The 115,343-nt window shown below is 47.0% G+C and carries 114 protein-coding genes, 6 tRNA genes, 5 pseudogenes, 1 riboswitch and 1 other annotated feature (1 of these 127 running past the window's edge); of the genes and pseudogenes, 79 read left to right on the top strand and 46 right to left on the bottom strand.

The annotated features are described in order from the left end of the window. From dnaA to ACUHGC_RS00035, 7 genes are all read left to right on the top strand, one after another. A complete protein-coding gene (gene dnaA / locus ACUHGC_RS00005; RefSeq protein ID WP_446833677.1) occupies window positions 1–1,350 on the top strand; it encodes a chromosomal replication initiator protein DnaA in 1,350 nt (449 codons plus the stop codon). Window positions 1,351–1,401: 51 nt separating this feature from the next. After that, a complete protein-coding gene (gene dnaN, locus ACUHGC_RS00010; protein ID WP_446833678.1) occupies window positions 1,402–2,502 on the top strand; it encodes a DNA polymerase III subunit beta in 1,101 nt (366 codons plus the stop codon). A 15-nt stretch (window positions 2,503–2,517) separates the two neighbouring features. Next, entirely contained in the window at window positions 2,518–3,597 is a 1,080-nt protein-coding gene (recF, locus tag ACUHGC_RS00015; RefSeq protein WP_446833679.1) for a DNA replication/repair protein RecF, read from the top strand. 90 nt (window positions 3,598–3,687) lie between these two features. Continuing rightward, complete coding sequence (gene gyrB, locus ACUHGC_RS00020) at window positions 3,688–6,117, top strand: DNA topoisomerase (ATP-hydrolyzing) subunit B (protein WP_446833680.1); 2,430 nt, start codon at window positions 3,688–3,690, stop codon at window positions 6,115–6,117. A 67-nt stretch (window positions 6,118–6,184) separates the two neighbouring features. Continuing rightward, window positions 6,185–6,943 carry a glycosyltransferase family 25 protein gene (locus ACUHGC_RS00025; protein ID WP_446833681.1) on the top strand — a complete coding sequence of 253 codons (759 nt, stop codon included), beginning with the start codon at window positions 6,185–6,187 and terminating at the stop codon, window positions 6,941–6,943. Between the two features lie 89 nt (window positions 6,944–7,032). Then, entirely contained in the window at window positions 7,033–8,301 is a 1,269-nt protein-coding gene (locus tag ACUHGC_RS00030; RefSeq protein WP_446833682.1) for a cytidylyltransferase domain-containing protein, read from the top strand. A gap of 106 nt (window positions 8,302–8,407) precedes the next feature. Then, window positions 8,408–9,253, top strand: coding sequence for a glycosyltransferase family 52 (locus ACUHGC_RS00035; RefSeq protein ID WP_446833683.1), 846 nt, complete (start codon window positions 8,408–8,410; stop codon window positions 9,251–9,253). Between the two features lie 155 nt (window positions 9,254–9,408). Here ACUHGC_RS00035 and ACUHGC_RS00040 read toward each other — a convergent pair whose 3' ends face one another. The 14 genes and pseudogenes from ACUHGC_RS00040 to ACUHGC_RS00105 form a co-directional block, all read right to left on the bottom strand. Beyond that, window positions 9,409–10,296: an IS256 family transposase, variant Zn-binding type gene (locus tag ACUHGC_RS00040; protein WP_446834861.1), complete on the bottom strand. Its 888-nt coding sequence runs from the start codon at window positions 10,294–10,296 to the stop codon at window positions 9,409–9,411. A 106-nt stretch (window positions 10,297–10,402) separates the two neighbouring features. Next, a complete protein-coding gene (locus ACUHGC_RS00045; protein ID WP_446833684.1) occupies window positions 10,403–11,197 on the bottom strand; it encodes a glycosyltransferase in 795 nt (264 codons plus the stop codon). A 129-nt stretch (window positions 11,198–11,326) separates the two neighbouring features. Then, window positions 11,327–12,880: an asparagine synthase B gene (asnB, locus tag ACUHGC_RS00050; RefSeq protein WP_446833685.1), complete on the bottom strand. Its 1,554-nt coding sequence runs from the start codon at window positions 12,878–12,880 to the stop codon at window positions 11,327–11,329. Between the two features lie 315 nt (window positions 12,881–13,195). After that, a pseudogene (tnpA, locus tag ACUHGC_RS00055) lies at window positions 13,196–13,612 on the bottom strand (IS200/IS605 family transposase). A 208-nt stretch (window positions 13,613–13,820) separates the two neighbouring features. Next, entirely contained in the window at window positions 13,821–14,789 is a 969-nt protein-coding gene (locus tag ACUHGC_RS00060) for a peptide ABC transporter ATP-binding protein (protein WP_446833686.1), read from the bottom strand. Then, window positions 14,782–15,801, bottom strand: coding sequence for a dipeptide ABC transporter ATP-binding protein (gene dppD, locus ACUHGC_RS00065; RefSeq protein WP_446833687.1), 1,020 nt, complete (start codon window positions 15,799–15,801; stop codon window positions 14,782–14,784). Before dppD ends, ACUHGC_RS00060 begins: the two co-directional genes overlap by 8 nt. A gap of 10 nt (window positions 15,802–15,811) precedes the next feature. Beyond that, a complete protein-coding gene (gene dppC, locus ACUHGC_RS00070; RefSeq protein ID WP_446833688.1) occupies window positions 15,812–16,720 on the bottom strand; it encodes a dipeptide ABC transporter permease DppC in 909 nt (302 codons plus the stop codon). 35 nt (window positions 16,721–16,755) lie between these two features. Next, window positions 16,756–17,766 (bottom strand): ABC transporter permease subunit, encoded by a 1,011-nt coding sequence (locus ACUHGC_RS00075; RefSeq protein ID WP_446833689.1) that lies wholly within the window; start codon window positions 17,764–17,766, stop codon window positions 16,756–16,758. Between the two features lie 95 nt (window positions 17,767–17,861). Then, window positions 17,862–19,441, bottom strand: a pseudogene (locus ACUHGC_RS00080) (ABC transporter substrate-binding protein). A gap of 480 nt (window positions 19,442–19,921) precedes the next feature. After that, the gene (gene glyS, locus ACUHGC_RS00085; protein WP_446833690.1) at window positions 19,922–21,994 is read right to left on the bottom strand and encodes a glycine--tRNA ligase subunit beta; all 2,073 of its coding nucleotides are present in this window, start codon (window positions 21,992–21,994) and stop codon (window positions 19,922–19,924) included. Between the two features lie 306 nt (window positions 21,995–22,300). Next, on the bottom strand, window positions 22,301–23,356 hold the full coding sequence (locus tag ACUHGC_RS00090; protein WP_446833691.1) for a PDDEXK nuclease domain-containing protein: 1,056 nt from the start codon (window positions 23,354–23,356) through the stop codon (window positions 22,301–22,303). Between the two features lie 20 nt (window positions 23,357–23,376). Further along, a complete protein-coding gene (locus ACUHGC_RS00095; protein WP_446834915.1) occupies window positions 23,377–23,643 on the bottom strand; it encodes a hypothetical protein in 267 nt (88 codons plus the stop codon). Beyond that, window positions 23,643–24,551, bottom strand: coding sequence for a glycine--tRNA ligase subunit alpha (glyQ, locus tag ACUHGC_RS00100; RefSeq protein ID WP_446833692.1), 909 nt, complete (start codon window positions 24,549–24,551; stop codon window positions 23,643–23,645). The genes ACUHGC_RS00095 and glyQ overlap by 1 nt, the downstream gene beginning before the upstream one ends. Before the next feature lie 135 nt (window positions 24,552–24,686). Next, the gene (locus tag ACUHGC_RS00105; RefSeq protein ID WP_446833693.1) at window positions 24,687–25,184 is read right to left on the bottom strand and encodes a YbhB/YbcL family Raf kinase inhibitor-like protein; all 498 of its coding nucleotides are present in this window, start codon (window positions 25,182–25,184) and stop codon (window positions 24,687–24,689) included. Window positions 25,185–25,328: 144 nt separating this feature from the next. Continuing rightward, window positions 25,329–25,433: riboswitch (TPP riboswitch) on the top strand. An 80-nt stretch (window positions 25,434–25,513) separates the two neighbouring features. Here ACUHGC_RS00105 and ACUHGC_RS00110 point away from each other — a divergent pair. The 8 genes from ACUHGC_RS00110 to ACUHGC_RS00145 are packed head-to-tail and all read left to right on the top strand — an operon-like array spanning window position 25,514 to window position 32,165. Continuing rightward, complete coding sequence (locus tag ACUHGC_RS00110) at window positions 25,514–26,251, top strand: ABC transporter ATP-binding protein (protein WP_446833694.1); 738 nt, start codon at window positions 25,514–25,516, stop codon at window positions 26,249–26,251. Next, on the top strand, window positions 26,248–27,003 hold the full coding sequence (locus ACUHGC_RS00115) for an ABC transporter permease (RefSeq protein ID WP_446833695.1): 756 nt from the start codon (window positions 26,248–26,250) through the stop codon (window positions 27,001–27,003). Before ACUHGC_RS00110 ends, ACUHGC_RS00115 begins: the two co-directional genes overlap by 4 nt. Before the next feature lie 29 nt (window positions 27,004–27,032). Beyond that, window positions 27,033–27,686 carry a thiaminase II gene (tenA, locus tag ACUHGC_RS00120; protein WP_446833696.1) on the top strand — a complete coding sequence of 218 codons (654 nt, stop codon included), beginning with the start codon at window positions 27,033–27,035 and terminating at the stop codon, window positions 27,684–27,686. Window positions 27,687–27,707: 21 nt separating this feature from the next. Next, window positions 27,708–28,646 carry an ABC transporter substrate-binding protein gene (locus ACUHGC_RS00125; RefSeq protein WP_446833697.1) on the top strand — a complete coding sequence of 313 codons (939 nt, stop codon included), beginning with the start codon at window positions 27,708–27,710 and terminating at the stop codon, window positions 28,644–28,646. An 11-nt stretch (window positions 28,647–28,657) separates the two neighbouring features. Then, window positions 28,658–29,464 (top strand): hydroxyethylthiazole kinase, encoded by an 807-nt coding sequence (thiM, locus tag ACUHGC_RS00130; protein WP_446834803.1) that lies wholly within the window; start codon window positions 28,658–28,660, stop codon window positions 29,462–29,464. Then, window positions 29,451–30,272 carry a bifunctional hydroxymethylpyrimidine kinase/phosphomethylpyrimidine kinase gene (thiD, locus tag ACUHGC_RS00135; RefSeq protein WP_446833698.1) on the top strand — a complete coding sequence of 274 codons (822 nt, stop codon included), beginning with the start codon at window positions 29,451–29,453 and terminating at the stop codon, window positions 30,270–30,272. The genes thiM and thiD overlap by 14 nt, the downstream gene beginning before the upstream one ends. A 1-nt stretch (window position 30,273) precedes the next feature. Next, complete coding sequence (thiE, locus tag ACUHGC_RS00140; protein WP_446833699.1) at window positions 30,274–30,933, top strand: thiamine phosphate synthase; 660 nt, start codon at window positions 30,274–30,276, stop codon at window positions 30,931–30,933. Between the two features lie 5 nt (window positions 30,934–30,938). Beyond that, the gene (locus ACUHGC_RS00145) at window positions 30,939–32,165 is read left to right on the top strand and encodes an NRAMP family divalent metal transporter (protein WP_446833700.1); all 1,227 of its coding nucleotides are present in this window, start codon (window positions 30,939–30,941) and stop codon (window positions 32,163–32,165) included. Between the two features lie 61 nt (window positions 32,166–32,226). On the opposite strand, the gene crr is transcribed toward ACUHGC_RS00145, so the two are convergent. The 4 genes from crr to rsgA form a co-directional block, all read right to left on the bottom strand. Next, complete coding sequence (gene crr / locus ACUHGC_RS00150; RefSeq protein ID WP_446833701.1) at window positions 32,227–32,727, bottom strand: PTS glucose transporter subunit IIA; 501 nt, start codon at window positions 32,725–32,727, stop codon at window positions 32,227–32,229. 67 nt (window positions 32,728–32,794) lie between these two features. Continuing rightward, window positions 32,795–34,522: a phosphoenolpyruvate-protein phosphotransferase PtsI gene (ptsI, locus tag ACUHGC_RS00155; RefSeq protein WP_446833702.1), complete on the bottom strand. Its 1,728-nt coding sequence runs from the start codon at window positions 34,520–34,522 to the stop codon at window positions 32,795–32,797. Window positions 34,523–34,660: 138 nt separating this feature from the next. Continuing rightward, window positions 34,661–34,918 carry a phosphocarrier protein Hpr gene (gene ptsH, locus ACUHGC_RS00160; RefSeq protein WP_034613710.1) on the bottom strand — a complete coding sequence of 86 codons (258 nt, stop codon included), beginning with the start codon at window positions 34,916–34,918 and terminating at the stop codon, window positions 34,661–34,663. A 315-nt stretch (window positions 34,919–35,233) separates the two neighbouring features. Further along, entirely contained in the window at window positions 35,234–36,307 is a 1,074-nt protein-coding gene (rsgA, locus tag ACUHGC_RS00165; protein WP_446833703.1) for a small ribosomal subunit biogenesis GTPase RsgA, read from the bottom strand. 84 nt (window positions 36,308–36,391) lie between these two features. Here rsgA and orn point away from each other — a divergent pair, with 84 nt between their 5' ends. The 17 genes and pseudogenes from orn (at window position 36,392) to ACUHGC_RS00250 (ending at window position 50,037) form a co-directional block, all read left to right on the top strand. Continuing rightward, window positions 36,392–36,958, top strand: a complete 567-nt coding sequence (gene orn, locus ACUHGC_RS00170) for an oligoribonuclease (RefSeq protein WP_446833704.1) — start codon at window positions 36,392–36,394, stop codon at window positions 36,956–36,958. A 119-nt stretch (window positions 36,959–37,077) separates the two neighbouring features. Next, window positions 37,078–37,153, top strand: a tRNA-Gly gene (locus tag ACUHGC_RS00175). A 119-nt stretch (window positions 37,154–37,272) separates the two neighbouring features. Continuing rightward, on the top strand, window positions 37,273–37,479 hold the full coding sequence (locus ACUHGC_RS00180; protein ID WP_446833705.1) for a tautomerase family protein: 207 nt from the start codon (window positions 37,273–37,275) through the stop codon (window positions 37,477–37,479). Window positions 37,480–37,591: 112 nt separating this feature from the next. Further along, entirely contained in the window at window positions 37,592–38,101 is a 510-nt protein-coding gene (gene tsaE, locus ACUHGC_RS00185) for a tRNA (adenosine(37)-N6)-threonylcarbamoyltransferase complex ATPase subunit type 1 TsaE (RefSeq protein ID WP_446833706.1), read from the top strand. Window positions 38,102–38,149: 48 nt separating this feature from the next. Beyond that, window positions 38,150–38,452, top strand: a pseudogene (locus tag ACUHGC_RS00190) (AMIN domain-containing protein); the annotation flags it as partial. 219 nt (window positions 38,453–38,671) lie between these two features. Further along, window positions 38,672–39,347, top strand: a pseudogene (locus ACUHGC_RS00195) (N-acetylmuramoyl-L-alanine amidase); the annotation flags it as partial. A gap of 238 nt (window positions 39,348–39,585) precedes the next feature. Next, a complete protein-coding gene (gene mutL, locus ACUHGC_RS00200; protein ID WP_446833707.1) occupies window positions 39,586–41,436 on the top strand; it encodes a DNA mismatch repair endonuclease MutL in 1,851 nt (616 codons plus the stop codon). Then, on the top strand, window positions 41,433–42,380 hold the full coding sequence (gene miaA, locus ACUHGC_RS00205) for a tRNA (adenosine(37)-N6)-dimethylallyltransferase MiaA (RefSeq protein WP_446833708.1): 948 nt from the start codon (window positions 41,433–41,435) through the stop codon (window positions 42,378–42,380). The genes mutL and miaA overlap by 4 nt, the downstream gene beginning before the upstream one ends. Window positions 42,381–42,518: 138 nt before the next feature. Beyond that, the gene (hfq, locus tag ACUHGC_RS00210; protein WP_446833709.1) at window positions 42,519–42,788 is read left to right on the top strand and encodes an RNA chaperone Hfq; all 270 of its coding nucleotides are present in this window, start codon (window positions 42,519–42,521) and stop codon (window positions 42,786–42,788) included. A gap of 77 nt (window positions 42,789–42,865) precedes the next feature. Beyond that, window positions 42,866–44,167 (top strand): ribosome rescue GTPase HflX, encoded by a 1,302-nt coding sequence (gene hflX / locus ACUHGC_RS00215; RefSeq protein WP_446834804.1) that lies wholly within the window; start codon window positions 42,866–42,868, stop codon window positions 44,165–44,167. Between the two features lie 215 nt (window positions 44,168–44,382). Continuing rightward, window positions 44,383–45,156 carry a transcriptional repressor AgaR gene (agaR, locus tag ACUHGC_RS00220; protein ID WP_446833710.1) on the top strand — a complete coding sequence of 258 codons (774 nt, stop codon included), beginning with the start codon at window positions 44,383–44,385 and terminating at the stop codon, window positions 45,154–45,156. A 112-nt stretch (window positions 45,157–45,268) separates the two neighbouring features. Then, window positions 45,269–46,429: an SIS domain-containing protein gene (locus tag ACUHGC_RS00225; RefSeq protein ID WP_446833711.1), complete on the top strand. Its 1,161-nt coding sequence runs from the start codon at window positions 45,269–45,271 to the stop codon at window positions 46,427–46,429. A 40-nt stretch (window positions 46,430–46,469) separates the two neighbouring features. Then, window positions 46,470–46,946 carry a PTS N-acetylgalactosamine transporter subunit IIB gene (gene agaV / locus ACUHGC_RS00230; protein WP_446833712.1) on the top strand — a complete coding sequence of 159 codons (477 nt, stop codon included), beginning with the start codon at window positions 46,470–46,472 and terminating at the stop codon, window positions 46,944–46,946. An 11-nt stretch (window positions 46,947–46,957) separates the two neighbouring features. Beyond that, complete coding sequence (gene agaW, locus ACUHGC_RS00235) at window positions 46,958–47,737, top strand: PTS N-acetylgalactosamine transporter subunit IIC (protein WP_446833713.1); 780 nt, start codon at window positions 46,958–46,960, stop codon at window positions 47,735–47,737. Continuing rightward, the gene (gene agaE, locus ACUHGC_RS00240) at window positions 47,727–48,584 is read left to right on the top strand and encodes a PTS N-acetylgalactosamine transporter subunit IID (protein ID WP_446833714.1); all 858 of its coding nucleotides are present in this window, start codon (window positions 47,727–47,729) and stop codon (window positions 48,582–48,584) included. The genes agaW and agaE overlap by 11 nt, the downstream gene beginning before the upstream one ends. Window positions 48,585–48,641: 57 nt before the next feature. Continuing rightward, window positions 48,642–49,079 (top strand): PTS galactosamine/N-acetylgalactosamine transporter subunit IIA, encoded by a 438-nt coding sequence (agaF, locus tag ACUHGC_RS00245; RefSeq protein WP_446833715.1) that lies wholly within the window; start codon window positions 48,642–48,644, stop codon window positions 49,077–49,079. A gap of 10 nt (window positions 49,080–49,089) precedes the next feature. Then, entirely contained in the window at window positions 49,090–50,037 is a 948-nt protein-coding gene (locus ACUHGC_RS00250) for a tagatose 1,6-diphosphate aldolase (protein ID WP_446833716.1), read from the top strand. Between the two features lie 61 nt (window positions 50,038–50,098). Here the strand turns inward: ACUHGC_RS00250 and rarD are convergent, their stop codons facing one another. The 14 genes from rarD to ACUHGC_RS00320 all read right to left on the bottom strand — a co-directional run bounded on the left by rarD (window position 50,099) and on the right by ACUHGC_RS00320 (window position 64,877). Then, complete coding sequence (gene rarD / locus ACUHGC_RS00255; RefSeq protein WP_446833717.1) at window positions 50,099–50,992, bottom strand: EamA family transporter RarD; 894 nt, start codon at window positions 50,990–50,992, stop codon at window positions 50,099–50,101. A 17-nt stretch (window positions 50,993–51,009) separates the two neighbouring features. Further along, window positions 51,010–51,528, bottom strand: coding sequence for a tRNA adenosine(34) deaminase TadA (tadA, locus tag ACUHGC_RS00260; protein WP_446833718.1), 519 nt, complete (start codon window positions 51,526–51,528; stop codon window positions 51,010–51,012). A gap of 70 nt (window positions 51,529–51,598) precedes the next feature. Then, window positions 51,599–53,458, bottom strand: coding sequence for a DEAD/DEAH box helicase (locus ACUHGC_RS00265; RefSeq protein ID WP_446833719.1), 1,860 nt, complete (start codon window positions 53,456–53,458; stop codon window positions 51,599–51,601). Between the two features lie 184 nt (window positions 53,459–53,642). Then, window positions 53,643–54,575, bottom strand: coding sequence for a lipoprotein NlpI (nlpI, locus tag ACUHGC_RS00270; RefSeq protein WP_446833720.1), 933 nt, complete (start codon window positions 54,573–54,575; stop codon window positions 53,643–53,645). Window positions 54,576–54,649: 74 nt separating this feature from the next. Then, on the bottom strand, window positions 54,650–56,779 hold the full coding sequence (gene pnp, locus ACUHGC_RS00275; RefSeq protein WP_446833721.1) for a polyribonucleotide nucleotidyltransferase: 2,130 nt from the start codon (window positions 56,777–56,779) through the stop codon (window positions 54,650–54,652). A gap of 267 nt (window positions 56,780–57,046) precedes the next feature. After that, window positions 57,047–57,442, bottom strand: a complete 396-nt coding sequence (locus ACUHGC_RS00280) for a pyrimidine dimer DNA glycosylase/endonuclease V (RefSeq protein WP_446833722.1) — start codon at window positions 57,440–57,442, stop codon at window positions 57,047–57,049. Window positions 57,443–57,450: 8 nt separating this feature from the next. Then, a complete protein-coding gene (yjjG, locus tag ACUHGC_RS00285; protein WP_446833723.1) occupies window positions 57,451–58,119 on the bottom strand; it encodes a pyrimidine 5'-nucleotidase in 669 nt (222 codons plus the stop codon). 9 nt (window positions 58,120–58,128) lie between these two features. Continuing rightward, complete coding sequence (dusC, locus tag ACUHGC_RS00290) at window positions 58,129–59,085, bottom strand: tRNA dihydrouridine(16) synthase DusC (RefSeq protein WP_446833724.1); 957 nt, start codon at window positions 59,083–59,085, stop codon at window positions 58,129–58,131. Beyond that, complete coding sequence (locus tag ACUHGC_RS00295) at window positions 59,082–59,693, bottom strand: DUF2238 domain-containing protein (RefSeq protein WP_446833725.1); 612 nt, start codon at window positions 59,691–59,693, stop codon at window positions 59,082–59,084. Before ACUHGC_RS00295 ends, dusC begins: the two co-directional genes overlap by 4 nt. Window positions 59,694–59,695: 2 nt before the next feature. Continuing rightward, window positions 59,696–60,565: a co-chaperone DjlA gene (djlA, locus tag ACUHGC_RS00300; protein ID WP_446833726.1), complete on the bottom strand. Its 870-nt coding sequence runs from the start codon at window positions 60,563–60,565 to the stop codon at window positions 59,696–59,698. Between the two features lie 162 nt (window positions 60,566–60,727). Then, the gene (deoD, locus tag ACUHGC_RS00305) at window positions 60,728–61,447 is read right to left on the bottom strand and encodes a purine-nucleoside phosphorylase (protein ID WP_446833727.1); all 720 of its coding nucleotides are present in this window, start codon (window positions 61,445–61,447) and stop codon (window positions 60,728–60,730) included. A gap of 30 nt (window positions 61,448–61,477) precedes the next feature. Then, on the bottom strand, window positions 61,478–62,716 hold the full coding sequence (gene deoB, locus ACUHGC_RS00310) for a phosphopentomutase (RefSeq protein ID WP_446833728.1): 1,239 nt from the start codon (window positions 62,714–62,716) through the stop codon (window positions 61,478–61,480). Between the two features lie 9 nt (window positions 62,717–62,725). Further along, window positions 62,726–63,526 (bottom strand): deoxyribose-phosphate aldolase, encoded by an 801-nt coding sequence (deoC, locus tag ACUHGC_RS00315; RefSeq protein WP_446833729.1) that lies wholly within the window; start codon window positions 63,524–63,526, stop codon window positions 62,726–62,728. Window positions 63,527–63,605: 79 nt separating this feature from the next. Beyond that, window positions 63,606–64,877 (bottom strand): NupC/NupG family nucleoside CNT transporter, encoded by a 1,272-nt coding sequence (locus ACUHGC_RS00320; RefSeq protein WP_446833730.1) that lies wholly within the window; start codon window positions 64,875–64,877, stop codon window positions 63,606–63,608. A gap of 283 nt (window positions 64,878–65,160) precedes the next feature. Here ACUHGC_RS00320 and yczE point away from each other — a divergent pair, with 283 nt between their 5' ends. The 12 genes from yczE to hisIE all read left to right on the top strand — a co-directional run bounded on the left by yczE (window position 65,161) and on the right by hisIE (window position 75,832). Continuing rightward, a complete protein-coding gene (gene yczE / locus ACUHGC_RS00325; protein WP_446833731.1) occupies window positions 65,161–65,808 on the top strand; it encodes a membrane protein YczE in 648 nt (215 codons plus the stop codon). Window positions 65,809–65,903: 95 nt separating this feature from the next. Continuing rightward, window positions 65,904–66,029, top strand: a sequence feature (His leader region). 38 nt (window positions 66,030–66,067) lie between these two features. Further along, complete coding sequence (hisG, locus tag ACUHGC_RS00330; RefSeq protein WP_446833732.1) at window positions 66,068–66,967, top strand: ATP phosphoribosyltransferase; 900 nt, start codon at window positions 66,068–66,070, stop codon at window positions 66,965–66,967. A gap of 37 nt (window positions 66,968–67,004) precedes the next feature. Continuing rightward, complete coding sequence (hisD, locus tag ACUHGC_RS00335; protein WP_446833733.1) at window positions 67,005–68,291, top strand: histidinol dehydrogenase; 1,287 nt, start codon at window positions 67,005–67,007, stop codon at window positions 68,289–68,291. Between the two features lie 35 nt (window positions 68,292–68,326). Next, window positions 68,327–69,319 (top strand): RhuM family protein, encoded by a 993-nt coding sequence (rhuM, locus tag ACUHGC_RS00340; RefSeq protein ID WP_446833734.1) that lies wholly within the window; start codon window positions 68,327–68,329, stop codon window positions 69,317–69,319. A 9-nt stretch (window positions 69,320–69,328) separates the two neighbouring features. Next, a complete protein-coding gene (gene hisC / locus ACUHGC_RS00345) occupies window positions 69,329–70,384 on the top strand; it encodes a histidinol-phosphate transaminase (protein ID WP_446833735.1) in 1,056 nt (351 codons plus the stop codon). A gap of 64 nt (window positions 70,385–70,448) precedes the next feature. Further along, complete coding sequence (gene tnpA / locus ACUHGC_RS00350) at window positions 70,449–70,904, top strand: IS200/IS605 family transposase (RefSeq protein ID WP_446833736.1); 456 nt, start codon at window positions 70,449–70,451, stop codon at window positions 70,902–70,904. 86 nt (window positions 70,905–70,990) lie between these two features. Further along, window positions 70,991–72,085 carry a bifunctional histidinol-phosphatase/imidazoleglycerol-phosphate dehydratase HisB gene (gene hisB / locus ACUHGC_RS00355; RefSeq protein ID WP_446833737.1) on the top strand — a complete coding sequence of 365 codons (1,095 nt, stop codon included), beginning with the start codon at window positions 70,991–70,993 and terminating at the stop codon, window positions 72,083–72,085. Further along, window positions 72,082–72,675 carry an imidazole glycerol phosphate synthase subunit HisH gene (gene hisH / locus ACUHGC_RS00360; RefSeq protein WP_446833738.1) on the top strand — a complete coding sequence of 198 codons (594 nt, stop codon included), beginning with the start codon at window positions 72,082–72,084 and terminating at the stop codon, window positions 72,673–72,675. The genes hisB and hisH overlap by 4 nt, the downstream gene beginning before the upstream one ends. Before the next feature lie 115 nt (window positions 72,676–72,790). Next, the gene (locus ACUHGC_RS00365) at window positions 72,791–73,636 is read left to right on the top strand and encodes a BRO family protein (RefSeq protein ID WP_446833739.1); all 846 of its coding nucleotides are present in this window, start codon (window positions 72,791–72,793) and stop codon (window positions 73,634–73,636) included. A gap of 21 nt (window positions 73,637–73,657) precedes the next feature. Further along, a complete protein-coding gene (gene hisA / locus ACUHGC_RS00370; RefSeq protein WP_446833740.1) occupies window positions 73,658–74,407 on the top strand; it encodes a 1-(5-phosphoribosyl)-5-[(5-phosphoribosylamino)methylideneamino]imidazole-4-carboxamide isomerase in 750 nt (249 codons plus the stop codon). Then, window positions 74,389–75,162, top strand: coding sequence for an imidazole glycerol phosphate synthase subunit HisF (hisF, locus tag ACUHGC_RS00375; protein ID WP_446833741.1), 774 nt, complete (start codon window positions 74,389–74,391; stop codon window positions 75,160–75,162). Before hisA ends, hisF begins: the two co-directional genes overlap by 19 nt. Before the next feature lie 52 nt (window positions 75,163–75,214). Then, the gene (hisIE, locus tag ACUHGC_RS00380; RefSeq protein ID WP_446833742.1) at window positions 75,215–75,832 is read left to right on the top strand and encodes a bifunctional phosphoribosyl-AMP cyclohydrolase/phosphoribosyl-ATP diphosphatase HisIE; all 618 of its coding nucleotides are present in this window, start codon (window positions 75,215–75,217) and stop codon (window positions 75,830–75,832) included. A 71-nt stretch (window positions 75,833–75,903) separates the two neighbouring features. Here hisIE and gpt read toward each other — a convergent pair whose 3' ends face one another. Then, a complete protein-coding gene (gpt, locus tag ACUHGC_RS00385; RefSeq protein ID WP_446833743.1) occupies window positions 75,904–76,365 on the bottom strand; it encodes a xanthine phosphoribosyltransferase in 462 nt (153 codons plus the stop codon). Window positions 76,366–76,582: 217 nt separating this feature from the next. On the opposite strand from gpt, the gene ACUHGC_RS00390 reads away from it, so the two are divergent. The 9 genes from ACUHGC_RS00390 to hemB all read left to right on the top strand — a co-directional run bounded on the left by ACUHGC_RS00390 (window position 76,583) and on the right by hemB (window position 85,438). Beyond that, a complete protein-coding gene (locus ACUHGC_RS00390; protein ID WP_446833744.1) occupies window positions 76,583–78,037 on the top strand; it encodes an aminoacyl-histidine dipeptidase in 1,455 nt (484 codons plus the stop codon). Window positions 78,038–78,114: 77 nt separating this feature from the next. Continuing rightward, entirely contained in the window at window positions 78,115–79,476 is a 1,362-nt protein-coding gene (locus ACUHGC_RS00395; RefSeq protein WP_446833745.1) for a sodium-dependent transporter, read from the top strand. A 124-nt stretch (window positions 79,477–79,600) separates the two neighbouring features. After that, on the top strand, window positions 79,601–80,383 hold the full coding sequence (ubiE, locus tag ACUHGC_RS00400) for a bifunctional demethylmenaquinone methyltransferase/2-methoxy-6-polyprenyl-1,4-benzoquinol methylase UbiE (protein WP_446833746.1): 783 nt from the start codon (window positions 79,601–79,603) through the stop codon (window positions 80,381–80,383). A gap of 8 nt (window positions 80,384–80,391) precedes the next feature. Further along, a complete protein-coding gene (locus tag ACUHGC_RS00405) occupies window positions 80,392–81,063 on the top strand; it encodes a ubiquinone biosynthesis accessory factor UbiJ (protein ID WP_446833747.1) in 672 nt (223 codons plus the stop codon). Next, a complete protein-coding gene (gene ubiB / locus ACUHGC_RS00410; RefSeq protein ID WP_446833748.1) occupies window positions 81,056–82,696 on the top strand; it encodes a ubiquinone biosynthesis regulatory protein kinase UbiB in 1,641 nt (546 codons plus the stop codon). Before ACUHGC_RS00405 ends, ubiB begins: the two co-directional genes overlap by 8 nt. A 145-nt stretch (window positions 82,697–82,841) precedes the next feature. Next, window positions 82,842–83,078 carry a twin-arginine translocase TatA/TatE family subunit gene (tatA, locus tag ACUHGC_RS00415; protein ID WP_446834805.1) on the top strand — a complete coding sequence of 79 codons (237 nt, stop codon included), beginning with the start codon at window positions 82,842–82,844 and terminating at the stop codon, window positions 83,076–83,078. Between the two features lie 3 nt (window positions 83,079–83,081). After that, complete coding sequence (gene tatB, locus ACUHGC_RS00420; RefSeq protein WP_446833749.1) at window positions 83,082–83,576, top strand: Sec-independent protein translocase protein TatB; 495 nt, start codon at window positions 83,082–83,084, stop codon at window positions 83,574–83,576. 23 nt (window positions 83,577–83,599) lie between these two features. Beyond that, window positions 83,600–84,346 (top strand): twin-arginine translocase subunit TatC, encoded by a 747-nt coding sequence (tatC, locus tag ACUHGC_RS00425; protein ID WP_446833750.1) that lies wholly within the window; start codon window positions 83,600–83,602, stop codon window positions 84,344–84,346. 72 nt (window positions 84,347–84,418) lie between these two features. After that, window positions 84,419–85,438 (top strand): porphobilinogen synthase, encoded by a 1,020-nt coding sequence (hemB, locus tag ACUHGC_RS00430; RefSeq protein ID WP_446833751.1) that lies wholly within the window; start codon window positions 84,419–84,421, stop codon window positions 85,436–85,438. Here hemB and ACUHGC_RS00435 read toward each other — a convergent pair. The 4 genes from ACUHGC_RS00435 to gltX form a co-directional block, all read right to left on the bottom strand. Further along, on the bottom strand, window positions 85,435–86,022 hold the full coding sequence (locus ACUHGC_RS00435; RefSeq protein WP_446833752.1) for a sugar O-acetyltransferase: 588 nt from the start codon (window positions 86,020–86,022) through the stop codon (window positions 85,435–85,437). The genes hemB and ACUHGC_RS00435 overlap by 4 nt on opposite strands. A 14-nt stretch (window positions 86,023–86,036) precedes the next feature. Further along, window positions 86,037–86,732 (bottom strand): GDSL-type esterase/lipase family protein, encoded by a 696-nt coding sequence (locus ACUHGC_RS00440; protein ID WP_446833753.1) that lies wholly within the window; start codon window positions 86,730–86,732, stop codon window positions 86,037–86,039. A gap of 114 nt (window positions 86,733–86,846) precedes the next feature. Further along, window positions 86,847–86,922 (bottom strand) — tRNA-Ala (locus ACUHGC_RS00445). A gap of 127 nt (window positions 86,923–87,049) precedes the next feature. Next, entirely contained in the window at window positions 87,050–88,498 is a 1,449-nt protein-coding gene (gltX, locus tag ACUHGC_RS00450; RefSeq protein ID WP_446833754.1) for a glutamate--tRNA ligase, read from the bottom strand. Window positions 88,499–88,681: 183 nt separating this feature from the next. Here gltX and ACUHGC_RS00455 point away from each other — a divergent pair. From ACUHGC_RS00455 to ACUHGC_RS00475, 5 genes are all read left to right on the top strand, one after another. After that, window positions 88,682–88,757 (top strand) — tRNA-Val (locus ACUHGC_RS00455). Window positions 88,758–88,798: 41 nt separating this feature from the next. Then, window positions 88,799–88,874, top strand: a tRNA-Val gene (locus ACUHGC_RS00460). Window positions 88,875–88,916: 42 nt separating this feature from the next. Further along, a tRNA-Val gene (locus ACUHGC_RS00465) sits at window positions 88,917–88,992 on the top strand. Between the two features lie 43 nt (window positions 88,993–89,035). After that, a tRNA-Val gene (locus ACUHGC_RS00470) sits at window positions 89,036–89,111 on the top strand. Window positions 89,112–89,215: 104 nt separating this feature from the next. Continuing rightward, a complete protein-coding gene (locus ACUHGC_RS00475; protein ID WP_446833755.1) occupies window positions 89,216–90,007 on the top strand; it encodes a glycosyltransferase family 32 protein in 792 nt (263 codons plus the stop codon). Window positions 90,008–90,361: 354 nt separating this feature from the next. Here ACUHGC_RS00475 and ACUHGC_RS00480 read toward each other — a convergent pair whose 3' ends face one another. From ACUHGC_RS00480 to asd, 3 genes are all read right to left on the bottom strand, one after another. Next, entirely contained in the window at window positions 90,362–91,693 is a 1,332-nt protein-coding gene (locus ACUHGC_RS00480; RefSeq protein ID WP_446833756.1) for an anaerobic C4-dicarboxylate transporter, read from the bottom strand. A 231-nt stretch (window positions 91,694–91,924) separates the two neighbouring features. Continuing rightward, window positions 91,925–92,557 carry an FKBP-type peptidyl-prolyl cis-trans isomerase gene (locus ACUHGC_RS00485; RefSeq protein ID WP_446833757.1) on the bottom strand — a complete coding sequence of 211 codons (633 nt, stop codon included), beginning with the start codon at window positions 92,555–92,557 and terminating at the stop codon, window positions 91,925–91,927. 38 nt (window positions 92,558–92,595) lie between these two features. Further along, window positions 92,596–93,495 carry an archaetidylserine decarboxylase gene (asd, locus tag ACUHGC_RS00490; protein WP_446833758.1) on the bottom strand — a complete coding sequence of 300 codons (900 nt, stop codon included), beginning with the start codon at window positions 93,493–93,495 and terminating at the stop codon, window positions 92,596–92,598. A gap of 173 nt (window positions 93,496–93,668) precedes the next feature. Here asd and yceD point away from each other — a divergent pair, with 173 nt between their 5' ends. The 12 genes from yceD (at window position 93,669) to rplI (ending at window position 101,766) form a co-directional block, all read left to right on the top strand. After that, entirely contained in the window at window positions 93,669–94,190 is a 522-nt protein-coding gene (yceD, locus tag ACUHGC_RS00495) for a 23S rRNA accumulation protein YceD (protein ID WP_446833759.1), read from the top strand. A 16-nt stretch (window positions 94,191–94,206) separates the two neighbouring features. Further along, entirely contained in the window at window positions 94,207–94,377 is a 171-nt protein-coding gene (rpmF, locus tag ACUHGC_RS00500) for a 50S ribosomal protein L32 (protein ID WP_034617399.1), read from the top strand. 32 nt (window positions 94,378–94,409) lie between these two features. Continuing rightward, window positions 94,410–95,444 (top strand): phosphate acyltransferase PlsX, encoded by a 1,035-nt coding sequence (plsX, locus tag ACUHGC_RS00505; protein WP_446833760.1) that lies wholly within the window; start codon window positions 94,410–94,412, stop codon window positions 95,442–95,444. Window positions 95,445–95,492: 48 nt separating this feature from the next. Continuing rightward, window positions 95,493–96,443, top strand: coding sequence for a beta-ketoacyl-ACP synthase III (locus tag ACUHGC_RS00510; RefSeq protein WP_446833761.1), 951 nt, complete (start codon window positions 95,493–95,495; stop codon window positions 96,441–96,443). Window positions 96,444–96,471: 28 nt separating this feature from the next. Continuing rightward, window positions 96,472–97,413 (top strand): ACP S-malonyltransferase, encoded by a 942-nt coding sequence (gene fabD, locus ACUHGC_RS00515; RefSeq protein WP_446833762.1) that lies wholly within the window; start codon window positions 96,472–96,474, stop codon window positions 97,411–97,413. A gap of 20 nt (window positions 97,414–97,433) precedes the next feature. Beyond that, a complete protein-coding gene (gene fabG, locus ACUHGC_RS00520; protein ID WP_446833763.1) occupies window positions 97,434–98,162 on the top strand; it encodes a 3-oxoacyl-ACP reductase FabG in 729 nt (242 codons plus the stop codon). Between the two features lie 289 nt (window positions 98,163–98,451). Next, window positions 98,452–98,682 carry an acyl carrier protein gene (gene acpP / locus ACUHGC_RS00525; RefSeq protein WP_034617387.1) on the top strand — a complete coding sequence of 77 codons (231 nt, stop codon included), beginning with the start codon at window positions 98,452–98,454 and terminating at the stop codon, window positions 98,680–98,682. A 183-nt stretch (window positions 98,683–98,865) separates the two neighbouring features. Continuing rightward, on the top strand, window positions 98,866–100,104 hold the full coding sequence (gene fabF, locus ACUHGC_RS00530) for a beta-ketoacyl-ACP synthase II (protein ID WP_446833764.1): 1,239 nt from the start codon (window positions 98,866–98,868) through the stop codon (window positions 100,102–100,104). Window positions 100,105–100,367: 263 nt separating this feature from the next. After that, window positions 100,368–100,745 carry a 30S ribosomal protein S6 gene (gene rpsF / locus ACUHGC_RS00535; RefSeq protein WP_446833765.1) on the top strand — a complete coding sequence of 126 codons (378 nt, stop codon included), beginning with the start codon at window positions 100,368–100,370 and terminating at the stop codon, window positions 100,743–100,745. After that, the gene (gene priB / locus ACUHGC_RS00540) at window positions 100,732–101,058 is read left to right on the top strand and encodes a primosomal replication protein N (protein WP_446833766.1); all 327 of its coding nucleotides are present in this window, start codon (window positions 100,732–100,734) and stop codon (window positions 101,056–101,058) included. Before rpsF ends, priB begins: the two co-directional genes overlap by 14 nt. Window positions 101,059–101,070: 12 nt before the next feature. After that, entirely contained in the window at window positions 101,071–101,298 is a 228-nt protein-coding gene (rpsR, locus tag ACUHGC_RS00545; protein WP_005759927.1) for a 30S ribosomal protein S18, read from the top strand. 18 nt (window positions 101,299–101,316) lie between these two features. Further along, a complete protein-coding gene (rplI, locus tag ACUHGC_RS00550; protein WP_446833767.1) occupies window positions 101,317–101,766 on the top strand; it encodes a 50S ribosomal protein L9 in 450 nt (149 codons plus the stop codon). A gap of 271 nt (window positions 101,767–102,037) precedes the next feature. Here rplI and ACUHGC_RS00555 read toward each other — a convergent pair whose 3' ends face one another. Further along, complete coding sequence (locus tag ACUHGC_RS00555; RefSeq protein WP_446833768.1) at window positions 102,038–102,472, bottom strand: hypothetical protein; 435 nt, start codon at window positions 102,470–102,472, stop codon at window positions 102,038–102,040. Window positions 102,473–103,300: 828 nt separating this feature from the next. On the opposite strand from ACUHGC_RS00555, the gene ACUHGC_RS00560 reads away from it, so the two are divergent. After that, window positions 103,301–103,549 carry a hypothetical protein gene (locus tag ACUHGC_RS00560; protein ID WP_446833769.1) on the top strand — a complete coding sequence of 83 codons (249 nt, stop codon included), beginning with the start codon at window positions 103,301–103,303 and terminating at the stop codon, window positions 103,547–103,549. Beyond that, window positions 103,530–103,964, top strand: coding sequence for a DUF29 domain-containing protein (locus ACUHGC_RS00565; RefSeq protein ID WP_446833770.1), 435 nt, complete (start codon window positions 103,530–103,532; stop codon window positions 103,962–103,964). Before ACUHGC_RS00560 ends, ACUHGC_RS00565 begins: the two co-directional genes overlap by 20 nt. 304 nt (window positions 103,965–104,268) lie before the next feature. Here the strand turns inward: ACUHGC_RS00565 and ACUHGC_RS00570 are convergent, their stop codons facing one another. Further along, a complete protein-coding gene (locus ACUHGC_RS00570) occupies window positions 104,269–105,117 on the bottom strand; it encodes an SDR family oxidoreductase (protein ID WP_446833771.1) in 849 nt (282 codons plus the stop codon). 168 nt (window positions 105,118–105,285) lie between these two features. On the opposite strand from ACUHGC_RS00570, the gene ACUHGC_RS00575 reads away from it, so the two are divergent. Continuing rightward, window positions 105,286–105,654 carry a winged helix-turn-helix transcriptional regulator gene (locus tag ACUHGC_RS00575; protein ID WP_446833772.1) on the top strand — a complete coding sequence of 123 codons (369 nt, stop codon included), beginning with the start codon at window positions 105,286–105,288 and terminating at the stop codon, window positions 105,652–105,654. Window positions 105,655–105,678: 24 nt separating this feature from the next. On the opposite strand, the gene ACUHGC_RS00580 is transcribed toward ACUHGC_RS00575, so the two are convergent. The 3 genes and pseudogenes from ACUHGC_RS00580 to ACUHGC_RS00590 all read right to left on the bottom strand — a co-directional run. After that, window positions 105,679–106,095 (bottom strand): PACE efflux transporter, encoded by a 417-nt coding sequence (locus ACUHGC_RS00580; RefSeq protein ID WP_446833773.1) that lies wholly within the window; start codon window positions 106,093–106,095, stop codon window positions 105,679–105,681. Window positions 106,096–106,166: 71 nt separating this feature from the next. After that, window positions 106,167–106,616: a hypothetical protein gene (locus ACUHGC_RS00585; RefSeq protein WP_446834806.1), complete on the bottom strand. Its 450-nt coding sequence runs from the start codon at window positions 106,614–106,616 to the stop codon at window positions 106,167–106,169. A gap of 21 nt (window positions 106,617–106,637) precedes the next feature. Then, window positions 106,638–107,332 (bottom strand): annotated as a pseudogene (locus ACUHGC_RS00590) (FAD-dependent oxidoreductase); the annotation flags it as partial. A 249-nt stretch (window positions 107,333–107,581) separates the two neighbouring features. Here ACUHGC_RS00590 and ACUHGC_RS00595 point away from each other — a divergent pair. Next, window positions 107,582–108,724, top strand: a complete 1,143-nt coding sequence (locus ACUHGC_RS00595) for an NADH-dependent flavin oxidoreductase (protein ID WP_446833774.1) — start codon at window positions 107,582–107,584, stop codon at window positions 108,722–108,724. A 52-nt stretch (window positions 108,725–108,776) separates the two neighbouring features. Here the strand turns inward: ACUHGC_RS00595 and ACUHGC_RS00600 are convergent, their stop codons facing one another. Continuing rightward, complete coding sequence (locus tag ACUHGC_RS00600; protein ID WP_446833775.1) at window positions 108,777–109,583, bottom strand: sulfite exporter TauE/SafE family protein; 807 nt, start codon at window positions 109,581–109,583, stop codon at window positions 108,777–108,779. 123 nt (window positions 109,584–109,706) lie between these two features. On the opposite strand from ACUHGC_RS00600, the gene ACUHGC_RS00605 reads away from it, so the two are divergent. The 5 genes from ACUHGC_RS00605 to rnr form a co-directional block, all read left to right on the top strand. Next, entirely contained in the window at window positions 109,707–110,786 is a 1,080-nt protein-coding gene (locus tag ACUHGC_RS00605) for an anaerobic sulfatase maturase (RefSeq protein ID WP_446833776.1), read from the top strand. A gap of 120 nt (window positions 110,787–110,906) precedes the next feature. After that, entirely contained in the window at window positions 110,907–112,682 is a 1,776-nt protein-coding gene (locus ACUHGC_RS00610) for a solute:sodium symporter family transporter (RefSeq protein ID WP_446833777.1), read from the top strand. Then, window positions 112,682–114,091 carry a sulfatase gene (locus ACUHGC_RS00615; RefSeq protein ID WP_446833778.1) on the top strand — a complete coding sequence of 470 codons (1,410 nt, stop codon included), beginning with the start codon at window positions 112,682–112,684 and terminating at the stop codon, window positions 114,089–114,091. Before ACUHGC_RS00610 ends, ACUHGC_RS00615 begins: the two co-directional genes overlap by 1 nt. Window positions 114,092–114,149: 58 nt before the next feature. Beyond that, window positions 114,150–114,746, top strand: coding sequence for a Crp/Fnr family transcriptional regulator (locus tag ACUHGC_RS00620; RefSeq protein WP_446833779.1), 597 nt, complete (start codon window positions 114,150–114,152; stop codon window positions 114,744–114,746). 114 nt (window positions 114,747–114,860) lie between these two features. After that, window positions 114,861–115,343, top strand: the beginning of a protein-coding gene (gene rnr, locus ACUHGC_RS00625) for a ribonuclease R (protein ID WP_446833780.1). The gene runs 1,872 nt beyond the window's last position; the window shows 483 of its 2,355 coding nt (coding positions 1–483); its start codon is at window positions 114,861–114,863; the stop codon falls past the right edge of the window.

Here is a 115,343-nt window from a genome sequence, read left to right on the forward strand (position 1 = left end):
GTGTCTTCCCTTTGGCAAGATTGTCTCTCGCATTTACAAGATAAAGTTTCCCCGACCGATTTCAGCACTTGGCTGCGTCCGTTGCAGGCAGATTTAGAACAGGAAATGTTGGTGCTATACGCCCCGAACCGCTTTGTGATCGGCTGGGTGCAAGATCGTTATCTGAGCCAAATTAAAGAAACCGTGCGCTTTTTGGCGGGCAATCCGCAATTTAAGGTGAAACTGGTGGAAGGAATTAAGCCGCCGAGCAACACACCGGCGCAAACCGAAACACCGGCAACTACGCAAAACGGCGCGAAAGCCGCTGAAGCGGAAAGCAAACCGTTTCGCAGCAATTTGAACGCCAAACACACCTTCGACAATTTCGTTGAGGGGAAATCCAACCAAATGGCGCGCGCGGTGGCACAGAAAGTAGTCGATAATCCGGGCAGTTCAGATTCCAATCCGCTGTATCTGTACGGCGGCACCGGACTGGGTAAAACCCACTTATTGCACGCGATTGGTAACGGCATTCTCGCCGACAAGCCCGATGCCAAAGTGGTGTATCTGCACTCGGAACGCTTCGTGCAAGAAATGGTGCGGGCACTGCGCAATGACAAAATCGACAATTTCAAAAAGTTTTATCGCAATTTAGATGTGCTGTTGATCGATGACATTCAATTTTTTGCCAACAAAGAAGGCACGCAGGAAGAATTTTTCCACACCTTTAACGCACTGTTTGAAAGCAATCACCAGATTATTTTAACTTCCGATCGTTATCCGAAAGAGATTGATAAAATCGAAGATCGACTGAAATCGCGTTTCGGCTGGGGTTTGAGCATTGCGATTGAACCGCCGGATTTAGAAACCCGCGTGGCGATTTTAATGAAAAAAGCCGAAGAGAGCGGCGTCAATCTGCCGGAAGAAGTGGCGTTTTTCATCGGGCAAAAATTGCGCACCAATGTGCGTGAGCTGGAAGGCGCGTTGAACCGGGTGCGCGCTTGGGCGGATTTTAAAGGCGAATTGGTGACCATTGATCTGGTGCGCGAAGCGTTGAAAGATATGTTGGCGCTGCAAGACAAACTGGTGACGATTGAAAACATTCAAAAAATGGTTGCCGAATATTATAAAATCAAAGTCTCCGATTTGAAATCCAAAAGCCGTTCACGCTCGGTCACCCGTCCGCGCCAATTGGCAATGGCACTAGCAAAAGAGCTGACCAACCGCAGCCTGCCGGAAATCGGCAAAGCATTCGGTGATCGCGATCACACCACGGTGTTGCACGCCTGCCGTACAATTGCGGATTTGCGCGAAAAAGATAATAATATCCAAGAAGATTTTTCCAATTTAATTCGGACACTATCCGCTTAATTTTGAACCCTTTATTTTTAGAAAGTACGACTGTTAAGGAAGAGGTTGAGTATGCAATTCTCTATCGCTCGGGAAAACCTGATTAAACCATTACAACAAGTGTGCGGCGTGTTAAATTCGCGCCCGCCGACCGCGGTGCTGCACAATTTGCTGCTGCAAATCGACGGCAACCGCCTGATTCTGACCGGCACCGATCTGGAAGTGGAACTCTCCACCCAATCCCAATTGAAAAGTGCGGCTCAAGACGGTTTCTATACCATTCCCGGTAAAAAGTTTCTCGATATTTGCCGCAGTTTCTCCGACGATGCTGAAATTAGCGTGGTTTTCGAAGAAGATCGTGCGATTGTCAGCAGCGGACGCAGTAAATTCACGCTTTCTACCCTGCCGGCAAACGAATACCCGACCTTGACCGACTGGCATGTCGAAGTGGATTTCACCGTGCCGCAAGAGACCTTAAGCCGTTTGATTGACGCCACCCAGTTTTCAATGGCAAACCAAGACGCACGCTATTTCTTAAACGGCATGAAATTTGAAACCGAAGGCAATCTGTTGCGCACCATTGCTACCGACGGACATCGACTGGCGGTTTGCACCATTCCATTGGAACAATCTCTGCCGAACCATTCGGTTATCGTGCCGCGCAAAGGCGTGTTGGAATTGAACCGTTTGTTAAACGAACCGGAACAAGCGGTGCGGATCCAAATCGGCACCAGTAATATTCGAGTGCAATTTGAACATACGGTGTTCACTTCTAAGCTGATTGACGGACGCTTCCCGGACTACCGCCGCGTATTGCCACGCAATGCCGATCACCTGTTGGAAGCCGACTGGACAACCTTAAAACAGGCGTTCTCGCGTGCGGCGATTTTATCCAGCGATCGGATCCACGGTGTGCGTTTGGCACTGAGCCTGAATCAAATGGGCATCACTTCCAGCAATGCTGAAAAAGATGTTGCCGAAGAGGTGATCGACATTCAATATGACAACGACGAAATGGAAATCAGCTTCAATGTCAGCTATCTGCTCGACGTGCTAAACGCATTAAAATGCGACAAAGTGCGGTTCCGCTTCAGCGATTCCAACTCCAGCTGCCTGATTGAAGACTGCAACGAAGCCAGCGCCGAATATGTGATTATGCCGATGCGCTTATAACAGGCAAATTCGACTGTGGCGCTCTCTCGTTTAATCATCAGCGATTTTCGCAACTTGCAAGCCGTGGATTTTGAACCGAATCCCGGCTTCAACTTTATTGTCGGCAACAACGGCAGCGGCAAAACCAGCCTGTTGGAAGCGATTTACTATCTGGGGCATGGACGTTCATTTAAAAGTGCGGTCAGCCAACGGATTATCCACTACGATCAACCGCACTTTACCCTGCACGCCCGCATGAACGAGCAACAACACGACTGGGCGTTGGGCTTACAGAAAACCCGACAGGGCGACACCCTGGTGAAAATCAACGGTGAAGACGGCAATAAAATTTCCGATCTGGCGCAACTGCTGCCGATGCAAATTATTTCACCCGAAGGCTTAACCCTGTTAAACGGCGGCCCGGCATTTCGTCGCGCGTTCCTCGACTGGGGGCTGTTTCATCATCAAGCTGAATTTTACAGTGCATGGGCAAGGCTGCGTCGCCTACTGAAGCAGCGCAATGCCGCTTTACAACAAAGTTCACACTATGCAGCATTGAAAATTTGGGACACTGAACTCTCACTGTTGGCGCACCAAGTCAGCGACTGGCGCCGAGAATATGCCGACACCCTGCGCCCGAATATTGAGCAAACCTGCAAGTTGTTTTTGCCGGAACTGGAGATTCAACTCAGTTTTCACCAAGGGTGGGATAAAGACAGTCACTACGCCGAACTGTTGGCGCAAAATTTTGAACGCGATAAAAACATCGGTTACACCGTTGCCGGCCCGCAAAAAGCCGATTTCCGCTTTAAAGCCAACGGCTTGCCGGTCGATGATGTGCTGTCGCGCGGCCAGCTAAAATTGATGATGTGCGCGCTGCGTTTGGCACAGGGCGAACATTTAACCCAAACCAAACAGCGCAGCTGCCTGTTCCTGCTGGATGATTTCGCTTCCGAATTGGATCAAACCAAGCGCGCCCTGCTGGCTGAACGCCTGCAAAACAGCGGCTCACAAGTGTTTGTCACCGCTATCACCCAAGATCAACTCAAACAAATGCCGCTTGCCAACGGTACACTGTTTGAGCTACAACACGGCAAGTTAACCCCGCTGCGCTGACCGCACTTTTGCGCTGAAATTAGCTCGTGTTAAACCCCTCAAAATCTGTTATAATCTTTGAAATTTTTGAATAAAAAACCGAGAAAAATTATGTCTAATAACACTATTTCAAACGCCTATGATTCCTCCAGCATCAAAGTCCTGAAAGGGCTTGATGCGGTTAGAAAACGCCCGGGAATGTATATCGGGGACACCGATGACGGCAGCGGCTTGCATCATATGGTATTTGAAGTGGTGGACAACTCAATCGACGAAGCCCTTGCCGGTCATTGCCAAGATATTATCGTGACGATTCACACCGATAATTCTGTCTCGGTGCAAGATGACGGGCGTGGGATCCCTGTCGGCATTCACCCTGAAGAGGGCGTTTCGGCGGCAGAAGTGATCATGACCGTGCTGCACGCCGGCGGAAAATTTGACGACAACTCGTATAAAGTCTCCGGCGGTTTGCACGGCGTGGGTGTGTCGGTGGTGAATGCGCTGTCGGATAAACTGTTGCTGACCATTCGCCGTGAGGGCAAAGTGCATGAGCAGACTTACCACTTGGGCGTCCCTGAAGCACCATTGGGCGTGATCGGCGAAACCGAACAAACCGGCACGGCGGTGCGTTTTTGGCCGAGCCCGACCATTTTCACCAACATCGAATTTCAATATGAAATTTTGGCAAAACGCCTGCGTGAACTCTCATTCTTAAATTCAGGTGTGTCGATTAAACTGATCGACAAGCGCAGCGACAAGCAAGATCACTTCAAATATGAAGGCGGGATTCGTGCGTTCGTGGAGCATTTGAATAAAAACAAAACCCCGATTCACCAGCAACCGTTCTACTTCTCTGCCGATAACGAAAAAGACGGCATCGGCGTGGAAGTGGCATTACAATGGAATGACGGCTTTCAGGAAAATTTGTATTGTTTCACCAACAACATTCCACAGCGCGACGGCGGCACACACCTTGCCGGCTTCCGTGCGGCACTGACCCGCACCCTAAATAACTACATGGAAAACGAGGGCTACAACAAAAAATCGAAAATCAACACCTCCGGCGATGATGCCCGTGAAGGCTTGGTAGCAATTATTTCGGTGAAAGTGCCTGATCCTAAATTCTCTTCGCAAACCAAAGATAAATTGGTCTCTTCCGAAGTGAAAGGCGCGGTGGAATCGGCAATGGGCGAACGCTTGCAAGAATATCTGCTGGAAAACCCGAATGATGCCAAAATCATTGTCGGAAAAATCATTGATGCGGCAAGAGCACGGGAAGCGGCACGCAAAGCACGTGAAATGACCCGCCGCAAAGGTGCATTGGATCTCGGCGGCTTGCCGGGCAAACTTGCCGACTGTCAAGAACGTGATCCTGCGCTGTCCGAACTCTACATTGTGGAAGGGGATTCTGCGGGCGGCTCGGCAAAACAGGGGCGCAACCGTAAAAATCAAGCGATTCTACCGTTAAAAGGCAAAATCCTAAACGTAGAAAAAGCCCGTTTCGACAAAATGCTCTCTTCACAAGAGGTGGCAACATTGATTACCGCACTTGGCTGCGGAATCGGGCGTGATGAGTACAACCCTGAAAAATTGCGCTACCACAAAATCATTATCATGACCGATGCCGATGTGGACGGTGCGCACATTCGTACCTTATTACTGACATTCTTCTATCGCCAAATGCCTGAATTGATCGAAAAAGGCTATGTGTATATCGCTCAACCACCGCTGTATAAAGTGAAAAAAGGCAAACAGGAACAATATATTAAAGATGACGAAGCGATGACCCAATATGAACGGGCGATCGCATTAGACGGCGCTGGTTTACATATTTCGGATTCCGCACCGGTGATGGGCGGCTTGCCGTTAGAAAAACTGATCGGCGAATACAATGCGGTGAACAAAATGATTAACCGCTTGGCACGCCACTACCCGACCGCGCTGTTAAAAGAGCTGATCTATGCGCCGACGTTGACCCTTGAGCTGATGAAAGATGAAAGTGCGGTACAAAATTGGGCGAAGCCGCTGTTAGAAACTCTGCAAACCAAAGAAGCCGGCGGCAATCACTATGCGATTCGCACCGTTTATAACCAAGAGCGCCACCTACACGAAGTGGTGCTGACCGTGCGCACCCACGGCATCGACACCGATTACCGTTTAGATTTCCACTTTGCCGAAGGCTCGGAATACCAACGGATCGTGAAATTGGGTGAGCAATTGCGCAATCTCATTGAGGAAGGAGCGTATGTGGTGCGTGGCGAACGCCAAACTCCGGTCTCCTCGTTTGAGCAAGCGGTTGAGTGGCTAGTGAAAGAATCCCGCCGTGGCTTAGGCATTCAACGCTATAAAGGGCTGGGCGAAATGAACCCTGAGCAGCTGTGGGAAACCACCATGGATCCAAACGTGCGCCATATGCTGCAAGTTTCCATTAAAGATGCCGTCGCCGCCGACCAACTATTCACCACCCTAATGGGCGATGAAGTTGAACCGCGCCGCGACTTCATCGAAAGCAATGCGTTGCAGGCAAATTTGGATATTTAGTTCTAACTGTTTTGGCTAGTGAATTATCACTAGCCATTATTTTGCTCACTGATATTGGGAAAATAGTATGTATCCTAAAATTTATATTGTTAATCTTGAAACATCGCTTGATCGTAGAGCCTATATGGATCAGCAATTTGAAAAATTAATCGCACAATCTCCCGAGCTAATATTGGATATTACTTATTTCCCCGCAGTACACGGTACTAAAAATCCCGATCATCCTCTATTCAAAAAATACAACGCCAAGAAACATTTCCTGCGCAAAGGGCGCAACCTATCACTTTCTGAATTAGGCTGTTTCGCCAGCCACTATCAATTGTGGCAACAGTGCATTAAAGACAATCTGCCGATTATTGTATTAGAAGATGATGCGAACTTATTAGACAATTTTGTCTATTTTCTGCAAGAAGCCAAACAACTGGCAGAAAAATACCAATTTCTCTGGCTACACAAGAATCCTCGCTCAGATAAACACCGTGTGATCGCGAAAACAGAACATTTTGCGATCGCAAAATATTTCCGTGAATATATCTGCACAACTGGCTATCTTATCGCACCAGAAATTGCGCAAAGATTAATTAGCTTTTTTGAAGAAGTGATCTATCCTGTTGATGATCAAATGGCAAGATTTTATGAAAATAAAATAGAAAACCTTTCACTCATTCCACCTTGCATCTCTGATGCCGGATTAGAATCGATCATCACCCAAGAAGGCAGAAAAAGAGCGTCCCTCAGCCTTAGCGATAAAATTAGACGGGAATATTACTCCACAAAAGATAATATTCGTCGGTTTTTGCATAATTTTAAGTTTTACATCAAATAAATTGACACCCTGCGTAATCTAACTTAAAGTATAACTATTAATTCAATCTTAAAACAGATATTGATTTAAATTTCATAAGTAAGATTACCATGAAGAAAATTGCAATAATACCAGCCCGATCTGGCTCAAAGGGTTTGCCAAATAAAAATGTACTTTTATTAGATGGTAAACCTCTTATTGCCTATTCTATAGAAGCCGCTTTAAAATCAAAAGTATTCGAAAAAATTATTATTACTACCGATTCATTAGAGTATAAAGACGCTATTGCGCACTATCCTGTAGATGTAATTATCCGTTCTCCTGAATTATCAAGTGATACAGCTAGCTCTTACGTTGTAATTAAAGATACCTTAGAACGAAATTTAGGTATTGAATATGATTATTTTATGCTATTACAACCTACATCACCATTAAGAACTGAACATCATATACTTGAAAGTATAGAAAAATTTGAAAAAAATAGTGATCGTTTTGATTTTTTGGTATCCATGGTAGAAGGTGGAAAGCCATCGACACTATTTAGACCTCTAGATGAAAATGAAAGCCTAAAAGCATATAATATAGATTATAGCAATTACTCCAGACAGCAATATCGTGAATATCATCCAAATGGCGCTATTTATATTGCTAAAACAAATAAATACTTAGAACAAAAGCACTTTTATGGCGAAAACTCTATTGCTTATTTAATGAATAAAAAAGAATCAATTGATATCGATGATGAACTAGACTTTGATTATTTATATTTTATCTTACAGCAAAAAAATAAAAATCAGAATCATTTAAATAAAATTATTAATAGAATTAAAGAAAAATCAGATAATTTTAATAATGTCAAAGATATAACTCTACTTGGTGATTCAATTTTTGGTTTATGGGATATAAAAGAAATAAATGGGTTATCATTTAATAATATATCCATCGAAGGAATTTCAACTAAAGAATATCTTGATCATATTTTTAATAAAAATATGATCAAAAAATTAGGGAGTTACGTTTTTATTAACTTAGGAAGCAATGACATCATTAAGCCGGACTATTTAGAATCAGAATCAATAAGTGCATTGAAAGAAATAACCTCAAGCATCAAAGAAATAAATAAAAAATCCGAGATATTTTTACTAGAAATCATATATTCAGCATTTAGAAAAGATAGAAGCAATATCTCTATTTCAAAACTTAACCAAGAGATAAATTCAACTTTATTTGGGGACAATATCAAAATTATAGAAATCAATCACTATCTACAAGATCAATATGGAAAACTAAATTTAAAAAATACTATTGATGGGCTAAACCTAAATAAAAATGGCTATTCTATCGTTGAAAAAGTAATGTCTAGAGAAATACACATCTAAAAGTAAATTAAAAGTCATGAATCTAATCATATGCAGCACGCCATTACAAGCCGTATTGGCTGAAAAAATAATAAAAATATTTCCTAATGAGGATTTTCATTTTTATATGATTATAGAAAATGAAAATAACGACAATGAGAAATATAGATATTACTACAATAAAGTAAGTAGTCTATGTAGTCATTCTAAATTTTTATTACTTCCAGAATATACAAAAAAAGATAGATTCAAGATAATATTATCATCAAAATTACCAAAAGAATTTCTTTATGAAAAAGTATTTTTTGCTAGCATTAATAAACTAGCAATTCATTATATTTTATCAAAAAACAAAGGAATTAATGATATTTTTACATTTGATGATGGAACTGCAAATATCATTGAGACTAGCTTTTTCCATAAAAAAGAAACCAACTCATTTAGTCTTTCAAAATGGATTATAAAAACATTATTTAGAATAAAATTTTCTCAAAGTAAAGTTTTAGAAAGTATAAAAGCACATTATACCATTTATCCTGAACATAAAAACATTTCAAAAAATCTAATCCCACTAAAATTAATAGAGGATAACATTTATAAAAAAACACCACATAAAAACAATCAAAAATTATCCATACTTATTGGACAGCCTATATTTAATAGTCCAGATAAAAACATCGAGCTAATTAATAAATGCATCTCAAAATTCAAGATTCAATTTTATTTTCCACACCCAAGAGAAATTTATAAAATTGAAAAAGTAACTTATATAAAAACTAAGTATATCTTTGAGGACTGGGTAATCAAAAACATTGAAACATTTTCTGAGATTGATATTTATACATTTTTTAGCTCCGCAGCAATAAATATTTCAAAAGTAAAAAATACAAATATCCATGTAATTCCTGTGGAGGGATTCGAAAATGAGATAAACCTAATGACTAGATTTCCTATTACTATAACTAATGTATAGATCCAGCCATTAAAACTCAATAGTCTTTAAGTTAATAAGAATAAACTCATTATATAAGATTCTTATAGGCATAGTAGCCAAAAATGTGGCTGATTTTGAGATCTAAGCTTCTATTAGACATTTTTGTGGCTACTCCTCTTAAAGCGCTAGTTTTTCTAGCTCTTTTTATTCAAAAAATCCTGTATAAACATAATCTTATTCCTTCGGTTTAGTCCATTATGAACGGATAATTTCTGCTTTAAATCCTTAAACAGCCCTTCCAGCCGATTTGTCGTTTTTTCTATCCGTAACTCCGGGTATTTTTCAAAGACAAACAAGTAATCCATATAGCGTTTAATACTGGCATAAGCCCCTCTCAATTTGCGATGTTTATAAGGAAATTTACCCTGATTATCGGGTATATCAGACCGTTCTTCTAAGTAAGCTTTATGCTGCAAAAACCAGTGATGCAAACGGACATAAAAGTCATTTTTGTGACTCTGCTTGAGTGTTTTAACCATTGTTTTCAGTTCCTTTCCGGCAACGGATTTAGGGTTTCTCGTCAGCTTGCGAATCACCATTGCAACAAGGTGAAATTGGCACATTTGGGTTGGCGTATTAAATATATCTTTCAATAAGCCCCGTCGCCCATCGCAAGTAATAGATTGAATAATAAATCCTTTTTTACGCAATCGATTGATGGCTTTGGTATAGTAAATGTCCTTTTCGGTACGAACGATTTGGTGGTAAATCACCTTTTTTGAGCGGGAATCCATTATGACTAATACGCCGAATTGTCGCCCGAAAAAAGTGACATCCATAATAAGATTCAACATTGTGGTTTGCGGTGTGCTGAGTGGCGTTTTAGGGGCTTTTTTCAGGTGCCTTTGGATAGTCCTGACCGAACAATCATAGGTTAACGCAAGCTGCTTATACGTCTGTTTTCCGACGGTGTAATCGTGCCAGATTTGGGCGGATTGAAGGTAATTTGTGTGAGAATATGTCCGTAAACAATCCAAGCATTTATAGCGTTGCTTGCCTGAATTTTTACCGTGTTTTTTAATGTGTTCTGAACCACAGAAATAGCAATTTTTTGGTCATTTTAAAAAATCTCACTTAACGCCTTATTCTATAAGGGATTAAGCGAGATTTCAGCCACATTTTTGTCTACTATGCCTTCTTATAATCTGAACAATATAAGTTAAAATAACCACCTATAAGTGAGTTAGGATCAAACGGATTCTCCTTATCTATTCCGCCCCTTCTTAGCATTTCATTCCATAAATGTACTGTATGAGTATTTTTATATAATTTTTCATTACTAAGTGTTGTATTAAATAATGAATTAAAATTGCCACAATCTATTGGATAAAAATAAGTAAAGTCTTTTAAGGAAACATTCGAATTTATTCCCATATATTGAATTGCTCGGGTTAATGCTCTAGGACCAGCAGTCTCCCCCCAGCCAATTTGGTTATTGTCAAACGTTATTTTTTTCAAAAGTTTTTTTCGCTTTAAACGCCTAGTATCATAAGGTTTTATCTTATTAGGATTTAGTGCACAATCTAACATTTCTAACGCTAAAGGGTGGTTAGGAGAAAGCCGAATAAATGCTGCATTCACTGAATTATGTGATTCCATACCGACTATATTGGGTTCATCAAAATTAAGTGGATGAATACATAGCATATCCGTATCACAGTAATAACCACCTTTTTCAATTAATAACTTCCAACGGAAAAAATCAGAAAAACCAGCATATGATCCCTTATGTCTAAAAATTTTATTTTCTGGCACAATCTCATTTGCATCAAAACAAATCACTTTTTTCGGAAGATTCTTGATAGGTCTGTAGATATACAAATGGACTGGATGTCCATTAGCAATGAAGGATTGCATACATAAATATTCTAAACGACTAATTGAGTCACCAATCCATAGCATTTGAACAGGGTCATTCAGCATTTTATATCACCTTTATTTAAAATAATAAATCCCTAGAATAATACCATAGAATTACTAACTTAGATACAAAGCAGAAACCGCACTTTGCGATCACAAAGTGCGGTTATAGGTGAAAGATTAATTGCAGACTTACTTCCCGCTATCTCCATAATTCCCCAATACTCGGGCGCTAGGGTCGTTGACGTTGCAGCCTTGCCACTCTTTGTTCGGCATCCAAAAGTCTTTAATCCAGCCGGCGTTGCCCGGGTAGAATTTCTCAAAAATATCACGGTACAACAGTGATTCTTTGGTGAACGGTGTGGCGTAAGCGTATTTGTCTTTTGCCGCTGCCAAATCGGCTGCTGTATATTTTTCCTCCACATAGGCTTTCAGGTAGTCCACCATAGAATGTCCAACCGCATCGCTAAACGCCGCTTTTTCACGCATTAAAATGCTGTCCGGCAGATACTCTAAACCTTCAAATGCGTGGCGCAACAGATATTTGCCTTTGGCGTACACGTTCATTTTTTTCTCAGGATTGATACTCATCGCATAATCAACAAAATCCAGATCACCGAACGGCACGCGCGCTTCCAGTGAGTTTGCTGCCAAGCAGCGGTCGGCACGCAATACATCGTACATATACAGCTCTCGGATCCGTTTCTGCGCTTCTTGCTGAAATGCCGCCGGGCTCGGCGCAAAATCAGTGTATTTGTAGCCGAAAATTTCATCGCTGACCTCGCCGGTCAACAACACTTTCAAGTTGGTATTTTCACGAATATATTTACAGACTAAATACATTCCGATACTGGCACGCACCGTGGTGATATCCCACGTTTCCAAATGCCAAATCACTTTTTCCAACGAATCCAACACATCATCTTTGCTCATGATCACTTCGGTGTGATCCGTCCCTAAGAAATCCGCCACTTCTTTGGCGTATTTTAAATCAATCGGATCGGTTTCCATGCCGACAGCAAAGGTTTTAATCGGTTTATCCAAGTGTTTCTGCGCAATGGCACAAACCAGTGACGAATCCAACCCGCCGCTCAATAAGAAACCCAAGGGCGCATCGGCGTACAGGCGCTTGATAACCGCACTTTCCAGTTTTTCACGAATATTTTTGGCAATCGTCGGAATATCGTGATCATGCACCCTTTTCGGATCGGCGATATCGTTATAACAGGTAAATTTGCCGTCTTGAAAATAATGCCCCGGCGGGAACGGTTGCACCTCACGGCAAAACGCCACTAACGCTTTGGCTTCAGAAGCAAAGGCAATTTTGCCGCTCTGTTTTTCATAACCATAGAACATCGGGCGGATTCCGATCGGATCACGCGCCGCCATGACTTGATCACTTTGCTTGTCAAATAATACGAGTGCAAACTCGGCATCCAGCATTTTGACCATCACTTCAAAGCCCACCCGCTCATACAGCGGAATCAACACTTCGCAATCGCTGTCGGATTTAAATTCAAATTGGTCTTTCAGCAAATCGCGCAGCGCTTCGAAGTTGTACACCTCGCCGTTGCAAGTCAGTTCATACCCGTTGTGTTTAAACGGCTGGTTTCCGTTATTTGACAGATCCATAATCGACAAACGGTGAAACCCCCATAAGCCGCTGGCTTCGGTGGTGAAACTTTGGTGATCGGGACCTCGATGAATAATTTGATCATAACCGCGTTGAAAATCCGACGCTGACATCTGGGGCTCGGATGCGAAAACGAATCCACACATAATTATACTCCATCTAATTTTTATTGCTTTCCGTTGTTAATTGGTTACAAGAATACAACCAACACAAGATAAATATCAACAAATTAGTCAAAATGCAGAATTAAAATTAAAGATTAAATATTTTAAGTGAATTTTATTTAAATAATTCACCAATTTTTTAGATGAAAAATAACAATCCGCACGTAAAACGTGCGGTTTTTAGGCTACCCTATAAGGGCCTATTACTTCACATGCCCCTCAAGGGGCATGTGAACACTGACAACCGTACAATAACTCTATGGCTTACCCCTTAAAGGGGTCTATATACTCTTTCTTCGATAAATTATCCTGAATCATATCTTCTTTTTCTTGATTCCTGATATATTCTTCTACCACTTTCGTGTTTAAACCTACCGTACTGACACAGTAACCTTTCGCCCAAAAATGCCTATTACCATATTTGTATTTTAGATTTGCATGCCGTTCAAATATCATCAGTGAGGATTTACCTTTCAGATACCCCATCTTGATACCGCCAGTTTAGGCGGGAGCTTTAAAAGCATATGGATGTGATCTTTCATTGCATGCGCTTCTATTATTTCTACATTTTTGTAACTACATAATTGCCTTTCTTCGATATTTCGGAATAAACACGACATGATACTTACAGTTCCATCTTGTGTGTGATAGACTCGAATCGTCATTGAATTGACTTACCATGACTTATCCTCCTATATTTTGAATTTTGGTTGTCAGCCTTATTCATTATATAGCGAGGATTTTCTTTTCACCGCTTAAGCTTTTTGGTTCCATACACATAGCGTATGGTTTTTTATTATAGCGAGACGTTGTCTCGCTATAATAAAAAACCGCACTTTATGCAATCTAAAGTGCGGTTCCAACGCGTGAATAGTTAAATTGTTAAATACTATTCCACCACAAAACAGGCGATTTTGCTGCCGTCCGGGTATTGGCGCAATTCCGGTTTTGATTGGAAGCAACGTTCTTCCGCCAAACGACAACGTCCGCTGAACGCGCAGCCTTGTGGCGGATTAAGCGGACTTGGCAGTTCGCCGCTCAGTTTAATCCGTTCACGGCGTTTTTCCGGGGAAAGGCGAGGCGTAGCGGAGAGTAACGCTTGGGTGTAAGGGTGGCGAGGATTACTGAAAATCTGCTCGGTTGTGCCTTGTTCAACGCAGCGCCCCAAATACATCACAATCACTTCATCGGCGATGTGTTCGACCACCGACAGATCATGGGAAATAAAGATATACGACAGCCCCAGTTCATTTTGCAAATCCATCATCAAATTCAGCACTTGCGCCCGCACGGAAACGTCCAGCGCGGAAACCGGTTCGTCTGCCACCACGATATCCGGATTCAACACTAAACCGCGCGCAATCGCGATCCGCTGGCGTTGCCCGCCGGAGAACATGTGCGGATAGCGATCGTAAAATTCCGCACGCAATCCCACCTGCGCCATAATCGCCAGCACTTTTTCTTTGCGCTGTTCCGGCGTGAGTTCGGTATTGATCAGCAACGGTTCTTCTAAAATCGTGCCGACTTTTTTGCGCGGATTTAGCGACGCATACGGGTTTTGAAATACGATCTGAATTTTCTTACGTCGCAGTTTTTTGGTTTCGTTATCATTTACCAAAAAATTCTGCCCGTTGTAATACAGCTCGCCGTCGGTCGGATCTTCGATCATGGTCAGCAAACGCGCTAAGGTCGATTTTCCACAACCCGACTCGCCCACCACGGCTAAGGTTTTGCCGCGTCCCAATTCAAATGATACACCGTCTAAGGCTTTCACTTGTTGCGGTTTGCTGAACAAGCCTTTTTTCACCGGATAATATTTTTTGAGGTCAATCCCCTTTAACAACACATTATCAGACATGACCCGGTTCTCCTTGAGCATTTAACGGGGTGTGGCATTTCACTTGGCGATCCGCCAATTGATGTAAGTGCGGTTCTTGCGCCCGGCATTCATCGGTTGCATACGGACAGCGAGGATTCAGCAGGCAGCCGGTCGGGCGGTCGTATTTGCCCGGTACCACGCCGGATAATGAATTTAAGCGCGATTTGCCAACCGCAAATTCCGGCAAGGAACGCAGCAATGCTTGCGTGTAAGGGTGTTTCGGGGTTGAGAAAATATCGGCAGCCTTGCCCTCTTCCACCACTTGTCCGGCATACATCACCAAAATCCGTTCCGCCGCTTCGGCAACCAAGGCTAAATCATGGGTGATCAAAATCAGCGCCATGTTCTCTTTTTTCTGTAATTCCAACAGCAAATCAATAATTTGCGCTTGAATTGTTACATCAAGTGCGGTTGTCGGTTCATCGGCGATCAGTAATTTCGGGCGGCAAGCGATTGCCATGGCAATCATCACCCGTTGGCTCATACCACCGGAAAGCTGATGCGGATATACCGACAGGCGCGATTCCGGATCCGGAATGCCCACTTGGGTCAGCAGCTCAAGGGTGCGCTGACGACGGCTTTGACGGCTGCCGCCTTCGTGCACTTTCAGCGCTTCCATAATTTGAAAACCGACGGTATAAGCCGGATTGAGGCTGGTCATCGGATCTTGGAAAATCATCGCCACTTCCGCGCCGACCAACTCTTGCTTTTTATCTTCTGAAATCGCCAGCAGGTTATCGCCGGCAAAGTTCAGGCTGTCGGCACTCACGCGTCCGGGAAAATCAATCAGTCCCATCACCGCCAACGAACTGACGGATTTGCCGGAACCGGATTCGCCGACAATGCCCAGTACTTCGCCTTGTTTGATGCGGTAACTGATGCGATCCACCACTTTAAACGGAGTTTGCAGAGCCCCAAAATGCACCGATAAGTGATTTACTTCCAGTAGCGAAGTCTCTAATTCGCAATCTAATGTTTTATCTAATGTCATTGCGTGTTCCTTATTGTTTCAGCTTCGGATCAAGGGCGTCACGCAAACCATCACCCATTAAATTAAATGCTAATACGGTCAATAAAATTGCCAATCCCGGGAAGGTTACCACCCACCAAGCACGCTGCACAAATTGCAACGCTTCGGCCAGCATTGCGCCCCATTCCGGTGTCGGCGGCTGCGCGCCGATGCCCAAAAAGCCCAGTGCCGCCATGTCCAAAATCGCATTGGAAAAGCCAAGCGTGGTTTGCACGATCAGCGGTGCCAAGCAGTTTGGCAGAATAGTGATCAGCATTAAGCGGATTAGCCCTGCGCCGGCAACGCGCGAAGCGGTGACGTAATCACGATTCAGTTCGTTTAGCACTGAAGCACGGGTCAAACGCACATAGCTCGGCAATGACACCAGTGCAATCGCAAACGAAGCATTTAGCAGCGACGGCCCTAAAATAGCCACAATCGCAATTGCCAGCAGCAAGCTAGGCAGTGCTAACATGATGTCGATCACCCGCGTGATCATCACATCGATCCAGCCGCCGAAATAACCGGCCACCAAGCCTAAAATCACGCCGAACATAAACGACAGGCTGACGACTAACAAGCCGATAAATAGTGACAAGCGCGCACCATAAATCAAACGCGACAAAATATCGCGCCCGACGTCGTCAGTGCCGAAAATATAACTCCAGCTGCCGCCTTCAAGCCATGCCGGCGGCATTAACAGCGCATCACGCGCCTGCGCGATCGGATCGTGCGGCGCAATCACATTTGCCAGCAAGCTGACAACAAAAATAAAAATAATATAACTCAAGCCGATGACCGCGCCCTTGCTGTGGCTGAAATGCGACCAAAATTCGGCGATAGGCCCTTTTGGCGCCGGTGCGACGACGACAGCTTGAGTTGAAACTGATGGTTCAGACATAATAACGATTTCCTCTATTCATTCATGCTATGGCATTATTTACGATGACGAATACGAGGATTCAAAATCCCGTACAACAGATCGACAAACAGGTTCACTAAAATAATAATGGTGGCGATAATCAATACCGCTCCTTGAACCACCGGATAATCACGGGCTCGAATCGCCTCAATCACCCATTTGCCGATGCCCGGCCAAGCGAAAATCGTTTCGGTTAAGATTGCACCGGACAGCATCTGCCCGACAATTAACCCGACAACGGTGACAACCGGAATCAAGGCATTGCGCAATGCGTGCACCACAATCACCCGCATTTTCGATAAGCCTTTGGCGCGCGCGGTGCGAATGTAATCTTCGCCCAACACTTCCAGCATGGAAGAACGGGTCATGCGTGAAATCACCGCTAAAGGAATCGTGCCCAACACAATCGAAGGTAAAATCAGATGCGACACCGCCGATTTAAAAGCGCCCGGTTCATCAGAAAGCCAGCTGTCGATCAGCATGAATCCGGTGACGTCATCAATCCAAAATTGTGCGCCGATTCGCCCTGAAACCGGGGTGAGATCCAGCTGCACCGACATCACCAGCATTAACAGCAAGCCCCACCAGAAGATCGGCATCGAATAGCCGGTGAGCGACACTGCCATCACACTGTGATCAAAAAACGAACCGCGCTTCACCGCCGCCAAGATCCCAATCGGAATCCCGAGAATCACCGCGAATAGAATCGCCATGCTGGTCAGCTCAATGGTTGCCGGAAATAGATTTAAAAACTCCTCGACCACCGGCTGGCTGTTTTTGAAGGAAATCCCCAAGTTGCCTTGCGCCAAGTCGCCAAGATAGTTGATATATTGCTGATAAAGAGGCAAATCCAGCCCCATTTGTTTGAGCATTTGCGCGTGCATTTCCGGGCTTAACCCACGCTCTCCCATCCGAATTTCGATCGGATCGCCGGGAATAAAATGAATCAGCGCAAAAGTCAGTAAGGTGATGCCAATAAAGGTCGGAATGACCATGGCAATACGTTTTAAAATAAATTGAAACATGATAATTTCTCGAAATTTGTCACAATCCCACACTGTCGTTGACAATTGAGAATAAAGACCGCACTTTTACCATAAAAGTGCGGTCAAATACAGTATTATTCTAATTCTAGGTCATAAAAATTATGTAAACCGAACGGATCGATCACATAGTTTTTCACTTCTTTGCGCAGCGGCAAATAAGTGGTGGAGTGCGCAATCGTAATCCAAGGCGCTTGTTCTTTGAAAATCACTTGCGCTTGTTTATACAGCTCGGCACGTTTTGCCTGATCCGTCACCTGCACCGCTTGTTTGATTAACTCGTTAAACGGCTGGTAGCACCATTTCGCATAGTTTGAACCTTGCTCCGCGGAAGCACAGCTTAACAATGTACCCATAAAGTTATCCGGGTCACCATTGTCGCCAGTCCAGCCCATCATGCCGGTCGGATCGTCGCCTTTCTTCATGCGTTGCAGGTATTCGCCCCACTCGTAGCTGACAATTTTGGCATCAACGCCAACCGCTTTCCAGTCTGCCTGCACCAACTCCGCCATGCGGCGAGCATTCGGGTTATACGGACGTGAAACCGGCATTGCCCACAATTCGGTGCTGGAGCCTTGCTCAAAACCGGTTTCTTTGAGTAACGCTTTGGCTTTTTCCGGATCATACGGATAATCCTGAACGTCATCGTTATAGCCCCACATTGTCGGCGGTTTTGGCTTTTTCTGCCGCGCCCAAGTAAACCGCATCGATAATCGCGTCTTTATTGACCGCATAATTCAATGCTTGGCGCACTTTTTGGTTGTCAAACGGCGCTTTTTGTACGTTAAAGTGCAGATAGCCGACGTTCAGCCCCGCCTCTTCCATTAAATTAATGTTCGCGTCTTTTTTCATCAATTCCAAATCAGCAGGATTCGGATATGGCATCACATGGCACTCGCCTTTTTGCAGTTTGGTGTAACGCACTGAGGCGTCCGGCGTGATCGCAAACACTAAGCGATCGATTTTCGATTTGCCTTTCCAGTAATTATCGAAGGCTTTATAGCGGATCACCGCATCTTTTTGATAGTTCACCAATTCAAATGGGCCGGTGCCGATCGGCTCTTGATCCACTTTTTCAGGCGTACCGGCCTTCAGCATATTCTGCAGACAGAATACCCGCGAAGTCCATTGCAATGTTGGCTAAAAATGGTGCATTCGCTTGTTTTAACGTGATTTTAACCGTGTAATCGTCCACTTTTTCCAGTTTGTCGATGATGTTCGGCATATCCATGCCAACGAAATATTCGTAGCCCAAATTTGACACTTTGTGGTATGGATTTTCGGCGTTCATTTGGCGATCAAATGAAAAAATCACATCATCGGCATTAAAATCACGGCTCGGTTTAAAGCTTTTATTTGATTGGAATTTGACCCCTTTGCGCAAATGGAAGGTATAGCTTTTGCCGTCTTCCGCCACTTCCCAGCTTTCCGCCAATGACGGCTGAACGGTGGTCGAACCACGAGTAAATTCGGTCAAACGGTTATACATCGCCTGCCCGCTGGCATCAATCGACGCACCGTCTGTGACCAGCTGCGGGTTAAATGAAGTTGGCGAGGCTTCAGAACAATAAACCAACGTTTTTGGCTGATTTGCCGATACCGATAACGAAACCGACAGCGCAAGTGCGGTCAGCGATAATGTTGCGAGTTTTCTCATGGTTACACTCCGATAATGAAAATTTGTTTATTTTTATTTACACCGCGAAACAAGCGACGGTTTATAGTTAATAGCATTATTTGCGTTTATCTACAAGATAGAAGATGATACTTTTTATTAAAAATTGAATATTCATCAATTTTTTAAGGGTTTTATTCAAAATCCGGGAAAAAACAATGGCAGAAAATCCTGCCATTGAAATCAGAAAATGCCGATACGATTGCGGTTTGTGAGTTGGTAAGCGCAATAAAAAATCGCTATCAGCAAAACCGATAGCGATTACAAAGCAAAATCGCACTTTTTTCAAAAATATGATCTAATAAGCTCTTTTGTATACAAAATAAACGTAGTTAGATACCATACCGGCTTAAAATCGCGGTGAGAAGATAGAAAAACCCACCGAAAATGAAAAATCGGTGGGTTTGTCAGCGGTCTGAAGCTGACATTATCTGTTAGCTTTTTGTTTGCCTGGTATTTAGCTTATGACTGCAATAAGGAAATATCCGCCACTTGCAAGAACAGTTCGCGCAAGTTGTGCAACAAGGCTAGGCGGTTTTGGCGCAACGCAGGATCGTCTGCGTTCACCATCACGTTATCAAAGAAGCTGTCAACAGGCTCGCGCAGTGCCGCCAAGTGTTGAAGTACGGTTTGGTAATCGCCGTTGGCAAACAGCGGTTGTAATTGCTGTTGCAACGCCGCCACTTGTTCTGCCAGTGCAATTTCTGCCGGATCTTGGCACAGTGCCGGGTTGACTTGGGTTGGCAATTCGCCCTCCACTTTCGCCAAAATATTCGACACCCGTTTATTCGCCGCTGCCAACGCCGCCGCTGAATCCAATTCACGGAAATACGACACTGCTTTCACACGCGCATCAAAATCAGCAGGTTTAGTTGGGCGGCGTGCAAGCACTGCTTGAATCACATCAACATCAAAACCCTCATCTTGATACCAAGCACGGAAGCGCCCTAACATGAAATCCACCACCTCTTCCACCACGTTGGTATTGGTGAGTTTGTCGGCAAACAACGCCGCAGATTTCGCCACCACGTCGCTGAGATCCAGCGGCAAGTTTTTCTCCACGATAATCCGCAATGCGCCCAATGCCGCGCGGCGCAGCGCAAATGGGTCGGCACTGCCTTTCGGCTGTTGCCCGATGCCGAAAATGCCGGTTAAGGTGTCAAATTTGTCCGCTAACGCCACCGCACTTGCCACTAATGAGTTTGGCAACGCATCGCCAGCAAAACGCGGCATGTATTGTTCATTTAATGCCACTGCCACGTCTTCATCTTCGCCGTCGTGACGTGCATAGTGCATGCCCATCACGCCTTGGGTGTCGGTAAATTCAAACACCATGTTAGTCATTAAATCGCATTTCGACAGTAAGCCCGCACGCGCCGCTTTGGCTTTGTCTGCGCCAATTTGCAGGGCGATTTCGCCTGCCAACTCTTCAATGCGTTTGGTTTTGTCTAGCAATGTGCCTAGTTGTTGTTGGAACAGCACGGTTTCTAAACGTGGCAATTGATCTTCCAAACGCTGTTTTAAATCGGTTTTAAAGAAAAATTCCGCATCGGTTAGCCGTGGGCGCACCACTTTTTCATTCCCTTCAATGATCGCGCTTGGATCTTCAGGGTTGATGTTCGACACAAAGATAAAGTGCGGTAGCAATTTGCCGTTTGCGTCATAAATCGGGAAATATTTTTGATCGCCTTTCATGGTGTACACCAGCGCTTCAGCAGGCACGGCAAGAAAGCGTTCTTCAAATGTTGCGGTTAGCACATTCGGGTATTCCACCAGTGAGGTGACTTCATCAAGCAGATCGTCTTCAATATCCGCCACACCGCCAAGCTCGGTCGCTTTTTGTTGCGCGTTGGCAAGAATGAGCGCTTTACGTTCGTTAAAATCTGCAATCACCGAACCTTTTTCTTTCAACAATTGCGGGTATTGATCCGCATGGCTGATTTGAAATTCGCGCTCGCCCAAGAAGCAGTGTCCGCGCACCGTGGTGGCAGACGCCACGCCCAAGATCTCACCTTGAATCAGTTCATCGCCCAATAACAGCGCGACGGTGTGCACAGGGCGTACAAACTGTTCGCTTTTATCGCCCCAACGCATGGTTTTCGGAATCGGCAATTTCGCCAGCGCTTGGCTCACCATGCCCACCAAGAGATTTTTAGTCGCCTGCCCCTCCACCACGGCACGATAAACCAGCCATTCGCCTTTGTCGGTTGCGAGGCGTTCTGCTTGATCCACGGTGATCCCACAGCCGCGCGCCCAGCCTTCTGCTGCTTTAGTTGGTTTGCCTTCCGCATCAAACGCCGCCGAAACCGCAGGACCGCGCTTTTCAACTTCTTTGCTCGGCTGGCTGGTCGCCAAACCTAAGACTTTCACCGCCAAGCGACGCGGCGCGGCAAACCATTCCACTTTGTCAAACGCTAAACCCGCTTGATTCAGCTCCGCTTCAAGGTTGTCGGCAAAAGCCGTGGCTAATTTTTTCAGTGCCTTCGGTGGCAACTCTTCAGTGCCCATCTCGGCGAGGAAATTTTGTGTTGTCATGTTTTGTCTCTATTTTATGTTGTCTGCATTACTCACAGACATAATCAATTAATGTGATATTCGCTAAGTTGTCTGGCTTTTTCCAACTGTGTTTTCATGCTAACACTTGCAGTTAAGTTCCGTTTTCTCACTCAATTCACAAGCCACAATACCGCCCACACAATTCGGTACGCACTGCGTTCCGAATTAGATCTTGCCAATATTCGCCCAACTCAATTCGTGGCACACTGTGTCACCAATTGGAATGCCTGATAAAACGCACTAAACCTTATCAACAAGCCGTTGATTCATAAGACGATTTACCGTCTATTCTTGCTCTGCCACCAAAAACCGCGCTTTTGCCCGTTCAACAGCCGTGCGCAATCGTTGAGCCAATGCCTCTTTCGATGGCAACACCGTTAAATATTCTGCAATGTGAATACCTGAGTGTTTTAAATCCAGCAACTCCACTTGTTCGGTTTTTTTCGAGGTGCAGAGAATAATGCCCAGTGGTGGGTTTTCCCCCTCTTCCTGCTCGTGTTTCGCCAACCATGCCAAATACAGTTCCATTTGGCTTTTGTGGGCGTAGTTAAACGCTTCGGTTTTTAATTCAATTGCCACCAGCCGTTTGAGCTTGCGGTTGTAGAATAACAGGTCGATATAGAAATCATCTTGATCAATCTGAATGCGCTTTTGGCGCGCCACAAAACTAAAGCCTGAGCCTAATTCCAACAGGAATTGTTCAATCTCACGCAAAATGGCATCTTCCAGATCTTTTTCCATATAGCGATCGCTCAAGTCGAGGAAATCCAGCACATACGGATCTTTCAACACCAGCGATTGATTATATTCGCCTCTTTCACGCAGCATGCTCAATTCCTGAATCAGCGTTTCGTCTGATTGCTTTGAAATTGCCGTGCGTTCAAAAAGCAACGCACCAATGCGTTCATCTAATGTGCGTGTGCTCCAGCGCTCTTGTGCCGCCATGGTGGCATAAAATTCACGCTTGAGCGGATCGTCAATGTAAATCAGCGTTTTAAAATGCGTCCAGCTCAATTGTCCACGCAGTGCGTGAACAATCTCAACATCAGCAAATGTTTCTGCAAACTTCACGCAGTAGGCGAGCTGTGTTCTACTCCAACCTTTACCAAACTGTTGCGTTAAATTTTTCGCTAAACTGCGGATAATTTCTTGTCCGTAACTAGCCCGTTCACCCGATAAAATATGCTGGTTAATCCGCTGTCCGATATGCCAATACAGCAAGGTCAACTCGGCATTCACCGACACTGCCATGCGTTGTTTAGACGCGTGGATCAGATCAGCAATTTCATGCATAAAATGTTCTGGTGTGTGGGCAACAAGTGCAGTTTTGTTTTCGTGCATACGGCGGCAGTCCTATCATGCTATTTTGCGAATGCCGCAGGCAACGCATTAAGATCTAAAATCACTTGTTGATCGTCCAACAACAGTGCCGGGATCCCAATATAGCCGTGTTGCTTGGCTTCGTTAAACGCCGCGTGGTTGTCGCGCAATTTCAGAAAGCGTTTGAAATTGGCAAGATTCGCCAACACCTCAACCGCTTCATACTCCACATTCAATTGCTGCAACGCCGCCACAAACGGGGCGGTGTCGGGGCAGGTTTCGGCAAAAAACAGAATAGGCTTCGTCATCATTTTTTACACCCTGGAAAGCCCAGCGCTTCACGGCTGGCATAATAGGCTTCGGCAACGCCTTTGGTTAGCGCACGAATGCGCAAAATATAGCGTTGGCGTTCGGTAACGGAAATCGCTTTGCGAGCATCAAGCATGTTGAAGCTGTGCGCCGCTTTTAAAATACGTTCATATGCGGGCAATGGCAGTGGTTTTTCTAGCGCCAGCAGTTCTTGCGCTTCTTTTTCGTATTGCTCAAAGCAGTAGAATAAAAAGTCGGTGTTGGCGTATTCAAAGTTGTAGGTTGATTGCTCCACTTCGTTTTGGTGGAACACATCGCCGTAGGTGGTTTTGCCTAACGGACCGTCGGAGTAAACCAGATCATACACGCTGTCCACGCCTTGAATATACATTGCCAAACGCTCTAGCCCGTAGGTGATTTCACCTGTCACGGGTTTGCACTCTAAGCCGCCCACTTGTTGGAAATAGGTGAATTGAGTCACTTCCATGCCGTTCAGCCACACTTCCCAGCCTAAGCCCCATGCGCCTAGGGTTGGGTTTTCCCAGTTATCTTCCACAAAGCGAATATCGTTTTGGGTCGGGTCAAAGCCGAGCATTTTCAGGCTGTCTAAATACAGTTCTTGAATGTTGTCAGGGGAGGGTTTAATCACCACTTGGAATTGATAATAGTGCTGCAAGCGGTTCGGGTTTTCACCGTAGCGCCCGTCAGTTGGGCGGCGTGAAGGCTGCACATAGGCAAACGCCATTGGCTCTGGCCCTAATGCGCGCAAACAGGTCATCGGGTGTGATGTGCCTGCGCCCACTTCCATATCAAACGGTTGAACCACGGTGCAACCTTGTTTTGCCCAGTAATCTTGTAAGGCAAGAATCATGCCCTGAAAAGTTTTAACGTTAAATGTTGAACTCATATCTGCTTCTTTTTAGTGAATAGAAAATGGCGGCTATTATACTTGAATTTAGGCGAAAGGTCATGAATTTGCGCACGGAAAATGCGGAAATGTCAACGTACGGCTGCCGCCAAACCGCACTTTAATCCATTGCGATTATAGCCGATAGATCCCAACCAAATAGGCTTGATCGAGAATATGCCCCTGCATCGCAAAATGCAGATCGTTAAAGCCGAAGCCTTGCGGCAGATCCAGCTCGCAATCAAGGGCATACACATACAATTCATAGCGATGATCAGCATTCGGCGGTGCCATGCCGCCATAACATGAGGCTTCTTCCACCGACAACCCACCGAGTTTGCCCGACCAGCTGTTGCGCCCTTGTACATAATCGTTAGCGGAAAGGCTGTCATTTTCCGCCAGCGATGTGCGTGTTAAATTCGCCACCAACCAGTGAATCCACACATAGCCTGCTGCGCCCACCGCGTCTTTATCTTCTAACACCAACGCGAACGATTTTGTGCCTGCCGGCGCATCGCTGATTTCCAGTGGAATGGAATAATTCGGCATGCCGTTTGGGCTGAATTGGCTGCCACGCTTGCCATATTGATCGGCAAAATAGCCGTTTTCGATTGCTGCACTACTGACTTTCATTCTTACCTCCTTTTCGGATTAACACTTTCAATCATCTTAGCATTCCTTGGCGTTTTACCGAACAGATTATGCGCAAGATATGATCGACTTCAAATTTATGCGCGAAAATCATTGCCTTGTACGGATAATTTTTATAGATTAAGCGTTCATTAGTCGGGGTGCTACATTATTGATATTCAAGGTGGCTGAGATGATACCCGTGAACCTGAACCAGATAATGCTGACGTAGGAAACTATCAATATGATGCCAATCTTAACCGCACTTCGCCTGTTTTCCGCCCGATACACCGTTATTCGCATTCTGTCCGCTAGTTTTCGGAACTTGCCAGATGGTTGCGGTCGATATTCGTAGTTTGACCCTGTGCTTCAACGGGCAGCCGCTGTTCGCTGATTTTCACTTTTCGCTGTTGCAACACCAGTGGACGGTGTTGCTTGGGCGTTCGGGCGTAGGCAAATCGACATTACTACGAGCGATTGCCGGTTTGGAAAACGATGCGATTCAACAAGGCGAGGTGGTGTTTCCGCGCCCGCTGAAACTGGCGTGGCTCGCACAGCAAGATTCGCTCTATCCGTGGCTGTCGGTTGTGGACAATGTGCAACTGCAACACCACCTCACGAGCACCAAAACCGCTGAAACCACTGCGCAAGCGGAACAACTGCTCGCGGCAGTGCAAATGGGCGCACACCGCCACAAGCCCTGTTATCAGCTGTCTGGAGGGCAGCGGCAACGGGTGGCGCTGGCGCGCACTTTAATGCAAAACGCTGATTTAATTTTAATGGACGAACCGTTTTCGGCGCTCGATGCGGTTACCCGTTTGCAATTACAAGATTTAGCCTGCGAATTACTGCACGACAAAACCGTGCTGTTGATCACCCACGATCCGCAAGAAGCCATTCGGCTGGCGGATCGGATTGCGATTTTGCACGATCCGACTCAACCGATTGAAGATCTGATCGAAGCCAAAGCCCAGCTTGCGAATAACCCGAAACCACGTCAAGCCAATGCTCAAACGCTTGCGTTGCAGCAAGATTTATTCGCCCGATTAATGCAAGGCGGCACACCATGAAACGCCTCAACGCGTTCAGAAAACTGCTGTTGTTGACCGCACTTTTATTGTTGCTGTGGCAAAGTGCGGTCAGCTTGTTTGAATTGCCGCACTATTTACTGCCCTCGCCTGTTGCGGTGTTGCAGCAACTGCTACAACACCCTGCAATGCTGTTGCAACACGCACAGATTACCGCACTTGAGATCCTTATCGGCTTGCTGCTCGGCTTTTTGCTCGGGCTAGGCTCGGCATTGTTGCTGTCGCTGTCTGCGCCCGTCTCTGCCCTGTTAATGCCGTTATTGGTGATCTCACAAGCGATCCCCGTGTTTGCGATTGCGCCGCTGTTGGTGCTGTGGTTTGGTTACGGCATGGCATCAAAAATTGTGATGACGGTGCTGATTATCTACTTCCCTGTGACTGCCGCCTGCTATGACGGGCTGCGCAACACGCCGCAAGCGTGGCTCGATCTCGCCCGCACAATGCAAGTCAGCCGCCTGCAATTGTTGTTCAAGGTGCGGTTGCCCGCTGCGCTGCCTGCGTTGGCATCAGGCTTGCGGATTGCGGTGTCGGTTGCGCCAATTGGGGCGATTGTGGGTGAGTGGGTCGGTTCATCAGAAGGCTTGGGCTATGTGATGCTGCAAGCCAACGCCCGAATGCAGGTGGATTTAATGTTCGCCGCGCTATTTTTGCTGATCCTGATGGCGCTTGCGCTGTATTTTGCAGTCGATCGTCTGCTGCGTCGTGCGATCCCGTGGGTTTCACAACTGCGCTAATCCGGCGCAGGTTACTATAAGGAGTTTTGATGTCTGTCGTTCAACAACTGATTAAACATGCCGCACCACACTGGCAGGATTACACCCAACACGCTTTCGTGCGCCAATTGGCAACAGGCACGCTGAAGCCCGAACAGTTTCAGCACTATTTAAAACAGGATTATCTGTATCTGTTCCACTATAACCGCGCGTTGGCGCTAACGCTGTTTAAAGCCGAGGATTTTGCGCAAATGGCGCAAGCTAATCAGGCGATCAGCATTTTATTGCAAGAAATTCAGCTGCATATCGCCTTTTGCCAGCAATGGGGCATCAGCGAAGCGGAGCTGGCACAAACGCCCGAATCGCCTGCTTGTGTAGCCTATACCCGCTATGTGTTGGATTGCGGCATGAACGGCAGCCTTGCGGATCTCTACGCCGCCATTGCCCCTTGTGCGATTGGCTATGCCGAGATTGCACGTTGGATTGTCGAACAGCAACTCAGCCCTGCACATAACCCCTATCAAGCGTGGATTGATGCCTATGCCGCTGACGATTTTCAGCAAAGTGCGGTTCAACTCTCTGCTTTGCTTGATTCCCTTTGCCACGATCTCAACCCCAAACAGCTTGCAAAAGTACAACAGATTTTCACCACTGCCACCCGCATGGAACGTGCTTTTTGGCAAATGGGCTTAGACCGCACTTAACCTTTAACCGAGGAGATTTTAATGAAAACATTACTCACCTTTTTCACCGCATTGTGTTTATTCAGCCAGCCGTTATACGCCAACGAAAAAATCACGCTGATGCTCGATTGGTTCGTCAACCCTGATCATGCCGCGCTGATTGTGGCACAACAAAAAGGCTACTTTGCCAAACAAGGCTTGGCGGTTGAGATTATCGAGCCTGCCGATCCGTCGATGCCGCCGAAATTGGTTGCCGCAGGCAAGGCGGATTTAGCGGTGGATTACCAGCCGCAACTGCAAATGCAAGTGGCGGAAGGCTTGCCATTGGTGCGCGTTGGCACACTGGTTTCCACACCACTGAACAGTTTGGTGGTGCTCAAAAGCAGTAACATTCGCTCGCCTGCCGATTTAAAAGGCAAAAAAGTGGGCTATTCGGTCAGCGGTTTTGAAACCAGCTTACTGCAAGCGATGCTAGCAAACCATGGCTTAACGCCAAACGATGTAACAATGGTGAATGTGAATTGGTCGCTTTCGCCGTCACTGATCAGTGAGCAAGTGGACGCGGTGATCGGCGCATTTCGTAACTTTGAACTGAATCAAATGGATTTGGAAAAACAGCCCGGTTTAGCGTTTTACCCTGAAGAACACGGCGTGCCTGCCTATGATGAACTGATTTTGGTCGCCAATAAAAAAGCGTTGTCAGAGCAAAAACTCAGCGCGTTTTTAACCGCACTTGAACAAGCAACCATCTATTTGATCAACCACCCTGAACAAGCATGGCAAGATTTTGTCAGCTACAAGCCAAACGAATTAGACAACGAATTAAACCGCTTGGCGTGGCGAGACACCTTGCCACGCTTGGCGCTACGCCCGCGTGCCTTAGATGAACACCGCTATCAAAAAATGGCGGAATTTATGCAACAACAAGGTTTACTGAACAATCTGCCGGTTTTGACAGATTACGCCGTGCAACTGCCTTAAGAGAGAACATGATGTTAACCACTGACTATTTAACCCAACTGCGGCAACGCAACCCACTGATTCACAATATCACCAACATTGTGGTGGCAAATTATGTCGCCAACGGTTTATTGGCCATTGGTGCCTCACCGATTATGTCAAGTGCGGTCGAGGAAATGGACGAACTCGCCGCGATTTGTAATGCGCTAGTGATCAACATCGGCACCCTGACCGCCGAACAAGTCAACGCTATGCTGCTCGCCGGCAAAGCGGCAAACCGCCACGGCATTCCTGTGGTGCTCGATCCGGTCGGCGTCGGCGCTACTCGCTTTCGCCAACACAGCGTGGCGCGTTTATTAGCGGAAGTGCAATTCAGCGCAATTCGCGGCAACGCCGGGGAAATGGCGTATCTCGCCAATGTCGATTGGCAAAGCAAAGGCGTAGATGCCGGACAAGGCAACGCCGATCTTGCTGCCATTGCCAACAGCATTGCACAACAATATCAATGCTGCGCGGCGATCAGCGGTGAAGTGGACGTGATCAGCGACGGCAACCGAGTTGCCAAAATCCGCAACGGCAGCGCGCTGTTTCCGAAAATTACCGGTTCGGGCTGTTTGCTCAGTGCGGTTTGCTGCGCCTTTTTAGCGGTTGCGCCGAACGATCGCTTTCACGCGGTATTAGAAGCTTGCACCACTTACGCCATCGCCGGTGAACTGGCGGCAAGCAGCCTGCAAAGCACCCAGCACGGGCAATTTTATACCGCACTTTTAGATCAACTGGCGGCACTGCAAAGTGCCCGACGCGCAACACTCACGAGGATCGACTATGAATCAGATTAAACAAGCCCTCACCATTGCCGGATCAGACAGCGGCGGCGGCGCGGGCATTCAGGCGGATTTGAAAACCTTTCAAATGCGCGGCGTGTTCGGCACTTGCGCTATCACAGCGATCACCGCGCAAAACACCCTCGGCGTGCAGGATATTCATCCGATTCCGATTACCACCATTCAGGCACAACTCAAGGCGATTGCCGACGATTTTCACATTTCGGCATTTAAGCTCGGTATGCTCGGCACCGCTGAGATTATCGAGGCGGTCGCCGACAGTCTAGCGCGCCACACGTTTGGCAAAATGGTGTTGGATCCGGTGATGATCGCCAAAGGCGGCGCGCCGCTGTTGCAGCAAAGTGCGGTCGCGGCATTAAAACAATATCTCGTGCCGCTCGCCGATGTGATTACACCAAATCTGCCCGAAGCGGAAACCTTAACCGGCATTCGGATTGTTGACGATCACACCGCAAAACAAGCCGCGGATTATCTGCAAGTCTTGGGCGCAAAAATCGTGGTGATCAAGGGCGGACACAGTGAAAACTCACAAAGTGCGGTTTGCCGCGATTGGGTGTTCAGCCCGAACGGCGATTTCACCCTTGAAAGCCCACGCTTCGACACGCCACATACCCACGGCACCGGCTGCACCTTTTCCGCCTGCATCACTGCTGAACTGGCAAAAGGGCAACAGCCGAACACCGCAATCCGTTTAGCGAAGCAGTTTATCAGCGCCGCTATCAGCCACCCGCTAAATATCGGACATGGACATGGGCCAACAAACCACTGGGCATTTTCCGCGACACCGCCAAAAGGATATTAAAATGCCGAACATTCGAGCCATGCTTTCCGTCTATTTTATTGCCGGCACACAAGATTGCCGTCAGCTTGCGTTGCCGCCGCAAACCGCACTTTTAACCCGTTTGGAAGCTGCCTTAAAGTGCGGTATCAGCTGTTTTCAATTTCGTGAAAAAGGCGAATTTTCACTACAAGATCCGCAGCAAATCGAACAACTTGCCATACAGTGCCGTGATTTATGTCGCCGATATAATGTGCCGTTTTTTATCAATGACGATGTCGATCTGGCGTTGAAACTGCAAGCCGACGGCGTGCACGTCGGGCAAGACGATCGCCCGATTAAACAGGTGATCGAACAGTGCCAAGGCAAGCTGCTGTTAGGTTTATCGGTTAATATGCTGGAGCAAGCCATTGCCAATCATCAACTGAAGCAAATTGACTATTTCGGTGTCGGTCCGATTTTCTCCACCCAATCGAAAGCCGACGCCAAAGCGGTGGTCGGCTTGGAATTGCTACGCCAAATTCGTCGCCACGGGATTAATAAACCGCTGGTAGCGATTGGCGGCATCACGCCGGAAACCGCACTTTCGATTCGTCAAGCGGGCGCTGACGGCGTAGCGGTGATCTCGGCATTGACTCGCACAGATGATTTACACCACACCATCAAACAGCTACAAGGAAAATAAAAACCATGAAATCATTCACTCGGCAATTCGGTCCGGGCATTATTATGGCGTCCTCCTGCGTCGGCGGTTCACACATTATCGCATCGACCCAAGCCGGCGCTTACTACGGCTATCAACTGGCGTTGTTGATTGTTGCCGTCAATTTGTTGAAATACCCGTTTTTCCGTTTCGCCTTTGATTACAGCGCCCTGAATAACAAAAGCGTGCTGCAAGGCTATGCCGAAAAAGGCAAAGGCTATCTATGGCTGTTTTTGCTGTTCAATCTGTTTGCCACCATGGTCAACGTGGCAGGCGGCACGCTACTTTCGGCAGTGTTACTCACCATGCTACTGCCGATTGAAGTACCGTTAAACGTGCTCAATATCATTGTGTTATTCAGCTTTTTAGCGATTCTATTTTCGCGCCAATATCCACGCCTAGACAAAGTGTCAAAGAGTATTATGTTTCTGCTCTCGTTGATTACGCTGCTTGCGTTACTGATTGCGTTCAATCGCCCTAGCGCCCCGATTGCCGTGGATTTTGTCGCGCCGTCAGCTTGGACAATCGGCGCGATTCCGTTTTTAATCGCGTTAATGGGCTGGATGCCCGCACCGATGGAATTGAGCGTCGCCGGTTCGTTGTGGGTGATTGAGAAAAACAAACTTGATCCACAATATCGCCATCGTCGCTTGCTGGATTTCAACAGCGGCTATGTGGTGACCATTATCTTAGCCTTAATGTTTATGGCGCTCGGCGCGTTAGTGCAGTACGGTAAACCGATTCCGACGCTGGCGGGCGGGCAGTTTATTCGCCAATTTGTCGATATGTATGCGTTGAGTATCGGCGAATGGACGCGTTGGTTTATGGCATTAGTGGCGTTTATTTGTATTTACGGCACCACGATCGTGGCAGTGGACGGCTATTCACGCTGTAATCAGCAAACTGTGGCGCTGTTAAGGCTGCGCGAAAAAACCACAAGTGCGGTCAGCCTTCATTCGGAAAAAGCCTTGCGTTACTGGATGCTGTTCAGCACGCTGTCGGCATTTATCATTATTCAGTTTTTCAGCGCTGCGATCGGCAAAATGATTCCGTTCGCGATGACAGCGTCTTTCCTCTCCGCGCCGGTGTTTGCTTGGCTGAATTTTAGTTTGGCAAAACAGTATGGCAACAAGCCGCAATGGTTGCTGTATCTTGCTTGTGCGGGGCTGGTTTACTTGGTCGGCATGGTCGGGGTTTATTTTATTTATCGTTAATCAACCCTATTCGCAGAGATAAAAAAACCGGACAATAGTCCGGTTTTTCATCGAAAGACGATTATTTTTTCAGTTTCAGAATAACCGTTTCGCCCAACACTACCGGGCCGCTGGATTTTTCAATGCTACTGATTTCGTCCATGTTAGAAATCACAACCGGCGTCAACACCGATTTTGCCTTGGCTTCTAAAACGGCCAAATCAAATTCAATGATGGTGTCGCCTTTTTTCACTTCCTGACCCTCTTCAGCGATACGCGTGAAACCTTCGCCTTTTAATTCAACGGTGTCAATCCCGAAGTGAACGAAAAGCTCAACACCTTCTTTCGATTCCATTGAGAATGCGTGGTTAGTTTCAAAAATTTTGCCAATCACACCGTCAATCGGCGCAACGATTTTGTTACCGGTAGGACGAATCGCGATCCCGTCACCAACGATTTTTTCGGAAAAAACGACATCCGGCACATCTTCAATATTGACGATTTCGCCTGACAACGGCGCGTAAATTTCAACTTCAGCACCTTTATTGTCTTTTGAACCAAATAGTTTATCGAATAAACCCATTTTATAATCTCCTCATTAATCCATCAAAAAATCTTTATTATGTTACCCGAATTTTTTGAATTTGTATCTAGTTTAAACTGTTTTCCGCTAAAAAAGCAGAAATTTTGGCTTCAATATCAGCGGCTGTCGGTTGTTCCAGAACCTCTTTCGCCAAAGCTTGCACATCGGCATAATTGACATTGCGGATCAGCTTTTTGATACTTGGTACGGAAATCGCACTCATACTGAATTCATCAAGCCCCATGCCCAACAATAGCAACGTAGCGCGTTCATCACCGGCAAGCTCGCCGCACATTCCGGTCCATTTGCGTTCGGCGTGTGAAGCGTCAATCACCTGTTTAATCAGGTTTAACACCGACGGCGTCATCGGGTTATACAGATGAGAAATCAGCTCGTTGCCGCGATCCACCGCCAGGGTGTATTGGGTTAAATCGTTGGTGCCGATACTGAAGAAATCCACTTCTTTCGCCAAGAATTTTGCGTTCACCGCGGCAGACGGCGTTTCGACCATCACCCCGATTTGAATTGCTTCGTCAAAGGCTTTGCCTTCATTGCGCAATTCTTGTTTCAGCTCTTCGACCACTGCTTTCAAAGTGCGGATCTCTTCCACTGAAATAATCATCGGGAACATCACTGCCAATTTGCCGAAAGCAGAAGCACGCAATACCGCTCTTAGCTGGTCATTTAAAATTTCGCGTTTATCCAATGCAATCCGCACCGCACGCCAGCCCAAGAACGGGTTCATTTCTTTTGGTAAATTCAAATACGGCAGATCTTTATCGCCGCCGATGTCCATGGTGCGCAACACAACCAGTTTGCCCTCCAGCGCTTCAACCACGTCTTTATACGCTTGGAATTGCTCTTCCTCGCTTGGCAGTTGATCGCGATCCATAAACAAAAATTCGGTGCGGTATAAGCCGACGCCTTCTGCGCCGTTGCGGTGCGCGCCGTCTACATCGCGGATTGTGCCGATATTGGCGACCACTTCCACGCTGTGTCCGTCAAGCGTCACTGCCGGCAGATCTTTTAATTTTGCCAATTCGGCTTTTTCTTCGGCAAGCTGTTGTTGTAATCCGATAATTCGATTCAATTCTTCTTGTGACGGATTAATGAAAATTTGATTGTTCACCGCATCTAAAATCAACATATCGCCGCTGGCAATCAATTTGGTCGCCACATTGGTGCCGACAATCGCCGGTAATTCCAACGAGCGCGCCATGATTGAGGTGTGAGAGGTGCGACCGCCGATGTCGGTGATAAAGCCTAACACTTTATCCAAATTCAGCTGCGCAGTCTCAGACGGCGTCAAATCGTTGGCAACCAAAATGGCTTCTTCGTTGATTTCGCCTAAATCGACAATGCTCATGCCGAGGATATTTTTTAACAAACGGTTGCCGATATCGCGAATATCGCCCGCTCTTTCTTTCAGGTATTCGTCATCAATTTCGGACAACATCGTGACTTGTTGATCAATCACGGTATTAGCGGCAAAATCCGCTGTCACTAATTCATCACGCACAAACGCTAAAATTTCGTCTTCCAGTTCTTCGTCTTCCAGAATCATCAAGTGACCGTCAAAAATAGCGCCTTTTTCCTCGCCTAACGTTCTGGTGGCTTTTTCTTTGATTGCCGTCAATTGTTCGACCGCTTTTTCACGACCGGCATAAAAACGCTGAATTTCAGCCTCAACCTGAGATTCAGTGATGGATTTTGTATTTAAAACAATCTCTTCTTCCTTCAGAACCAATGCCTTTCCGAAGACAATCCCGGGTGAAGCTAAAATACCTGAAATCATAATAAAACCTTTGCTGGATAAATAGTTGGATAAAATAATCAAAGCGCCAAAAACAAGCCGCGATGACTTGTTTTGGCGTCTGTTCGTCGCCCAACAATCACAGAATGCCTGCAATCATCGCGCCAACACTGTTTTGCGTTATTCCAGAGTCGGGATCAGCGCAACCAAATGTTCAACCGCTTTTTCTTCATCTTCGCCTTCCGCGCTGATGGTGATCACAGTGCCTTGTACCAAGCCCAGTGTTTGTAATTTAAACAAACTTTTTGCGCTGGAGCTTTTGCCGTTAGAAGTTACGGTGATATCGGAAGCAAAGGCTTTCGCTTCTTTAACAAATTGAGCAGCCGGGCGAGTGTGTAAGCCATTTGGAGCAGTGATGGTCACTTCTTTAGAATACATAGCAATTTCCTTATCTACATGAATAATACTGAATATAAATCAATATGTTAATGTCAAGCCACAATAACAGCAGGCTCAACACCCGTGAAACCATGATTATCACAATTTTTTAATAATTATTTTAACCGTTAAAATAATTATTTGGCTTAGTATCAATATTCCGCCTAAATAATCAAGGCATAACTCGAAAAAATATGACCTATCGCACAGTTTTTACCACGTTAAGTTCGTTTTTTAGCCGAAATTTACATTTTGTAAACTAATTTGAAATCGGATATTAACCGCACTTGCCTGCTTCTCGCGCACCGTCTGCGGTTAGGTTGTTACAAAATGGCGTTGGGCTTTATTCTCTTCCAATGCCAAAATCAAGCGGTGGTAATTTTCAAAGCGTAACGGATTAATTTTGCCCTGTTCGACCGCCTCACGCAGCACACAGCCCGGATCGTCCAAATGCTTACAATCGCGGAATTTACAACCGCCCAAATACGGCTGAAATTCGCGATAGCCGTTGGTGATCGTGGCGGCGTCCAAATGCCAAACGCCAAATTCGCGGATGCCCGGTGAGTCGATCACTTCACCACCGTCGGTTAAGCGGATCAAACGCGAAACGGTGGTGGTGTGCTGCCCTAAGCCCGAATTTTCACTCACCGCACCGGTTTGCAATGCCAAGTGCGGTTGCAACGCATTAAGCAAACTGGATTTGCCCACCCCCGATTGTCCGACAAAAATCGAACAGCCGCTGCTCAGCAGAGCCAACAGCTCCGCCATATTTTCACCGCTATATGCCGACATCATCAACACTTGATAACCAATTTCCCGATAAATCGCAAACAGCCGCTCCACCTCCGCGCGTTCTTCCGGCGGGCATAAATCAATCTTATTCAGCAGCAAAATCGGCTCAATCCCCAGACTTTCACAGATCACCAGATAGCGGTCGATAATATTGCTGGAAAAGTGCGGTAGCACCGCCGACACCACAAAAATACGGTCAATGTTGGCGGCAATCGGTTTAATGCCGTCGTAGTAATCGGGGCGAGAAAGCAGATTTTTACGCGGCTGCACCGCTTCCACCACCCCGCTGATGCCTTGCAGCTGCTCGTGCCCGGCGCGCCACAACACCTGATCGCCGACCACTAGATTGCTTAAGGTGCGGCGCAAATTGCAACGGAAAACCTCACCCGCCTGATTTTCAACATCGGCGTGTAGTGCATAGCGTGCAACCACCCGCCCGCTTTGTACTTCGCCCAACAAATCGTCTTGCCACTCAAGCTCATCGACTTTATTTTTTCTTTGCCGACGCTGCTGCCCTTGCTGATAATTGCTTAAGGTTTTCTGTTTGTTTGACTGAATTCTGCGTTTCTGATTTTTGGTTAACTTTTGTTTGCTCAAAAAATTTCCTTACTCCCAATAATTTTTAAGCTAGAATACGCCTAAATTTCGATAGTTTTTTGTACGACTAGGATACCTCATATTATGCAATTAGATAAACAAAATCTGATCTGGATCGATCTGGAAATGACCGGATTAGATCCTGAAAAAGACCGAATTATTGAAATCGCCACCATCATCACTGACAAAGATCTGAATATTCTTGCCGAAGGTCCGGTGCTGGCGATCCGCCAGCCCGACAGCCTACTTGATGCCATGAGCGAATGGTGCGTGAAAACCCACACCGCCAACGGCTTGGTGAATCGGGTGAAAGAAAGTAAATTAACCGAACACGCGGCGGAGCTGCGCACCTTGGATTTCTTGAAAAAATGGGTGCCGAAAAACTGTTCGCCGATTTGCGGCAACAGCGTGGCGCAGGACAAACGTTTTTTATTTAACTATATGCCGGAATTGGCGGACTATTTTCACTACCGCTATCTGGACGTCAGCACCTTAAAAGAGCTTGCCTCACGCTGGAAGCCGGAAATTCTGGACGGTTTCAGCAAACAAAACACCCATTTGGCGCTGGACGATATTCGCGAATCAATTGCTGAACTGGCTTATTACCGCCAACATTTCATCAATTTGAACAAAAATAGTACGGAAAGCTAAAAATTCAGCGCATTTTGCCGTTATTTTAAACGGTTGAAATTTTTTTTATCGTTTGTGGTTGCAGCCAAAAATTTTTTTTGTATAATGCACCCCACTGATTACGACAGTACTTATCTTATGCGGGAATAGCTCAGTTGGTAGAGCACAACCTTGCCAAGGTTGGGGTCGCGAGTTCGAGTCTCGTTTCCCGCTCCAAATTTCAAATCTAAATTATTTTCTTATCCCATCTTAATTCAATCTATTTCGAATACTTGACAGCATTGCCTTGATCTTGCAAAGTGCGGTTTAGCCCTTTTAATTTGATAGGAATTGTTATGCCATACGTCAACATTAAACTCACCGGCGGTTCGGAAGCTCCGACTGCGGCACAAAAAGCGGAATTAATCCAAGGCGTTACCGAACTATTAGCGCGGGTTTTAAATAAAAATCCGGCAACCACCGTGGTGGTGATCGACGAAGTCGCAATGGATAATTGGGGAATCGGCGGCGAGAGTGTCAGCCAACTGCGAAAACGGAAATAAAAATTTGCGTTCTTGCGGAATTGCAGGTGAAAAGTGCGGTTTTGCCGTGCATTCAAGCCTAAATTCATCTATCATTAGCCCTTTATTTTATTCTTTTAGACTGAATGGATTTATGCCGGCATCGCAAACCTCACAATACCTGACGCAATTTGAAACCGAAGCGCAACTGCTTGAATTTGCGATAAATTTAACCGCACTTTTGTTGCAAAACAAGGCGTTCGAACAAAAACAGGGTTTTGTTGTCTATTTATACGGGGAGCTGGGCGCCGGAAAAACCACCTTCAGCCGCGGGATCATTCAGGCATTGGGGCACTCCGGCAATGTGAAAAGTCCGACTTACACCTTGGTCGAAGAGTACCATTTATCGGATTTGGACGTTTATCATTTTGATCTCTACCGCTTGGCAGATCCCGAAGAATTGGAATTTATGGGCATTCGCGACTATTTCCAGCCCGACAGCTTAGCACTGCTGGAATGGGCGGAGCGCGGGCAAGGCATGATTCCACCGGCTGATTTAGATATTCGGCTGGGCTATCTTGAACAAGGGCGGGAATTAACCATCACGGCACACAGCAATCTCGGCAAACGGATTATTGCTCAGCTGGCGCCAAACCGCACTTGAGATCGACCTCTTTTTTGAATCACTTTAATTTTAACGAAAGACGCTAGAATGAAAAAATTTGCTTTATTTTTGACCTATTTTTTTACCCTTTTACTCGGTTTAATCAGTTTTTCCGCAACCGCCGGCACCCTGACTGCGGTGAATGTTAAAAATCAGAATAAAAGTACCCAAGTGGAATTCTCATTTTCGTTAGCCAGCAAATACAGCTATTTCATGCTGAATAATCCGGAACGCTTGGTGATTGACTTTGCCAACAGCCAAGCTCATGCCAACCTGTTGCCGAAAAAAGTCAGCGACAGCGTGGTCACCACCGTGCGCACCAGCAGTCCGCCGCGTTCCACAACGTTGCGGGTGGTGCTGGAATTAAGTCAGAAAAGTGCGGTTAAATTTCACAATAACGGCAAAAAAACCACCGTCAGCGTCGATAATCCAGTCAGCAAAAAATCGGCTCCTGCGGTAAGCAAAGAGAAAAAAACCGCCAGCGAAAAAGTGGTCACCACCGCGGCAAAAACCACGACCGTCGCCAAAAGCCAAGCCGCTCCGACACGCAGAAATACACCACGAAGCGGGGTGCTGGTGATCGCGATTGATGCCGGACACGGCGGCAAAGACCCGGGCGCGATCGGCACCGGGTTGGGCTTGCGTGAGAAAAACGTCACCCTGCAAATTGCCAAAGAATTGAAAGCGTTGTTAGACAAGGACTCGCGCTTTAAAAGCGTCTTGACCCGTACAGGAGATTACTACATCTCGGTGCCGAGCCGTTCCGAAATCGCACGTAAAAATAAAGCCAACTATTTAATTTCCATTCATGCCGACTCCAACAAATCGTCGGCATTACGTGGTGCTTCCGTCTGGGTATTATCAAATAAACGCGCCAGCAGCGAAATGGGGCGCTGGTTAGAAGATCATGAAAAGCAATCGGAATTGCTGGGCGGTGCAGGCAATGTGCTGGCAAGCCATGACGAAAAATACCTGAACCAAACGGTTTTGGATTTGCAATTCGGGCATTCGCAGCGCGCCGGTTATCAACTGGGACAATCCATTTTGAAACGCTTCGGCAGCTTTGCCAAATTAAGCAAAAGTGTGCCACAACACGCCAGCCTCGGGGTGTTGCGTTCACCGGACATTCCATCGGTGTTGGTGGAAACCGGCTTTTTGTCTAACCACGAGGAAGAAAACAAATTGGCGACCCCTGCCTATCGCCGCCAAATTGCCAATGCCATTTATCGCGGGCTGATCGACTATTACAACAACAGCGGCGAAGCCAGTGCGGCAAAAACCAGCACTGCCGCCAATAAAGCCGGTTCAAGTAAAGCCAGCACAAACGTTCCGGCATCACATACCGTGAAATCGGGCGAAACGTTGGGCGGCATTTCGATTAAATACAATATTAAAATTCGCGAACTGCGCCGACTGAACAACTTGCAAAACGACAACGTTCGTGTCGGGCAGAAAATTAAATTGCGCGATTAAGGGCGAAGCCGATGCCGATTCAAATTCTGTCGCCACAACTGACCAATCAAATCGCCGCCGGTGAAGTGGTGGAACGCCCTGCCTCGGTGGTAAAAGAACTGGTAGAGAACAGCCTCGATGCCGGCGCCGATGAGATTCAGATCGACATCGAACAAGGCGGCGCCGGACTGATTCGGATTCGTGATAACGGATTCGGCATTCCGAAAGAGGAATTGAGTCTATCCCTAGCCCGCCATGCCACCAGCAAAATCAGCACATTAGAAGATTTAGAAGCGATTTTGAGTTTAGGCTTCCGCGGAGAAGCGCTCGCCAGTATCAGTTCGGTTTCCCGTTTAACCCTCACCTCTCGCCCGCCGCAACAGACTGAAGCCTGGCAGGTGTTTGCACAAGGGCGCGATATGGAAACCACGATCCAACCTGCGGCACACCCTGTCGGCACTACGGTGGAAGTGGCAAATCTGTTTTTTAACACGCCGGCACGGCGCAAATTTCTGCGCACCGAAAAAACCGAATTTTCGCACATTGACGAAGTGGTGCGTCGAATCGCGTTGGTCAAATCCCAAGCGGCATTCACTTTGACACACAACGGCAAAGTGATGCGCCAATACCGCAAAGCCAGTAATCCGGCACAAAAATTAAAACGCTTGGCAGCAATCTGCGGACAGGATTTTGTCAACCATGCGTTGGAAATCAACTGGCAACACAACGATCTGCATTTGTACGGCTGGGTTGCCAACACCGCATTTTTGCGCCCGCAAAATGATTTAAGCTACAGCTACGTCAACGGACGCATGATGCGCGATAAAACCATTAACCATGCGGTGCGCCAAGCCTATGGCGAAACCATTCAAAGCGATGCCTTTCCGGCATTTGTGTTGTTTATCGATCTCGATCCGACACAGGTGGATGTGAATGTGCACCCGGCAAAACACGAAGTGCGGTTTCACCAAAGCCGACTGGTGCATGATTTTATTTATCAAGGGGTGCTAAATGCGCTGCAATCCGCCGAGGCATTCGATTTTAATGAGCCGCAACTGCAGCCGAGCAATCGCGCCGCCGCAGGGGAAAATATTTTTACCGCTCCAACCGCACTTGCAACCGACGGCAGCCGAGCAACGTCAGCAGCACGCCCTAGCCAAACCCATTATCCGCGCGATTTTTTCGGCTCGGCAAAAACCCATTACCGCAGCGAAAGCACGGCATATCGCGAATTGCTGAGTGAGCCGCCAAGTACGCCGGTAGTGTATTCCTCCACACCAATCACCGTTGGACTGGTGCAAGAAACACAACCTCTACCCGTCATCACGCCGAGTACCAATCCGCACTTGCGTTTGCTGACGCTGTTAAGCACAGAACAGCTGATTTTATTGCAACAACAGCAGCAACTCTATTTCGTCAATGCTAAGCGGCTACAGCGCCATCGGTTGTCGCTCGAACTCAGCCAAAACACGATTGAACGCCAACCGTTGCTGATTCCGTTGATTATCCATTTAGATCAACAACAATTGGCTAATTGGGCGGTTCAAGAACCGCACTTTGCGCGCTGCGGCTTTGAAATCACCTTGTATCAACAGCACGGCAAAAGTCGCCTGACGCTCAGCGCCGTGCCGACAATTTTGCGTCGCCAAAATTTGCAGGCATGTTTGGTCGGCGTATTAAACCGTTCGGATTTGAACGAGTTCGCACGCTTTTTAACCGCCTTAATTGAGTTGCTAAGCTTTGCGCCGATGCAAACGCTGGCAGACGCCACCTCGGAATTTGCACGCTTAGAACAGTTGTTGGATACCCAGTCAGCGGCGTTTAAGCAACTGCTTATGCCGCTGGATTTACAACCTTATCTCAATCGGGACTACGCCAAATGACCCAGCAATCTCAACCCTTAGCACTTTTTTTAATGGGTCCGACCGCCTCCGGCAAAACCGATTTGGCGATTCAACTGCGCCAACAATTGCCGGTTGAGGTGATCAGTGTCGATTCCGCGCTGATTTATAAAGGCATGGATATCGGCACCGCCAAGCCCGGCGCCGCCGAACTGGCATTGGCACCGCACCGGCTGATCGACATTAAAGATCCGGCGGAAAGTTATTCCGCCGCCGATTTTCGCCATGACGCGCTACGTGAAATGCAGCAGATTACCCAACAAGGCAAAATCCCGTTACTGGTCGGCGGCACGATGCTGTATTACCGCGCGCTGCTGGAAGGTTTGTCGCCGCTGCCCTCCGCCGATGAGCAAGTGCGGTCGAAAATCGAAGCGCTGGCGGCGGAAAAAGGCTGGGCGTATCTGCATCAACAACTACAACAGATTGATCCGATTGCTGCGGCGCGGATTCATCAAAATGATCCGCAACGAATTAACCGTGCACTAGAAGTGTATTACATCAGTGGCAAAACCCTGACCGAATTGACTGAAACCCAAGGGGAAAAACTGCCCTACCACATTTTACAATTTGCGATTGCGCCGCAAGAGCGCGCGGTGTTGCACCAGCGGATTGAGCAACGCTTTCACAACATGATCGAACAAGGCTTTGAACAAGAAGTGCAGGTGTTATATCAACGCGGTGATTTGCATCCCGACTTACCGTCGATTCGCTGTGTCGGCTATCGGCAAATGTGGGAATATCTGCGTGGCGATTATGATCATGCCGAGATGGTGTATCGCGGCATTTGTGCCACCCGTCAGCTGGCAAAACGCCAAATCACTTGGCTGCGGGGTTGGAAATCGGAGATTCATTGGCTGGATAGCCTGGCGATTTCGCAAGCAAAACAAAAAATTATACAAATTTTGCAAGAAAGCGACGCCCGTTGATTGCAGACTGGTGACTTTAACAAATAAAGTTGCTATATTGAAAAAAGGGACAGACATTATGCCGTCATTTCCTGTTTTACTTAAAAAATTCATAACACTATAACTAAAACACATAACTAAAATAGAAGGAATCAAACTATGGCAAAAGGACAATCTCTACAAGATCCTTACTTGAATTCACTGCGCCGCGAGCGTATTCCGGTTTCCATTTACCTGGTTAACGGCATCAAGTTGCAAGGGCAAATCGAATCATTCGATCAATTCGTCATTTTACTCAAAAACACTGTCAGCCAAATGGTTTACAAACACGCCATTTCTACCGTTGTTCCGGCGCGTGCAATTTCACATCACAGCAATTCTCAAGCGCAAAGCAACGAAAATAAAGCAGACGCGAGTGACAGCGAGTAACAGAATAATAGGACAATCCGTTGTTTGAGCATGATGCCTCCGGCGCTCCAAGCGAAAAGCAGAGCGCTCTTTTCGATCTGACCATCGGCAACAAAGACGTTCGTGACCAATTATTGGAAAACGAACGCGCAGTGCTGGTGCATGTTTTTTTCTCTCAGCAAAAAGATCTGGAAAATATCGAAGAGTGCCGTCAACTTGCCGCTTCAGCACAGGTGGAAGTGGTCAGCGTGCTCACCACCTCACGCGCCACTCCGCAGCCGAAATACTATATCGGCGAAGGCAAAGCGGAAGAAGTGGCCGAAGCGGTTAAGCTGCATGATGCGGACATTGTGCTCGTCAACCATATCCTCAGCGCCGCACAAAACCGCAATTTAGAACGGTTATGCGGCTGTCGAGTAATCGATCGCACCACCCTGATTTTAGACATTTTTGCCCAGCGCGCCCGCTCGCACGAAGGGAAACTGCAAGTTGAACTGGCGCAGCTCAAACATCTTTCCACTCGCCTAATTCGCGGCTGGACACACTTAGAACGCCAAAAAGGCGGGATCGGGCTGCGCGGCCCCGGTGAAACCCAATTGGAAACCGACCGCCGCTTAATCAAAGTGCGGTTAAGCCAGCTGCAAGCCAAACTTGCCAAGGTTAACCAACAACGCAATCTCAATCGTCGCACCCGACAAAAAGCCGAAATTCCGACTTTATCGCTGGTCGGCTATACCAATGCCGGCAAATCTACGCTGTTCAATGCACTGACCACCGCCGAGGTGTACGCTGCCGATCAGCTGTTTGCCACCCTCGATCCGACGTTGCGCAAGCTGGCGATCGAAAACGTCGGCACCACCATTTTAGCCGACACCGTCGGTTTTATCCGCCACTTGCCGCATGATTTGGTGGAAGCATTCAAATCCACCCTGCAAGAAACCACCGAGGCAACCCTGCTGCTGCACGTGATTGACGCCTCCGACGAACGCCGTCAGGAAAATATCGAGGCGGTGGACGGCGTATTGAAAGAGATCGGCGCAAAAGAGATACCGCACTTGTTGGTATTTAATAAAATCGATCAGTGTGAAAATGTCAGTCCGCATATCGAATATGACGATCAAGGCAAGCCAAGTGCGGTCTATTTGTCTGCGCAGCAAGGCGAACGCATCGAACTGCTACTCGAAGCCATTCAAAAGCGTTTAGAAAACCAAATCTTACATTTGCAGCTGTTATTGCCGGTAACCGAAGGCAAAATCCGTCACCTGCTGTATCAACAAAATCATATCCGCCACGAGCACATCACCGAAAATGGTGAATTTTCGCTTGAATTACAAATTGATAGCAACAAATGGCAACAACTGGTTGCGCATTATCCTGATTTAATAAATTATCTTAAATAATTTTCTTTTGCTTTCATTTCTCAGTTTTTTAACGCGCCAGCACTATAAAAATCGCGACTAAATCGTTATAATCGCTGGTAAAGTATCGCGAATCCACAAAAAATTGTGATAGACCTCTACTTTTGAAAGATTACGCTTTACTCCAAAAACGAAGCAATTCAAAATTAACTCGAAAGCAAATGAAAGAATAAATTTGTTTTCGTAAGGGGTTGAAAATGACAAGCACTGTGGAAAGACGCGCACAAATCGTACAGTTGGTGAATACTCAGGGCAGTATGCGGGTGGAAGCACTCGCGCGACACTGCGCGGTTTCCAGCGTCACGATTCGCAGTGATCTCAGTTATCTGCAAAAACAAGGGCTACTGCTGCGTTCGCACGGCTTTGCTCTGCCGAATAACCGGATCATCAGCGAATTATCCATAAACGAAAAACGCAATCACCATGCCGAAATCAAACGATTAATCGGGCAAGCCGCCGCCAAGCTGATACACGACGGAGAGTCGATTATCCTTGATTCCGGCACCACCACCAAAGAAATTACAACGAATATGTTGCACTTAAACGATGTTGTGGTGATGACCAGCGGGCTGGACGTGGCAATGGAATTAACCGCTGCCGACGGTGTTCAGGTGAGAATGCCCGGCGGCACATTGCGAAAAAATGCGTTATCTTTTTCCGGAACTTCCGCAGAAAAAAGCTTGGAAAACTATTTTTTTGACAAAGTGTTTTTAGGGGTGGACGGATACGATCTAAAAGTTGGAATCACCACGCACAACGAGCAGGAAGCCAATTTAAACCGCTTAATGTGTGATATTTCGACACAAACTATCGTCGTCACGGATTCCAGCAAATTCGGCAAACGTAGCTTTCATGTGATTCGCGATTTTGCCGGGATTGATGTGCTGATCACCGACGACGGCATTCCGCCCGATTATCTGCAAGCCTTTCAGCAACAAGGCGTACAGGTCATTTTAGTCAACACAAAATAGCGTTTCACTCGGGTTATTTTCATCACGATTTTTGATTGTTAATTGGTCAATTCGGCTCCTTACCAAACGAGATATTTTCGTTCGTTACCTATCTACTGATAAGGAGTCAGACATGGATTATTTGGGTATCGCCACCGAATCCCTTGAACAAGCCAATGCGATATGGACGGCTAAAGAAATTTGCCAACAGCCCGACTGCTGGAATCAGACCGCCGCGTTAATCGACGCACAACGCTCTGAGATTGAAAAATTTCTCGCGCCATTAACGGCGCAAAATGAACTGCGCATTATTTTAACCGGCGCCGGAACTTCCGCATTTTCAGGCGAAGTGTTGCTGCCATTTTTTAATCAATTGACCGCACACCACACTTTTGCGATCGCCACCACTGATTTGGTGTCGAATCCTTACCAATATCTCACAAAAGATAAACCGACACTGCTGGTCTCCTTCGCCCGCTCCGGTAACAGCCCTGAAAGTGCGGCTGCGGTGCAGTTGGTCAATCAAATTGTGGATGACAGCTATCACTTGATTATCACTTGTAATCAAGACGGCAAACTCTATCAAGAAAACCATGCGGCGGATAACGCCTACACTATCGCTTTGCCACCACAAACTAACGACAAAAGCTTTGCGATGACCTCCAGCTTTTCCAGCATGACGCTTGCCACCGCACTGATTTTCTTCCAACCGCACTTTGACACCGCATTGGTGCAACAATTGGCGGCGTTAACCGAGCAATTCATTGCCAAACAACACCCGCAAATCAAAACCATCGCCGCCGAACCGGTTGAACGGATTGTGTATCTCGGCAGCGGTGGATTTAAAGGCTTGTCGCAAGAATCCGCACTGAAATTATTGGAGCTGACCGCCGGTGAAGTGGTCACGATTTACGATACGCCGCTCGGCTTCCGCCACGGTCCGAAATCGATCATTAATGCCAACACCACGGTGATTGTCTATTTGTCGAATCACGCCTACACCCGTCAATATGATATTGATTTGTGTAATGAAATCTTACGCGACAATAAAGTGCAGCGCTTGGTTGTGCTCAGCGCCGAATTAGAAAACCGCTTACCGGCAGAGAACCAAATTTGCCTCGGCGCACTGGCTGAAGGCCCGGATATCGCATTGGCGTTTCCGTATATCACCTTCGCACAAATGTTTTCGTTTTACCGTTCGTTCCTGACCGGACACACCACCGATAATCCGTGCCCGACCGGCGAGGTTAATCGGGTGGTACAGGGCGTGACGATTCATCACTATCAACCTTAACCGCACTTTGCAACCGTTATTGCAATCAAAGGAGAAAATTATGCCAAATATCGTATTAAGCCGAATTGATGAACGCCTGATCCACGGTCAAGTCGGTGTGCAATGGGTCGGATTTGCCGGTGCTAATCTGGTGCTGGTTGCCAATGATGAAGTTGCCGAAGACGAAATGCAGCAGAACTTAATGGAAATGGTACTAGCAGACGGCATTGACGTTCGCTTCTGGCCGTTACAAAAAGTCATTGACAATATTCACCGTGCCGCCGACCGACAAAAAATTCTGTTGGTTTGCCGCAGTCCGTCCGATTTTCTGAAACTGGTCGAGGGCGGTGTGCCGGTGAAAAAAATCAATGTCGGCAATATGCACTTTGCCGAAGGAAAACAACAAATTCACAAAACGGTATCCGTTGATCCACAAGATGCCGCAGCCTTTAAAAAGCTGCAACAGCTTGGGGTGGAATGCTATATCCAAGGCGTTCCGACCGAGGAAGCAACGAATCTATTTAAATTACTTAAATAAGGAGGCAACTCATGGAAATTGGATTACTACAATCAATTATCCTTGGCATTATTGCTTTTATAGCGGGTCTCGATCTCTATAACGGCTTAACTCACTTCCACCGTCCTGTTGTGCTCGGCCCGATTGTCGGCTTGGTGCTCGGCGACCTGCAAACCGGGATTCTGGTCGGCGGTACTCTCGAATTAGTTTGGATGGGCTTGGCGCCACTCGCCGGTGCACAACCGCCGAACGTAATCATCGGTACTGTGGTCGGCGCAACCTTTGCGATCACCACCAAAACCGATCCGACCGTCGCCGTCGGGGTTGCCGTTCCGTTTGCGATTGCGGTGCAAATGGGGATCACCTTCCTGTTCTCCATCATGTCGGCGGTGATGTCACGCTGCGACCAAATGGCAGAAGACGCCAACCTGAAAGGCATTGATTATGTCAACTACTTCGGTTTATTGGTTTTGGGAACCTTCTACTTTTTCTGTGCCTTCCTGCCGGTTTACTTCGGTGCGGAACACGCCGGAAAAATCATTGAAATGCTGCCAAAACAAGTGATCGACGGTTTGGGCGTCGCCGGGGGTATCATGCCGGCAATCGGGTTTGCCGTGCTGATGAAAATCATGATGAAAAATGTGTATATCCCTTACTTTATTCTGGGATTCGTTGCCGCCGCTTGGTTACAGCTGCCGATTTTAGCTATCGCCGCCGCTGCAACTGCTATGGCAATCATCGACTATATGCGCAAAGGCACCGAAGCTGCCGAAGTCAAAGTGCAAAAAGAGGAGTTTGAAGATGGAATCTAAACTGAACACCGAAAATACTCAAACATCATTGCAACATGATGATGTTTATGAAGATCAAACTATCGGCGCGGAACTGACCAAACGCGATATTAACATCATGGCGTGGCGTTCGCTGCTGCTGCAAGCTTCATTCAACTATGAAAGAATGCAGGCGGCAGGCTGGTTATACGGGCTGGCACCGGCGCTGAAAAAAATTCATACCAACAAAGCCGACCTCAGCAAGTCGATGAAAGGGAATCTCGGGTTCTTTAATACTCACCCGTTTTTGGTCACCTTCGTGATGGGGATTATCCTGGCGATGGAACGTTCCAAACAAAACGTGAACAGTATCCAAAGTACCAAAATCGCCGTCGGTGCGCCGCTCGGCGGAATTGGGGATGCAATGTTCTGGCTGACATTGCTGCCAATCTGCGGTGGGATCGGTGCCAGCTTGGCACTACAAGGCTCCATTATGGGCGCGATTTTCTTCTTTGTGGTGTTTAACATCGTGCATTTCGGCTTGCGTTTCGGGCTGGCGCACTACTCCTACCGAATGGGGGTTGCGGCAATTCCGGTGATTAAAGCCAATACCAAGAAAGTCGGTCATGCCGCTTCTATCGTCGGGATGACGGTGATCGGTGCGCTGGTTGCAACCTACATTCGGTTTAATACCACCTGGGAAATCACCGCCGGTGATGCGGTGGTGAAAGTGCAGGCAGATGTGATCGACAAACTGATGCCGGCTTTCTTCCCGCTGGTTTACACCTTGTTCATGTATTGGCTGGTGAAAAAAGGCTGGTCGCCGCTGCGCCTGATTATTCTTACCGTTGCCTTGGGCATCATCGGTCGCTTTGCCGGTTTCCTATAATCAATACATCACCCTCTTGGTTGGGGAGTATTCCCCAGCCAGATTTAAGGAGTTTTCATGATTAGTATTATTGTGCTGGGACACGGACACTTTGCTTCAGGGATCCAATATGCCCTGACACAAATTATCGGCGAACAGGAAAATATGGCGTTTATTGATTTTCCTGAAAGCAAAAGCCCCGCCCAGCTAAAAGATGAAATTTCAACCGCACTTGAACAATTGGATCACCAACACGGCGTGCTGTTTTGCTGCGATATTCTCGGCGGATCGCCGTTCCGCGTGGCGTCACTGGCGGCACAGCAATTGCCGATTCAAGAAGTCGTCACCGGCACCAATTTGCAAATGCTGATTGAATGTGCGATGGAAAAAGACGAGCTGACATTTGCCGAACTGATTGAGCTTGCCGTTAACAGTGGTAAACTGGGAATCACTAAGCTCAGCGATGAATTAAACCAACAAAAATCACATCTCACACAGGAAGATGACGGAATTTAAGGATCATATTATGTCTACAAGAGCAGAACGATTAAAAAAAATTTGTAACCGACAAGGAATTATCAGCGCACTGGCAATCGATCAGCGCGGCGCCTTAAAACAGATGCTGGGCGACGACATCACCGCCGAACAAATCAGCGAATTTAAAAGCCTGGTTTCCACCATTTTGACCCCGTACGCTTCGTCTATTTTGCTCGATCCCGAATTCGGTTGGGTTGCCGCAGGCGTGCGTGACAATGAATCCGGCTTGATGATGGCGTATGAAAAAACCGGTTATGACAAAACTGCCGTGGGTCGTTTTCCTGATCTGATTGATGACATTTCCGTGTTGCGCTTGAAACAAAAAGGCGCCGACGCGGTGAAACTGCTGCTGTATGTTGACGTCGATGAACCGGACTGCATTAATGATCGCAAAAAAGCGTTTGTTGAACGCATCGCCTCCGAATGTAAAGCGGAAGAAATGCCGTTGTTCTTGGAAATTTTAACCTATGACGCCAATATTGAAGACGAGAAAGAATTCGCCAAATTAAAACCGCGCAAAGTGATCGAAGCCATGCGCAGCTACGCCGATCCGAAATACGGCGTAGACGTGTTTAAAGTCGAAGTGCCGGTCAATATGAAATATGTAGAAGGTTTTGCCGAAGGCGAGGTGCTTTACAGCCAACAACAAGCCGCCGACTATTTTGCCGAGCAAAGTGCGGTCTCCGACCTGCCATTTATTTTCCTCAGCGCCGGTGTTTCCGCCAGCCTGTTCCAACAAACGCTGATTTTCGCCAAACAAGCCGGTTCACACTACAACGGCGTGCTCTGCGGCCGCGCCACTTGGGCTGACGGCGCGAAAATTTATAAAGCGCAAGGAAAAGACGCCTCTATCGAATGGCTGAAAACCCAAGGGATTCAAAATATTCGGGAATTAGACGAGGTGTTGCAACAAAATGCCACACCGATAGCGTTCTGATCTGCTTTCACACCAAACAGACCGCCGATTGGCGGTCTGCTATCTGATTGCAACCGCACTTTTAGGCGCTTTGCTCTCGCTTGCGTTTCATCGCCAATAAAAAAATCACCACGCCGATCCAAACTAACAGATAGCCGATGCTTCTTTCCAGCGACAGCTTTTCGCCGAAAATCAATAAACCGCATAAAAATTGCAGCGTCGGTGAGATATATTGCAGCATTCCGAGCAATGACATCGAAATTTGTCTGGCGCCCATTGCAAACCATAATAGTGGAACGGTTGTAGCGATACCGGAGCCGCACAATACGGCGAGTTGCAACGGATTTAATTCGCTGAATACTAAGTTGTTTTGGCTGTAACAGAAGAGTAAATAAGCTAAGGCGAACGGCGATAGCAGTAAAGTTTCCAACGCCAAGCCAGCCAAGGCATCCATTGGCGCGAGTTTGCGAATAAGCGCATACAGCCCGAAGCTACCGGCTAAAATTAACGCGACCCACGGAATTTGCCCGGCGGGAATCGCGAGCCATAAGATCCCGGCTAAGGTGAAAGCCAAGGCGAGGATCTGCACCGCATTTAACCGCTCTTTTAGCACTAACCTGCCGAGAAACACGTTAAATAGCGGGTTGATAAAATAGCCTAAGCTGGCATCTAAAATATGATGATTGGTCAATGCCCAAAGATAGACCAGCCAATTGATTGCAATTAAACCGGCAGAAAGTGCAAACAGCCCTAAAATTCGCGGGCGCTTGAAGGCGTTGATCACCACGCGGGTTTGTCGGAAACACAATAACAGCAAAACCGCAAACAGTGCCGACCAGACAATTCGTTGTGCCAACAGTTGGTCCGCAGGGATTGCCGATTGATTAAGAGGAGCCCAATAAATCGGAAAGGTTCCCCAAATCATATAGCAGGCTAGCGCGTAGTGCCACCCTTTGAGTTTTGCTGAAATCGCCATGGTGTTTCCTACCTTGTTTATAACATATGAAGCTGGTTCTCAGCACTCGCTTGTCGCGCCTGCTTTTTTTCCAATCGTCGCCGTTGGAAAAACGCGCTCAATTTTTCGCTGCATTGCTGTTGCAACACACCTGCGGTGATCTCCACCGCGTGGTTCATTTTATAATCATCAAAAAAATGAAAGCGTGAACCGATCGCGCCGGTTTTGTAATCACTGGCGCCAAATACCAGTCGCTTGATTCGGCTGTGCAAAATCGCCCCGGCACACATGGTGCAAGGCTCTAAGGTTACATACAGCGTGGTGTCGAGCAGGCGGTAGTTCTTTACCGCACTTGCGCCCTTGCGAATCGCTTCAATTTCAGCATGAGCGGTCGGATCGTGTTTTAAAATCGATGTATTCCAACCCTCACCGATAATCTCACCGTCGGCACTCACCAACACAGCGCCCACCGGAATTTCGCCGAGGGATTCGGCATAATCGGCAAGCTCCAGCGCGCGCTGCATAAACAGTTGATCTTGTTGTTCAAGTGCGGTCATCGTGTTGTCCTGTGATAAAAATAAAGGTGCATAAATGCACCTTTATTTCATGTTTGCGTTATTCTAACGCTTAGCCTTCACGGCGTCCACTGCGACGCGGTTTGCGATCAAAAATTGGCTTGCCGCCGCGTTCATTGCGATCTTGGAAACGATCACTGCGCCCGCCACGGAATTCCGAACGACCGTCGCGCGAACGGTTGCGATCGCCACGTCCGAAGCCGCCTTTGCGTTCGCCGCGTCCAGCGAAGCCGCTGTCGCCTTTCACTTCTTCCACAAAACGCATCTGCATCGGTTTGTTCAACACGCGTGTTTTGCCAAAGTGTTGTAACAACTCTTTTGGCATATCTTTCGGCAATTCAATGGTTGAATAATCATCGTGCAGTTTGATGTGCCCGATATAACGGCTGTCGATGTCGCCTTCATTGGCAATCGCACCGACGATGTGCTTCACTTCAACACCGTCCGCACGCCCGACTTCGATACGATACAAGTCCATTGGCGTTTGTTCGCGAGCCGGACGCGCACGCTCTTCACGCTCGAAACGTCCGCCACGGCGATCTGCCGAACGTGGATTTTCCTGACGTTCGCGCTCGCGACGCGGTCGAATCACCGGATCCGGCGGCAGAATCAATTTTTGTTTGCCTTGTAATAACATCATCATCGCCGCTGCCAAGTCTTCATGATCTTGATCGGCTGTGAACATATCTTCCAGTAAGCTGCGGTATTTTTCTAAATCATGGTGTTCCAGCTGGGTGGAAATTTTTTGTTTAAATTTCTCACGACGGCTGGCTTCCAGCGTTTTGTGGTTCGGTAATTCCACTTCATCAATTTGTTTTTTGATCAAACGTTCAACGTTGCGCAGCAAACGTCTTTCACGCGATTCGACAAACAACAAGGCACGTCCTGCACGCCCTGCACGACCGGTACGGCCGATACGGTGTACATAAGATTCGGCATCTAGCGGAATATCGTAGTTGATCACTAAGCTGATGCGTTCCACGTCTAGCCCGCGCGCCGCCACGTCGGTGGCGATCAAAATATCCAAACGGTTATTACGCAAGCGATCCAAAGTTTGCTCACGCAGCTGTTGCGTCATGTCACCATTCAATGCCGCCGCACTGTGTCCGTGTTTTTCCAGCAATTCAGCCAGATCCAAGGTTGCGGTTTTGGTGCGCACGAAAATAATCGCCGCGTCAAAATCTTCCACTTCCAAGAAACGCAGCAAGGCTTCGTTTTTACGCACACCATTTACATACCAGCAGCTTTGGGTGATATCCGGCAAGTTTTGCTGGGTTGCCTGAATTTTCACTTCTTGCGGATCTTGCATGAAGCGGCGGGTAATACGGCGAATCGGCTCCGGCATGGTGGCGGAGAAAAGTGCGGTTTGGTGCTGCTCCGGCAATTTGCTCATCACTTCTTCGACATCGTCGATAAAGCCCATGCGCAACATTTCATCGGCTTCGTCCAGTACCATAAAGCGCAATTCGGACAGGTTCAACGTACCGCGGCGGATATGATCCAAAATACGCCCCGGTGTACCGACGACCACTTGTGAACCTTGACGCAGTGCGCGCAATTGAATGTCATAGCGTTGTCCGCCGTACAGGGTGACGATATTCACACCTTTAATGTGTTTACTGAATTGTTCACACGCATCGGCAACCTGAATCGCCAATTCGCGAGTCGGCGCCATCACCAACATTTGCGGTGTGCGAACATCAGGGTTAATTTGCGCTAACAACGGCAAAGAAAACGCGGCGGTTTTTCCACTGCCGGTTTGTGCCATACCTAACACGTCGCGACCGTTTAACAAGTGCGGGATACACGCTTGTTGAATCGGCGACGGGTTAACGAATCCCATAGCGGTGACAGCGGAAATAATCGACTCAGGTAATCCTAAATCATTGAAAGTTAAAGTTGTTTCAGTCATATTTTACTCAATAGTAGAAAGCGGACGTTGCCCGCGATAAATGATAAATTGTTGCGTGATAGAATAATGCGTCTTCATGCGACGTATCAGACGACGTGATATGCGAAGTGCGGTTTGCACTGTGGTGCAAGCCGTTTTTACAGGCGATAATGCCATGCAATTCCCAATCAAGACGGTGACAAACTTAGTTCGTATCAGGTACAACCGTTAGTGTTTGGCTCTCATTCAAGCGTAAGCGCGAGAGTTCAAACAAGGCAAAACGATACTCAACAAAGTTAAATACTTGATTGGCAATAGCCAATTTAAACAAAGCGGTTGCTTCGTCAACCTTCCCCAGATTGAGTTGTTGTTTTGCTAAATAAAAATAGGTTTCTGTTAAAATTTCAGCATATTGAGGCGCATACGGCACGGCAAAGTTATTGATTTTTTGCTGTAAATCGTCATACGACAATTCGCCTAAATAGTAGTGAACAATATTGGTTCCCCAAAATTCATTGGATAACCCTTTGGCACGTTCCGCCAAATTTTGTTTTGCTTCATGCGGTTTATATTTCAATTCATTCAAATACAGCCACAAAGTGCGGTATGGATCGCTCGGATCCGCTTGATAGAATGTTAAAAAATCCCGCTCGGCCAACCCATGACGACCGACATAATAGAAATTCAAACCCCGGTTCAAATACGCATATTCGTAGTTTGAATCGAGATGCAGCACGGCATTAAACGCATCTAATGAACCGTCATAATCGCCGTCCAGCAACAAATACAGTCCCAAATAATTATAAATCGGTGCTAATTTCGGTTGAAGCATTAAGGCTTGGGTAAAATCATAACGGGCTAATCCCCAAAGGCCTAAACTGTCATACAATACACCACGCTCAAAGTGTAAAGATGCCCGCTCATTTTTATCCAGATTCCCGACCAGCAGCACTTGTCCTAACCGCGCAATCATCACTTCCTGATCAAAATGCAGTAACGGATTTTGCTCGGCAAGGGTGACACTTTTGTCGTTAATCAATGGAACGGTCGGGCGCACGGAACAGGCTGCGGCAACGAATAAACACGCCAACACACAAAACGATTTTGTGTAGCAAACGAATTTTCCGGCCAGCTTCATATTCATGCCCCCAATAAAAACATTCGAGCTGCCGAAATCAAACGGCAGCCGAAATATTTTGCGACCTATAACGATTACTCGTCGTCGCCCTGCTCTGCAGCTTCAACGGCAACTTGTCCGTTCGCAACATCGCGCATGGTCAAGCGGATACGGCCTTGACGGTCGATTTCAACCACTTTCACCGCCACTTCTTGACCAACTTGCAGGTAATCAGTCACTTTCTCAACACGCTCTTCGGCGATTTGAGAAATGTGCACTAAGCCTTCTTTATTGCCGACGATCGCCACAAACGCACCGAAATCAGCAATACGAGTCACTTTACCGGTGTACACACGATTCACTTCCACATCGGCGACGATGTCTTCAATGCGTGCCATCACAGCTTTGGCTGCAGAATTGTCCGTCGCGGCAATTTTCACCGTACCGTCGTCAGCAATATCAATTGAAGTGCCGGTTTCTTCGGTCAGAGAACGAATCACTGCGCCGCCTTTACCGATCACGTCTTTGATTTTCTTCGGATCAATTTTCATGGTGTGAATCCGCGGCGCGAAATCAGAAATATCACCACGCGGCGCAGAAATCGCTTGTTCCATCACGCCTAAAATGTGCATTCTCGCACCTTTGGCTTGATTCAAGGCAATTTGCATGATTTCTGCGGTGATCCCTTCGATTTTGATGTCCATTTGCAGCGCGGTAACCCCTTGACGAGTTCCTGCCACTTTAAAGTCCATATCGCCTAAGTGATCTTCGTCGCCTAAAATATCGGACAACACCACGAATTTATCGTCGGATTTCACCAATCCCATCGCAATCCCTGCAACCGCAGATTTAATCGGCACGCCGGCATCCATCAATGCTAATGAAGCACCACACACCGAAGCCATGGAAGATGAGCCGTTCGATTCGGTGATTTCGGAAACCACACGCACCACATACGGGAACTCTTCGATTGTCGGCATCACCGCCAACACACCACGTTTCGCCAAGCGACCATGACCGATTTCACGACGTTTCGGCGAGCCGATCATGCCGGTTTCACCGACAGAATACGGAGGGAAGTTATAATGGAATAAGAAGTGATCGGTACGCTCACCGGTGATGTCATCAATGATTTGCGCATCACGTTCCGTACCTAATGTTGCTACCGCTAACGCTTGGGTTTCACCACGGGTGAAGATCGCCGAACCGTGAGTACGCGGCAACACACCGGTGCAAATATCCAATGCGCGCACGGTGTCAACGCTGCGACCGTCGATACGCGGTTCGCCGGCTAAAATACGGCTGCGCACCACATCACTTTCCAACGCGCCCAAAATATCACCGATAGTGTTTTCATTCACGCTGTCATCTTGGTTGCTTGCCAATACCGCCGCAATCACATCCGCTTTAATCGCGTCCACTTCGGCATAACGCGCTTGTTTTTCGGTGATGCGATAGGCTTCGCCCAAACGGCTTTCCGCCAAGGCTTTCACTTGGTCAACAAGTGCGGTATTCACCGCAGGCGCTTGCCAATCCCAACGCGGTTTGCCGGCTTCTTTCACTAATTCTTTAATGTTTTCAACCACAACTTGTTGTTGCTGATGACCGAACACCACCGCAGCCAACATTTGCTCTTCGGTTAAAATATCCGCTTCGGATTCAACCATCAATACCGCTTTATCCGTACCGGCAACTACTAAATCCAAACGGCTGTGTTTTTGTTCTGCCATAGTCGGGTTCAACACGAATTGATCGTTGATGAAGCCAACGCGCGCCGCGCCAATCGGACCGTTAAACGGCACGCCTGACAAAGAAAGTGCGGCTGACGCACCAATCATCGCCACTAAATCCGGGCTTATTTGCGGGTTCACGGAAACCACAGTCGCCACGATTTGAATTTCGTTGTAGAACCCTTCCGGGAACAGCGGACGAATCGGACGGTCGATTAAACGCGCAATTAAAGTTTCGCCTTCGGACGGACGTCCTTCACGTCTAAAGAAACCGCCCGGGATACGACCGGCAGCGTAAGTACGCTCTTGATAGTTTACGGTTAGCGGGAAGAAATCCTGCCCTTCACGCACGTCTTTTTTGGCTACTACGGTAACGAAAACAGACGTATCGTCCATGCTCGCCATCACGGCTGCGGTCGCCTGACGCGCCATTGCGCCGGTTTCCAACGTTACGGTGTGTTGACCGTATTTAAATTGTTTAACAATTGGAGTCACAAGTTTTTCCTTTTCAATAAGTGATCGAGTGTGTTTATCTCTTTATTGCGACTAGCAAAAATAATCTAGGTTATAAAATTAAATTAAAGGTTGAAGTTATAGGGATAAAAAATGGTTTTCAGACAACTTGAACAGATCATTTTTGATAGCCGCACGCTGACAAAGAATATAAACCGTCCCATTATACAGATATTTGCCGTAAGATCGCTAATAATTTGTGTAAATCCCGAATATATCTGTGCCGTTGTAGAATCGACGCCTGTTTTTTTAGGTTTGCAATTCGTGATTGGCTACGGTAAACCTTGCTTTGAGCGGCATTCGAATCGCAATCCGTTCACGATTCAGCTCAAGTGCGGTCGGGGTCGGCTGATAGTCCTGCCACAGCTGTGGATCGGGCGGCAGATCCTGCGGCCAACGGTTAGTAACCTTAAAGCCGCGCGCCAAGCACTCTTGGTGCAGTGCTTGATAACGCCGCTGTAAGAATGCCAATTTATTCATAAAAAATTTAACGTGCCCGGTGCCGAGTTTGTAGTCGCTCGGCTGCCCGTCCAAATTGTATTTGCCTTTGACGATCGCATTCGGAATGCGGGTCAGTTCGCGGTGTTCCGCCAGCAAATGCTGATCGCACAGTTCGCTTGGTGGCACAACATTAATTCGCGTCATCTGCGCCCCTATAAACGCACAATTTGCGACAGTTGATCCATACCGGCAATTTGATACGTCGGCTGAATGGCGGTGGTGTTTTCCTTGCCGTGGCTTAACCAGCAAGTGTCTAAGCCGCTGTTTTGCCCACCGAGAATATCGGTTTCCAAGGTGTCGCCCACCATTAAAACCGCACTTTTATCGCTATTTGCCAGGTTTAGCGCGTGTTCAAAAATGCCTTGATGCGGTTTCGGCAGGCCAATCGTTTCCGACACCACCACAAACTCAAAGTGCGGTTTTAAGCCGCTGCGCTGCAAACGCAGATCCTGCATTACGCTGAAACCATTGGTGATGATCCCAAACCGCACTTTGCCGCCCAGATCGGCTAGCATCTGCTCAACACCGTCCAGTGGCTTGCACACGTCCGCCATTGCGATCAAAAAGGCATGATTCAGCTCTTGCGGATCGCGACTAAGTTTTTTTGCCCAAGCGTTAAAACGGGTGGTTTGTAGCTCGTCGGCGCTGATTTTGCCTTGATGATAAGCTTCCCACAACGGCTTGTTCAGCGCTTGATAATCGGCAAAATGCTGCTGTTCAAAATCCACTCCATAGTTGGCAAACATTTGGCACAAGCCACTGAAGGAATCGAACGAAAACAGGGTTTCGTCGGCATCAAAAAAAATCCAGTCGTATTTCAAATTTAGTCCTTAATCGGCACAATAAAGTGCGGTTTGGCGTTCCACTTCGGCTTTCAAGCCGTGGTACCCGTGTTCGGTTTTAATCAGTTGGAACAGTTGTTCGGCTTGCGGATACTCTTGTTCCAGATAGCGCAGCCATTGTTTGATCCGTGCCACATGATAAAAACCGCTGTCGTCGGATTTTTCCAAATTCACATATTGGTGCAGCAATTGCAACACTTCCGCCCAGTCGGATTTAGCACAGTTAAATTTCACCACTCGGCTTAAATTCGGGATATTCAGCGCGCCGCGCCCGATCATCAGCGCTTCACAACCGGTTTCGGCGAGGCAATCCTGCCCGTCTTGCCAGTTCCAAATCTCGCCGTTAGCAATCACCGGAATGGTTAAACGCTGACGGATTTCACCGATTTTCGCCCAGTTAATTCGCTCGGCACAGTAGCCGTCCACTTTGGTGCGTCCGTGAATGGTGATCTCGTCTACTCCGCCTTGCTGTACCGCATCGGCAATTTCAAACGCCGCCGCGTCGCTGTCCCAGCCCAACCGCACTTTCACACTGACAGGGTGTTTTTTGTCAATTGCCGCGCGAATCGCCTTGGTGGCTTGATAAATCAATTCGGGTTGTTTGAGCAACGACGCGCCGCCTTGGCTGTTGTTCACCGTTTTAGACGGGCAGCCGCAGTTCAGATCGACGCCGTGCGATCCCAGCTCGATCGCCAGCTGTGCGTTTTCCGCCAACCATTGCGGAAATTGCCCCAGCAACTGCACCCGCACCGGCGTGCCGCTGGCGGTGTAGCCTTGATTGTGCAATTCCGGACACAGGCGATAAAACGCTTTTTTCGGCAAGCGCTGATCAACCACCCGCACAAATTCCGACAGGCAAAGATCGTAATCGTTCACTTGAGTCAATAAATGCCGCAGCAGCGGATCCAACACGCCCTGCATCGGGGCTAAAATCACGCGTGTCATGTGGCACTTTTATCCGTGCGCACCAAGTAAAACAGGGCAAGTGCGGTCAGTGCGCCGAGCGTATCTGCCAAAATATCTTTTTGCGCGTCCCATTCGTCGCCTTGCGAGCCTAAAAACGCAATGCCGTCATCACCGCCGGCAATCACCGCATATTGCCACTCCACCAATTCATAACCGGCAGCAAGGCTCATAATAAAGAACAGCGAGAAAAAGCCCGCCAGAACCGGACCGCATAATTTACGCCGCAACAGCCATTCCGCCATCGGGAAGCTGTAGAAGCCGATAATGAAATGCGCCACCCGATCAAAGTGATTGCGATCTTCGCCCAACCAGCCGCTTAGCAAGCGACTCGCCCACTCAAACGGCACGTGTTCAAAGGTGTAATGTGCGCCGATCAGATGCAAAATCATCCATAAACTCATCAAAAAATAGGCAAGATTGCTGAATTGAAAACGCGGATAGCTGACGACCAAAGCGAAAAGTACAATAAAAATCGGTGCCACTTCGGCATACCACACCGCTCTTGAGAAAGGCTCGATGCCCGACCAAATTGCCACCGCCACGATAACTAATGCCAAGCATGGCGGGAATTTGTTATGTTGCAACACGGCTATTTCCAACCCTTAGTTTTACAGATCAGATCATACGCAGCCTGAATTTTTTGCGCTTTCTCTTTTGCCATTTCCATCATTTCCGGCGGCAAGCCTTTCGCCACCAGTTTATCCGGGTGATATTCATTCATCAGTTTGCGGTAAGCGCGCTTCACCGCGGTTTTATCATCGCTTGCACTCACGCCCAGTACTTGATACGCCGCATCAAGGCTGTCGGCGGAAGTGCGGTAGGATTGCTGCCCGCCTTGATAGCCGCCTTGCTGCCGATAACCGCCGCTTTGTTGGTAGCCGCCTTGCTGCGACTGCCCGCCCGACGCGAACTGTTGTGAAGCATAAATCATCGCCATCATCTGTTCGAACTGCACTTGCGACAAGCCAAGCTCTTGTGCGATCACGCCCAGCAGCTGTTTTTCATTTTGATCCAAGTGATTATCGGCAAGTGCGGTCTGGATTTGAATATCCAAAAACATCCGCAACAAATCCGGGCGGCGTCCGCAGCCGAAACGAAACTCGCGAATCACTTGGCGAATCGGGAAATCGGCTTCTTTGCCGCGATTAAACGCGTCTTGCGCCATGCGGCGCGCCTGCACATCCAGATTTAAGCGGCTCATAAAGCTTTGCGCCAGCTGAATATCTTCTTCCGTCACCCGCCCTTTCGACTTGCTTAAATGCCCCATCACGGCAAAGGTGGTTTGCAGAAACAGCTGTTGACGCGTCAGGCTTTTGCTGAAAAACGACGAACTGACGCTGCCCATTTCGTAGATTTTCTTATCGGCAAAATGCCCCAAAATGGCGCCGAAAATAGCACCGAAGAAACCGCCGTAACGATAACCCAAAATAAAGCCGATAATTTTACCGATAAAATTCATTGTTATTCCTTATTCAATGCGAAACTTGTCTATTCTACCCGATTCGCAATCGGTTAGAAAATGTTTATCCGTTCTAACCGCACTTCACGCCTGTTACCCGTTGCTCACAAACAAAAGGCAACCCGAAGGTTGCCTTGTAAATCAATACATTAAACCGCACTTTTACTGTTGATCGCCAATCAGCACTGATTCCAACGCCACTTCGATCATTTCGTTGAAGGTTAATTGGCGTTCTTCGGCAGAGGTCTGTTCGTGGGTGCGAATGTGATCGGAAACGGTGCAGATGCTGAGTGCTTTTGCGCCGAATTCGGCGGCAACGCCGTAAATGCCGGCGGCTTCCATTTCCACGCCTAAAATGCCGTATTTTTCCATGTAATCAAACATTTCCACATCCGGGGTGTAGAACAGATCGGCGGAGAACAGGTTGCCAACTTTCACTTGCACGCCTTTTTGTTTCGCCGCTTCTACTGCGGCTGCCACCATCGAATAGTCGGCAATCGCGGCAAAGTCGTTGTCTTTAAAGCGGATACGGTTGACTTTCGAATCGGTGCAAGCGCCCAAGCCGATCACCACGTCACGAATTTTGACATCGTGACGCACGGCGCCGCAAGAACCGACGCGGATAATTTTTTTCACTCCGTATTCGGTGATCAATTCTTTGGCATAAATCGAGCAAGACGGGATCCCCATGCCGTGCCCCATCACCGAGATTTTGCGTCCTTTATAACTGCCGGTGTAGCCTAACATATTGCGCACGTTGGTCACTTCTTCGGCGTTGTCTAAAAAGGTTTCGGCAATGTATTTGGCGCGCAACGGATCGCCCGGCATTAAAACAACATCGGCGAAGGCGCCGTCGGCGGCATTAATGTGTGGTGTAGCCATAATAATATCCTCGTTTCAATCGGTTAATGTTTAGTGAGTTTCGTTAAAATCAATGATCGACGTGCCGTAATCCATTGGTGAAACGCCAAAATAGTGGGCAATCGTTTGCCCGATATCGGCAAAGGTTGCGCGTTTGCCCAAGAAGCCTTTCGGCACATCGCTGCCGTACAGCAGCACCGGAACGTGTTCGCGGGTGTGATCAGTACCGCTCCAAGTCGGATCGCAGCCGTGATCGGCGGTGATAATCAGCAGATCACCCTCTTGCACCAGCTTCAACACTTCCGGCAAGCGTGAATCAAAATATTCCAGCGCTTGTGCATAGCCTGCCACGTCACGGCGGTGTCCGTAATCCGAATCGAAATTGACGAAATTCGGGAACACAATGGTTTTATCACCGGCGGCTTTAATTTCGGCGATGGTTTTGTCGTAGATTTCTTCTAATCCTGTCGCTTTCACTTTGCCAGTGATGCCGGTATGTGCGTAAATATCGGCGATTTTGCCGATCGAAATCACTTCGCCCTGTTTCTCATCGACTAATTTTTGTAATACGGTGGCAGACGGTGGCTCGACCGAATAGTCGTGGCGGTTGCCGGTACGCTGAAATTCTCCGGCTTTTTCGCCGACAAACGGACGTGCAATCACCCGCCCGATATTGTAGCCTTCCAGCTCCTCGCGCACGATATGGCACAGTTCGTATAATTTTTCCAAGCCAAAGGTTTCTTCATGGCAAGCGATTTGGAACACCGAGTCGGCAGAAGTGTAGAAAATCGGTTTGCCGGTTTTCATGTGTTCCTCGCCCAATTCGTCCAGCACCACCGTGCCTGAGGAGTGACAGTTGCCCAAATAACCCGGAATACCGCTCTTTTCAACGATTCGGTCTAATAACTCTTGCGGAAAACTGTTTTGATGATCACGGAAATAGCCCCACTCAAACAACACCGGCACCCCGGCGATTTCCCAATGCCCCGACGGCGTATCTTTGCCGGAAGAAATTTCTTGTGCAAACGCATAGCCACCGATAATCTCTGCTTCAGCATCCATGCCCGCCGGCACGCGTCCGGTTGATTCTTTCGCCGCCATTGCCAAGCCTAATTTGGTTAAGTTCGGCAATTTCAATGCGCCGCTGCGATGTTGATTATCAGCTTTGCCCGCCGCACACCATTCGGCGATATGCCCGAGAGTGTCGGAACCGGCATCGCCAAATTTATCCGCATCGGCGGAAGCGCCGATGCCGAATGAATCCATCATTAAAATAAAAACTCGTTTCATGATTTATCCTTAATATCCACTTTTTATCTCTGAATTAGACTGAATGTCTGCGCCTAAAGTTCCCAATAAATCGTTGAGCAAGCCTGACGCACCAAAGCGGAAATGGTTCGGTGTAACCCATTCCTGTCCCAAAATGTCTGCCGCCAGCTGCAAATAGTGCTGTGCGTCTTGCGCGGTACGCACGCCGCCTGCAGCTTTAAAGCCGACCCGCTGCTGCGCATTTAAATCCGCAATGGTTTGTAACATAATCTCAGCCGCTTCCAATGTGGCATTGACTTTCACTTTGCCGGTTGACGTTTTGATAAAATCCGCGCCCGCTTGAATCGCAATTTCAGACGCTTTACGAATCAATTCTGCGGTTTGTAATTCACCGCTTTCAATGATCACTTTCAGCAGCACACCATGTTTTGCACACGCCTGTTTGCAAGCACTGACCAATTCAAAACCGCACTTTTCATCGCCCGCCATCAAAGTGCGGTATGGAAACACCACATCGACTTCATCGGCGCCATACGCAATCGCCGCATTGGTTTCGGCAAGTGCGATTTCAAGATCATCATTGCCATGCGGAAAGTTAGTGACCGTAGCAATTTTCACCTCGGTTAAACCCAGTTGTTTCAGCGTTTTACGCACCAGCGGAATAAAGCGCGGATAGACACACAGTGCCGCCGGTGAACCAAATTCGGTTTTCGCCTGTCGGCAAAGTGCGGTGATCGTTTCATCGCTGTCGTTGTCATTCAGGCTGGTTAAATCCATTAATCCCAGCGCTTGCTGCGCCGCCGTTTTTAAATTCGTGAATGCGAATGTCATGTTATACCTCTTTTCTGCTCTGCTTAAAATGACAAACACCACGCCAAGCGTGGTGTTTTAATAAAACCATGCGCGTCGGTTAGCCGACTAAAACCGCACCGGTCAAGCCGATAAACAATCCGGCGATACAGGCGCTCATTAAGTTGGATAACGAACCGGCGATCACCGCTTTGATACCCAAACGCGCCACATCGGAGCGGCGATTCGGCGCCATGGTGCCTAAGCCGCCGATTAAGATCGCAATCGAACTGAAGTTAGCAAACCCGCATAATGCAAAGGTGATAATCGCTTTGGTTTTGTCGCTCAACACCATTGGTGTGTCTGCACCCAAGTATTTCACGAAATCTAAATAGGCCACAAATTCGTTAATCACCAGTTTTTGACCGATCATTGAACCGGCAACGTGCGCCTCATGCCACGGTACTCCGATCAGATAAGCCAGCGGTTGGAAAATAAAACCTAAAATAATCTGTAACGAAAGATCCGGATAACCAAACCAACCGCCGATGCCGCCGATAATGCCGTTTAACAACGCAATTAACGCCACAAACGCCAATAACATCGCCCCGACGTTCATCGCTAATTGCATCCCGGAAGACGCGCCCGATGCGGCTGCATCCAAAATATTAGCCGGTTTTTCTTCTACACCGCCATGGTCGATATCGTCATTCGGTTTTTCGGTTTGCGGCATAATAATTTTCGCAAATAACAAACCGCCCGGCGCCGCCATAAAGGACGCGGCAATCAAATACGGCAACGGCACGCCCATTTGCGCATAGCCAATCATCACCGAACCGGCAACCGACGCCAAGCCGCCGCACATAATCGCAAACAGTTCGGATTCGGTCATGCGGGCGATATACGGTTTCACGATTAACGGCGCTTCAGTCTGCCCGACGAAAATATTGGCTGCCGCCGACATCGATTCGGTTTTTGAGGTTTTTAATACCGCTTGCAAACCGCCGCCCAAGATTTTGATTACCCATTGCATAATGCCGATGTAATACAACACCGAAATCAAGGACGCAAAAAAGATAATTGCCGGTAACACACGCAGCGCGAACACGAAACCGCCGCCGCCAAATACTTCAAACATTTTGTCGCTAACTAAGCCGCCAAACAAGAAGTTAATGCCGTCGTTACCGTAGTTAATCACTTTTTGTACGCCTTCAGCCGCGGCTAACAGCGCGTCACGCCCTGCCGGCACATACAAAATTAACGCCCCGATCCCGATTTGGATCGCCAATGCGCCCAGCACGGTACGATAGTTGATTGCTTTTTTATTATTTGAAAGCAAAAATGCGATTGCCAGCAATACCACGATTCCGACAATACTCAGTAATGAACTCATAAAAACCTCACGCCCAATTCAGGGAAAAAAGATCGAATATAATTAGTGTCTTGCCAAACTGTTCGGACAATGGTCAAGTAACGGCGTATAATAGCGAATCCCCCGTTATCAGGCAATTTATTCTACTGATTCACTGCGCTTTTTTTGCCATTATGCGATTTGTAGCACAGTTTGCATAATTCATACGGAAAAGTTATTTCGTACTTGGGCGTAAACCGCTTTACAATCATTACTGTTATTTTGCCGAGTGAGAAAGATGATCGCCGACCAGAATATACAAAAAATGTCGAAACAATATACCGTTCTGCCGCAAACCGGCTGGAGCGCCAACCAGCTGTGGGAAATTAAATTCCGTAGTTTCGTGCCGCTTTGTCTGTCGCTGCTGCTCACCGGAATCGGGGAAGGCTTTTTGCTGGTTTCTGATCTCGGCTCCGCGCCTTGGACAATTTTGTCACAAGGCATCGCGTTACAAACCGGCGTTAGTGTCGGCATCGCTTCATTTATTATCAGCTGTTTGGTAATGCTCGCATGGTTGCCGCTGCGCCTAAAAATCGGCTTGGGCACGGTATTAAATATTATCTTGATCGCCGTTGCGCTCGGCTTGGTTTCGGCAACGATCGCCACGCCCGAAACCGCACTTGGACGTTTGGCTTATGCGCTGCTTGGCATTGTGTTTATGGGCGTCGGCTCGGCGTTTTATCTCACTTGCCATATGGGTTCAGGGCCACGAGACGGTTTAATGGTCGGGCTTTGCCTGCGTTTTAAACTCAAAGTCGGCGTGGTGCGCACCGCTATGGAAAGTGCGGTGGCGCTGCTCGGTTTTCTGCTCGGCGGCACGCTCGGCGTTGCCACGCTGCTGTTTGCGCTATCGATCGGCTGGGTGATCCAATTCACCTTCTCGTTTTTCCGCGTCTATGCAAACAAATGCTAATTTTTGCAAATAATACTTGCATAATAAAAACGGATTCAGTATGTTAACCACATCTATTTTATAGGAACGAACAACATGAATTTAATCCGTACTGCTCACCATCATCACCCCTGATTTTTCTTTCAGGCGTTTGATGTTGCTTGGAAGATAGGCCTCTTCCGAGTTAAGTACGATAAAGCAATAACGACCCCTCGGAAGGAAACTTTCGAGGGGTTTATTTTTATCACCGTTTTAAAATGAAAATTAATAAGGAATCAGTATGTTGGATAAAACTCGTTTACGCATTGCCATGCAAAAATCCGGTCGTTTAAGCAAAGAATCACAAGAGTTGCTGAAGCAATGCGGGGTCAAAATCAACTGGAATGAACAACGTTTAATCGCCTATTCCGAAAATATGCCGATTGATATTTTACGGGTGCGTGATGATGACATTCCGGGCTTGGTGTTCGACGGCGTGGTCGATTTGGGTATTATCGGTGAAAACGTATTGGAAGAGGAAGAGTTAGGGCGTTTGTCTGCCGGTGATGACGTGCAATACAAAATGCTGAAACGCCTCGATTTTGGCGGCTGCCGCCTCTCTTTAGCCGTGCCGCGCGATTTAGCCTATAACGGTGTGCAAGATCTGAAAGATGCCCGAATTGCCACCTCTTATCCAAATCTGCTGAAGCGTTATATGCAAGAAGAGGGCGTGCCGTTTAAAAACTGTTTATTGACCGGTTCGGTAGAAGTTGCACCAACCGCCGGTTTAGCCGGTGCGATTTGTGATTTAGTCTCCTCCGGCGCAACTTTAGAAGCCAACGGACTGCGTGAAGTGGAAATTATCTATCAATCTAAAGCCTGTCTGATTCAGCGTGCCGCTGAGTTAAATCCGGAAAAACAAGCGTTAGTCGATAAATTACTGACTCGGATTCAAGGCGTACAACAAGCCAGTGAAAGTAAATACATCATGCTGCACGCACCGAAAGATAAACTGGAAGAAGTGACCGCACTTTTACCGGGCGTAGAGCACCCTACCATTCTGCCGCTGGCGCACGACGATAGCAAAGTGGCGATGCATGTGGTCAGCCAAGAAAATCTGTTCTGGGAAACCATGGAACGACTGAAAGAGGTCGGCGCCAGCTCGATTTTGGTGTTGCCGATTGAGAAAATGATGGGCTAAACCACACTTGCGATAAACAGACAAAAAGAGAACAACGATGAACACATTAATTTGGAATAATCTGTCCGACAGCGAAAAACAGCAAGCGTTAACCCGTCCGGCAATTTCCGCCTCCGGCGACATTAAAAGTGCGGTTGAAGCGATTTTAAATTCGGTCAGCAACGAAGGCGATCAAGCGCTATTCGCCCTGAGTGAAAAATTTGATAAGGTCAAACTGGATAGCCTTGTGGTATCCAGCCAACAGATCGAACAAGCTGCGGCACGCATTCCCGATGCGTTAAAACAGGCGATTCAAAATGCGAAACGCAATATCACCGCCTTTCACCAAGCGCAACAACCGCAAAGCGTGGATATAGAAACCCAACCCGGGGTGCGTTGTCAGGTGGTAACCCGCCCGATTAACCGTGTCGGGCTGTATATTCCGGGCGGCTCCGCACCGCTGTTTTCGACCGTACTGATGCTGGCGATTCCGGCAACGATTGCGGGCTGTAAAAAAGTGGTGCTCTGCTCACCTCCACCGATTGCCGATGAAATTCTCTACACCGCTAATTTATGTGGCGTGGAAACCATTTATGCCGTCGGCGGCGCTCAAGCGGTGGCGGCAATGGCGTTGGGCACGGAAAGCGTGGCGAAAGTGGATAAAATTTTCGGACCGGGCAATGCATTTGTGACCGAAGCAAAACGCCAAGTCAGCCAGTTAATCAACGGCGCGGCGATTGATATGCCAGCAGGACCGTCAGAAGTACTGGTGCTGGCGGACGAATTTGCCGCCCCTGATTTTGTGGCAAGCGATCTGCTTTCTCAAGCGGAACACGGCGCCGACAGCCAAGTGATTTTAGTCACCCCAAGCGAAACCTTAGCCGCCAATACCGCACTGGCGATTGAACGCCTGTTAGCGCAACTGCCTAGAGCTGAAACCGCACGCAAAGCGTTGTCACACAGCCGCACTTTTATTGCACAAGATTTAGCGCAAGCGGTGGCGATCAGCAATGAATACGCCCCTGAACATTTAGTGGTGCAGGTGGAAAACGCCCGTGAATTGTTACCGCAGTTGGACAATGCAGGCTCGATTTTCTTAGGGGCTTACTCCCCAGAAAGCATGGGCGATTATGCCAGCGGCACCAACCACGTGCTCCCGACCTATGGCTATACCCGCACGTATTCAAGCCTCGGCTTAGCCGATTTCAGCAAACGCATGACCGTGCAGGAACTCACGCCACAAGGCTTTAAAGATCTGGCAACTACCGTGGAATTAATGGCAAGCGCCGAACAGTTAGACGCACATAAACAAGCGGTAAGTATTCGTTTGGCAAAGATGAAATAGAGTGAAAGTGCGGTTTTCTGTTTGACGAGGGAACAATGAAAAATCAAATTGAGCTTTATACAAATGATGATGGGCAAATTCAGGTTGAAGTGCAATTTAATCAAGAAACAGTTTGGCTTTCGCAATCACAGATGGCAACAGTTTTTGATACCAGCACAGATAACATCAGCCTGCATTTAAAAAATATTTTTGCTGAAGGAGAGCTTGATGAAAATTCAACTACCGAGGATTTCTCGGTAGTTCGACAAGAAGGTAAACGTCATGTTAATAGACGGCTTCAGCACTACAATTTAGATGCAATTATTTCAGTGGGTTATCGTGTTAAATCAACTGCCGCAACACAATTTCGTATTTGGGCTACAGCACGTTTAAAAGATTATTTACTTAAAGGCTACGCCATTAACGAGCGCCGTTTGCAAGAAAAAGGTGTGGAATTTAGCCAAGCGGTAGCGCTGTTAAGCTCCACACTTGCCAATCAAGCATTAGTGAATGACGATGGCAAAGCGGTAATTGAAGTGGTGCAAGATTACGCCCGCACTTGGAGCTTATTGCAAGCTTATGACGAACAAAGCCTCAGTGCGGTCAGCCAAAAGCAAACGGAAATGTTGCCGTTGCTATTTGATGACGTGCTCACCGCAATCAGCCAATTAAAGCAAACACTAATAGCAAAAGGCGAAGCTACTGAGCTATTCGGACAACTGCGCAGTGATAGGCTAGCTTCAGCCGTTGCTACGATTGAACAAGGTTTTGCTGATGAACTGTTTTACCCGAACGTCGCCAGTCGTGCCGCCCACTTGTTGTATTTTGTGATTAAAAACCACCCGTTGGTAGACGGCAATAAACGCACTGGTTCATTTTTATTTCTCTGGTATTTGCGTTTGAATCAAACACTGCTTGCCAAGCCTGTCGAACAGTTAATCAACGACAATACCTTAGTTGCATTGGCATTACTGGTTGCCGAAAGCCTGCCGGAGCAAAAAGAATTAATGATTAAACTTATCGAACATTTTATTTTATTAAAAGCTTAAGGACAAAATATGCGTATTTCACAACGCTCACGTAAAAATATTCAAGCCCTCACGCCGTATCAATCGGCACGCCGTTTAGGCGGTAAGGGCGATGTGTGGCTCAATGCCAATGAATATGCCACTTCTCCTGATTGGAATCTCACCAGTCAAGTGTTTAACCGCTATCCTGAAGCCCAGCCTGCGAACCTAATCAACGATTATGCGGCGTATGCCGGTGTGCAGCCTGACAATGTGTTGGTGACACGCGGCGGTGATGAAGGAATTGAGCTGCTAATTCGTGCTTTTTGTGAAGCCGATGATGCCATTTTATATTGCCCGCCAACTTACGGTATGTATGCCGTCAGTGCTGAAACCTGTGGCATTGCCACCAAAACCGTGCCGTTGACCGCAGATTTCCAATTAAATCTGCCTGAAATTAAACAGCAATTAGACGGCGTGAAAGTGGTGTTTGTTTGCAGCCCGAATAACCCGACCGGCAATTTGGTAAATCGTGCTGATTTATTGGCGTTGCTGGAAATGACCCAAGATCAGGCGATTGTGGTGGTTGATGAGGCTTATATTGAATTTTGCCCACAGGCAACGTTCGTCAATGAACTGGCGAATTACCCGCACTTGGCGATTATCCGCACGCTATCTAAAGCGTTTGCCTTGGCGGGGCTGCGTTGCGGTTTCACTTTGGCTAATGCTGAGCTGATCAATGTGCTGCAAAAAGTGATTGCACCGTACCCGATTCCGGTGCCGGTTTCCGATTTAGCCGCACAAGCTTTGAGCGCGCAAGGCTTAACGCAAATGCAGCGTCAAGTTGATGATGTTTTAACAAACCGCACTTGGCTTATTGAACAGTTACAACAGTTTGCCAGCGTACAGCAAATTTTTGCCAGCGAAGCGAACTATCTGCTGGTGAAATTTCAAAACGGCGCAAATGTATTTAAAACCTTATGGGATCAGGGTATTATCTTGAGAGATCAAAATAAAGCCCTCAATCTCGCCAACTGTATTCGGATCACGGTCGGCAGCGCAGCGGAAAACCGCCGAGTGATTGATGCAATCAAGGCGATGAGCTAATCCCCATACTTGCGTATGGGGATTAGCATGGTGTCGCTACGTTGTAGCGAATAATAGGAATGTAATGAGCTATACTAAATCACTATATCATATTATTTTTCGTACAAAATATGGCGAGCCAACAATTATTGAACAGAATGAAAATGCGTTATATCGATATATTTGGGGATTTATAAAAGCACAAAATTGTGTATTACATCGTATTAATGGAATGCCCGATCATTTGCATTTATTCATCGAGTTACATCCAAGTATTGCACTCGCTGATTTTGTGCAGAAACTAAAAACAGCATCGCATAGCTGGATTGATGAAAATAAGTGGTTGTTTCCAGACTTTTATGCATGGTCAAGAGGTTATTGTGCTTTAACCTATTGCGAACGCGATAAAGATAAAATTATCCGTTATATTCAGAAACAAAAAGAACATCATCAATCACAAGCATTTGTTGATGAAATGAAATGTTTATTTATTGAGGCTGGCATAAGCGTTGATGAAAAATATTTCGATAAAAATATATAACCAGTAGAATGCGATGCAACGCATCGCTACTATGCGTAACCCCATACGCGAGTATGGGGTGTTAAGATAACGATACGGAGAACAGCATGACCCAACAAAAAATCCTTTTTATCGACCGAGACGGGACCTTGATTGATGAGCCGAAAACGGATTTCCAAATTGATAGCTTGGAAAAATTGAAGTTTGAGCCGAATGTGATTCCTGCGTTGTTGAAATTGCGTGATAAGGGCTTTCGCTTTGTAATGGTGAGCAATCAAGACGGCTTAGGCACGGATTCATTACCGCAAAAAGATTTTGATTTGCCGCATAATGCGATGATGGAATTGTTTCGTTCGCAAGGGATCGAATTTGACGAGGTACTAATCTGCCCGCACCGCCCGGAGGATAATTGCAGCTGCCGTAAACCGAAGTTAGGTTTGCTGAAAAAATATATCAACAAAGGATTGTTTGATCCGAAACACAGTTATGTGATCGGCGATCGTTCAACAGACATGCAACTGGCGGATAATTTGGGGATTGCAGGGTTGCAATATCACCCTGAAAAATTAAATTGGGATCTGATTGTTGAGAAAATCTTGGCAAAACGGATTCGCAAAGCGGGCTTTAAAGCACGCCATGCGGCGGTGACCCGCACCACCAAAGAGACCGATATTCGTGTAGAAGTGTGGCTTGATGAACAAGGTATGAACGAAATCAAAACCGGCTTAGGCTTTTTCGATCATATGTTGGATCAAATTGCTACGCACGGCGGATTTAGAATGAAAGTGACGGTGGACGGCGATCTGCACATTGACGATCACCACACCATTGAAGATACCGCACTTGCTCTGGGCGAAGCGTTAAAACAAGCGTTGGGCAACAAACGTGGCATTGCCCGTTTTGGCTTTGTGCTGCCGATGGACGAATGCAAAGCGGAATGTGCGATGGATCTGTCCGGTCGTCCGTATCTGAAATTCAAAGCCAAATTCACCCGTGATAAAGTCGGCGATTTCAGCACCGAAATGACGGAACATTTCTTTATGTCGCTTTCCTATGCGTTGGCGTGTACTCTGCATTTAGGTGTGAAAGGCAAAAATGCGCATCACCAAGTGGAAGCGATTTTTAAAGCCTTCGGACGCACCTTGCGCCAAGCCATTCGGATTGAAAGCACCGAATTGCCGAGCTCGAAAGGGGTGCTGTGATGAACATCACCATTATTGACACTGGCTGCGCCAATCTCTCTTCGGTCAAATTTGCCTTTGATCGCTTGGGCATCACCACGGAAATCAGTCGGGATTTGAACAAGATTAAATCCGCCGATAAATTACTGTTGCCGGGAGTCGGCACCGCACTTGCGGCGATGCGTAACTTAGACGATCGCAATTTGATCGAAACCATTCAACAAGCTACCCAGCCGATGCTAGGCATTTGTTTGGGTATGCAGTTGATGACGGAATATTCCCGCGAGGGCGATCTCGATACCCTGAAGTTGATGACGGGACGTACTGAATTGATTCCAGACAGTGGCTTACCGTTGCCACACATGGGCTGGAACCAAGTGCGATATCAGGCGGATCACCCGCTGTTTGCCCATATTGAGCAAAACAGCCACTTTTATTTTGTACACAGCTATGCGGTGTTGCCGAATGAAAACACCATTGCCACCTGCGATTACGGCGTACCGTTCTCTGCGGCGTTAAACCATAAAAATTTCTATGGCGTACAATTCCACCCAGAACGCTCTGGCAAAAATGGGGCGCAATTGCTAAAAAACTTTGTGGATAATATTTAACGTGCGGTCAGGTTTTCTCATTTTGCGATCGGGATTCCAAAACGGCAATCCATACTTTTCTGAAATTAATTTTACTGTATATAATCACAGTAAAATTAACAGAGGAAAAAGCAATATGAGCGACATTAAATTATTTGAAAACAGCCAAATCCGTTCGGTGTGGGACAGTGAAAAAGAAGAGTGGTTTTTCAGTGTGGTGGATATTATTCAGGCATTGTCTGAAAGCGCAAATCCACGCCGTTATTGGAGTGATTTAAAGCGCAAGATTTTACATGAAGAGGGCGGCACTGAACTGTACGAAAAAATCGTACAGTTGAAACTCAAAGCACCGGACGGAAAAATGCGTGAAACCGATGTGGCGGATATGCAAGGCATTTTTCGGATTATTCAATCGATTCCTTCGCCAAAAGCCGAACCGTTTAAAATGTGGTTAGCGGAAGTGGGGAAAGAGCGGTTTGATGAAATTGTGGATCCTGAATTAACGATTGAACGGGCGCTGGAAACTTATGTGCAAAAAGGCTATTCAAGAGAGTGGATCAATCAACGTTTGCAAGCCATTCAGGTGCGCAAAGAATTGACTGACGCTTGGCAAGATCACGGCGTTGGACAAGGGCGGGAATTTGCGATTTTAACCAATGAGATCACCCAAGCTTGGAGTGGTATGACCACGCGAGAATATAAGGATTTTAAAGGGCTTAGCAAAGAGAGCTTGCGTGACAATATGCCCACCACCGAATTGGTGTTGAATATGTTGGCTGAAGCGGCAACCAAAGATATTACCAATATCACTCACCCACAAGGATTTGAACAAAATAGAGATGTGGCAAAACGCGGCGGCAATGTTGCCAAAGTGGCACGTGAAAGTTTGGAACAGGAAACGGGAAAACCAGCAATCACGCAGCAAAAAGCCATCGACTTTGCGGAGATTATCAGCAATATTGCTAAAATTCGTAACAAATAGAGAAATAATACAGGAAACCAAATGAAAAAATCGATGATTATCCCGGCGCTCGATCTGATCGACGGGCACGTGGTGCGTTTGCACCAAGGGGATTATGCCAAACAGACCACCTATAGCGATGATCCGATCACCCAATTTGCCGACTATATTCGCCAAGGGGCGGAGCAATTGCATTTGGTGGATCTAACGGGGGCAAAAGATCCGGAAAAACGTCAAACTGCGTTGATCGGCAAAATTATTGAAGCTACACAAAGCCGCATTCAAGTGGGCGGTGGCATTCGCACCGAGCAAGATGTGGCGGATTTACTGGCAGTCGGGGCAAATCGTATCGTGATCGGCTCAACCGCAGTTAAACAGCCGGAGATGGTAAAAGGCTGGTTTAACAAATTCGGTGCGGAAAAATTCGTGTTGGCGTTAGATGTCAACATTGCCGCCGACGGGCAAAAACAGATTGCGATTCACGGTTGGCAGGAAAACAGCGGCATCACCCTCGAAGCATTAATTGAGGATTTCCGTGATGTCGGCTTGCAACACGTGTTATGCACCGATATTTCTCGTGATGGTACGCTGCAAGGCTCAAATGTGGCGCTGTATCGTGAAGTTTGCGCGAAATTTCCGCAAGTCGATTTTCAGTCGTCAGGCGGCATCGGCGCATTAAGCGACATTGAAGCCTTAAAAGGCAGCGGCGTGGCGGGCGTGATCGTCGGGCGCGCGTTATTGGAAGGCAAATTTAACGTAGCGGAGGCAATCACATGTTGGCAAAACGGATAATCCCTTGTTTAGATGTACGCAACGGGCAGGTGGTGAAAGGCGTACAATTCCGTAACCATGAAATCATCGGCGACATTGTGCCGCTGGCGGCTCGCTATGCCGAAGAGGGCGCAGATGAGCTGGTGTTTTATGATATTACTGCTTCATCAGACGGGCGCACGGTAGATAAAAGCTGGGTGGAGCGTGTCGCTGAAGTGATCGATATTCCGTTTTGTGTGGCAGGCGGGATTAAAACCATCGAAGATGCGGAACAAATTTTCGCTTTTGGTGCGGATAAAATTTCGATCAACTCGCCGGCATTAGCCGATCCGAGTTTAATTTCCCGTTTAGCGGCACGTTTCGGCGTGCAGGCAATTGTAGTCGGCATTGACAGCTGGTTGGAGAAAGAAACCGGTAAATATTGGGTCAATCAATACACCGGTGATGAAACACGCACTCGCCAAACGAATTGGCAATTGCTTGATTGGGTGCAGGAAGTGCAAAAGTGCGGTGCGGGCGAAATCGTGCTGAACATGATGAATCAAGACGGCGTGCGCCAAGGCTATGATTTGGTGCAGCTACAACGCGTGCGTGAAGTCTGCCATGTGCCGCTAATCGCTTCAGGCGGTGCAGGCGAAATGGTGCATTTCCGTGATGCATTCCTGAATGCCAACGTGGACGGCGCACTTGCCGCCAGCGTGTTTCACAAACAGATTATTAATATCGGTGAACTGAAAACCTATCTGGCTGCCGAAGGCGTGGAAGTTAGAAAATAAGGTTTGAACCGATACCTAAAAATACATAAATCAGATAAAAAGGGAAATCACTATGTTAAATACACAGGCGATTGATTGGCAAAAAGTCGATCACTTACTGCCCGTTATCGTGCAAAATGCCGCCAGCTGCGAAGTTTTAATGCTTGGCTATATGAACCAAGAGGCGTTAGAAAAAACCCTTGCTGAAAACCGAGTCACCTTTTTTTCACGCACCAAACAGCGGTTATGGACAAAAGGCGAAACGTCAGGCAATTTTTTAAACGTGGTGGATATGAGCTTGGATTGCGATAATGATACGTTATTGATCCTTGCAAATCCAATTGGCGAAACCTGTCACACCGGAGCGGAAAGCTGTTTTCACCAGTTTGAACAAGCCAGCCAGCCTGATTGGATTTTCTTCAGTAAATTAGAGCGCTTAATTGCTGCGCGTAAAGGCGCCGATCCGGAAAGTTCTTATACCGCTCACCTGTATTCACGCGGCACAAAACGCATTGCACAAAAAGTGGGGGAAGAAGGTGTTGAAACCGCACTTGCTGCCACGGAGCACGATCGCAATGAGGTGATCTGCGAAGCGGCGGATTTGGCGTATCATTTAACGGTGTTACTGCAAGATCAAGATCTGCAATGGGCGGATGTGATCGGCAAACTGAAAGAGCGCCACGCCAAATAAGAAATCCTACAACAGAGCAACAGGTAAAATGATTTTTTGCCTGTTGCCCTGCTGAGAGAGAACGATCGAGGTTATTTTCTGGAAAGCGGCGGTACGAAGGTGATGCCCATGTCCCAAGGTTGTTCAATCCAGGTGTTTTGTGGGATATCGACCACATATTCATTGACCAGCGGGGCGCCTGCCGGTTTGGCAAAAACGGTGACCAGATAGGCGTTCGGGTACATTTCGCGTACGGCGCGTGCGGTGTTGCCGCTGTCAACTAAATCATCAACGATGATAAAGCCTTCGCCGTCGCCGATTTGTGGGGCGTGTAATACTTTTAATTCGCCTTGTTGATCGTGATCGTAGCTGGCGATACACACGGTTTCGACATGACGAATCCCTAATTCGCGCGCTAATACCGCACTTGGGAACAGTCCGCCGCGGCTGACGGCGATAATGCCTTTCCAGCGGGAAGCCGGCAGCAAACGTTCTGCTAATTTGCGGGTGTGCATATGGAACATATCCCAGGTGACAATGTATTTTTCGCTCATAATTGAACCCTTTTCCTCTTGATATCGAAAATGTGGCGGCTTTATAACCAAGCCCGATTTAAAAAATTGCGATAGGATAACCTGAAAAGGGATTTCATGCTATTATTAATCCCAATTTTCCGCGGATTTTCACCATTATTCGCAACCGGCGGGCACGGCGCAGACCGTTGTTCCGGCGGTATTTTCAATCGGGTATTTCGACTAGAGAGGACTGATTATGCAATCGATTAAACAGCTACAACCGACGCTGCTCTGGCAGTGGTTCCAACAAATTTGTGACATTCCCCACCCCTCTTATCAAGAACAGCAACTGGCGGACCATATCGTCGATTGGGCAAAACAGCAGCAATTTTGGGTCGAACGCGATTCGGCAAGCAATATTTTGATTCGTAAACCGGCTACTGCCGGGATGGAAAATCGCCAAAAAGTGGCATTGCAGGCGCATTTAGACATGGTGCCGCAGAAAAATGACGGCACCAAACACGATTTCAGCCGCGATCCGATCAAGCCGTATATTGACGGCGAATGGGTGACGGCGCAAGGCACTACACTCGGCGCGGATAACGGCATCGGGCTGGCGTCGGCGCTGGCGGTGCTGCAAAGTGATGATTTGGCACATCCGGATTTGGAAGTGCTGCTGACCATGACCGAAGAAAGCGGCATGGTTGGGGCTAACGGTTTGCAGCCGAATTGGTTGCAGAGTGATATTTTGATCAACACCGACACTGAAGAAAACGGGCAGATCTACGTCGGCTGTGCCGGCGGGATCGACGGCGATTTGCGTTTGGATCTGGAGATTCAGGCGAATCCGCATTCGCAAGCGAAAAAACTGGTGCTTAAAGGCTTGCGCGGCGGGCATTCCGGCGTGGATATTCATACCGGACGCGGCAACGCGATTAAGTTGCTGGCGCGGGTATTGGCGCAGTTGCAACCGCACTTTGACTTTGTGTTGAGCGACATTGGAGGTGGTTCAGTGCGCAATGCGATTCCGCGCGAGGCATTCGCGGTGTTGAGCTTTGACGGCAGCGATGAACAACTGCAAAGTGCGGTCGCCGAGTTGGAGCAAGAGTTGAAAAAAGAGCTGGAAATCAGCGAACCGAATTTGATGTTGTATCTGGAAGCCGCCAAATCAGCGACGAATAGCTTGAGCGAAACGGCAACCGATCGCGCGATTGATTTGCTGAACGCATTGCCGAACGGGGTTATCCGTAACAGCGACGTGGTGCAAGGCGTGGTGGAAACCTCATTGAGCATCGGTGTGCTGGCGCTTTTGGGCTCTCAGCTACAAATCACGATTTTAACCCGTTCCTTGATTGAAAGCGGCAAACACTATGTTTGTGCAATGCTGGATTCGTTGGCGAATCTTGCCGGTGCGGAAATTGAATTCAGCCATGATTATCCGGGCTGGGAGCCGAATCCACACTCGGCGATTTTACCGATCACCCAACGGCATTACCGCGAGATCATCAATCAAGAGCCGCTGATTCAAGTGATTCATGCCGGCTTAGAGTGCGGTTTGCTGAAGAAACAATATCCGCAGGTGGATATGGTGTCGATTGGCCCGACCATTCGCAATGCGCATTCGCCGGACGAAAAAGTGCACATTCCGGCGGTGGCGATTTACTGGCGCTTGCTGACCGCACTTTTAGCGGATATTCCTGTGAAATCTTAATTTATCCTTTTTCTTTTTTTCGTTATCACTTGCCCCCTGCGGGCAAGTGGTATTTTTGTTTTTTAATCTGGTGCAATATGACAACAATAACTAAAAAGGCACGCCAATCTTGGTCGAGCCAATTAACCTATGTATTGACGGTTGCTGGGGCGACGGTCGGTTTTGGCGCAACGTGGCGCTTTCCGTATTTAGTCGGTGAAAACGGCGGCGGAGCTTATGTGATGCTGTTTTGCATCGCGATGATCGTGATCGGGATCCCGATGATTTTAGTCGAAAACGTGATCGGACGGCGAATGCAGAAAAATTCGGTCGATGCGTTTTCCGGTAGCGCCAACGGTAAGCCGATTCATCCGGCTTGGAAAATATTGGGCTACATGGGGCTGTTGGGAGCATTTGGTATTTTGGCTTATTATATGGTGCTCGGCGGCTGGGTGTTGACCTACATCGGCAGCCTGCTTTCAGGCAGTTTGGATCTCTCCGCGCCGGTGACAATTGATACCACCTCGGCATTTTTTAGCGAACACATTCAAAACAGCCCGCTGACGATTTTGCTGTATACCGCACTTTTTGTGTTGGTGAACTATGCCATTTTGGCAAAAGGCATTATGGACGGCATCGAGCGCTCGGTGAAATATCTGATGCCGATCCTGTTTATTTTCCTGTTGGTGATGATTGTGCGCAATATCACGCTTCCGGGTGCGCTGGAAGGGATTTCATTTTATTTGATCCCGGATTTTTCTAAAATCACCAAAGAGCTGTTTGTGTTTGTATTGGGACAGGTATTTTTTGCTTTGAGCCTTGGCTTCGGCGTGTTGATTACGCTCTCCAGTTATTTGGATAAAAAAGAGAATCTGGTCAAAACCGCCACCATCACCGCAGTGATTAACACCCTGATCGCACTTGCCGCCGGCTTTATGATTTTTCCGTCGCTGTTCACATTCAACGTCGCGCCGAACTCCGGCCCGACGCTGGTGTTCCAAAGTTTGCCAATCGTGTTTTCACATATGTGGGGCGGTTCGGTGTTCGCCACCATTTTCTTTAGTTTGCTGATTATTGCCGCGCTGACCACCTCGCTCACCATTTACGAAGTGCTGATCACCGTGCTGCAAGAGAAAACCCGACTCAAACGCCGCGCTTCCATTGCGCTGACGTTGGGGGCGATCTTTATTTTGGGCAACATTCCGTCAGTGCTGGGCGACAACCAGTGGCAATCGGTGCGGATTATGGGGCTCAACATTTTCGATGCGTTTGATTATATCAGTGGCAACGTGCTGTTTATCCTGACCGCACTTGGCTGCGCAATCTTTGTCGGTTTTGTATTGAAAGACGAAGCGAAAAAAGAACTGAACAGCAGCGCGCGTTTAACTGCCGTTTGGTTTAATTATGTTAAATATATTATCCCATTGATTATTTTGGTGATTTTTATTAATTCACTTTAACCGCTCTTGCTTTGACAGGCGCAACCGATTCGGGGCGCCTATTTTGCTTTCTGCACAAACCAAGCGATTTTTAACCGCACTTTGTGGTAAAGTAGACAGAATTTCAACCGACAAGATAAATACGATGAGCCAACAACACAACTCCCCCGATATCGCCACAGAAGAGCCGCAAACCACGCATTTCGGCTTTCAAACCGTTGCCAAAGCGGACAAACAAAAAATGGTTGCCAACGTCTTTCACTCGGTGGCGGGCAAATACGATTTGATGAACGATTTGTTGTCGTTCGGTGTGCACCGAGTTTGGAAGCGGTTCACCATTGATTGCAGCGGCGTGCGCAAAGGGCAAAAAGTATTGGATCTGGCGGGCGGCACCGGCGATTTCAGCGCTAAATTTTCGCGTTTGGTCGGCGCCGACGGACAGGTGGTGTTAGCGGATATTAACGATTCGATGTTGCAGGTCGGGCGTGAAAAATTGCGTAACTTAGGTGTGGTCGGCAATATCGAATATGTGCAGGCGAATGCCGAAGCGCTGCCGTTTGCCGACAATACCTTCGACTGTATTATTATCAGTTTCGGCTTACGCAATGTCACCGACAAAGAAAAAGCGCTGCGTTCGATGTATCGGGTGTTGAAGCCGGGCGGGCGCTTGCTGGTGTTGGAATTTTCCAAACCGATTTTGGATCCGTTAAGCAAATTATACAACTTTTACTCGTTCAATATTTTGCCGAAAGTCGGCGAAGTGGTGGTCAACGACAGCGAAAGCTACCGCTATTTGGCAGAATCGATCCGAATGCACCCGGATCAGCAGACACTAAAACAGATGATGAGCGATGCCGGATTGGAAAGTGTCGATTACTACAACCTCAGTGCCGGGATCGTGGCGCTGCACCGCGGCTATAAATTTTAGGATACGCTATGCTGCCGAATTGGGAACAACTCAAAACGCAATTGATGCTGCCACAGTTGGCTTCGGCGGCAATCGAAACCGCACTTGCACAACTGTTGCGGCGCAGTGAAAATCACCAACCGCACTTGCGTAAATTAAACGGCAAAACGTTGGCGCTGCAATTACAACAGCCGGAAATGAACTGCTATTTTGTGTTTTCCGCCGGGCAGATCGACGTGTTGCACCAGTATGAAGGCGAAGCGGATTGCACAGTGCAAACGTCGGCGAAAACACTGATAAATCGCCCGAAAAAAGCCGAATTGACACAATATTTAAATGATCAATCGATTGTGCTACACGGTGATTTACAAGTATTGCAGGATTTTCTCGGCTTGATCGATGCTTTAGAAAAAGATCCTGCCGAACTGCTGTCGCCTTATTTGGGCGATGTGGTTGCCTATAACGCCACGCGGGCAGTGCGACAAGGGCTGGCATTTTTCTGCCAACAGCAGCAAACCGCACAACAGCACTGGGGCGAGCGGCTCACCGAGGAGTGGCAACTCGCGGCGCCGAAACTGGCTATTGCCGATTTTCAACAACAGCTAACCGAACTAACCCAACAGCACGAGCGCGTTGAACAGAAATTGCAACGCTTGTCGGCGAAGCTGAAACCAAATAAGCAGGAACCGCACCGTGATTAAATCCGCATTCCGTTTTTACCAGATTATCCGTGTGATTTTGCAATACGGCTTGGATGACGCCTTGCCGAAAAATGCCTTTACCCGCCCGATTCGCTGCGGACGAAAACTGCTGTTTTGGCTGCGCAATCAACACCAAGACAAATTTTTCGGTCTTCGATTACGTTTAGCCCTACAAGAGTTAGGGCCGGTGTGGATTAAGCTGGGGCAAATGTTGTCGACCCGCCGCGATCTGTTTCCGGGTTCGATTGCCGATGAGCTGGCACTGCTGCAAGATCAGGTCGAACCGTTTTCCGGCAAATTGGCGCGCGAACAGATCGAAACCGCACTTGGCGGCAAGTTGGAAACCTGGTTTAGCGATTTTAACGAAACCGCGTTGGCATCGGCGTCCATCGCTCAGGTACACACCGCGCGTTTCAACCAAACCAGCCCTCTCGCCGTGCGCGAAGTGGTGTTAAAGGTTATTCGTCCGAATATTGAAAAAGCGATCAAAGCCGACATCAGTTTAATGTACCGCTTGGCAAGCTGGATTCCGCGCCTTTCCAGCGAAGGGCGTCGTTTGCGTCCGGTAGAGGTGGTGCGCGAGTATGAAAAAACCATTTTAGACGAACTGGATCTGCGGCGTGAAATGGCAAACGCGATTCAACTGCGACGCAATTTTGAGAACAGTCCGCTGCTGTATGTGCCTGAAATGTACAGTGATTTCTGCTATAAAAACGTGATTGTGATGGAGCGAATCTACGGCATTCAAGTTTCCGATATTCGCGCGTTGGAAGCCAACGGCACTAACATGAAACTGCTGGCGGAGCGTGGGGTGCAGGTGTTTTTCACCCAAGTGTTCCGCGACAGCTTTTTCCATGCTGATATGCACCCGGGCAATATTTTTGTCAATCCGGCGCATCCGGAAGATCCGCAATATATCGGAATTGACTGCGGCATTGTCGGCTCGCTTAATCGCGAAGACAAGCGCTATCTAGCGGAAAATTTCCTTGCCTTTTTCAACCGTGATTATCAGCGGGTGGCACAGCTGCACGTCGATTCCGGCTGGGTACCGGAAGACACCAACGTGCAGGAATTTGAACAGGCGATCCGTACGGTGTGCGATCCGATTTTTGCCAAGCCGTTGAGCGAAATTTCATTTGGTCATGTGCTGTTGAATTTGTTCAACACCGCACGCCGTTTTAATATGGAAGTGCAACCGCAGCTGGTGTTACTGCAAAAAACGCTATTGTACATTGAGGGATTGGGACGACAAATTTATCCGCAATTGGACTTATGGCAAACTGCCAAACCATTTTTACAGGATTGGCTGAATGATCAGGTCGGTTTTAAATCGGTGTATCGCGGGATTAAAGAGCGGTTGCCGTATTTTCGCGAACACTTTGCCGAAATGCCGGAAACCTTGTATCATGCGCTGCTGCAACAAAAAGAAATCGGCAAACAACTTGGCGAATTAAACCGCACTTTATCTAAAAATCAACGCCGTCAGCGACGCCGTTGGTACTGCGGCGTGATCGGGAGTGTGATATTTATCACAACACTTTTACAATTTGAGCATTTACCGCTATTTTTTAGTTCGTGCCTGTTGCTAAGTGCGGTTATAATCTGGCTTTATGGTTTAGTCGAAACGGCTTAAACAAAACAGATTCAGATCAATCTGACCACACTTGTCGATTGACCGAAAACTATCAATGGTTTAAAGTTTTCACCCAAGACAACAATTCATTTAAACAATCGGAATTTCACCGTTTTTTCGGCTGTTTTCCACATAACGAGGTAATATTATGGGTATCAGTGTTTGGCAGCTTGCCATTATCGTGTTAATCGTCGTTCTTTTATTCGGAACCAAAAAATTGAAAAATCTGGGTTCTGATCTGGGCGAATCAGTGAAAGGCTTCAAAAAAGCGATTAAAGATGATGACAGCAAAGATAAAGACGCCGAATTTCAACAATCTTTAGAAAACAGCGCCGAAAAAACAGCTGAAAAACAAACTGCCAAAGACAAAGAGCAGGCATAACCCGTGTTTGATATCGGCTTTTCCGAACTGGTTTTAATTTTTATTGTGGGCTTGGTAGTGCTAGGTCCGCAACGCTTGCCAGTGGCAATTCGAACGGTTGTCGGTTGGATTCGGACGATTCGTGGGATTGCTAACAATGTGCAAAATGAATTAAGCCAAGAGCTGAAATTACATGAACTGCAAGAGAGCATTAAAAAAGCGGAAAAACTGAATTTAAGCGAATTGTCTCCGGAGTTGGCAAAAAACATTCAAGATTTGAAAGTCTCGGCGCAAAAAATGCAGCAGGACGTGCAGGAGCAGCAAAGCAGCCTGAACAAAGAACTGCAAGACGGCGTGAAGCGCATCGAAGACAGCCTAAGTGCCGATGAGATTGCCACGCTGGTCGAAGAGGGCGACATTCAGTCGGATCCGCAACACGCCGAAAATGCTGCGCTACTCAGCAACCAATCTAAAACAAGTGCCGAAACATCGGCACAACCCGACAAAGCGTCTGCTTAGTCAGGCGCTGAGGATAATGTAGCATGTCGTCAGTTGAAGATTCACAACCGCTAATCAGTCATTTAATCGAACTGCGTAACCGCCTGTTAAAAGCGATCGTCTGCATTTTAATCGTATTTTGCGGCTTGGTTTTTTTTGCCAATGATATTTATCGGATCATCGCACTACCATTGATTGAGCAGTTGCCGCAAGGCGCCAGCATGATTTCCACCGGAGTGGTCGCGCCATTTTTTACGCCGCTGAAATTAACCGGTGTGGTGGCGATTTTTATTTCCGTGCCTTATTTGCTGTATCAAGTTTGGGCGTTTGTCGCGCCTGCGCTATATAAACATGAAAAACGCTTGGTTTATCCGTTGCTGGTTTCCAGCACGTTATTGTTTTATATCGGCGTGGCGTTCGCTTACTATGTAGTGTTTCCGTTAGTGTTCGGTTTCTTGACCAAAACTGCACCGGAAGGGGTGCAGATTGCCACCGATATCAGCAGCTACTTAGATTTCGTGCTGACGATCTTTTTAGCCTTTGGGATCTGTTTTGAAGTACCGATTGCGATTATTTTGCTGTGCTGGAGCGGGGTTACCACCGCTGACGATCTACGCAAAAAACGCCCGTATATTGTGGTGGCTGCATTCGTGGTCGGCATGTTCTTAACTCCGCCGGACGTGTTCTCACAAACGTTGTTGGCGATTCCGATGTGGTTGCTGTTTGAAGTCGGGCTGGTTTTCTCGCGTTTTTATAAACCGAGAGATGAAGAAGCAGCAGCAGCGGATTAACCGCACTTTGTATTGAGATAAATCCAAGACGCCGCCGTGCGTCTTGTTGCGTTTAAGAAAAGGATAATATGTATGACTCAACAAATTTACTCCCGCTTTCCGGCTACTCGGATGCGCCGCCTGCGTCGCCACGATTTCAGCCGCCGTTTGGTCGCTGAAAACAAATTAACAGCCGATGATCTGATCTATCCGGTTTTTATTATGGAGGGTGAAAATTATCGCGAAGCCGTGCCGTCAATGCCGGGCGTTGAACGGTTAACCTTGGATCAATTGCTGATTGAAGCCGGCTTATTGGTGAAATACGGCGTGCCGGTGATTTCACTGTTTCCGGTGATTGAGCAGGATAAAAAATCGCTGTTGGCGGAAGAAGCGTATAACCCGGACGGCTTAGTACAAAGAGCGGTTAAGGCGTTAAAACAGGCTTATCCTGATTTAGGCGTACTTACCGATATCGCGCTTGACCCTTACACCACCCACGGACAAGACGGGATTATCGACGATCAAGCCTATGTGCTGAACGATACCACCACCGAGATTTTGGTGAAACAAGCACTGTCGCACGCAACGGCTGGTGCGGACATTGTCGCGCCGAGCGACATGATGGACGGACGAATCGGCGCAATCCGTACCGCACTTGAGCAGCACGGCTATGTGAATACCCAAATCATGGCGTATTCCGCCAAATATGCCTCCGGTTTTTATGGGCCGTTCCGCGATGCGGTCGGCTCTAGCGGCAATTTGAAAGGCGGCAATAAAAAGACTTATCAGCTGGATCCCGCTAACGGCAACGAAGGGCTACAAGAAGTGGCGCTGGATTTGCAAGAGGGCGCGGATATGGTGATGGTGAAACCGGGAATGCCGTATCTGGATTTGGTATATCGCGTGAAACAACAATTCGGCGTGCCGACTTTTGCTTATCAGGTGTCCGGCGAATATGCGATGCTACAGGCGGCGATTCAAAACGGTTGGTTAAACGAAAAGGCGGCGATTATGGAAGCCTTGTTGTGCTTTAAACGCGCCGGTGCCGACGGGATTTTAACCTACTACGCCAAACAAGTGGCGCAGTGGTTATATGAAGAGCGCCGAGCTTAAGCAGATGGCGGGCAAGTGCGGTTTTCGTTAAGTTCGCGGATCACGCGACAAGGCACGCCACCTGCTAATACGTTGCTTGGAATATCTTGCGTGACCACACTGCCGGCGGCAATCACCGAATTGCTGCCGATTGTCACGCCGGGCATCACTTTCACCCCGCCGCCAAACCAAACGTTATCGCCGACTGTAATCGGATAGGCGTATTCCAATCCCTGATTGCGTCGTTCCACGTCTAACGGATGCCCGGCGGTATAAAAGCCGCAATCGGGCGCGATAAACACATTCTCGCCAAATATCACTTTTGCGCCGTCTAAAATCACCAGATTATGATTGGCATAAAAATTATCACCGATCTCGATGTTGTAGCCGTAATCACACCAAAACGGTGCGGTGATAGTGAATGTGTTGCCGGTTTTGCCAAAAAGCTGACGGATTAGCGCCTGTTGCTGCGCCTCAGCGGACGGACGCAATTGATTATAATCATAACACCGCTCTTTACAGTGTTTCCGCTCCTCGATTAAATCGGGATCATGATTGGCGTCGTAAATTAGCCCCGCCAGCATTTTTTGCTTTTCACTCATCATAAAGTGCGGTTCCGTTATGCGCTTTGCAGATGCGGCATCAACAGCTGCAAATAATGGCGGTAACCTTCAATGGTTAAATGCAGCCCCTCGCGGGTGTATTCTAGCTTCAACTCTTGCTCGGCATTTAAAAAGTGGCTATGCAGATCTAAATATGCCACATTCGCTTGTTTGGCAACGGCTTGTAAGTGTTGATTTAATGCGCGAATCCGTTGATTGTCGCTCAAGCTCATCATCACCTGATCGATTTTAGCCGCATCGGATTTGTTTACCGGCAGTACCGACAGCAGGTGCACTTGGCAATCCGGCAAATTTTGCTGCAGCAATGCTAAAATTTGAGCCACTCGTTCGCTCACTTGTTGCGGGGTATCTTGGGGGTATTTCGCCAAATCGTTTACGCCGATCAGCAAAAACAGTTTTGTCGGCTGCAGCGGGTAAATATGCTGTGGTAAACGGCTTAATACGTCGTAGGTGTCGTTACCGCTGATCCCGCGATTATAAATGCCGATTTCCGGCAGCATTTCATTAATCGGGAACTCCTCGGTGATCGAGTCACCCAGCAGTACGATTTGATGTGGCTTGGTCAAGGCGTTCAACTGATTATAGCGCGCAGTCATCCTCTCTCTCCGCTGTGCACTGAAATTCACTAAAAATGCTTCGGCGTTCACTTGTTGCCCGGGTGCGACAAATTGCAAAATCTCTTTTAATGCCATGCTGTTATTCTAAGTCAAATTTGACGGATAGCGAAATGCTACTGCAGATAAGGCGGAAATACAATGTGATACGGTTAAAGATAAGTTTAAAATAGACAAGAAAAGGTAAAAATTTGGTGGAGATAGACGGGATCGAACCGACGACCTCTTGCATGCCATGCAAGCGCTCTCCCAACTGAGCTATATCCCCATAAGAATGGTATTTGATGACCGCTTGATGAGCTGTCATGAAAGTGCGGCTATATTAATAACCGCACTGCAATCTGTCAATCTGATTTCAGCCATTCTGTGTTTGAGTGGCTAAAATTAAATCAGTTCTATGCTTTAGCAACGCTTGCTTGAATAAATTCAATTGCTTTTTGAATGCGTTGCAAACTGCGCTCTTTACCGATGCCGACTAATGTTACGTCAAGCGACGGTGATTGTCCGCTGCCAGTCACGGCAACGCGCAACGGCATACCCACTTTGCCCATGCCGAGTTCGAGTTCCGCGGCGGTTTGTTCAATGGCGTGATGAATAGCTTGCGCATTCCAATCTCCAAGTGCGGTCAGTTTTTGCAACACTAAGCGGAGAGGCTCAACCGTAGCGGCTTTAAAATGCTTTTTAACCGCACTTTCATCAAATTCAGTGAAATCTTCAAAGAAATAGCGGCTGGCGCTTGCCATCTCTTTTAGGGTTTTACAGCGTTCGCCTAACATTTGTACAATGGCTTCCAGGCCCGGACCGTTGCTGGTATCAATTCCTTGATCTTGCATATGCCATGTTAAATAGCCTGCGACTTTTTCTGCCGGTAATTCGCGAATGTAATGGTGGTTCAGCCATAATAATTTATCGTGATTGAATGAACTGGCTGAACGGCTAACCGATTCTAGATCAAACAGCGCTGTCATCTCTTCACGGCTAAATACTTCTTGATCGCCGTGTCCCCAGCCTAAACGCACCAGATAGTTATTCAGTGCTTCCGGCAGGTAGCCGTTATCACGGTATTCCATCACGCTCACCGCGCCGTGGCGTTTGGAGAGTTTTTGTCCGTCTTCACCTAGGATCATCGACACGTGCGCATATACCGGCACAGGCGCGCCTAACGCTTTCAAAATATTAATTTGGCGTGGGGTGTTGTTGATGTGATCTTCACCGCGCACTACATGGGTAATCCCCATATCCCAATCATCTACCACAACGCAGAAGTTGTAGGTTGGCGAGCCGTCAGTGCGGCGGATAATCAAATCATCTAATTCTTGATTGCTGATTTCGATTTTGCCACGAATCGCATCGTCAAAAATCACCGAGCCTTCGGTCGGATTTTTAAACCGCACAACGTGCGGCTCATTCAGTTGATGATCGTGATTGTGCAAGCAATGGCGATCATAACGCGGTTTTTCTTTATTTTGTTCTTGTTGTTCACGCAAGATTTCTAACCGCGCTTTGCTGCAATAGCAGCGATACGCCAAGCCTTGTTCCAGCATTTGGTCAATCACTTGATTATAGAGGTCAAAGCGCTTGGTTTGATAATACGGGCCGTGTTCCCAGTGCATATCCAACCATTCCATTGCTTCTAAAATCGCATCGGTTGCCGCTTGGGTTGAGCGTTCTAAATCGGTATCTTCAATGCGCAACACAAATTCGCCTTGATTGTGGCGAGCATAGAGCCAAGAATAAAGTGCGGTGCGCGCGCCGCCAACGTGCAAAAAGCCGGTCGGACTAGGAGCAAAACGCGTTCTGACTTTGACATCAGGATTAAAAGTGAAAAGTGGCTGAATATCCATGAGCTAACCTTGTAAATTCGTTAAAATAACAATCTAAGAAATGGCGGGTATTGTACTATGACTGGCGGCTATTGATAGTAAAAATTAAAACCAGATGTCTATTTTTACGACAATCAACGCTAAAAAGGCAAAAAAGCATTGACTGAAACACAGCACCCATTATAATGCTCGCTCACAACAAACGGGCGATTAGCTCAGTTGGGAGAGCACCTCCCTTACAAGGAGGGGGTCACTGGTTCGAGACCGGTATCGCCCACCACTTTTTCCAAAGTGTCTGTTTGTTGCTAAGTTTGACCTAGCGGGCGATTAGCTCAGTTGGGAGAGCACCTCCCTTACAAGGAGGGGGTCACTGGTTCGAGACCGGTATCGCCCACCAATTTCCGCTCAAACTTACCCATGATTTTAAGGCTTCTTAAGTGGGCGATTAGCTCAGTTGGGAGAGCACCTCCCTTACAAGGAGGGGGTCACTGGTTCGAGACCGGTATCGCCCACCACTTAAGCTTAAAATCTAAACCGCACTTTCGTTGAAAGGCAAGCGGGCGATTAGCTCAGTTGGGAGAGCACCTCCCTTACAAGGAGGGGGTCACTGGTTCGAGACCGGTATCGCCCACCATCTTTTTCTTCCATAAAATTACGATTTAGCTAATAACTATTTCTATTTATTGTGTTATATTGCACCTTAATTTTACTCTTCGTAAAACACTCTCAGGTGAAATAATGGAATACAATAACATCAATTATAAAACAGCCATTTTGATCGCAAATCGTTGCAGCCGATTGTTGGGTAATATCTGCAAAACGCTATGCTATCCGTTTCATGCCATCTTGCCTAAAAAACGTTTTAAAATCCCGGAATTTAGCCCGGCAAAATTAAAATCGACTAAACCGACTAAAATTAATAAAACCATTTGGCAAACGAATTATACCAATCTGGTCAGCCTGCCGGTTTATCTGAACTATCTCTTTAACCGCTTGATGTCACTCAGCTTTGATTACCGCTATGTCAGCACGGAAGAACGCGTTGAATTTATCCGTGAACACGCGGATGAGCGAATGTTTGCCGCTTATAGCAAGTTAACCGACGGCGCCGCACAGGCAGATTTTTGGCGCCTGCTGGTATTATACAAAATGGGCGGTATTTATATGGATATCGACGGCCAGCTAGTATGGCCGTTATCCACCATGATTGGCGAACATGATAATGAAGTTCTGGTTTACCGCAAAGGCAGATATAACAACTACTTTATTGCCTGCGCGCAAGGCAACCCTATTTTGAAAGAAACGTTGGATATTATCGTTGATAATATCGAACAGCGCCGAATCGAAGACGGTGTATATAGTTTAACCGGTCCGGTTCCGTTTAATATGGCTATCGGCGATAAAACAATGAGTGTCCGTCCAGAAAAATTAACTGCAATTCAAGGCAGTTTCACCAATGAATATTTCCAATATATCGACAAAAAACGCGGCAAATGGACGCACGCTAAAAAAGAAGATTTGTTGAAATAATTCAGCAAAGATAAAAAACCACCGCTTTAAGCGGTGGTTTTTTAGTTTTCTAAAAGTCACAACACTACATTGAAACTAGAAATATTATACGTTAAATAGTTCTTGATTGATGACATCAAGTTAATTTGAATCGTCATTGGATTTATTTACCATGACTTATCCTCTTATATTTTAAATTTTGGTTGTCAGCCTTATTCATTATATAGCAAGGATTTTCTTTTCACCGCTTAAGCCTTTTGATTTCATACGCATTGCATATGTTTTCCATTATAGCGAGACCTTGTCTTGCGATAATAAAAAAGTGCGGTTCTCATAGAAAACCACACTTTGGTCTGGATTTGCTTCGAGTATCGTTTAAATAATCGCGTAAGCCAGTGTATAACCAACAAAACACGCAGTCACTACCCCGATAATCCCCGGCACCATGAAACTGTGGTTGAAGTAGTATTTACCAATTTTGGTGGTACCGGTTACGTCAAAGTTCACAGTGGCGATATCGGACGGATAATTCGGGATAAAGAAGTAACCGTAAGTCGCAGGTAGCAAACCGATTAACAGCGGCGCAGGCAAGCCGATTGCTAAACCGACCGGCAGCATCATACGTCCGGTTGCCGCTTGGCTGTTGATCACCACCGAAACGGCGAACAGTGCGAAAGCAAAGGTCCACGGGTAGGCTTCTACCATTTCCGTTACACCGGCTTTAAATGACGGCATCGCATATTGGAAATAGGTATCACTCATCCAAGCAATCCCGAAAATCGCAATCATCGCCACCATGCCGGATTTAAACACCACACCGTTCGGCACGGTTTGCGGATTTGTTTTGGTGGCAATCAGGATAATCCCGCCGAATGCCAACATCATCATCTGAATGATAATCCCCATTGAGATCGCTTTTCCACCTTCTTTGATAGTACGAATTTCAGGAAAAATCGCCACCACGACGATGATTGCCAAGGCTAAGATAAATAGCAATACCGCATTACGCGCAGAACTCGGCAACACTTCGTTCAACGTAGTACTGGTGGTGTTGGCAATACGATCGCTCCAGACCGGATCTTTCAAACGACGTTGATATTCCGGATCGTCTTTCAATTCTTTACCGCGACGCAGGCTATACAGTGACATCATAATAACCCCTGCCAAGGTTGCCGGGATGGTGACCGCCACGATACTTAACAATGTCACGTGTTGATAGCCCGGCAATTCAACAATTTGAGTTAAATAATAAACTACCGCAGCGGAAATCGGGCTACCGGTGATCCCTAATTGCGAAGCAACAGAAGCTGCCGCCATCGGGCGTTCCGGACGGATACCGTTTTTCAATGAAACGTCACCGATGATCGGCATAATAGTGTAAACCGCGTGCCCGGTTCCCAGCATTAAGGTCATAGTGTAAGTCACCAATGGTCCTAAAAACGTGACCATTTTCGGATTGCGACGCAAAATGCGTTCAGCAATTTGCAGCATATATTTCAAACCGCCGGCAGCTTCCAAAATTGCCGCACAGGTCACAACCGCGATGATAATCAGCATTACGTCAATCGGCGGCGAAGACGGCGGCATCCGCAATACGAACACTTCAATCAATAAACCGATGCCCGAAACGACCCCAAGACCAACCCCACCGAATCGGCTGCCGATATAGAGCATGATTAAGAGAAATAAAAACTCCAAGTACAGCATATATTTTTCCTTGTAAAAAAATGAATAATCGGTGGTTATGATACGAAATCCTTATCCGCAAACAAGTGTAAAATTGTGAAGTTTTGATTTAGCTCACTATTTTTGATTAGTAAATACATCTTTATTGCACAAAAACACAATCTTGATAACATTTGGCTAACGATTACTGATTTTCAGACATAAAAAAACGGGAAATCATCAGATTTCCCGCTCGAATTTCGCGAAACAGAATTACAGAATATCCAACAATTCCACTTCAAAAATCAAGGTGCTGAACGGTGGAATTGACGCGCCTGCGCCACGTTCGCCGTAAGCCAAGTGATGAGGAATGGTCAAACGCCATTTTGAGCCGACCGGCATCATTGAAAGGGCTTCAATCCAGCCGCTGATCACGCCGCTGACCGGAAATTCCGCCGGTTGTCCGCGTTGCACCGAGCTGTCGAATACCGTGCCGTCGATCAGGCTGCCGGTATAGTGTACCCGCACTTGGTCTTGACGGCTTGGCACTGCGCCTGTACCCTCTACCAACACTTCGTATTGCAAGCCGCTTTCAGTCTCTTTCACGCCCGCCGCTTGTTTGTTTTCCAGCAAAAAGTCTTTACCCGCTTGTTCGATTTCTTTAAATTGCGCTTGCTGCAATTCGGTGACTTGCTGTTGCATGTGTTGTAACGCAGCGCTCACTTGTTGCAATTCGACTGCCGGTGCGTTTTGTTGGATCGCATCGTAAATGCCTTTAGCAACCGCTTCCACGCTGATATTCAAACCGCTTTGCAGCAGTTGCTGCCCCATTTGTAAGCCGATCCCGTAGCTGCCTTGTTGCTCGGTGGTTTCTAGTTGCACTGCGGCAAAAAATTGTTCGCTCATATTGTTCCTTATTTAGGTTAAATGGATGAAGAGGTTGTTTATTCTGTCGGTTGCTCGCTTTGTGACATCGCGGCCCCCATTTGCACCGCACTTCCGGCACGCAAGTGCGGTAAGAATACCACACTTTCCGCTTGAAACAGGTTAATCACGGTTGAACCGAGACGAAATGCGCCCATTTCCTCACCTTTTTTCAGGCGTATAACGGCATCGCCCTCAGCCGGATATTCCCACTGTTGAATCTTGCCGGAACGCGGCGGATTAATCACGCCCGCCCAGACGGTGCTGATACTGGCGGTGATCGTTGCGCCCACCAAAATCTGCACCATGCTGCCGAACGAGGTATCAAAATAGCAAACTACCCGCTCGTTGCGCGCAAATAAATTCGGAATGTGCTGCGCCAGAAACGGATTAACCGAAAACAGATCGCCCGGCACATACACCATTTTGCGCAATACGCCGTCGCATGGCATATGCACTCGGTGGTAATCTCGTGGTGATAAATAGGTGGTGATGAATTTGCCGTTTTCAAATGCCGAAGCGGCGTTTTGAGCGTCAGCCAGCAAATCCGACAAGCTGAAAAAGTGCCCTTTTGCCTGAAATAACTGCCCGTTGGCAATTTCACCCAATTCGCTCACTGCGCCGTCTGCCGGAAAACAAACCGCATTTGAGTTGCTATCAATCGGACGCGCGCCTGCTTTCAACGGCCGAATAAAAAATTCGTTGAAAGACACATATTGGTTGGCTTCGGATTTTTCCGCTTCCTGCAAGTTAATGTTATACTTGACACTGAAAGCTTTAATTGCCAAATGGGTGACCGCGCCCCACTGTTTTTCGGCAAACCAGCCCGCTAAACGAGTCAACGCCAATTGCGGCACTAAATACTGAAACGCCACTTTCAGATGTTGCCAATAGCGGCTTTTTGCTACTTCTGTTGTCATAAATTCAGCCTTTTTAGAATGACATAATCAATAAGCCGAGCAGTATAGCAAGTTTGTGGCGCAAGCTAAAGCCGTCAAAATCGTCAAAGTGCGGTTTGCGGCAGAAAAAAACTTGGCAAAAATGTATAATTCCTTTTGACTATTTTGGTCTGTACAGTTAATATGCGCACCCTATGCAAAAGGTTAAACTTCCCCTGACTGTCGATCCGGTCAAAGACGCCCAACGCCGTTTGGATTACGTAAGTTACTACGCCCCAAGCCAATTGGAACGTTTACAGACTTCTGTCAGTCGAGTGCTCAGCGATGCACAAGTTACATTGTCGTTTTCAATCGATCCGCAACGATTGGTGGTGATGAAAGGTCATGCCACTGTCGAGGTGGAGATGGTCTGTCAACGTTGCGATAAGCCTTTTACTGAGACATTGGAAAGCAGTTTTTGCTACAGTCCGGTGTCCAACATGGATCAGGCAGATGTGTTACCTGAAATTTATGAGCCGATCGAATTTAACGAATTTGGCGAAATAGATTTAAGAGATGTAGTGGAAGACGAATTAATGCTTTCCCTGCCGCTGGTTCCGATGCATGACCCTGAACACTGTGAAGTGTCCGTGGCTGAACAGGTTTTTGGCAAATTGCCTGCTGAAGCAGAAAAACCAAACCCGTTCGCTGTATTAGCTAATTTAAAGCGAAAATAATTTAGGAGTATGGCCAATGGCTGTTCAACAAAATAAAAAATCTCGTTCACGTCGTGATATGCGTCGTTCTCACGATGCCCTGACTACTGCTGCTGTTTCTGTTGATAAAGAAACCGGCGAAACCCATTTGCGCCACCACGTAACCGCTGACGGTTACTACCGTGGCCGTAAAGTTATCAACAAGTAATTTTATTACTGTTGAGCCTTTAAGGTAAGCAATTGACTCGTCTAACCCTGGCGTTAGATGTGATGGGCGGGGACTTTGGTCCCCGTATTACTATCCCGGCAAGCCTGCAAGCGTTGGAGCAAGATCCAATGCTGGATATTCTGTTGTTTGGCGACAGCCAACTTATTTCCCCTTATCTCGCCACTCTTTCGTCTGCGCTACGTCAGCGGATTACCGTCAAGCACTGTGAACGCGTGATTAAAAACGAACACGGACTGTCCCATGCGTTGCGCCACAGTAAAGGCAGCTCAATGCGCTTGGCAATTGAAGCGGTGCGTGATCATCGGGCGCAAGCCTGCGTGAGTGGCGGCGACACGGCGGTATTAATGGGATTGGCAAAAGTGTTGCTGCAACCGCTAGCCGGCATTCAGCGCCCGGCGCTGGTCTCCAATATTCCGACGATTAACGGCAAGCAAACGATTATGCTCGATTTGGGCGCGAATATTGACTGCTCGGCGGAAACTTTATTGCAATTCGCACAAATGGGCGCGATTTTCGCCGAAAACAGTTTTAATCTGGTCTATCCGCGAGTCGCCTTGTTAAACATCGGGATTGAAGAGTTAAAAGGGTTGAAAAATATCCGAGACGCCGCCGATATGATTCAACAACAAACTCAATTAAACTATATCGGTTATATTGAGGGCAACCATCTGTTGAACGGCTATGCCGATGTGATCGTATGTGACGGCTTTGCCGGCAATATTGCATTAAAAACCTTAGAAGGCACAGCCAAGAATCTGTTCAGCCTGCTGAAAAACGGTGGCGGTCAACCATCGAAAATCAAATCCATGTTGAAAAAATGGTTTGTGCCATGTGGCAAATATTTGCTGAAAAAATATTTCAGCCAATTGAGCCAGTTTAATCCGGATAAGTATAACGGCGCGTCGTTGTTGGGGCTTAACTCAGTGGTGGTCAAAAGCCACGGCGGCGCCAATCAAGCCGCGTTTCTGTATGCGATTCAACAAGCGGCATGGCAAGTGCGGTCTGAGATTCCAAGTAAAATTTTAGCCGGCTTAGAAAAAGAATAATTCATCATAAAGCCGTTGATTATTGATAATTCACCTCATGAGATGAGTATGTTTAGTAAAATTTTAGCCACCGGCAGTTATTTGCCGCAACAGATTCGCAGTAATGCGGATTTGGAAAAAATGGTTGAGACTTCCGACGAATGGATTTTTACCCGTTCCGGAATGAAAGAGCGCCGTATTGCCGCCGCTGATGAAACCGTCGCCAGCATGGGCGCGAATGCTGCTGCAAACGCATTGGCAATGGCAAATCTGGATGCGAATGACATTGAGTTGATTGTGGTCGGCACCACAACCAATTCACACGCCTACCCAAGTGCGGCTTGCCAAATTCAAGGCATATTAGGCATTAAAGATGCGATTGCATTTGATGTCGCCGCGGCTTGCACCGGGTTTGTCTATGCGTTATCGGTTGCCGATCAATTTATCCGCAGCGGCCAGGTTAAAAAAGCCTTAGTGGTCGGTTCTGACATTAACTCCCGTTATTTGGACGAAACCGATCGTAGCACGGTGGTGCTGTTCGGCGACGGCGCAGGTGCGGTGATTTTAGAAGCCAGTGATCAGCCGGGCATTTTGTCCACCCACTTACACGCCTCGGCAGATACCGAAAATATGCTGGTGTTACCGCAACAGCAGCGTGGTTCGCAAGATTCCGGCTTTATTCAAATGCAAGGCAACGCCACGTTTAAACTGGCGGTCGGGCAACTTTCCGGCGTGGTGGAAGAAACGCTGGTCGCTAATCAGCTACAAAAATCGGATATTGACTGGCTGGTGCCACATCAAGCCAATATCCGAATCATTGCGGCAACGGCGAAAAAACTCAATATGGATATGTCACAAGTGGTGCTCACCGTGGAAAAATACGGCAATAACAGCGCAGCAACCGTGCCGGTAGCGCTGGATGAAGCGGTGCGCGACGGACGGATCCAACGCGGGCAATTGCTACTGCTGGAAGCCTTTGGCGGCGGCTGGACCTGGGGTTCGGCATTAGTTCGGTTTTAAGTTTTAAATTTAAGAGAAGTAGGAACAGATGAAAAAATTTGCAATGGTTTTCCCGGGACAAGGTTCCCAGGCTATCGGAATGCTGGCTGAATTAGCCGCTCAATTTGATGTGGTTGAACAAACCTTTAAACAAGCTTCCGATGCGTTGGGCTACGATTTATGGGCTCTGGTACAACAAGGCGAAGCCGAAGAACTGAACCAAACTTGGCGCACTCAACCCGCACTTTTAGCGGCGTCGGTGGCGATTTATCGCGTTTGGCAGCAACAATATCCGGAATTACAGCCTGAAGTGATGGCGGGACACAGCTTAGGCGAATTTTCCGCCTTGGTTTGCGCCGGGGTGCTGGATTTCCAAGAAGCGATCAAATTGGTAGAACTGCGCGGACGCCTGATGCAAAAAGCCGTTCCTGCCGGTACTGGGGCAATGTATGCGATTATCGGTTTGGACAATCAAGCGATTATTAACGCCTGCACGCAAGCCGAACAAGGCGAAGTCGTTTCTGCGGTGAATTTCAACTCACCCGGTCAAGTGGTGATCGCCGGTAACAAAGACGCGGTTGAACGCGCTGCCGCATTGTGTAAAGAAGCCGGTGCTAAACGTGCGTTGCCACTAGCGGTCAGCGTGCCGTCACACTGTGCCTTGATGAAACCTGCCGCCGATCAATTAGCGGTCGCGTTGGAATCGATCACCTTCAAACAACCAAACGTTGCCGTGATTAACAACGTTGATGTGAAGCAAGAGAAAAACGCGGAAGAGATCCGTAGCGCCTTGGTTCGCCAGCTTTACAGCCCGGTTCGCTGGACCGAAAGCGTAGAAAAAATGGCGACCTCCGGTGTGCAGATTCTGTTTGAAATCGGGCCAAATAAAGTATTAACCGGTTTGACCAAACGTATCAACAAAGCATTGGACGCACACGCAGTTAACGACATCGCTTCATTAAGTGCGGTCGCAGAACTGATTCAAGATTAATTCAAACAAGGAGACATCTTATGCAAGGAAAAATTGCGTTAGTGACCGGCGCCAGCCGTGGTATCGGTAAAGCGATCGCCGAAGAATTGGTCGCCAAAGGCGCGACGGTGATCGGCACCGCCACCAGCGAAAAAGGCGCAGAAGCGATTTCAGCCTATCTAGGCGAAAACGGCAAAGGCTTGGTGCTGAATGTGACTGATGTAGCTTCAATTGATCAGACTTTGGCGCAAATTAAAGCCGAATTCGGCGAAATTGATATTTTGGTCAACAACGCCGGCATAACTCGCGACAACTTATTAATGCGCATGAAAGAAGAAGAGTGGAACGACATTCTCGACACCAATTTAACCTCGGTGTTCCATCTGTCAAAAGCCATGTTGCGCAGCATGATGAAAAAACGCTACGGGCGCATCATCACTATCGGTTCGGTGGTCGGTTCTTCCGGCAACCCGGGGCAAACCAACTACTGTGCGGCAAAAGCCGGTTTAATCGGTTTCTCTAAAGCATTGGCACAAGAAGTGGCTTCTCGTGGTATCACCGTGAATGTAGTCGCACCGGGCTTTATCGCCACCGACATGACCCATGCACTGACCGAAGAACAAAAACAAGCAATCTTAAGCAATGTTCCGGCGGGCAAATTGGGCGAAGCAAAAGACATTGCCAAAGCCGTTGCCTTTTTAGCCTCTGAAGATGCGGGCTATGTGACCGGCACGACTTTGCACGTTAACGGCGGACTTTACATGAATTGATCCGATTGGCGTGCGGTATTTACTTTTTCACTGTCGCAAAATCAGACAAATTAAGATAAATACATGACAACGCCTCTCGGTTAATGGTAAAATCTGCGTCGGTATACAATCTTGGTTATAGACTTTCCCAAGAAACAAGAATATAGCCAAATTTTGTCATAGTATGTATTCGCTTGAGCAATTTGCTTTTAACGATTTGAAATCGCGTAAACGACTTGCTGTCGTTCAAACGGTACATACCATATTCACCTCTCGCTGTGGCGAAATTTAAAACATAGGAAATTTAAAAATGAGTATTGAAGAACGCGTAAAAAAAATCATTGTTGAACAATTAGGCGTTAAAGAAGACGAAGTAAAATCTGAAGCTTCATTCGTTGAAGATTTAGGTGCTGACTCTTTAGATACAGTTGAACTGGTTATGGCTTTGGAAGAAGAATTCGACATCGAAATTCCTGACGAAGAAGCGGAAAAAATCACAACTGTTCAGTCTGCAATTGATTACGTTCAAAATAATCAATAATCTTCTTGATTTAGGCGGTTACCAAACCGCCTAAATTTTATCTGTATTACTTAAAAATAAAGTGAAATAAATTAGGCTGCAAGCCGCAAACACTACCCGTTATACGGCAAGGCGCTGCAATGCCGCCGCAGACAATTAATTTTTTCATGATTCTATTTTAAACTGCCCCTCGGAGCATAATTCATGTCAAAACGTCGCGTCGTTGTTACAGGCTTAGGAATGCTATCGCCGCTTGGTAATGATGTTAATTCAACCTGGCAAAACCTGCTGGCAGGCAAGAGCGGTATAAATCTTATCGAAAATTTTGATACCAGCAACCACACCACCAAATTCGCCGGTCAGGTGAAAGACTTCAACTGTGAAGACTATATCTCACGCAAAGATGCCAAGAAAATGGATTTATTTATCCAATACGGCATTGCCGCCGGTATGCAAGCGATTCAAGATGCCGGTTTAGAAGTGACCGAACAAAATTCTCAACGTATCGGCGTCGCAATCGGCTCCGGTATCGGCGGGCTAGGTTTAATCGAAGAAAACCATGCCGCATTGATTGCCGGCGGGCCACGCAAAGTCAGCCCGTTTTTCGTTCCATCCACGATTGTAAACATGATTGCCGGACACCTATCGATTAATTATAAACTGCACGGTCCGAATATCACCATTGCTACCGCTTGCACCACCGGTGTGCACAATATCGGTCATGCTGCACGAATGATCGCTTATGGCGATGCCGATGCGATGATCGCAGGCGGCGCGGAAAAAGCCAGCACCGCACTTGGGATTGCCGGTTTCGGTGCAGCTCGCGCACTCTCCACTCGTAACGACAACCCACAAGCGGCAAGCCGCCCTTGGGATGTCGATCGTGACGGCTTTGTGCTGGGCGACGGCGCTGGCGTCATGGTATTGGAAGAATACGAACACGCAAAAGCACGTGGTGCAAAAATTTACGCGGAACTGGTCGGCTTTGGCATGAGTGGTGACGGTTACCATATGACTTCCCCACCAGAAGACGGCGCGGGCGCAGCATTGGCAATGAGCAACGCAGTGCGTGATGCGCAAATCGAGCCTCAGCAAGTGGGTTATGTCAATGCACACGGCACTTCAACCCCAGCTGGTGATATTGCGGAAGCTACCGCCATCAGCACTGTGTTTGCTGCTAATAAAGACAGCATCTTAGTCAGTTCAACCAAGTCGATGACCGGACATTTATTAGGTGCAGCCGGCGCGGTAGAAGCGATTTTCACTGTGTTAGCACTGAAAGATCAAATCGTACCGCCAACCATCAATCTGGACAATCAAGATCCGCGCGTTGAGTTGGACTTAGTACCAAACAGCGCACGCAAAGCCGAGTTGGAATATGCACTGTGCAACTCATTCGGTTTTGGTGGCACCAACGGTTCATTAATTTTCAAAAAACTATAGTGCTCTCCTCTTTACCGCACTTATACTTTGTTTAATCAGTTAAGTGCAGTTTGTAGACTAAATTAGCGGGCGGATATAAAAATCCCCCCCTACTTTTCGCCTAGCGCCTTTTCTCAAATTGCTCAAAAATAATCCTTGTACCGCACTTTGAATCTCGGTATAATCTTGCGCCTTACAGTCACATTCCATTTTCGTTCCTTGCTTCCGCAGATTGGTGACTGGTCTATCGTCGGAGGCTGATTAACCCGTAAGGAGCAGCAGTAATGCGTCACTACGAAATCGTTTTTATGGTTCACCCGGACCAAAGCGAACAAGTACCAGGCATGATCGAGCGCTACACTGGTTCTATTAAAGAAGTAGGTGGTCAGATTCATCGCTTAGAAGATTGGGGCCGTCGTCAATTGGCTTACCCAATCAACAAACTACATAAAGCACACTATGTGTTACTGAATGTAGAAGCACCGCAAGAAGTAATCGACGAGCTAGAAACAACTTTCCGTTACAACGACGCTGTTCTGCGTAACGCAATCATGCGCACTAAGCACGCCGTAACAGAAGCGTCCCCAATGGTGAAAGCGAAAGACGAACGTCGCGCTTCCGCTGAAGTTGAAAACAACGATTATGAGGATGCTGAAGAGTAATTTAACAATTGAGAATCGTCTCTCGCTGACAGGAAATGTGATTTCCCACCCGAGACGAGACAAAAGCCCGAGCGGCATTGAACACTGTCGGTTTATTTTGCAACATCGTTCAACTCAAACCGAAGCCGAATTAACCCGGCAAGCTTGGTGTAATATTGCAGTATCGCTCAGCGGCTCACAATTAATTAAACAAACTCAAAGCATTACGGTCGGCAGTGAACTTTTAGTGATTGGTTTTATCACCACACATAAAAGTGCTAACGGACTCAATCAGTTAGTATTACACGCCGAGCAAATCGAATTTATAGATTAGGAGACTAGCCCTATGGCACGTTATTTCCGTCGTCGTAAGTTCTGCCGTTTTACAGCGGAAAACGTAGTTGAAATCGATTACAAAGATATCGCAACGTTAAAGAACTACATTACAGAGAGCGGCAAAATTGTTCCAAGCCGTATTACCGGTACTCGTGCGAAGTACCAACGTCAACTGGCTCGCGCTATCAAACGCGCTCGCTACTTAGCGTTGTTACCGTACACTGACAATCATCAGTAATCAAGAGAGGATACGGTAATGCAAATTATTCTTTTAGATAAAATTGTTCACTTGGGTAACGTTGGTGACCAAGTTAACGTTAAAGCAGGTTTCGCACGTAACTTCTTAATCCCACAAGGGAAAGCGGTTATGGCAACTAAAGCGAACATCGAACACTTCGAAGCACGTCGTGCTGAATTAGAAGCGAAAGTGGCTAAAGAGTTGGCAGAAGCACAAGCGCGCGCAGAGCGCATCGCTGCCCTGACTTCTGTAACCATCGCATCTAAATCCGGTGATGAAGGCCGTCTGTTCGGTTCTATCGGCCCGCGTGATGTTGCTGAAGCAGTCACAGCAGCCGGTGTTGAAGTGGCGAAAAGCGAAGTTCGTTTGTCCGAAGGTCCATTGCGTACCACCGGCGAACACGAAGTGCGCTTCCAATTACACGGTGAAGTTTTCACTTCATTGATCGTAAACGTCATTCCTGAATAATTCAGTTTATTCATCAAAAAAACCCGATCTTAGATCGGGTTTTTTATTGCCTGCAGCCACCAAATAGATAATTATTTTTACTGAGGCTCATCTAAGTTTAATCCGCAATAACTTCATCATCATATTTATCTTCTGTTTCATACAAGAGCTTTGGTTGGAACAAATCAATACTATTGCCTTTATTTCAGATCTTTGTTTTAAACTTGTAATGCCCCTGCAACCATTACTTGCTCTCTTAATTGGTATTTTTCCCCGCCCCTGTGGCGTTTTTTTATTTCCACTGAACTAATGGAAAGCTGTTATGCGCGCTACATTCAACTTGAAGCTTTATTATTGTGTTTTGTTGTTCTGCGACAGTTTGTTCTAGTTGACCGATTTTCTCGAGCAAGTCTCCACGTCCGGTTTTATAAAGCAGTTGACGATTTTCGTTTTGTAAATTAATTAACTGCTTGCGGAGTAAGATGTTGGTTTCCAATAGTTGTGCGTTTTCAACCGCCAGTATCCCGTTTTGTTCGATTGCAGTACGCAGGTCTGGCGGGGGGATTACCGGCGGTTGAGGTATCCCGCTTTCGTGTTCACGCAGTACGGATTCTACGTGGTTGTTGGGTTTGCCAGAAGGGTTGATGTTTTGGGGGGCGTAGTTTGGTTTATTGTATGCGAGCTCTTGCTTTAGCTGTCTCAGTATTTCAAATGATTTGTCGTCCATTGTCCTGTACCATGTTGTTTTAGTGCACGCTGGCTCTGAATCAAATACCGGACCGGGTGATTCTTGTTGTGTTTTGACTACGGCCGCCAGTTGTGTTTCTTCGATCTCTCTTTGTTTACGTTCTTGTTCTGCTTTTTGACGGTTAATAAGCTCTTATTCGGCAATAAGTCGGTCAATGTTGTAATTATCCGCATACTCCGCGAGCACTGTAAGCATAGCGGCGTATCGTCCTCTAATAATCAATTCGACCACGCGCCGTAACAATATTGCCACCTCATCGGCGTACAATACGACACCACCCGAGCTAGCTTCTATGTTGGTGATACAATACTCAGTAGGTGCGAATGATGTGATACTCCAATCTCGGGTTGTAAGCCTCATATCATGGCTTGGTGAAAAGGCTTCAACAACCGCCTCTGGATTTTTATATAACTGCATCAAGTCAATCTTTACTCGCTTCATCTATCAGTACCGTAAGGTGATTAACCAGCCCCACTCGATGATACCTAACCTTGGTTAATTTTTTATAGAAAATTTTTTCGGAAGTGTGATTCGTGTCACTAGATTTTTACGCCTGTCGTTTGGGGGGGGACATCTGGAAATGGCCTTTGGGATTGTCCGTGGATAAGTGTCAGTTGCTATATGGGTGTCGCACGCTCAACCACCCCCTGTTCGGTTTGGGGTTGCGTGTACGAAATCCAAAATAAAGAAAAGGAGAACGAGGCACGTAAACAACGCACTATCAAACAGTCCGGGGGGGTAACAGCCACTTGACCGATACCCCCGAAAGAGGGCATTATACATTAGCGTATGATAGGAGAAAACGTCATGTATCACGATGTAGAATACGACGAACTGGGCGAGTTCGGTGAGGAATTAACAGTTAAGTTCACAAAACTGGCAGTCGACACAAGGCTTATAGAGCTAGCAGCGAAAGAGTTACGGATATACGGAGATGAATCGCTGACGGTTCAAGATGTGGTTGGTGGGTTAGTGAACAGCTTACTATTCGAATGGTTGGCGGACAGGAAATCATTAAGTAATGAGGGAGGAGAGAATGAGTATAGCGTACGATAAAGACTTTTATGGGTGGACCAATGCCCAAGCACAACTGCTGAAAGCAGGGGCGTTTGGGCAGTTGGACGTAGCAAATTTAATTGAGGAGATTGAGAGCATGGGTAGGAGTGAGCTATCAGAGCTGCGTAACCGGTTGAAAATAATCATCATCCACTTATTAAAGTGGGAATTTCAACCGTCACACAGAGGTCGGAGCTGGGAGCTTACTATCGTCGAGCAGCGTGGAGAGCTTCAGTCGTTGCTTGACGATTCACCGTCGTTGAAACACAAGCTGAACCAACCTGAATTTCTACAGAAAGCGTGGAAATTAGGCGTGATTGGGGCAGCGAAAGAGACCGGTTTTCCGTTGACATCGTTCCCACACTCCCCAATCTGGACTCTCGACGAGATTCTCGACGACAACTTCCTACCATAACCCCTAACCCCCACCATCCACCAAGGGCAGCCAACCGGCTGCCCTTTTTCTTTGCCTGAGCAAACCCAAACCATCAAGGACAGTGGGCAATAAAGCTGTAATGCCCTTTCAACCAACAAATAATAAAATTCTCGACACAAAACAAACAAACAAACAAACAAACAAACAAACAAACAAACAAACAAACAAACAAACAAACAAACAAACAAACAAACAAACAAACAAACAAAGCTCACCGAAAATTGATCGGCAAGCCTTTATTTAAATTTAATTTTTGATTTAAACGAAAATATTTAATAAACCGTTAAACCAACGCCGCTTTCACTGCGTCCTCTAATGATGTTGTCGGGCGTCCTAATAACCCGGATAAAGTGCGGTCTTCACTAAACAGTGCGCCTTGTGATGCGCCAACGTCCCAAGAAGCGATCGCCTCAGCCAAGTCGCTTGGCAAGCCCGCTTGTTTCAATGCGGCGGCGTAATCTGCTTCCGGAATATCCACATAAGGAATGGTTTCGCCACGTTGACGGCTGATTTCTGCTGCCAAGGCTTCTAGCGTATAAGCGGTGTCGCCCGCCAGTTCGTAAGTTTTCCCTTCATGTCCTTCGCTGGTGAGTACAATGGCGGCAGCTTCCGCTAAATCAGCGCGTGTTGCTGATGCGATTTTTCCACTGCCAGCACTGCCATACAGTGCCTTTTCTGCGATGGCAGCAGGCACGGATTCTGTATAATTTTCGGTATACCAGCCATTGCGCAAAATGGTGTAGCTTAAGCCTGATGTTTTTAAGGCGTGCTCAGTTTCGCGGTGCTCTTGTGCTAGGTTGAGTGGTGATCTATCCGCGTGCAGTAGGCTGGTGTAGATAATGTGAGGCACACCCGCTTTTTTAGCCGCATTGATCACATTTTGGTGCTGTGTTGTACGTTGCCCGATTTCATTACTTGAAATCAGTAAAACACGATCGATCCCTGCAAGTGCGGTTTCCAGTGCCGTTGGATCTGTATAATCTGCTGACCGCACTTCAACACCCAGATCTTGTGCTTTGGCGGGATCGCGCACCAATGCGATAATATTTTCCGCCGCCACTTTGGCTTTCAATTGTTCAATCACCAAACGGCCCAATTGTCCGGTTGCACTGGTTACTGCGATAGTTTTCATCTGTTTTTCCTCATTGTTTATTTCAAACTCAATTCATCACAAATTGCATTCGTGACCCATGTGGCGTATTATAGTTATTAACTTACTTTTGAGAAGTACTTACAAAAATGTAAGTTAAGAATATTTTAAGAAAACCCTTATAATTTATTGATTTTTAAGAGAATAAAAATGAAAGAAAATGTAACCCTACAAGCAGAACGCGGTTATGTGCTGTCGGCGAAGTGCCCCTCACGCCAAATTTTGCAACATTTAACCAATCGTTGGGGCGGGTTAGTGATGATTGTTTTACTGAATGGAACAAAACGTTTTAGCGAGCTGCGTCGCGAAATTGACGGCGTGAGTGAACGAATGTTGACCCAAACCTTACAACAATTGGAACAAGACGGCATGTTACACCGTAAATCGTTTAACACCGTGCCGCCGCACGTGGAATACAGCCTGACGACTTATGGCATACAGGCGGCAGAAAAATTTAAAGCATTGGTTGATTGGTTGGAAGAAAAGCTGCCTGATATTTTGGCACAGCAACAGGCTTAAGTTAAAAGTGCGGTCTGACCGCACTTATTGCTGAATGCCCCGTAATCTCGCCCGCAAGTGATCATAAATCCAGTTGAAGGCAAAGGCGTAAACCAAAATAAACAGCGTCATGCCGATGTCCATGATAAACGCCTGATACCAGCTAATCTGTAACATATACGCCACCAGCGGAATGGTGAACAACAGCAAACCGCCTTCAAACAAGATAACGTGCCAAAACCGCACTTTGAGACTGCGCAGCACGCGGTCGCCGGGAACCAGATAGTCAAACAGCCAGTTGAAAATAAAATTCCAAACCATCGCCACTAAAGAAATGGCGATCACCACGCCCGACAGAGCGCCCACATGATGATCGGTCAGCAGCCACAAGCCGCCGATAGTTAACAATACCGCCAGCACTTCAAATAGCAGCATATGAAAGATCCGTTCCCAGACAGACATCTCGTTTCCTTTTGAGATACTTTTTGCTTCAAGTGCGGTGAGAGTGCGGTCAAACCGCACTTGCAACCCGCTTAAGCAAACAGATCATTTAATCCTTCCGCAATGGTCGGGTGGGTGAAAATTTGATTTTTCAAATAACTTGCCGGAATTTGGTTATCCATTGCCATTTTAAACAAGTTGATCAGTTCATGCGCCTCGGCACAGAATAGCGTCACGCCTAGAATTTGATCGGTTTGCGTATCAATCACCGCTTTCAATAATCCGTCAGTTTGCGCTAACACCTTAGCTTTCGGGATCGCGTCCGCTTTTAAGCTCACCACCCGATATTCCTTGCCGCTGCTAGCGGCTTGTGTTTCGGTCATGCCAATTTGCGCCAGCGGCGGCTCGGTGAATACCGCGGTCGGGAATACCACGCGATCTTTGCAACTGCGTTTGCCTTCGCCTAACAATTGCTCGCGCACAATACGGTAATCATCAAGGGAAATATAAGTAAATTGCGGGCTGCCCGCCACATCCCCCATCGCCCAGATATGCGGTTTCACTCTTAACAGATCGTCGGTTTGAATAAAGCCGCGTTCTGTCAGCGCAATGTCGGCATTTTCCAGCCCTAAATCCGTAGTGTTCGGACGACGCCCGATCGCCACCAACACCGCATCGGCAGTAAATTCACCTTGTGAAGTCACCACTTTGGTGGCGTCTGCTTGTTCTTCAAAACGTTGCACCGTGGTATTTAACACAATGTTCACCCCACGTTCGCGTAAAACCCACGCCATTTCCTCGGCAATATCCCGATCTTCGCGTGGCAGGAAGGTGTCGCCGACATCAACAATAGTGATCTCCGAACCAAAATTGCGATACATGAAAGCAAACTCCAACGCGATATAACCCGCACCGACAATCAGCAAACGCTGCGGACGTTCACTTAACGACAAAATGCCGGTGCTGTCATAAATTCGTGCACCGTCTGCGCCCGGCACCGGCAAGCTCGCCGGCACGCTGCCGGTGTTGATAAAAATTCGCTCCGCCGTGATACTGAATTGCCCGTCGCGCCGTTTTTGCCTTCAACCAGCAGCTTTTTCGACGGAATGCAGCCGATGTTAATGCAAGTGCCGCCGTACATCTGCTCGCTGGTTTCCACCAAGATCACTTCTTGTCCGTGTTTTGCCAAATCCGCCGCTAATGTCTTTCCGGCTTTACCAAAGCCGATCACTAAATTTTGAATAGTCAGTTGTTGCATCGTCAAATCCTCGCTAATAAAAGAGATTATTTATCGTAAAAAGTATTTATTTAGTCTACACCTATCTGCTACTCTGCAAATCCGCATTATGCTCATCCTTTAGGCTAAAAATCTCATCGCATGGAATCCACTTCGGCTGGATTTATCGAAAAGTGCGGTTTGCCCGCTCGAAATTAATCCGTTTTGATGATTCAAAAATACCACCGCCGTGCTAAAATTCGGCAATTGAAACTAGCTAAAGAGCACAATATGAATCCTAAGTATACCCCACTTTTTCAACCTTACACCCTGAATAACCATGTCGAAATCAAAAACCGCCTCGTGGTCGCACCAATGACCCACTACGCCTCAAACCCCGACGGCAGCACTAGCGAAGAGGAGCTGGCATTTTTGCAGGGGCGGGCGCAAGATTTTGGGCTGTTTATCAGCGCGGCGACCTTGGTTTCCGCAGAAGGCAAAGCCTTTCCCGGACAGCCGACCGCACTTGGCGAACAGGATCTGAACAGCCTGAAAACCGTGGCGCAAACCTTGCAAGCACAAGGCGCGAAAGCCATTTTACAAATTCACCACGGCGGACAGTTCGCTGTGAGCGATTTATTAAACGGTGCTGAAGTGGTTGCGCCTTCCGCTAACCCTGAACGTGGCGCACGTGCGCTAACCAGCACTGAAATTGACGCACTAATTCAAGCTTTTGCCAACGCAGCCGATTTAGCCTTGCAAGCGGGATTTGATGGCGTGGAAATTCACGGTGCGAATAATTATTTGATCCAACAATTCTTTTCTGCGGCAACCAATCGCCGTGATGATCAATGGGGCAGCTCGCTGGAAAACCGTTTGCGCTTCCCATTGGCAGTGGTCGATGCGGTAAGTGCGGTCAGAGCGCAACATCAACGCCCTGATTTTATTATCGGTTATCGCTTCTCGCCGGAAGAACCGGGCGAAAACGGTTTAACCATGACCGATACTTTCGCATTGATTGATGCGTTAGTGGAAAAACCGCTGCAATATCTGCACGTTTCACTGTGGGATTTCTATAAAAAAGCCCGCCGGGGCGCCGACACCGCCTTAACCCGTATGCAGCTGCTGCATGAACGGATTAACGGCAAGTTGCCATTGATTGGCGTCGGCAGCTTGTTTACTGCGGATCAGATCTTAGCAGCGTATCAAACCGGCTGGGCAGAGTTTATTGCCGTGGGCAAAGCGGTGATGATGAACCCTGATCTCGCCACGCTCATTGCGACAGGGCACGAAGCGGAGATCATCACCGAAATCGATCCAAACAAAGCCGACCGCTACCGCATTCCGGCAAACTTATGGGCGCAAAATATGCAACATCTTGCCTATCTGCCGCCGGTGAAAGGCAATGATGAATGGAAGGCGGTGGATATTTAACGATCAGTAGTACAACAAAACCGATAATTTTCCAATTATCGGTTTTCGTTTTTTAATGACTCAGCCATTGAAGTACCGACATATAGATAGCAATTGTCAATAAAAGCCCTGCCAGTAATTTATTTGCCCAAAAAGGAGTAAGTAAACCGCGTAGTTTCATCGAGAAAAAACTCATCGCCAAAGCACTGGAAACGGCAACTAGCACCAAAGTAACATTGATATAGCCTATTTGCCAGGTATTTGACATTTGTTGTGCCAATGGTCTGGATATATAACCATATAAACTACCTAATCCGCCAAATACCATTAACCAATTACTATATACCGCAATCTGACATGCCTGCACACTCTTCAGTTGCCCAATCAATGGCGCCATAATTGAGCCACCGCCAATACCGGTCAATCCTGCCAACAAACCACCAAAACCGCAGACAACCACACCACAAGTATAGTCTTGTGACTTGTCGTTAACAGCAAGTGGAGGGGCTGCTCTACGAAAACCGGTTTTGATTGCCAGTGAGATCAATACTAGAATAAAGATTACCGTCATTGATACTTCTGAAAGATAAAAGCTGGTTTCAAATCCAATCTGTACGCCAACAATCATACTGATAGACCAGTAAATTATATTTTTAATATCAATCGGTATTTTTTGACGTCTAAAGTAAATTAAATTAATAATTGAGCTGCACATCACTATCGTTAATGTTGTCGCTGAAATCATTTGAATAGGAAGTTGGGGAAATAATGTTCGCAGTACTGGAACCATTAATACTCCGCCCCCGATACCAAATAGTGCCGAAACCAGATTGGTGCTCATACCGCAAATAATTAAAATAATTAGTGTCGAAGTTGTCATGATGGCTCCGAAGAAAAAATACTGATGGTATTTTGACTGAAGCTCACAGTTTTCATTATGATCACTGTCATATCTTAAACGGAATTGTTATAACTATAATAGCATCATTAATAAGGAGATAATATGCGTCCACTCCCGTTTCATCTGATGGCAAAACCCTCTGCTTCGCTATGTAATATTCAATGTGAATATTGCTTCTATCTGGAAAAGCCACATCAAAAACAAATAAAAATGAGTGATAAAATTCTAGAACAGTATATTAAAGACTACATTCAAGCTGCGCCACAATCCGAAATAACCTTCATTTGGCAGGGCGGAGAGCCCACACTTTGCGGTCTGGATTTTTACCAAAGAGCCGTCGAGCTGCAGCAGCGCCATGCCGGCAAGAAAATCATTCATAATAGCCTGCAAACCAACGGGATTTTACTAAATGACGCATGGTGCCAGTTTTTTGAGGAACATGAATTTTTAATCGGTCTTTCTCTTGACGGAACACAACCGCTACACGATGCTTACCGTAAAAACAAAAGTGGCAACGGAACATGGCAACAAGTGATGAATGCCATTGTTCTCCTTAAAAAACATCAAGTTAATTTTAACATTCTCACAGTCGTTCACAATCAAAACGCCCAAAATGGTAGGGAAATATACTTTTTCCTAAAATCCCTTGGGGTGGATTATATGCAGTTTATCCCCTTGATGGGCTCTCCCGAACAGCAGACTTCCGCCGCAGCATTCGGTCAATTTATGATTGATATTTTTGATAGTTGGTACCCGCAAGATGTCGGCTTAATCAACGTACAATTTATCGAGCAATGGCTAATGGCCTTTTCTGGTTACCAGCCTTCACTATGTATTTTCCGCCCAACTTGCGGTGATCAGATGATTATCGAACAAAACGGTGATATTTATAGCTGCGATCATTATGTTTACCCGCAATATAAAATTGGCAATATTATTGAAACGCCATTAATACAGATTACGTCCTCTCTTGAACAGCAAAGATTCGGCTTTGCGAAACAACAACTCTCCAGGAAATGCCGTCAGTGTGAATTTCAATTCGCCTGCAATGGCGGCTGTCCGAAACACCGCACTTTATTACTGGAGATGGATTTTCCACATAATAGTTTGTGTGAAGCATATTATATGGCTCTCAACCATATATCGCCTTATTTGCAGCAACTTACTGCTCAATTTAGATAGCAGCGTGAAGAAAACTCTAAATTTGTGATGTATCTCACATCGGATTAATGATCACTATCATAATGTTAATGCTATAAATTTATTTAAAGTAATAGCATCACTTCTAAATAGGAGATTGTTATGTTTGCATTTATCACTTGTCTAGCATTTATGCTTTTTGTTGCGTGGTACTCTTGGTATAAAACTAAAGGTACTGTTTCCACCTCTGACGGTTATTTCTTGGCAGGTAATAAACTGGGTGCTTTATTTATTGCCGGTTCTTTATTATTAACCAATATATCCACCGAACAATTGGTCGGACAAAGCGGCTTAACTTATTTTGGCAATATGACTCCGTTGGCTTGGGAAATTTGGGCTATCAGGGGGATTATCCTGCTTGCGATTCTATTCCTCCCAATGTATTTAGGCGGCGCCTTTTCAACCATGCCTGAATTTCTAAGCAGTCACTATGGTGAAGGTACGCGAAAATTGATCGTCTGGTTGTTTATGTTCGGCTACATTTTTGTCTGGTCACCAACCGTGCTATATGGCGGCGCACTTGCCTTGATGAAGATCCTGGATTTGGAGGCATGGCTCGGGCTGACGAAAATGCAGGCATTGTGGATAACCACGATCATCGTCGGCGCTATCGGTGCAATCTACGCTATTACCGGCGGATTGAAAGCAGTTGCGGTTTCAGACACACTCAACGGTGTCGGTTTATTAATTATCGGCTGTTTGATCCCGGTATTAGGGCTAGTGGCACTTGGTGACAAAATCCAAGGTAATATTGTAGATGCTTTGCATTACATCACTGTTACCAACCCTGAAAAACTGGATGCAATCGGTACCGGCAGCAAGCTGGATGCAATTCCGATCGCCGCCGTATTTACCGGTTTAATGGTCACCGCCACATTCTACTGGGGAACGAATCAGTTTGTTATTCAAAGAGCTTTAGGCGCAGAAAGCTTAAAAGCCGGTCAGAAAGGCTTATTAATGGCCGGTTTCTTTAAAATGCTGGTACCGTTTATTGCAATGTTCCCCGGATTGCTCGCGTATCACCTATATGGAGCAGGGCTTGAGCCGCGTGATTTAGCTTATCCGACATTAGTAGCAAAAATTTTACCCGCACCATTATTAGGACTTTTTGTTGCTGTGTTGCTTGGTGCCGTTTTTTCTACTTACAACTCTCTGATTAATTCAGCATCAACGCTATTTGCCGTGGATATTTACAAACCGTTAATGAATCCGCAAGCCGATGACAGCAAAGTAATCAGTATCTCGAAAAAATTCGGTATCTACTGTTCAATCTTGACAATCATCATCGCACCGAATCTGGTTTATGCGCCGCAAGGACTGTTCATATTCTTACAACAATTCTCCGGCTTCATCGCAATTCCGATTGTCAGTCTAGTATTGATCGGTCTATTCAGCAAAACTTTGCGTGTTCCCGAAAGCGCCGCAAAATTTATCATTATTTTCCACTTGATTACCTATTATTTAATGGTATTTGCTTTCAAAGAATACATCAAAATCCACTGGATGCATGTTTACGGATTATTGTTTGTATTAGAAATGACGATGCTGATTACCTGGGCTAAAATCAAACCAGCCGAACACAAGCACCAACAGCGAATCCGCCAGCCGAGAATCGAGATGAAAGCTTGGCGTTATGCCTTACTTACCAGTGGAGTGCTATTGTCTTGCGCCACATTGATTTATGTCACTTTTTCCAAAGTCGGACTAGCTTATGCCGAAGGTGTCGTATCCCCTAACTTCTGGCTGTATTTCAGCATGACATTCATCATTTGCGCCTTGTTCTGCACATGGCTACATTTGAAAATACAACCGAAATACGATAACTATATTGCCAATCGTTACCCGCATTCACTGAAACAAACCGGAGGGAACGTATAATGTCCACCACCTTAAAACCGAATATTCTATTTATTTTGCTGGATGATTACGGCTGGAGTGATACCGGCTGCTACGGCAGTTCATTTTATGAAACACCGCGTTTGGATCAACTCGCTCAAGAAGGCGCTCGCTTTACTGATGCTTACGCCTCTTGTCCGGTGTGTTCTCCAACCCGAGCCAGCATTTTAACCGGCAAATATCCCGCCCGACTCGGTATGACCCAATGGTTAGGCGGACGTTCAGAAGGCAAATTGGCTGATGTGCCTTATATTGATCACCTCAGCACCGACGAATTTTCACTGGCAAAAGCGCTGAAGCAAGGCGGTTACCGCACTTGGCATGTCGGCAAGTGGCATCTGAGCCAACATAATGAACAGCGTTTTGATACTTATCCGGATAAACACGGATTTGATATCAATATCGGCGGCTGTGATTGGGGACACCCATTCAACGGGTATTTCTCACCATACGGCATCGAAACACTAGAAGACGGACCGGAAGGCGAATACCTCACCGATCGCTTAACCGATGAGGCAATCAATTTGATAGAACAACATGATCGCGAAACACCGTGGTTTATGTATTTATCCCACTATGCCGTACATACTCCGATTCAATGCCATGAAAATTTAGTGGAAAAATACCGTAAAAAAGCACGGATGCTCGGTATTGATAAAATTAACCCGTTTGATGTCGGCGAGAATTTCCCGTGCGAACATAAAAAAGACGATCACGTGATCCGTCGGACTATTCAAAGCGATCCGGTTTATGCCGCCATGGTGGAAAATATGGATTGGAATATCGGACGAATTCTGGATAGCCTGAAAGCCAACGGTTTGGATGACAACACGATTGTAATTTTTTACAGTGATAACGGAGGACTGGCAACAGCAGAAGGCTCACCTACCACCAACAAACCATTGTGCGAAGGTAAAGGCTGGATGTATGAAGGCGGCACGAGAGAACCGTTGATTATCCGCTGGTCGGGACATATCGCTGCCAATTCGATTATTGAAACACCGATTACTTCAACCGATTTTTACCCGACATTGCTAGAATGTGCAGGCTTACCATTACTGCCGCAACAACACTGCGATGGGATCAGCCTATTGCCGGTTTTCAGCGAACCGCAAAGCCGACCGGAACGTGAGCTTTACTGGCACTATCCGCATTATAGCAACCAAGGTTGTACGCCGGGCTGCTCCATGCGTGACGGTGAATGGAAGCTGTTGGAATTTTTCGAGGACGGCAAATTGGAGCTCTATAATGTTTATCACGATATTGGCGAAACTCAAGATGTCAGCTTGCAACATCCTGAAATAGTTTCAAAACTGAAAGCTAAGCTGGATAACTGGAAGCTTGAAGTTCAAGCAAAAATACCACAACCTAACCCTAATTATAAACCTTAGTGCCAATATAAAAAGTGCGGTCATTACTCTGACCGCACTTCAACTACCGGAGAAAACAATGGACGACAATCACACATTTTCCCCACAACAACTACAACATTGTCATCTGAGTGTATTACATACTTTAGAAAAGGGAACCGTGATCTACTCACAAGGATCACTTGCAAAAGAATTTTATTATGTACAACAAGGATTAATTGGTCTTTACCATATATTAGAGAACGGCAAGGAAAGCCTACTCAGAATTTATCGTAATCATGATTACTTTGGATTTCGCACGCTATTCGGTGAAAACTGCTACCACTGCACCGCCAAAGTATTGGTTGAAGCCACGCTGCTCCACATTCAGCCGGATAACATCAAAAATTTTGTCTATTATAACCCCGAAATTGGTCATTTCCTGCTGAAAAAACTCGCCAATGAATTACAAGATGCCGAACACCGCTTAGCAAAAGCCGCTTATAATAAAAGTCTAGATAAAGTCATTGATAGTATTTACTTTCTTACTGAAAACTATCCTAATTATCCTTGGACATATCGCGAAATTGCAGAATATGCCGGTTGTGAAACGGAAACTGCGATTCGAATCAGTAAGGAATTAAAACGTACCGGGTTACTGAAAAATACCCCGCATCCATCCAAAATTCAAAAATAGCTTACGTTACAACCGTATTTATTTTTCCTTTCCTTGCATTCCCCCGCCCACAGTGTCAAACTGACTCATATTGATTCATAACAACAATAAAAACGACAGAAAAAAGGAGAAGTTATGCACAACGATCCGAATTATCAGGCGGAAGCCGAGAAATATGAGAACCCGATTCCCAGTCGGGAATTTATCCTACAAACCATTCGTGAACACAATGCGCCGATGAGTCGGCAAGACATTCTGACCGCACTTCAGATTCAAGACGAAGAACAGCAGGAAGGCATGCGCCGCCGTTTGCGGGCGATGGAAAACGACGGACAATTGGTGTTCACCAAACGCAAGTGTTATGCCTTGCCGGAAGAACTGTCGTTGCTGAAAGGCACGGTACTGGGGCACCGAGACGGTTATGGCTTTTTGCAGGTGGACGGCAGCAAAGACGATTGGTTTATCCCCAACGGGCAAATGCAACGGGTGATGCACGGCGATTATGTGCTGGCGCAGCCGAACGGTTTTGATCGCCGTGGGCGGCAAGAAGTGCGGATCGTGCGAATTTTAGAGAGCCGCAAAAAGCAAATTGTCGGGCGCTTTTTTATGGAGTCGGGC

The organism is Testudinibacter sp. P27/CKL/0425, assembly GCF_052931395.1.

Bases quoted from the DNA above. Each gene is read 5' to 3' on its own strand.
- djlA (WP_446833726.1), bottom strand. From the start codon at position 60,565: ATGAATTTTATCGGTAAAATTATCGGCTTTATTTTGGGTTATCGTTAC.
- ACUHGC_RS00600 (WP_446833775.1), bottom strand. From the start codon at position 109,583: ATGACAACTTCGACACTAATTATTTTAATTATTTGCGGTATGAGCACC.
- deoD (WP_446833727.1), bottom strand. From the start codon at position 61,447: ATGGCTACACCACACATTAATGCCGCCGACGGCGCCTTCGCCGATGTT.
- rpsF (WP_446833765.1), top strand. From the start codon at position 100,368: ATGCGTCACTACGAAATCGTTTTTATGGTTCACCCGGACCAAAGCGAA.
- ACUHGC_RS00610 (WP_446833777.1), top strand. From the start codon at position 110,907: ATGTTTGCATTTATCACTTGTCTAGCATTTATGCTTTTTGTTGCGTGG.
- agaE (WP_446833714.1), top strand. From the start codon at position 47,727: ATGGAATCTAAACTGAACACCGAAAATACTCAAACATCATTGCAACAT.
- ACUHGC_RS00510 (WP_446833761.1), top strand. From the start codon at position 95,493: ATGTTTAGTAAAATTTTAGCCACCGGCAGTTATTTGCCGCAACAGATT.
- ACUHGC_RS00250 (WP_446833716.1), top strand. From the start codon at position 49,090: ATGTCTACAAGAGCAGAACGATTAAAAAAAATTTGTAACCGACAAGGA.
- ACUHGC_RS00180 (WP_446833705.1), top strand. From the start codon at position 37,273: ATGCCATACGTCAACATTAAACTCACCGGCGGTTCGGAAGCTCCGACT.
- acpP (WP_034617387.1), top strand. From the start codon at position 98,452: ATGAGTATTGAAGAACGCGTAAAAAAAATCATTGTTGAACAATTAGGC.
- ACUHGC_RS00265 (WP_446833719.1), bottom strand. From the start codon at position 53,458: ATGACTGAAACAACTTTAACTTTCAATGATTTAGGATTACCTGAGTCG.
- glyS (WP_446833690.1), bottom strand. From the start codon at position 21,994: ATGACAACACAAAATTTCCTCGCCGAGATGGGCACTGAAGAGTTGCCA.
- ACUHGC_RS00320 (WP_446833730.1), bottom strand. From the start codon at position 64,877: ATGAGTTCATTACTGAGTATTGTCGGAATCGTGGTATTGCTGGCAATC.
- rpmF (WP_034617399.1), top strand. From the start codon at position 94,207: ATGGCTGTTCAACAAAATAAAAAATCTCGTTCACGTCGTGATATGCGT.
- ACUHGC_RS00365 (WP_446833739.1), top strand. From the start codon at position 72,791: ATGAGCGACATTAAATTATTTGAAAACAGCCAAATCCGTTCGGTGTGG.
- priB (WP_446833766.1), top strand. From the start codon at position 100,732: ATGCTGAAGAGTAATTTAACAATTGAGAATCGTCTCTCGCTGACAGGA.
- dppD (WP_446833687.1), bottom strand. From the start codon at position 15,801: ATGACATTAGATAAAACATTAGATTGCGAATTAGAGACTTCGCTACTG.
- ACUHGC_RS00105 (WP_446833693.1), bottom strand. From the start codon at position 25,184: ATGAAAGTCAGTAGTGCAGCAATCGAAAACGGCTATTTTGCCGATCAA.
- fabD (WP_446833762.1), top strand. From the start codon at position 96,472: ATGAAAAAATTTGCAATGGTTTTCCCGGGACAAGGTTCCCAGGCTATC.
- thiE (WP_446833699.1), top strand. From the start codon at position 30,274: ATGCCGAACATTCGAGCCATGCTTTCCGTCTATTTTATTGCCGGCACA.
- hisD (WP_446833733.1), top strand. From the start codon at position 67,005: ATGAACACATTAATTTGGAATAATCTGTCCGACAGCGAAAAACAGCAA.
- tadA (WP_446833718.1), bottom strand. From the start codon at position 51,528: ATGACCGCACTTGAACAACAAGATCAACTGTTTATGCAGCGCGCGCTG.
- ACUHGC_RS00475 (WP_446833755.1), top strand. From the start codon at position 89,216: ATGGAATACAATAACATCAATTATAAAACAGCCATTTTGATCGCAAAT.
- yczE (WP_446833731.1), top strand. From the start codon at position 65,161: ATGTCGAAACAATATACCGTTCTGCCGCAAACCGGCTGGAGCGCCAAC.
- asnB (WP_446833685.1), bottom strand. From the start codon at position 12,880: ATGTCAGCGTCGGATTTTCAACGCGGTTATGATCAAATTATTCATCGA.
- ACUHGC_RS00075 (WP_446833689.1), bottom strand. From the start codon at position 17,766: ATGTTTCAATTTATTTTAAAACGTATTGCCATGGTCATTCCGACCTTT.
- tenA (WP_446833696.1), top strand. From the start codon at position 27,033: ATGTCTGTCGTTCAACAACTGATTAAACATGCCGCACCACACTGGCAG.
- rplI (WP_446833767.1), top strand. From the start codon at position 101,317: ATGCAAATTATTCTTTTAGATAAAATTGTTCACTTGGGTAACGTTGGT.
- agaF (WP_446833715.1), top strand. From the start codon at position 48,642: ATGATTAGTATTATTGTGCTGGGACACGGACACTTTGCTTCAGGGATC.
- miaA (WP_446833708.1), top strand. From the start codon at position 41,433: ATGACCCAGCAATCTCAACCCTTAGCACTTTTTTTAATGGGTCCGACC.
- ACUHGC_RS00595 (WP_446833774.1), top strand. From the start codon at position 107,582: ATGAATCCTAAGTATACCCCACTTTTTCAACCTTACACCCTGAATAAC.
- fabF (WP_446833764.1), top strand. From the start codon at position 98,866: ATGTCAAAACGTCGCGTCGTTGTTACAGGCTTAGGAATGCTATCGCCG.
- hemB (WP_446833751.1), top strand. From the start codon at position 84,419: ATGACTCAACAAATTTACTCCCGCTTTCCGGCTACTCGGATGCGCCGC.
- ACUHGC_RS00435 (WP_446833752.1), bottom strand. From the start codon at position 86,022: ATGATGAGTGAAAAGCAAAAAATGCTGGCGGGGCTAATTTACGACGCC.
- ACUHGC_RS00555 (WP_446833768.1), bottom strand. From the start codon at position 102,472: ATGGACGACAAATCATTTGAAATACTGAGACAGCTAAAGCAAGAGCTC.
- ACUHGC_RS00405 (WP_446833747.1), top strand. From the start codon at position 80,392: ATGCTGCCGAATTGGGAACAACTCAAAACGCAATTGATGCTGCCACAG.
- gltX (WP_446833754.1), bottom strand. From the start codon at position 88,498: ATGGATATTCAGCCACTTTTCACTTTTAATCCTGATGTCAAAGTCAGA.
- hisB (WP_446833737.1), top strand. From the start codon at position 70,991: ATGACCCAACAAAAAATCCTTTTTATCGACCGAGACGGGACCTTGATT.
- crr (WP_446833701.1), bottom strand. From the start codon at position 32,727: ATGGGTTTATTCGATAAACTATTTGGTTCAAAAGACAATAAAGGTGCT.
- ACUHGC_RS00565 (WP_446833770.1), top strand. From the start codon at position 103,530: ATGAGTATAGCGTACGATAAAGACTTTTATGGGTGGACCAATGCCCAA.
- ubiE (WP_446833746.1), top strand. From the start codon at position 79,601: ATGAGCCAACAACACAACTCCCCCGATATCGCCACAGAAGAGCCGCAA.
- ACUHGC_RS00615 (WP_446833778.1), top strand. From the start codon at position 112,682: ATGTCCACCACCTTAAAACCGAATATTCTATTTATTTTGCTGGATGAT.
- ACUHGC_RS00575 (WP_446833772.1), top strand. From the start codon at position 105,286: ATGAAAGAAAATGTAACCCTACAAGCAGAACGCGGTTATGTGCTGTCG.
- ACUHGC_RS00030 (WP_446833682.1), top strand. From the start codon at position 7,033: ATGAAGAAAATTGCAATAATACCAGCCCGATCTGGCTCAAAGGGTTTG.
- ptsH (WP_034613710.1), bottom strand. From the start codon at position 34,918: ATGTATTCTAAAGAAGTGACCATCACTGCTCCAAATGGCTTACACACT.
- yceD (WP_446833759.1), top strand. From the start codon at position 93,669: ATGCAAAAGGTTAAACTTCCCCTGACTGTCGATCCGGTCAAAGACGCC.
- hisG (WP_446833732.1), top strand. From the start codon at position 66,068: ATGTTGGATAAAACTCGTTTACGCATTGCCATGCAAAAATCCGGTCGT.
- ptsI (WP_446833702.1), bottom strand. From the start codon at position 34,522: ATGATTTCAGGTATTTTAGCTTCACCCGGGATTGTCTTCGGAAAGGCA.
- ACUHGC_RS00025 (WP_446833681.1), top strand. From the start codon at position 6,185: ATGTATCCTAAAATTTATATTGTTAATCTTGAAACATCGCTTGATCGT.
- orn (WP_446833704.1), top strand. From the start codon at position 36,392: ATGCAATTAGATAAACAAAATCTGATCTGGATCGATCTGGAAATGACC.
- dusC (WP_446833724.1), bottom strand. From the start codon at position 59,085: ATGACACGCGTGATTTTAGCCCCGATGCAGGGCGTGTTGGATCCGCTG.
- ACUHGC_RS00090 (WP_446833691.1), bottom strand. From the start codon at position 23,356: ATGCACGAAAACAAAACTGCACTTGTTGCCCACACACCAGAACATTTT.
- ACUHGC_RS00480 (WP_446833756.1), bottom strand. From the start codon at position 91,693: ATGCTGTACTTGGAGTTTTTATTTCTCTTAATCATGCTCTATATCGGC.
- fabG (WP_446833763.1), top strand. From the start codon at position 97,434: ATGCAAGGAAAAATTGCGTTAGTGACCGGCGCCAGCCGTGGTATCGGT.
- ACUHGC_RS00485 (WP_446833757.1), bottom strand. From the start codon at position 92,557: ATGAGCGAACAATTTTTTGCCGCAGTGCAACTAGAAACCACCGAGCAA.
- ACUHGC_RS00060 (WP_446833686.1), bottom strand. From the start codon at position 14,789: ATGTCTGATAATGTGTTGTTAAAGGGGATTGACCTCAAAAAATATTAT.
- ACUHGC_RS00145 (WP_446833700.1), top strand. From the start codon at position 30,939: ATGAAATCATTCACTCGGCAATTCGGTCCGGGCATTATTATGGCGTCC.
- ACUHGC_RS00280 (WP_446833722.1), bottom strand. From the start codon at position 57,442: ATGACGCGAATTAATGTTGTGCCACCAAGCGAACTGTGCGATCAGCAT.
- thiD (WP_446833698.1), top strand. From the start codon at position 29,451: ATGAATCAGATTAAACAAGCCCTCACCATTGCCGGATCAGACAGCGGC.
- ACUHGC_RS00560 (WP_446833769.1), top strand. From the start codon at position 103,301: ATGTATCACGATGTAGAATACGACGAACTGGGCGAGTTCGGTGAGGAA.
- ACUHGC_RS00390 (WP_446833744.1), top strand. From the start codon at position 76,583: ATGCAATCGATTAAACAGCTACAACCGACGCTGCTCTGGCAGTGGTTC.
- agaW (WP_446833713.1), top strand. From the start codon at position 46,958: ATGGAAATTGGATTACTACAATCAATTATCCTTGGCATTATTGCTTTT.
- ACUHGC_RS00605 (WP_446833776.1), top strand. From the start codon at position 109,707: ATGCGTCCACTCCCGTTTCATCTGATGGCAAAACCCTCTGCTTCGCTA.
- hfq (WP_446833709.1), top strand. From the start codon at position 42,519: ATGGCAAAAGGACAATCTCTACAAGATCCTTACTTGAATTCACTGCGC.
- ACUHGC_RS00115 (WP_446833695.1), top strand. From the start codon at position 26,248: ATGAAACGCCTCAACGCGTTCAGAAAACTGCTGTTGTTGACCGCACTT.
- mutL (WP_446833707.1), top strand. From the start codon at position 39,586: ATGCCGATTCAAATTCTGTCGCCACAACTGACCAATCAAATCGCCGCC.
- ACUHGC_RS00035 (WP_446833683.1), top strand. From the start codon at position 8,408: ATGATTATAGAAAATGAAAATAACGACAATGAGAAATATAGATATTAC.
- dnaN (WP_446833678.1), top strand. From the start codon at position 1,402: ATGCAATTCTCTATCGCTCGGGAAAACCTGATTAAACCATTACAACAA.
- ACUHGC_RS00125 (WP_446833697.1), top strand. From the start codon at position 27,708: ATGAAAACATTACTCACCTTTTTCACCGCATTGTGTTTATTCAGCCAG.
- ACUHGC_RS00045 (WP_446833684.1), bottom strand. From the start codon at position 11,197: ATGCTGAATGACCCTGTTCAAATGCTATGGATTGGTGACTCAATTAGT.
- ACUHGC_RS00110 (WP_446833694.1), top strand. From the start codon at position 25,514: ATGGTTGCGGTCGATATTCGTAGTTTGACCCTGTGCTTCAACGGGCAG.
- rarD (WP_446833717.1), bottom strand. From the start codon at position 50,992: ATGGCGATTTCAGCAAAACTCAAAGGGTGGCACTACGCGCTAGCCTGC.
- ACUHGC_RS00095 (WP_446834915.1), bottom strand. From the start codon at position 23,643: ATGACGAAGCCTATTCTGTTTTTTGCCGAAACCTGCCCCGACACCGCC.
- thiM (WP_446834803.1), top strand. From the start codon at position 28,658: ATGTTAACCACTGACTATTTAACCCAACTGCGGCAACGCAACCCACTG.
- asd (WP_446833758.1), bottom strand. From the start codon at position 93,495: ATGACAACAGAAGTAGCAAAAAGCCGCTATTGGCAACATCTGAAAGTG.
- rpsR (WP_005759927.1), top strand. From the start codon at position 101,071: ATGGCACGTTATTTCCGTCGTCGTAAGTTCTGCCGTTTTACAGCGGAA.
- ACUHGC_RS00440 (WP_446833753.1), bottom strand. From the start codon at position 86,732: ATGGCATTAAAAGAGATTTTGCAATTTGTCGCACCCGGGCAACAAGTG.
- agaV (WP_446833712.1), top strand. From the start codon at position 46,470: ATGCCAAATATCGTATTAAGCCGAATTGATGAACGCCTGATCCACGGT.
- gyrB (WP_446833680.1), top strand. From the start codon at position 3,688: ATGTCTAATAACACTATTTCAAACGCCTATGATTCCTCCAGCATCAAA.
- ACUHGC_RS00395 (WP_446833745.1), top strand. From the start codon at position 78,115: ATGACAACAATAACTAAAAAGGCACGCCAATCTTGGTCGAGCCAATTA.
- hisF (WP_446833741.1), top strand. From the start codon at position 74,389: ATGTTGGCAAAACGGATAATCCCTTGTTTAGATGTACGCAACGGGCAG.
- deoC (WP_446833729.1), bottom strand. From the start codon at position 63,526: ATGACATTCGCATTCACGAATTTAAAAACGGCGGCGCAGCAAGCGCTG.
- tsaE (WP_446833706.1), top strand. From the start codon at position 37,592: ATGCCGGCATCGCAAACCTCACAATACCTGACGCAATTTGAAACCGAA.
- dppC (WP_446833688.1), bottom strand. From the start codon at position 16,720: ATGTCTGAACCATCAGTTTCAACTCAAGCTGTCGTCGTCGCACCGGCG.
- tnpA (WP_446833736.1), top strand. From the start codon at position 70,449: ATGAGCTATACTAAATCACTATATCATATTATTTTTCGTACAAAATAT.
- hisA (WP_446833740.1), top strand. From the start codon at position 73,658: ATGAAAAAATCGATGATTATCCCGGCGCTCGATCTGATCGACGGGCAC.
- gpt (WP_446833743.1), bottom strand. From the start codon at position 76,365: ATGAGCGAAAAATACATTGTCACCTGGGATATGTTCCATATGCACACC.
- tatC (WP_446833750.1), top strand. From the start codon at position 83,600: ATGTCGTCAGTTGAAGATTCACAACCGCTAATCAGTCATTTAATCGAA.
- glyQ (WP_446833692.1), bottom strand. From the start codon at position 24,551: ATGAGTTCAACATTTAACGTTAAAACTTTTCAGGGCATGATTCTTGCC.
- rhuM (WP_446833734.1), top strand. From the start codon at position 68,327: ATGAAAAATCAAATTGAGCTTTATACAAATGATGATGGGCAAATTCAG.
- agaR (WP_446833710.1), top strand. From the start codon at position 44,383: ATGACAAGCACTGTGGAAAGACGCGCACAAATCGTACAGTTGGTGAAT.
- ACUHGC_RS00585 (WP_446834806.1), bottom strand. From the start codon at position 106,616: ATGGGGGATGTGGCGGGCAGCCCGCAATTTACTTATATTTCCCTTGAT.
- ACUHGC_RS00620 (WP_446833779.1), top strand. From the start codon at position 114,150: ATGGACGACAATCACACATTTTCCCCACAACAACTACAACATTGTCAT.
- hisIE (WP_446833742.1), top strand. From the start codon at position 75,215: ATGTTAAATACACAGGCGATTGATTGGCAAAAAGTCGATCACTTACTG.
- hisC (WP_446833735.1), top strand. From the start codon at position 69,329: ATGCGTATTTCACAACGCTCACGTAAAAATATTCAAGCCCTCACGCCG.
- ACUHGC_RS00570 (WP_446833771.1), bottom strand. From the start codon at position 105,117: ATGAAAACTATCGCAGTAACCAGTGCAACCGGACAATTGGGCCGTTTG.
- deoB (WP_446833728.1), bottom strand. From the start codon at position 62,716: ATGAAACGAGTTTTTATTTTAATGATGGATTCATTCGGCATCGGCGCT.
- nlpI (WP_446833720.1), bottom strand. From the start codon at position 54,575: ATGAAGCTGGCCGGAAAATTCGTTTGCTACACAAAATCGTTTTGTGTG.
- ACUHGC_RS00225 (WP_446833711.1), top strand. From the start codon at position 45,269: ATGGATTATTTGGGTATCGCCACCGAATCCCTTGAACAAGCCAATGCG.
- ACUHGC_RS00580 (WP_446833773.1), bottom strand. From the start codon at position 106,095: ATGTCTGTCTGGGAACGGATCTTTCATATGCTGCTATTTGAAGTGCTG.